The 113,653-nt window shown below is 63.4% G+C and carries 105 protein-coding genes, 1 tRNA gene, 1 other RNA gene and 1 pseudogene (2 of these 108 only partly in view); 40 read left to right on the top strand and 68 right to left on the bottom strand.

Going from position 1 to position 113,653, the window contains the following annotated elements:
• The 4 genes and pseudogenes from dnaN to NKH43_RS08465 all read left to right on the top strand — a co-directional run.
• Positions 1-450: the final stretch of a DNA polymerase III subunit beta gene (dnaN, locus tag NKH43_RS08480; protein ID WP_023719546.1), read on the top strand. The gene continues 669 nt to the left of window position 1, outside the view; the window shows 450 of its 1,119 coding nt (coding positions 670-1,119); its start codon lies beyond the left edge, outside the window; it ends in the stop codon at positions 448-450.
• 25 nt (positions 451-475) lie between these two features.
• Positions 476-1,624, top strand: coding sequence for a DNA replication/repair protein RecF (gene recF, locus NKH43_RS08475; RefSeq protein WP_352857456.1), 1,149 nt, complete (start codon positions 476-478; stop codon positions 1,622-1,624).
• A gap of 76 nt (positions 1,625-1,700) precedes the next feature.
• Positions 1,701-2,462 carry a molybdopterin-synthase adenylyltransferase MoeB gene (locus tag NKH43_RS08470; RefSeq protein WP_031194176.1) on the top strand — a complete coding sequence of 254 codons (762 nt, stop codon included), beginning with the start codon at positions 1,701-1,703 and terminating at the stop codon, positions 2,460-2,462.
• Positions 2,459-2,952: pseudogene (locus NKH43_RS08465) on the top strand (GNAT family N-acetyltransferase). The gene NKH43_RS08470 and the pseudogene NKH43_RS08465 overlap by 4 nt, the downstream one beginning before the upstream one ends.
• A gap of 64 nt (positions 2,953-3,016) precedes the next feature.
• On the opposite strand, the gene NKH43_RS08460 reads toward NKH43_RS08465, so the two are convergent.
• On the bottom strand, positions 3,017-4,018 hold the full coding sequence (locus NKH43_RS08460) for a 2-hydroxyacid dehydrogenase (protein WP_023719550.1): 1,002 nt from the start codon (positions 4,016-4,018) through the stop codon (positions 3,017-3,019).
• A gap of 157 nt (positions 4,019-4,175) precedes the next feature.
• Between NKH43_RS08460 and NKH43_RS08455 the strand changes: the two genes are divergently transcribed.
• Positions 4,176-4,733: an SH3 domain-containing protein gene (locus NKH43_RS08455; protein ID WP_023719551.1), complete on the top strand. Its 558-nt coding sequence runs from the start codon at positions 4,176-4,178 to the stop codon at positions 4,731-4,733.
• A gap of 82 nt (positions 4,734-4,815) precedes the next feature.
• On the opposite strand, the gene NKH43_RS08450 is transcribed toward NKH43_RS08455, so the two are convergent.
• Entirely contained in the window at positions 4,816-5,175 is a 360-nt protein-coding gene (locus NKH43_RS08450; protein ID WP_023719552.1) for a DUF4260 domain-containing protein, read from the bottom strand.
• Positions 5,176-5,185: 10 nt separating this feature from the next.
• The gene (gene irrA, locus NKH43_RS08445; protein WP_352857454.1) at positions 5,186-5,617 is read right to left on the bottom strand and encodes an iron response transcriptional regulator IrrA; all 432 of its coding nucleotides are present in this window, start codon (positions 5,615-5,617) and stop codon (positions 5,186-5,188) included.
• A 240-nt stretch (positions 5,618-5,857) separates the two neighbouring features.
• On the opposite strand from irrA, the gene fabA reads away from it, so the two are divergent.
• The 3 genes from fabA to fabI all read left to right on the top strand — a co-directional run bounded on the left by fabA (position 5,858) and on the right by fabI (position 8,544).
• Complete coding sequence (gene fabA / locus NKH43_RS08440) at positions 5,858-6,376, top strand: 3-hydroxyacyl-[acyl-carrier-protein] dehydratase FabA (RefSeq protein ID WP_352857452.1); 519 nt, start codon at positions 5,858-5,860, stop codon at positions 6,374-6,376.
• Between the two features lie 121 nt (positions 6,377-6,497).
• Complete coding sequence (gene fabB, locus NKH43_RS08435; protein WP_023719554.1) at positions 6,498-7,718, top strand: beta-ketoacyl-ACP synthase I; 1,221 nt, start codon at positions 6,498-6,500, stop codon at positions 7,716-7,718.
• A gap of 13 nt (positions 7,719-7,731) precedes the next feature.
• Positions 7,732-8,544, top strand: coding sequence for an enoyl-ACP reductase FabI (gene fabI / locus NKH43_RS08430; protein WP_023719555.1), 813 nt, complete (start codon positions 7,732-7,734; stop codon positions 8,542-8,544).
• A gap of 36 nt (positions 8,545-8,580) precedes the next feature.
• Here the strand turns inward: fabI and NKH43_RS08425 are convergent, their stop codons facing one another.
• The 10 genes from NKH43_RS08425 to rimP all read right to left on the bottom strand — a co-directional run bounded on the left by NKH43_RS08425 (position 8,581) and on the right by rimP (position 20,991).
• Positions 8,581-9,594, bottom strand: coding sequence for a class I SAM-dependent methyltransferase (locus tag NKH43_RS08425; RefSeq protein ID WP_352483235.1), 1,014 nt, complete (start codon positions 9,592-9,594; stop codon positions 8,581-8,583).
• Positions 9,595-9,698: 104 nt separating this feature from the next.
• A complete protein-coding gene (pnp, locus tag NKH43_RS08420; protein WP_023719557.1) occupies positions 9,699-11,846 on the bottom strand; it encodes a polyribonucleotide nucleotidyltransferase in 2,148 nt (715 codons plus the stop codon).
• 409 nt (positions 11,847-12,255) lie between these two features.
• Positions 12,256-12,567 (bottom strand): 30S ribosomal protein S15, encoded by a 312-nt coding sequence (gene rpsO / locus NKH43_RS08415; RefSeq protein WP_280940423.1) that lies wholly within the window; start codon positions 12,565-12,567, stop codon positions 12,256-12,258.
• Positions 12,568-12,707: 140 nt separating this feature from the next.
• A complete protein-coding gene (gene corA / locus NKH43_RS08410; RefSeq protein WP_023719558.1) occupies positions 12,708-13,802 on the bottom strand; it encodes a magnesium/cobalt transporter CorA in 1,095 nt (364 codons plus the stop codon).
• Positions 13,803-13,948: 146 nt separating this feature from the next.
• On the bottom strand, positions 13,949-14,908 hold the full coding sequence (gene truB, locus NKH43_RS08405; protein WP_023719559.1) for a tRNA pseudouridine(55) synthase TruB: 960 nt from the start codon (positions 14,906-14,908) through the stop codon (positions 13,949-13,951).
• Positions 14,908-15,339, bottom strand: a complete 432-nt coding sequence (gene rbfA / locus NKH43_RS08400; protein WP_352493773.1) for a 30S ribosome-binding factor RbfA — start codon at positions 15,337-15,339, stop codon at positions 14,908-14,910. Before rbfA ends, truB begins: the two co-directional genes overlap by 1 nt.
• 124 nt (positions 15,340-15,463) lie before the next feature.
• The gene (gene infB, locus NKH43_RS08395; RefSeq protein WP_023719561.1) at positions 15,464-18,031 is read right to left on the bottom strand and encodes a translation initiation factor IF-2; all 2,568 of its coding nucleotides are present in this window, start codon (positions 18,029-18,031) and stop codon (positions 15,464-15,466) included.
• The gene (locus NKH43_RS08390) at positions 18,028-18,678 is read right to left on the bottom strand and encodes an RNA-binding protein (RefSeq protein ID WP_023719562.1); all 651 of its coding nucleotides are present in this window, start codon (positions 18,676-18,678) and stop codon (positions 18,028-18,030) included. The genes infB and NKH43_RS08390 overlap by 4 nt, the downstream gene beginning before the upstream one ends.
• Positions 18,679-18,716: 38 nt before the next feature.
• A complete protein-coding gene (gene nusA / locus NKH43_RS08385) occupies positions 18,717-20,312 on the bottom strand; it encodes a transcription termination factor NusA (RefSeq protein ID WP_352493772.1) in 1,596 nt (531 codons plus the stop codon).
• Between the two features lie 46 nt (positions 20,313-20,358).
• Positions 20,359-20,991, bottom strand: a complete 633-nt coding sequence (gene rimP / locus NKH43_RS08380) for a ribosome maturation factor RimP (protein WP_023719564.1) — start codon at positions 20,989-20,991, stop codon at positions 20,359-20,361.
• 283 nt (positions 20,992-21,274) lie between these two features.
• Between rimP and NKH43_RS08375 the strand changes: the two genes are divergently transcribed.
• Entirely contained in the window at positions 21,275-21,439 is a 165-nt protein-coding gene (locus NKH43_RS08375) for a hypothetical protein (RefSeq protein WP_023719565.1), read from the top strand.
• A gap of 46 nt (positions 21,440-21,485) precedes the next feature.
• Here NKH43_RS08375 and trmB read toward each other — a convergent pair whose 3' ends face one another.
• The 18 genes from trmB to NKH43_RS08285 form a co-directional block, all read right to left on the bottom strand.
• Positions 21,486-22,187, bottom strand: coding sequence for a tRNA (guanine(46)-N(7))-methyltransferase TrmB (gene trmB, locus NKH43_RS08370; protein ID WP_352493771.1), 702 nt, complete (start codon positions 22,185-22,187; stop codon positions 21,486-21,488).
• A gap of 11 nt (positions 22,188-22,198) precedes the next feature.
• On the bottom strand, positions 22,199-23,488 hold the full coding sequence (gene metK, locus NKH43_RS08365) for a methionine adenosyltransferase (protein ID WP_023719567.1): 1,290 nt from the start codon (positions 23,486-23,488) through the stop codon (positions 22,199-22,201).
• Between the two features lie 300 nt (positions 23,489-23,788).
• Positions 23,789-24,208 carry a helix-turn-helix domain-containing protein gene (locus tag NKH43_RS08360; RefSeq protein WP_023719568.1) on the bottom strand — a complete coding sequence of 140 codons (420 nt, stop codon included), beginning with the start codon at positions 24,206-24,208 and terminating at the stop codon, positions 23,789-23,791.
• 137 nt (positions 24,209-24,345) lie between these two features.
• Positions 24,346-25,932, bottom strand: coding sequence for an apolipoprotein N-acyltransferase (gene lnt, locus NKH43_RS08355; RefSeq protein ID WP_352483239.1), 1,587 nt, complete (start codon positions 25,930-25,932; stop codon positions 24,346-24,348).
• 93 nt (positions 25,933-26,025) lie between these two features.
• Positions 26,026-26,496: a VOC family protein gene (locus tag NKH43_RS08350; RefSeq protein ID WP_352493768.1), complete on the bottom strand. Its 471-nt coding sequence runs from the start codon at positions 26,494-26,496 to the stop codon at positions 26,026-26,028.
• A gap of 17 nt (positions 26,497-26,513) precedes the next feature.
• Entirely contained in the window at positions 26,514-27,587 is a 1,074-nt protein-coding gene (locus NKH43_RS08345) for a hemolysin family protein (RefSeq protein WP_352483241.1), read from the bottom strand.
• Positions 27,588-27,615: 28 nt separating this feature from the next.
• Positions 27,616-28,113, bottom strand: a complete 498-nt coding sequence (gene ybeY, locus NKH43_RS08340) for an rRNA maturation RNase YbeY (RefSeq protein WP_352483242.1) — start codon at positions 28,111-28,113, stop codon at positions 27,616-27,618.
• A gap of 17 nt (positions 28,114-28,130) precedes the next feature.
• A complete protein-coding gene (locus NKH43_RS08335) occupies positions 28,131-29,123 on the bottom strand; it encodes a PhoH family protein (protein ID WP_023719573.1) in 993 nt (330 codons plus the stop codon).
• A gap of 83 nt (positions 29,124-29,206) precedes the next feature.
• Positions 29,207-30,616 carry a tRNA (N6-isopentenyl adenosine(37)-C2)-methylthiotransferase MiaB gene (miaB, locus tag NKH43_RS08330; RefSeq protein ID WP_352483244.1) on the bottom strand — a complete coding sequence of 470 codons (1,410 nt, stop codon included), beginning with the start codon at positions 30,614-30,616 and terminating at the stop codon, positions 29,207-29,209.
• A gap of 63 nt (positions 30,617-30,679) precedes the next feature.
• Entirely contained in the window at positions 30,680-31,480 is an 801-nt protein-coding gene (gene olsA, locus NKH43_RS08325; protein ID WP_352857448.1) for a lyso-ornithine lipid O-acyltransferase, read from the bottom strand.
• Positions 31,481-31,501: 21 nt separating this feature from the next.
• Positions 31,502-31,996, bottom strand: a complete 495-nt coding sequence (gene rimI, locus NKH43_RS08320; protein ID WP_023719576.1) for a ribosomal protein S18-alanine N-acetyltransferase — start codon at positions 31,994-31,996, stop codon at positions 31,502-31,504.
• Positions 31,996-32,688 carry a tRNA (adenosine(37)-N6)-threonylcarbamoyltransferase complex dimerization subunit type 1 TsaB gene (tsaB, locus tag NKH43_RS08315; RefSeq protein ID WP_352857446.1) on the bottom strand — a complete coding sequence of 231 codons (693 nt, stop codon included), beginning with the start codon at positions 32,686-32,688 and terminating at the stop codon, positions 31,996-31,998. Before tsaB ends, rimI begins: the two co-directional genes overlap by 1 nt.
• A gap of 160 nt (positions 32,689-32,848) precedes the next feature.
• Positions 32,849-33,955 (bottom strand): DUF1513 domain-containing protein, encoded by a 1,107-nt coding sequence (locus tag NKH43_RS08310; protein WP_352857444.1) that lies wholly within the window; start codon positions 33,953-33,955, stop codon positions 32,849-32,851.
• A 2-nt stretch (positions 33,956-33,957) separates the two neighbouring features.
• Complete coding sequence (locus tag NKH43_RS08305; RefSeq protein WP_352857442.1) at positions 33,958-35,031, bottom strand: imelysin family protein; 1,074 nt, start codon at positions 35,029-35,031, stop codon at positions 33,958-33,960.
• Complete coding sequence (locus tag NKH43_RS08300) at positions 35,031-36,554, bottom strand: di-heme oxidoreductase family protein (RefSeq protein WP_502906459.1); 1,524 nt, start codon at positions 36,552-36,554, stop codon at positions 35,031-35,033. The genes NKH43_RS08305 and NKH43_RS08300 overlap by 1 nt, the downstream gene beginning before the upstream one ends.
• Before the next feature lie 96 nt (positions 36,555-36,650).
• On the bottom strand, positions 36,651-37,136 hold the full coding sequence (gene bfr / locus NKH43_RS08295; protein ID WP_023719581.1) for a bacterioferritin: 486 nt from the start codon (positions 37,134-37,136) through the stop codon (positions 36,651-36,653).
• The gene (locus NKH43_RS08290; protein WP_352857438.1) at positions 37,102-37,413 is read right to left on the bottom strand and encodes a (2Fe-2S)-binding protein; all 312 of its coding nucleotides are present in this window, start codon (positions 37,411-37,413) and stop codon (positions 37,102-37,104) included. Before NKH43_RS08290 ends, bfr begins: the two co-directional genes overlap by 35 nt.
• A 55-nt stretch (positions 37,414-37,468) precedes the next feature.
• Complete coding sequence (locus NKH43_RS08285) at positions 37,469-38,761, bottom strand: imelysin family protein (protein WP_502906458.1); 1,293 nt, start codon at positions 38,759-38,761, stop codon at positions 37,469-37,471.
• A gap of 423 nt (positions 38,762-39,184) precedes the next feature.
• Here NKH43_RS08285 and NKH43_RS08280 point away from each other — a divergent pair, with 423 nt between their 5' ends.
• Positions 39,185-40,438: an NAD(P)/FAD-dependent oxidoreductase gene (locus NKH43_RS08280; RefSeq protein ID WP_352857437.1), complete on the top strand. Its 1,254-nt coding sequence runs from the start codon at positions 39,185-39,187 to the stop codon at positions 40,436-40,438.
• Between the two features lies 1 nt (position 40,439).
• On the opposite strand, the gene NKH43_RS08275 is transcribed toward NKH43_RS08280, so the two are convergent.
• The 12 genes from NKH43_RS08275 to ffs form a co-directional block, all read right to left on the bottom strand.
• Positions 40,440-41,717, bottom strand: coding sequence for a 4-aminobutyrate--2-oxoglutarate transaminase (locus NKH43_RS08275; protein WP_352857435.1), 1,278 nt, complete (start codon positions 41,715-41,717; stop codon positions 40,440-40,442).
• Between the two features lie 143 nt (positions 41,718-41,860).
• Positions 41,861-42,610: an ABC transporter ATP-binding protein gene (locus NKH43_RS08270; protein ID WP_352857433.1), complete on the bottom strand. Its 750-nt coding sequence runs from the start codon at positions 42,608-42,610 to the stop codon at positions 41,861-41,863.
• The gene (locus NKH43_RS08265; protein WP_352857431.1) at positions 42,607-43,440 is read right to left on the bottom strand and encodes an ABC transporter ATP-binding protein; all 834 of its coding nucleotides are present in this window, start codon (positions 43,438-43,440) and stop codon (positions 42,607-42,609) included. The genes NKH43_RS08270 and NKH43_RS08265 overlap by 4 nt, the downstream gene beginning before the upstream one ends.
• Complete coding sequence (gene nikC, locus NKH43_RS08260; protein ID WP_352483251.1) at positions 43,437-44,357, bottom strand: nickel transporter permease; 921 nt, start codon at positions 44,355-44,357, stop codon at positions 43,437-43,439. The genes NKH43_RS08265 and nikC overlap by 4 nt, the downstream gene beginning before the upstream one ends.
• 13 nt (positions 44,358-44,370) lie before the next feature.
• On the bottom strand, positions 44,371-45,438 hold the full coding sequence (locus NKH43_RS08255; protein WP_352857429.1) for an ABC transporter permease: 1,068 nt from the start codon (positions 45,436-45,438) through the stop codon (positions 44,371-44,373).
• 18 nt (positions 45,439-45,456) lie between these two features.
• Positions 45,457-47,100: an ABC transporter substrate-binding protein gene (locus NKH43_RS08250; protein WP_352857427.1), complete on the bottom strand. Its 1,644-nt coding sequence runs from the start codon at positions 47,098-47,100 to the stop codon at positions 45,457-45,459.
• 200 nt (positions 47,101-47,300) lie between these two features.
• On the bottom strand, positions 47,301-48,578 hold the full coding sequence (locus tag NKH43_RS08245) for a lytic murein transglycosylase (RefSeq protein ID WP_352857426.1): 1,278 nt from the start codon (positions 48,576-48,578) through the stop codon (positions 47,301-47,303).
• A 197-nt stretch (positions 48,579-48,775) separates the two neighbouring features.
• Positions 48,776-49,381 (bottom strand): recombination mediator RecR, encoded by a 606-nt coding sequence (gene recR / locus NKH43_RS08240; protein WP_352857424.1) that lies wholly within the window; start codon positions 49,379-49,381, stop codon positions 48,776-48,778.
• Between the two features lie 122 nt (positions 49,382-49,503).
• Entirely contained in the window at positions 49,504-50,442 is a 939-nt protein-coding gene (locus tag NKH43_RS08235; protein ID WP_352857423.1) for a cell wall hydrolase, read from the bottom strand.
• Between the two features lie 185 nt (positions 50,443-50,627).
• Positions 50,628-50,951 carry a YbaB/EbfC family nucleoid-associated protein gene (locus tag NKH43_RS08230; RefSeq protein ID WP_352857421.1) on the bottom strand — a complete coding sequence of 108 codons (324 nt, stop codon included), beginning with the start codon at positions 50,949-50,951 and terminating at the stop codon, positions 50,628-50,630.
• Between the two features lie 32 nt (positions 50,952-50,983).
• Entirely contained in the window at positions 50,984-52,822 is a 1,839-nt protein-coding gene (locus NKH43_RS08225) for a DNA polymerase III subunit gamma/tau (protein WP_352857419.1), read from the bottom strand.
• A gap of 104 nt (positions 52,823-52,926) precedes the next feature.
• Positions 52,927-53,023, bottom strand: an RNA gene (ffs, locus tag NKH43_RS08220) — signal recognition particle sRNA small type.
• A gap of 570 nt (positions 53,024-53,593) precedes the next feature.
• Between ffs and NKH43_RS08215 the strand changes: the two genes are divergently transcribed.
• Genes NKH43_RS08215 through NKH43_RS08205 form a run of 3 tightly spaced genes read left to right on the top strand, consistent with a single transcriptional unit; the run spans position 53,594 to position 55,321 of the window.
• Positions 53,594-54,013 (top strand): HIT family protein, encoded by a 420-nt coding sequence (locus NKH43_RS08215; RefSeq protein WP_352857417.1) that lies wholly within the window; start codon positions 53,594-53,596, stop codon positions 54,011-54,013.
• Positions 54,014-54,051: 38 nt separating this feature from the next.
• Positions 54,052-54,993, top strand: a complete 942-nt coding sequence (gene nudC / locus NKH43_RS08210; RefSeq protein WP_352857415.1) for an NAD(+) diphosphatase — start codon at positions 54,052-54,054, stop codon at positions 54,991-54,993.
• 25 nt (positions 54,994-55,018) lie between these two features.
• Positions 55,019-55,321 (top strand): Dabb family protein, encoded by a 303-nt coding sequence (locus NKH43_RS08205; RefSeq protein ID WP_023676866.1) that lies wholly within the window; start codon positions 55,019-55,021, stop codon positions 55,319-55,321.
• 25 nt (positions 55,322-55,346) lie between these two features.
• Here the strand turns inward: NKH43_RS08205 and NKH43_RS08200 are convergent, their stop codons facing one another.
• From NKH43_RS08200 to NKH43_RS08170, 7 genes are all read right to left on the bottom strand, one after another.
• The gene (locus NKH43_RS08200) at positions 55,347-56,288 is read right to left on the bottom strand and encodes a 2-hydroxyacid dehydrogenase (RefSeq protein WP_352857413.1); all 942 of its coding nucleotides are present in this window, start codon (positions 56,286-56,288) and stop codon (positions 55,347-55,349) included.
• 95 nt (positions 56,289-56,383) lie between these two features.
• Complete coding sequence (locus tag NKH43_RS08195) at positions 56,384-58,015, bottom strand: ABC transporter ATP-binding protein (RefSeq protein WP_352857411.1); 1,632 nt, start codon at positions 58,013-58,015, stop codon at positions 56,384-56,386.
• Positions 58,012-59,151, bottom strand: coding sequence for an ABC transporter permease (locus NKH43_RS08190; protein ID WP_352857409.1), 1,140 nt, complete (start codon positions 59,149-59,151; stop codon positions 58,012-58,014). Before NKH43_RS08190 ends, NKH43_RS08195 begins: the two co-directional genes overlap by 4 nt.
• Entirely contained in the window at positions 59,151-60,245 is a 1,095-nt protein-coding gene (locus NKH43_RS08185) for a microcin C ABC transporter permease YejB (protein WP_292662264.1), read from the bottom strand. The genes NKH43_RS08190 and NKH43_RS08185 overlap by 1 nt, the downstream gene beginning before the upstream one ends.
• A 30-nt stretch (positions 60,246-60,275) precedes the next feature.
• Positions 60,276-62,144, bottom strand: a complete 1,869-nt coding sequence (locus tag NKH43_RS08180; protein ID WP_352857405.1) for an extracellular solute-binding protein — start codon at positions 62,142-62,144, stop codon at positions 60,276-60,278.
• A complete protein-coding gene (locus tag NKH43_RS08175) occupies positions 62,144-64,027 on the bottom strand; it encodes an extracellular solute-binding protein (RefSeq protein WP_352857404.1) in 1,884 nt (627 codons plus the stop codon). Before NKH43_RS08175 ends, NKH43_RS08180 begins: the two co-directional genes overlap by 1 nt.
• 173 nt (positions 64,028-64,200) lie before the next feature.
• Entirely contained in the window at positions 64,201-64,854 is a 654-nt protein-coding gene (locus NKH43_RS08170) for a c-type cytochrome (protein WP_352483264.1), read from the bottom strand.
• Positions 64,855-65,046: 192 nt separating this feature from the next.
• Here NKH43_RS08170 and NKH43_RS08165 point away from each other — a divergent pair, with 192 nt between their 5' ends.
• Positions 65,047-65,775 carry a 3-deoxy-manno-octulosonate cytidylyltransferase gene (locus tag NKH43_RS08165; RefSeq protein ID WP_352493745.1) on the top strand — a complete coding sequence of 243 codons (729 nt, stop codon included), beginning with the start codon at positions 65,047-65,049 and terminating at the stop codon, positions 65,773-65,775.
• 33 nt (positions 65,776-65,808) lie between these two features.
• Positions 65,809-66,672 (top strand): prephenate dehydratase, encoded by an 864-nt coding sequence (locus tag NKH43_RS08160; RefSeq protein ID WP_352857401.1) that lies wholly within the window; start codon positions 65,809-65,811, stop codon positions 66,670-66,672.
• Positions 66,673-66,679: 7 nt separating this feature from the next.
• Here the strand turns inward: NKH43_RS08160 and NKH43_RS08155 are convergent, their stop codons facing one another.
• Together NKH43_RS08155 and NKH43_RS08150 are read right to left on the bottom strand one after the other, a co-directional pair.
• On the bottom strand, positions 66,680-67,036 hold the full coding sequence (locus NKH43_RS08155) for a hypothetical protein (RefSeq protein WP_352548791.1): 357 nt from the start codon (positions 67,034-67,036) through the stop codon (positions 66,680-66,682).
• 55 nt (positions 67,037-67,091) lie between these two features.
• On the bottom strand, positions 67,092-68,036 hold the full coding sequence (locus NKH43_RS08150; protein WP_352857400.1) for a class I SAM-dependent methyltransferase: 945 nt from the start codon (positions 68,034-68,036) through the stop codon (positions 67,092-67,094).
• A 108-nt stretch (positions 68,037-68,144) separates the two neighbouring features.
• On the opposite strand from NKH43_RS08150, the gene NKH43_RS08145 reads away from it, so the two are divergent.
• Together NKH43_RS08145 and NKH43_RS08140 are read left to right on the top strand one after the other, a co-directional pair.
• Positions 68,145-69,155, top strand: a complete 1,011-nt coding sequence (locus NKH43_RS08145; RefSeq protein WP_352857398.1) for a ligase-associated DNA damage response exonuclease — start codon at positions 68,145-68,147, stop codon at positions 69,153-69,155.
• A 226-nt stretch (positions 69,156-69,381) separates the two neighbouring features.
• Entirely contained in the window at positions 69,382-70,983 is a 1,602-nt protein-coding gene (locus NKH43_RS08140; RefSeq protein ID WP_352548794.1) for a cisplatin damage response ATP-dependent DNA ligase, read from the top strand.
• A 1-nt stretch (position 70,984) separates the two neighbouring features.
• On the opposite strand, the gene NKH43_RS08135 is transcribed toward NKH43_RS08140, so the two are convergent.
• Positions 70,985-72,148 (bottom strand): hypothetical protein, encoded by a 1,164-nt coding sequence (locus tag NKH43_RS08135; RefSeq protein WP_352857396.1) that lies wholly within the window; start codon positions 72,146-72,148, stop codon positions 70,985-70,987.
• 354 nt (positions 72,149-72,502) lie between these two features.
• On the opposite strand from NKH43_RS08135, the gene NKH43_RS08130 reads away from it, so the two are divergent.
• Positions 72,503-72,578: transfer RNA gene (locus NKH43_RS08130), tRNA-Thr, on the top strand.
• Between the two features lie 35 nt (positions 72,579-72,613).
• Here NKH43_RS08130 and NKH43_RS08125 read toward each other — a convergent pair.
• Both NKH43_RS08125 and NKH43_RS08120 read right to left on the bottom strand, forming a co-directional pair.
• Positions 72,614-73,240: a LysE family translocator gene (locus NKH43_RS08125; RefSeq protein WP_352857394.1), complete on the bottom strand. Its 627-nt coding sequence runs from the start codon at positions 73,238-73,240 to the stop codon at positions 72,614-72,616.
• A 300-nt stretch (positions 73,241-73,540) separates the two neighbouring features.
• Positions 73,541-74,149: a helix-turn-helix transcriptional regulator gene (locus NKH43_RS08120; RefSeq protein WP_352857392.1), complete on the bottom strand. Its 609-nt coding sequence runs from the start codon at positions 74,147-74,149 to the stop codon at positions 73,541-73,543.
• Positions 74,150-74,173: 24 nt separating this feature from the next.
• Between NKH43_RS08120 and NKH43_RS08115 the strand changes: the two genes are divergently transcribed.
• Positions 74,174-74,434, top strand: a complete 261-nt coding sequence (locus NKH43_RS08115) for a hypothetical protein (protein ID WP_352857391.1) — start codon at positions 74,174-74,176, stop codon at positions 74,432-74,434.
• Between the two features lie 26 nt (positions 74,435-74,460).
• Here NKH43_RS08115 and NKH43_RS08110 read toward each other — a convergent pair whose 3' ends face one another.
• The 5 genes from NKH43_RS08110 to NKH43_RS08090 all read right to left on the bottom strand — a co-directional run bounded on the left by NKH43_RS08110 (position 74,461) and on the right by NKH43_RS08090 (position 81,392).
• Positions 74,461-76,050, bottom strand: coding sequence for an indolepyruvate oxidoreductase subunit beta family protein (locus NKH43_RS08110; protein WP_352857389.1), 1,590 nt, complete (start codon positions 76,048-76,050; stop codon positions 74,461-74,463).
• Entirely contained in the window at positions 76,043-78,196 is a 2,154-nt protein-coding gene (locus tag NKH43_RS08105) for a thiamine pyrophosphate-dependent enzyme (protein WP_352857387.1), read from the bottom strand. The genes NKH43_RS08110 and NKH43_RS08105 overlap by 8 nt, the downstream gene beginning before the upstream one ends.
• 45 nt (positions 78,197-78,241) lie before the next feature.
• Complete coding sequence (locus tag NKH43_RS08100) at positions 78,242-78,718, bottom strand: MarR family winged helix-turn-helix transcriptional regulator (RefSeq protein ID WP_352857385.1); 477 nt, start codon at positions 78,716-78,718, stop codon at positions 78,242-78,244.
• Positions 78,718-80,289, bottom strand: coding sequence for a phytoene desaturase family protein (locus NKH43_RS08095; protein ID WP_352857383.1), 1,572 nt, complete (start codon positions 80,287-80,289; stop codon positions 78,718-78,720). The genes NKH43_RS08100 and NKH43_RS08095 overlap by 1 nt, the downstream gene beginning before the upstream one ends.
• A 311-nt stretch (positions 80,290-80,600) precedes the next feature.
• Complete coding sequence (locus tag NKH43_RS08090; RefSeq protein WP_352857381.1) at positions 80,601-81,392, bottom strand: cyclase family protein; 792 nt, start codon at positions 81,390-81,392, stop codon at positions 80,601-80,603.
• Between the two features lie 121 nt (positions 81,393-81,513).
• On the opposite strand from NKH43_RS08090, the gene NKH43_RS08085 reads away from it, so the two are divergent.
• The 16 genes from NKH43_RS08085 (at position 81,514) to NKH43_RS08010 (ending at position 98,424) form a co-directional block, all read left to right on the top strand.
• Complete coding sequence (locus tag NKH43_RS08085; RefSeq protein ID WP_352857379.1) at positions 81,514-83,088, top strand: phytoene desaturase family protein; 1,575 nt, start codon at positions 81,514-81,516, stop codon at positions 83,086-83,088.
• A 108-nt stretch (positions 83,089-83,196) separates the two neighbouring features.
• Complete coding sequence (locus NKH43_RS08080) at positions 83,197-84,723, top strand: ABC transporter substrate-binding protein (RefSeq protein ID WP_352857377.1); 1,527 nt, start codon at positions 83,197-83,199, stop codon at positions 84,721-84,723.
• A 64-nt stretch (positions 84,724-84,787) separates the two neighbouring features.
• Complete coding sequence (locus NKH43_RS08075) at positions 84,788-85,795, top strand: ABC transporter permease (RefSeq protein ID WP_352857375.1); 1,008 nt, start codon at positions 84,788-84,790, stop codon at positions 85,793-85,795.
• Entirely contained in the window at positions 85,788-86,636 is an 849-nt protein-coding gene (locus NKH43_RS08070) for an ABC transporter permease (RefSeq protein ID WP_023717866.1), read from the top strand. The genes NKH43_RS08075 and NKH43_RS08070 overlap by 8 nt, the downstream gene beginning before the upstream one ends.
• On the top strand, positions 86,633-87,523 hold the full coding sequence (locus NKH43_RS08065) for an ABC transporter ATP-binding protein (protein ID WP_352590791.1): 891 nt from the start codon (positions 86,633-86,635) through the stop codon (positions 87,521-87,523). The genes NKH43_RS08070 and NKH43_RS08065 overlap by 4 nt, the downstream gene beginning before the upstream one ends.
• Positions 87,516-88,346 (top strand): ATP-binding cassette domain-containing protein, encoded by an 831-nt coding sequence (locus NKH43_RS08060; protein WP_352847044.1) that lies wholly within the window; start codon positions 87,516-87,518, stop codon positions 88,344-88,346. The genes NKH43_RS08065 and NKH43_RS08060 overlap by 8 nt, the downstream gene beginning before the upstream one ends.
• Before the next feature lie 80 nt (positions 88,347-88,426).
• A complete protein-coding gene (locus tag NKH43_RS08055) occupies positions 88,427-89,026 on the top strand; it encodes a VOC family protein (protein ID WP_352483281.1) in 600 nt (199 codons plus the stop codon).
• Between the two features lie 142 nt (positions 89,027-89,168).
• Positions 89,169-91,463 carry a bifunctional salicylyl-CoA 5-hydroxylase/oxidoreductase gene (locus NKH43_RS08050; protein ID WP_352857373.1) on the top strand — a complete coding sequence of 765 codons (2,295 nt, stop codon included), beginning with the start codon at positions 89,169-89,171 and terminating at the stop codon, positions 91,461-91,463.
• Positions 91,460-92,233, top strand: a complete 774-nt coding sequence (locus tag NKH43_RS08045) for an SDR family NAD(P)-dependent oxidoreductase (protein WP_023717869.1) — start codon at positions 91,460-91,462, stop codon at positions 92,231-92,233. Before NKH43_RS08050 ends, NKH43_RS08045 begins: the two co-directional genes overlap by 4 nt.
• Positions 92,227-92,706: a MarR family winged helix-turn-helix transcriptional regulator gene (locus NKH43_RS08040; RefSeq protein ID WP_023717870.1), complete on the top strand. Its 480-nt coding sequence runs from the start codon at positions 92,227-92,229 to the stop codon at positions 92,704-92,706. Before NKH43_RS08045 ends, NKH43_RS08040 begins: the two co-directional genes overlap by 7 nt.
• A complete protein-coding gene (locus NKH43_RS08035) occupies positions 92,694-93,506 on the top strand; it encodes an enoyl-CoA hydratase family protein (RefSeq protein WP_352857371.1) in 813 nt (270 codons plus the stop codon). Before NKH43_RS08040 ends, NKH43_RS08035 begins: the two co-directional genes overlap by 13 nt.
• Positions 93,507-93,737: 231 nt before the next feature.
• Positions 93,738-94,886, top strand: a complete 1,149-nt coding sequence (locus NKH43_RS08030) for an acyl-CoA dehydrogenase family protein (RefSeq protein WP_352857369.1) — start codon at positions 93,738-93,740, stop codon at positions 94,884-94,886.
• A gap of 75 nt (positions 94,887-94,961) precedes the next feature.
• Positions 94,962-95,357: a RidA family protein gene (locus tag NKH43_RS08025; protein WP_352857367.1), complete on the top strand. Its 396-nt coding sequence runs from the start codon at positions 94,962-94,964 to the stop codon at positions 95,355-95,357.
• 178 nt (positions 95,358-95,535) lie between these two features.
• Complete coding sequence (locus NKH43_RS08020) at positions 95,536-96,327, top strand: ABC transporter substrate-binding protein (protein ID WP_352857365.1); 792 nt, start codon at positions 95,536-95,538, stop codon at positions 96,325-96,327.
• Positions 96,328-96,426: 99 nt separating this feature from the next.
• Entirely contained in the window at positions 96,427-97,101 is a 675-nt protein-coding gene (locus NKH43_RS08015) for an amino acid ABC transporter permease (protein WP_292656040.1), read from the top strand.
• A 30-nt stretch (positions 97,102-97,131) separates the two neighbouring features.
• Positions 97,132-98,424 (top strand): cysteine desulfurase-like protein, encoded by a 1,293-nt coding sequence (locus NKH43_RS08010; protein WP_352857364.1) that lies wholly within the window; start codon positions 97,132-97,134, stop codon positions 98,422-98,424.
• On the opposite strand, the gene NKH43_RS08005 is transcribed toward NKH43_RS08010, so the two are convergent.
• Positions 98,355-99,227 carry an NAD(P)H-dependent oxidoreductase gene (locus NKH43_RS08005; protein ID WP_352857362.1) on the bottom strand — a complete coding sequence of 291 codons (873 nt, stop codon included), beginning with the start codon at positions 99,225-99,227 and terminating at the stop codon, positions 98,355-98,357. The two genes, NKH43_RS08010 and NKH43_RS08005, sit on opposite strands and share 70 nt — an antisense overlap.
• Positions 99,228-99,320: 93 nt before the next feature.
• Here NKH43_RS08005 and NKH43_RS08000 point away from each other — a divergent pair, with 93 nt between their 5' ends.
• Positions 99,321-100,241 (top strand): LysR family transcriptional regulator, encoded by a 921-nt coding sequence (locus NKH43_RS08000; protein WP_352857360.1) that lies wholly within the window; start codon positions 99,321-99,323, stop codon positions 100,239-100,241.
• A gap of 22 nt (positions 100,242-100,263) precedes the next feature.
• Here NKH43_RS08000 and NKH43_RS07995 read toward each other — a convergent pair whose 3' ends face one another.
• From NKH43_RS07995 to NKH43_RS07975, 5 genes are read right to left on the bottom strand one after another with little or no spacing between them, the layout of a single operon-like run.
• A complete protein-coding gene (locus tag NKH43_RS07995; protein ID WP_352483289.1) occupies positions 100,264-101,094 on the bottom strand; it encodes a dipeptide ABC transporter ATP-binding protein in 831 nt (276 codons plus the stop codon).
• A complete protein-coding gene (locus tag NKH43_RS07990; protein ID WP_352857358.1) occupies positions 101,091-101,966 on the bottom strand; it encodes an ABC transporter ATP-binding protein in 876 nt (291 codons plus the stop codon). Before NKH43_RS07990 ends, NKH43_RS07995 begins: the two co-directional genes overlap by 4 nt.
• A 4-nt stretch (positions 101,967-101,970) precedes the next feature.
• Positions 101,971-102,888: an ABC transporter permease subunit gene (locus tag NKH43_RS07985; protein ID WP_023717881.1), complete on the bottom strand. Its 918-nt coding sequence runs from the start codon at positions 102,886-102,888 to the stop codon at positions 101,971-101,973.
• A 1-nt stretch (position 102,889) separates the two neighbouring features.
• Positions 102,890-103,897, bottom strand: a complete 1,008-nt coding sequence (locus NKH43_RS07980) for an ABC transporter permease subunit (protein WP_023676822.1) — start codon at positions 103,895-103,897, stop codon at positions 102,890-102,892.
• A gap of 58 nt (positions 103,898-103,955) precedes the next feature.
• A complete protein-coding gene (locus NKH43_RS07975; RefSeq protein ID WP_023717882.1) occupies positions 103,956-105,548 on the bottom strand; it encodes an ABC transporter substrate-binding protein in 1,593 nt (530 codons plus the stop codon).
• 478 nt (positions 105,549-106,026) lie between these two features.
• Between NKH43_RS07975 and NKH43_RS07970 the strand changes: the two genes are divergently transcribed.
• The gene (locus tag NKH43_RS07970; RefSeq protein WP_352857356.1) at positions 106,027-107,994 is read left to right on the top strand and encodes a long-chain fatty acid--CoA ligase; all 1,968 of its coding nucleotides are present in this window, start codon (positions 106,027-106,029) and stop codon (positions 107,992-107,994) included.
• Positions 107,995-108,079: 85 nt separating this feature from the next.
• Complete coding sequence (locus NKH43_RS07965) at positions 108,080-108,736, top strand: class I SAM-dependent methyltransferase (RefSeq protein ID WP_352857498.1); 657 nt, start codon at positions 108,080-108,082, stop codon at positions 108,734-108,736.
• Here the strand turns inward: NKH43_RS07965 and NKH43_RS07960 are convergent.
• Positions 108,720-109,442 carry an HAD family hydrolase gene (locus NKH43_RS07960; protein WP_023717885.1) on the bottom strand — a complete coding sequence of 241 codons (723 nt, stop codon included), beginning with the start codon at positions 109,440-109,442 and terminating at the stop codon, positions 108,720-108,722. The genes NKH43_RS07965 and NKH43_RS07960 overlap by 17 nt on opposite strands.
• Positions 109,443-109,447: 5 nt before the next feature.
• Positions 109,448-111,091, bottom strand: coding sequence for a glucose-6-phosphate isomerase (pgi, locus tag NKH43_RS07955; RefSeq protein WP_502906456.1), 1,644 nt, complete (start codon positions 111,089-111,091; stop codon positions 109,448-109,450).
• 255 nt (positions 111,092-111,346) lie between these two features.
• Between pgi and pdxR the strand changes: the two genes are divergently transcribed.
• Both pdxR and NKH43_RS07945 read left to right on the top strand, forming a co-directional pair.
• Positions 111,347-112,840 carry a MocR-like pyridoxine biosynthesis transcription factor PdxR gene (gene pdxR / locus NKH43_RS07950; RefSeq protein WP_352857354.1) on the top strand — a complete coding sequence of 498 codons (1,494 nt, stop codon included), beginning with the start codon at positions 111,347-111,349 and terminating at the stop codon, positions 112,838-112,840.
• Between the two features lie 195 nt (positions 112,841-113,035).
• A protein-coding gene (locus tag NKH43_RS07945; protein ID WP_352857352.1) for a trimethylamine methyltransferase family protein crosses the window boundary here: on the top strand, positions 113,036-113,653 show its 5' end (the start). The gene runs 972 nt beyond the window's last position; the window shows 618 of its 1,590 coding nt (coding positions 1-618); it begins with the start codon at positions 113,036-113,038; its stop codon lies beyond the right edge, outside the window.

Here is a 113,653-nt window from a genome sequence, read left to right as displayed (position 1 = left end):
CTGTCGGACACCAAGATCCGTTTCACCATCGGCAGCGTCATCTTGACCTCCAAGCTGATCGACGGCACTTTCCCGGACTACCAGCGCGTCATTCCGACCGGCAACGACAAGAAGCTGATCATCGATCGTCAGAGTTTCGCCGCTGCCGTCGATCGCGTTTCGACCATTTCGTCCGAACGCGGCCGGGCTGTAAAGCTTTCGATCGCCGAAGGCCAGGTCACGCTTGCAGTCAACAATCCGGATTCAGGCAGCGCCACCGAAGAACTGGCAGCCGACTATTCGTCCGATCCGATCGAAATCGGCTTCAACGCCAAATACCTGCTCGACGTTGCCGCGCAACTGACCGGCACGGAGGCGAAGTTCATGCTGGCGGATGCCGGATCCCCGACACTGATCCACGACATGGCCGACGAGACCGCGCTCTACGTGTTGATGCCGATGCGTGTGTAGGGCCCGAACGAGGCCATCTGCTGTCGTGACCAGATTTGCAAACCCGCGGCAGACTTACGTAAGTAAGCTTACACTTACGAATTTCCGCAATTATGCGGCGTTGGCAATCGACCTTGATCCCGGCGCTGTGGTTTTCTCCGGCGACAATGGCGCCGGCAAGACCAATCTGCTTGAAGCGATCTCGCTGCTCACGCCAGGCCGCGGCCTGCGCCGCGCACCCTATGCCGAGGTGGCGCGCGAAGGCGGCGACGGTGGCTTTGCGCTGCATGCCCGGCTTGACGGGCCGGACGGCCAGGTCGAGATCGGTACCGGGATTGCAGGCAGCGACAGCGAAGGCGGCAGGCGGGTGCGGATCAACGGCGCGGCGGCGCGCTCAGCCGAAGACATGCTGGAATGGCTGCGCGTGGTCTGGCTGACACCGGCCATGGACGGCCTGTTCCCCGGGCCAGCCGCCGACCGTCGGCGCTTCCTCGACCGACTGGTGCTGGCGATCGACCCCGGCCACGGCCAGCGCGCGCTTGACTACGAAAAGGCAATGCGCGGCCGCAACAGGCTGCTCGCCGACGGTTCGCGCGACGGTGCCTGGTTCGATGCCATCGAGATGCAAATGGCGGAGACCGGCGTGGCAATTGCCGCGGCGCGTGCCGAACTGGTGCGCCTGCTCGCCGCCATGATCGACCGTCTGCCCGGCGACGGACCGTTTCCGCAAGCCGACATCGGCATCTCGGGGGAACTGGAAGGCGAAGTCGGCATTTCGCCGGCCGTCGACGTCGAGGAACGGTTCCGTCGTGCGCTTGCCCAAGGGCGCGACCGTGACCGCACCGCCGGACGCACGCTCGACGGCCCGCACCGTTCCGATCTCGTGGTGCGCCACCGGCCCAAGGCAATGCCGGCCGAACTCTGCTCGACCGGCGAGCAGAAGGCGCTGCTGGTCGGCATTGTCTTGTCGCATGCACGGCTAACCGGCGAGATGTCGGGCATGACGCCGATCCTGCTGCTCGACGAGATCGCTGCCCATCTCGACGGAGGCCGGCGCGCGGCCTTGTTCTCGATCCTGGAGGAGCTGAACTGCCAGGCTTTCATGACCGGGACCGATGCCGCGTTGTTTGACAGCCTCAAGGGACGCGCGCAGTTCCTGACCGTCGATCACGGCAAGGTCAGGCCGACCATCTGAACTTCGTCCATGACGCATTTCTGAGCCGCATGCATTGACGCCTGACAAGTTTTTTCCTCCGTTATATGGTCCGGCGATGATCACAGCCGCCCTCACCGACGAAGAGCTCGAACGCTACGCCCGCCACATCGTGCTGCCCGAAATCGGCGGCGCCGGCCAGCAGCGGCTAAAGCGGGCGCGGGTGCTGGTCATCGGCGCCGGCGGGTTGGGAGCGCCGGTGCTCGAATATCTCGCCGCCGCAGGGATTGGCACACTCGGTATCGTCGACGACGACATCGTTTCGCTTTCCAACCTGCAACGACAAGTGATCCACGCCACGGGCGATGTCGGCATGGCGAAAACCGACAGCGCCAAGGCGGCGATCATCCGCATCAATCCAAACGTCGTCGTGGAAGAGCACAATTTCAGGCTGACCGCGGACAACGCCCCTGCCCTCATCGCCGATTATGACATCGTCGTTGACGGCTCCGACAATTTCGAGACGCGCTACGCCGTGGCCGACGCCTGCGCCGCCGAAAGCCGGCCGCTCGTCCATGCCGCCGTTGGCCGCTTCGACGGCTCGGTCACGGTGCTGAAGCCGTTCGAAACCGGTCCGGACGGCACGTTGAACCCAAGCTACCGCGATCTTTTTCCCGAAGCGCCGCCGCCGGGACTGGTGCCGTCCTGCGCGGTGGCCGGCATTGTCGGCGCGCTGAGCGGGGTCATCGGCACGCTGCAAGCCATGGAGGCAATCAAGCTGATCACCGGGATTGGCGAGCCGCTGGTCGGGCGACTGCTGCTCTACGATGCACTGGCGGCACGCTTCGACACGATCCGCTACAAGCGAACTAGCCGGTGAGCCTGCCTGCCGACGTTTCCATTGTGCAGCTTGCGGCCGACTTCGATCGTTGGGACGAGGTCTTGGCACTGGTCATGCGCGCCTTCGCCTTCATGGAAGACGTTATTGATCCGCCGTCCTCGGCGCATCGGCTCACTGTCGAAAATCTTAGGGCTAGACTAAAGCGCTGGAGGAGACAGGATTCCTGGCGCTGAAGGAAAGCGAGATCGTCGGTTGCGTCTTCATCCTGGAGCGGGCAGACGACCTCTACGTCGGAAAGCTCGCGGTTGTGCCGGCTCTTCAGGGACAAGGCATCGGAAAGCGGCTGATGCAGGCTGTCGAAGATCTTGCCCGTAGCCACAACCGGGCCGCCATCGAGCTCCAGACCCGGGTCGAACTGACCGGAAACCACGCTGCCTTCGCCCGCCTCGGCTTTCGCGAAACCGAACGGACAGCGCACAAGGGCTACGACCGGCCGACCTCAATCACCATGCGCAAGGCGCTTTCGTAAGCCAACACTATCCAAAGACGAACGCGTGGTTGCCGCGGCAAGGCCATGCCGGCATGATGGCAGGTCACGCCCGCAGCGGCAGCACGCGGTCGGGCGGACGATGGCCATCGAAGAAGGCGCGGATGTTGATGATCACCTTCTCACCCATGTCGATGCGGCCTTCGAGCGTCGCCGAGCCCATATGCGGCAACAGCACGACCTTGCCTTTGTGGGCGAGCTTCAGAAGCTTGCTGTTCAGCGCCGGCTCGTGCTCGTAGACGTCGAGGCCGGCGCCGGCGATCTTGCCGTCATGGATGAGCTTGACCAGCGATTCCTCATCGATGATATCGCCGCGCGCGGTGTTGACTATGTAAGCGGACGGTTGCAGAAGCGCCAGCCGCCGCGCCGAAAGCAGGTGGAAGGTTGCCGGTGTCGATGGGCAATTGACCGAGATAATGTCCATACGGGCAAGCATCTGGTCGAGGCTTTCCCAATATGTGGCTTCCAACTCGTCCTCGATTGCCGGCAGCACGCGGTGGCGGTTGTGGTAGTGGATCGAGAGGCCAAAGGCCTTGGCGCGCCTGGCGACGGCGGTGCCGATGCGACCCATGCCGACAATGCCGAGCCGTTTGCCCCAGATGCGACGGCCGAGCATCCAGGTCGGCGACCAGCCCGCCCATTTCTTGTCCCCGGTCAGCACGTTGGCGCCTTCGGCCAGCCGTCGCGGCACGGCCAGCATCAGCGCCATGGTCATGTCGGCCGTATCTTCGGTCAGCACGTTCGGCGTATTGGTGACGGTGATGCCTTTCTTGGCCGCTGCCGCAACGTCGATCTTGTCGACGCCATTGCCGAAATTGGCGATCAGCTTGAGCTTGTCGCCGGCTTGGGCAATCAGCGCCGCGTCGATATTATCGGTCACGGTCGGCACCAGCACGTCAGCCTCCTTGACCGCCGCCACCAGTTCCGGCTGCGTCATCGGCCTGTCCTCGACATTCAACCGGGCGTCGAACAACTCGCGCATGCGGGTCTCGACCGGGTCGGGCAACTTGCGCGTGATGACGACGAGGGGCTTCTTTTTGCCTGCCATTGTTTCCTCGAACCCGATCTCGTTGAGACCTCTTTAACCAAGAACGGCGAAACTGAGAGCCGATCGCGGTACCGGTCATCCATGTAACAAGTGGTTCCGCCGAAGACAAAGAAAAAGGGGCGCGAAGGCCGATGGGCCGGCGCCGAAAGGAACGAAAGTGTCTGGTTTCGCGTCGCTCCGCCTGACCCTCAGTGCAGCATTCCTCGGCGCTCTCATCCATAGCCCACTGGTGATGGCGCAAAGTGCCGCGGCCCCCGCCCAGAGCGTCACGCTCGGACCAAGCGGCTTGCCGCTGCCGCGCTTCGTCAGCCTGAAATCCGGCCGCGTCAACTCGCGCGTCGGGCCGGGCGTCAACTATTCCGTCGATTGGATGTACATGAAACCAGGCCTGCCGATGGAGATCATCCAGGAGTTCGATACATGGCGCCGCGTGCGCGATGCCGACGGCTCGGAAGGCTGGATCAATCAGTCGCTGCTTTCGGGCCGCCGCACGGCGATCGTCGCCCCCTGGCAGCGCGGCAAGGACGCCCGCATCAACCTCCTCGACGACCCGGCAAAAGATGCAAGCGTCATCGCGATCCTCGAACCGGGGGTGATGGGCACGATCAAGTCCTGCGATGGCCAATGGTGCGAAATGACCTTCGACGGCCATACCGGCTGGCTCGCCCAGTCGCTCGTCTGGGGCGCCTATCCCGGCGAAAAGGTCAAGAACTGACGCTTCCGAACCGGAGGTCAGGCCAGCGCTGCAAGCACCGGATCCGGCATTTTGTTTCGCTGTTCTTCAATTCGGGGATGATCTAGCCGCCGATGCGGCCGAGATGGGTATCCTGGAAACTGCTCGACAGCTTCAAGCCATAGCCCAGGGCGCGGTCGATGGCGATGTGGGCGATCCAGATCAGCGCAACGGATGTCGCCAATGCATTGTCAAAGACGCTGCCGAAAAGCGCCAGCAGAACGGGCAAGACCAGTATGTGCAAGGTGTTGTAGGCGACGGCCCCGACGCGCGGCCCGGCCATGTAACCCAGGATCGACAGGTCGGGCGCCAGAACGAGCACTGCAAATAGCCACCAGGAAGCACCGGCCATTGCATAGAAGACAAGAGCCGCCACCGCGACGGCGACCCATTCGAGCCGGAGCGTCAAATCCAGGAAATTCATAAGGCGCCGGTCAGTCGCAGCGTTTCGGACGCAGTCTCACCACGATATCGACATTGGCGATCTCCATGCCTTCCGGCGGTTCCGGCAGGTTGGAAACCGTCACCGGGCCGCTGTCGATATCGAAGATCCTGTTTTCGCCCTCGATATAGAAATGATGGTGATCGGAGGTGTTGGTGTCGAAATAGGTCTTCGATCCCTCGACGGCAAGGATGCGCAAAAGGCCAGCGTGGGTGAACTGGTGCAGAGCATTGTAGACGGTGGCCAGAGACACCGGCACGCCGGCGGCAAGCGCTTCCTCGTGCAGTTCCTCGGCCGAAAGGTGGCGGTCGCCCTTGGCGAAAAGCAGATCGGCCAGCGCGATACGCTGGCGTGTCGGCCTCAGACCGGCTTCGCGAACCCGCTTGTCCACAGCGACATTATCCTTCCGGCAACCCAGATCCATCTATCCGTCGCGCCCACAGTTCCGTCTCAGACACGTCCAAAATGGCAGAAATAGAGCATCTGCCGAAATTGGACGTGTCCTGACATATATTCTGTCGGCCGAATGCGATCAATAGCGCGCATTGACCCGGGCAGACGGGCAGGTTAAGCGCAAACGCCGGTTTCCGGCCTGAAACAGATTGTGTTAGGAAACCACCAGCATGGGCGCCTATCGCCCGGGACGATCACGGGGACGAGATTGATGGCGGGTTCGAAATCCAGCTACGGTTACGAGGAATTGCTTGCCTGCGCCCGCGGCGAGCTGTTCGGACCGGGAAATGCGCAACTGCCCTATCCGCCGATGCTGATGTTCGACCGCATCACCGAGATCAGCGAAAACGGCGGTGCGTTCGACAAGGGTTTCATCCGCGCAGAATTCGATATCAAGCCGGATTTGTGGTTTTTCGCCTGCCATTTCATCGGCAATCCGATCATGCCGGGATGCCTGGGCCTGGACGCCATGTGGCAGTTGACGGGTTTCTACCTTGGATGGCTCGGCGAACCAGGCAAGGGAATGGCGCTATCGACAGGTGAGGTGAGATTCAAAGGCATGGTCACGCCTTCGGTCAAGAAGGTGGAGTATGGCGTCGACTTCAAGCGAGTGATGCGCGGTCGGCTTGTGCTTGGCATCGCCGATGGCTGGCTGAAGGCAGATGGCGAGCCCATATATGCGGCAACGGATCTGAAGGTCGGTCTGTCCAAGCAATCGGCCGCCGGCTGAGCGAAGACCAACAGTGCCACGTCTTGGACATCTAAAGGACGCTGTAGCACTTTAATTTGCGCATGGTTCCGTTCCGGAAACTTAATCAGGTTTCGGAGGTCCGTGCTGGAAGGAGTTGCGAATGAGACGGGTCGTAGTCACAGGTCTCGGCATCGTGTCGTCGATCGGCAACAATGCCAACGAGGTGCAGGCCTCCTTGCATGATGCCAGGTCCGGCATCAGCTTTTCCGACTCTTTCGCCGAGCATGGCTTCCGTTGCCGGGTGTGGGGAGCGCCGACGCTGGATCCGTCGGGAATGATCGACCGTCGCGCTATGCGCTTCCTGTCGCAAGGTGCTGCCTGGAACCATGTCGCGATGGACCAGGCGATCGCAGACGCCGGCCTCGACGAGACCGACATCACCAACGAGCGCACCGGCATCGTAATGGGCTCCGGCGGACCGTCGACCCGTGCAATCGTCGAAGCGGCCGAGACGACGATCAAAAACGGCAGCCCCAAGCGGATCGGCCCGTTCGCGGTGCCAAAAGCGATGTCGTCGACCGCTTCAGCGACGCTTGCCACTTGGTTCAAGATCCACGGCGTCAACTATTCGATCTCATCGGCCTGCTCGACGTCAGCGCATTGCATCGGCAATGGCTACGAGCTGATCCAGTGGGGGAAGCAGGACATCGTCTTCGCCGGCGGTCATGAGGATCTCGACTGGACGATGTCGGATCTGTTCGATGCCATGGGCGCCATGTCGTCCAAGTTCAACGACAGGGCATCAGTCGCCTCGCGCGCCTACGACGTCGATCGCGACGGTTTCGTCATTGCCGGCGGCGCCGGCGTGCTGATTCTTGAAGAGCTCGAGCATGCCAAGGCACGCGGCGCCAAGATCTATGCCGAGATCGTCGGCTATGGCGCCACCTCCGACGGCTACGACATGGTGGCGCCGTCGGGCGAAGGCGCGGCTCGCTGCATGAAGCAGGCGCTCGCAACGGTGTCCTCGCCGGTCGACTATATCAATACGCACGGCACTTCGACGCCGGTCGGCGACTCCAAGGAAATGGGCGCCATCCGCGAGGTGTTCGGCGAGAAGATGCCTTTCATCACGTCGACCAAATCGCTGACCGGTCATTCGCTGGGTGCGGCCGGCGTGCAGGAATCGATCTACTCGATCCTGATGATGCAAGGCGGCTTTATCGGCGAGAGCGCCCACATTGACAACCTCGATCCGGAATTCGAAGGCATGCCGATCGTGCGCAAGCGCATCGACGAAGCCAGGATCGACACCGTTTTGTCCAATTCGTTCGGTTTTGGTGGCACCAACGCTACGCTGATTTTCCAGCGCTATTCCGCATAAGGATTTGCCGACCATGGACGGATTGATGAAGGGCAAGCGCGGGCTTGTCATGGGCGTCGCCAACGATCATTCGATCGCCTGGGGCATCGCCCGCAAACTGTCCGAACATGGCGCGGATCTCGCCTTCACCTATCAGGGTGAGGCCTTCGGGCGCCGCGTCAAGCCGCTCGCCGAGAAACTGGGCGCATCGCTGGTGGTGCCTTGCGACGTCGAGGACAGCGCATCGGTCGCCGCGACTTTCGAGACTTTGGGCAAGGCGTGGGGCGGGCTGGATTTCGTCGTCCATGCCATCGGCTTTTCCGACAAGAACGAGCTGAAAGGCCTCTACGCCGACACCAGCCGCGACAACTTCATCCGCACCATGGTGATCTCCTGCTACTCCTTCACCGAGGTCGCCCGTCACGCCGCCACGTTGATGAAGGATAGCGGTTCGATGATCACGCTGACCTATGCCGGTTCGGTCCGCGTCATGCCGAACTACAACGTCATGGGCGTCGCCAAGGCCGGGCTGGAGGCCAGCGTCCGCTATCTAGCCAACGACTACGGCCCGCGCGGCATCAGGGTGAACGGCATATCGGCTGGACCGGTGCGGACGCTTGCCGGCGCCGGGATTTCCGACGCACGCCACATGTTCTCCTACCAGCAGCGCAACTCGCCGCTACGCCGCACGGTGACAATCGACGAAGTCGGCGGCTCAGCGCTCTATCTGCTGTCCGATCTGTCCTCCGGCGTCACCGGCGAAATCCACTATGTCGATTCCGGCTATCACATCGTGTCCATGCCGACGCTTGACGAGTTGAAGCAAACCGACGGCGGGCGGGAATAGCGCGAGCGACGTGTCGCCGGCTTGCCCCGCAGCGTTTCAGCGTCGCGCCGAGAAGACCTTGAACATGCCGTCGCGGGCGAGCTCCGCATGGCTGGAGAAGGCGGCCGCCAGCACCGGTTCGTAGGGAAGCTGACGGTTCGCCACCATGAACAGCCGGCCGCCCGGCTTCAGCGCCTTGCCTGCCGCGCGGATCATGCCGGCACCGATTTCGGGCTCAGTCGCCCGGCTGCGGTGAAAGGGCGGGTTCATGGCGATCACATCGTAGCGGTGCTCGACCGGCTCGCTCAAAAGATCTATCCAGAAGAAACGTGGCTCCAGGCCTGTGTTGCCGACATTGACCTTCGCCGCCTCCAGCGCCTCGAAATCCGCTTCGTAAAGGTCAAGCGCCGATATGCCGGGTGAGCGGGCGGCGACTTCGGCGGCGACATAGCCCCAACCGGCACAGAAATCCGCAACGCTGCCACGCAGATCGTTGGGCAGATTTTCGACCAGCAGCTTCGATCCGGCATCGATCTTGTCGAACGAAAACATGCCTGGGGCCGTGCGGAAGCGGTCCTCGACCACCAAGTCCGGATTGGCGGCGCGAAGCGTTGCCGCGGCAACGGTATCGGCCGGCCGGCGAAACCAGAAGGCAATGCCGTGATGCTTCGGCAGGTGGCCTTCGGGCGGCACAAGGGCGCCGACATGCTTGCGCAGGCTGGCGATACCATCGTCCTTACCGCCGGCGACGACGATCAACCCGCCTGATGCCACGTGCTCGATCGCTTCTGCGACGCGCAACTCGTTTTGTCCGCGATGGCGGCCAGCGAGCACTAGCGCCGCGTCGAAAGCCTTGCCTTCCACTTGCGGCGTGACGGTGAAGCCGGACGCCTGCAAGGCGCGAAAATGCGGCCTGAAGCCTTGGACGAGATGAAGCTTGGCATCGAAGCCTTCGAGCAAGCGAAAGCCGGGCTCGGCACCGAGAAAAAGAATACGTTCATCCTTTCGCGGCAGGGAAACGGTCCCGGCCTCGAAAGGATGGAAAAGCGTCTTCAGCGGCTCGGCGGACATTCACCACTCTTGAACTGCAAGGCTGTTGTTGAAATGCAAACGGGCGCGACCTTCCGGCGCGCCCGCTTCGATTGCTTTATGCGTTCGACGGAACGCAACCCCGCTTAGGCGGCGTTTTCTTCGCCTTCGCTCTTCTTATCGCGGGCGATTTCCTTGCCGGTGGCCTGGTCGACGACCTTCATCGACAGGCGGACCTTGCCGCGCTCGTCGAAGCCCATCAGCTTGACCCAGACCTTGTCGCCTTCCTTGACCACATCGGAGGTCTTGGCGACGCGATCATTGGCGAGCTGCGAGATGTGGACGAGGCCGTCACGCGGACCGAAGAAGTTGACGAAAGCGCCGAAGTCGGCGGTCTTGACGACCGTGCCTTCGTAGATTTCACCGACTTCCGGCTCGGCGACGATGGTGTGGATCCACTTCTTCGCCGCCTCGATTTCCTTGGCGTTGGCCGAAGCGATCTTGACCGTGCCGTCATCCTCGATGTTGATCTTGGCGCCGGTCTTTTCAACGATCTCGCGGATGACCTTGCCGCCCGAGCCGATCACGTCGCGGATCTTGTCGGTCGGGATGTGCATGACCTCGATGCGCGGCGCGAACTCGCCGAGCTCGGCACGCGCGCCGGACAGCGCATGGGCCATTTCGCCGAGAATGTGCTGACGGCCATCCTTGGCCTGGTCGAGGGCGATCTTCATGATCTCCTCGGTGATGCCCTCGATCTTGATGTCCATCTGCAGCGAGGTGATGCCGTAGGCGGTGCCGGCAACCTTGAAATCCATGTCGCCGAGGTGGTCCTCGTCGCCGAGGATATCGGAGAGCACGGCGAAGCGCTCGCCTTCCTTGATCAGGCCCATCGCAATGCCGGCGACCGGCTTGGCCAGCGGCACACCGGCATCCATCAGCGCCAGCGAGGTGCCGCAGACGGTAGCCATCGAGGACGAGCCGTTGGACTCGGTGATCTCCGAAACGACGCGCAACGTATAGGGGAACTGGTCGGCGGTCGGCAGCATCGGCCGGATGGCGCGCCAGGCGAGCTTGCCGTGGCCGATTTCGCGGCGGCCGGGCGAACCCATACGGCCCGTTTCACCGACCGAATAGGGAGGGAAATTGTAGTGCAGGAGGAACTTCTCCTTGTACATGCCGGTCAGCGAATCGACATACTGCTCGTCCTCGCCGGTGCCGAGCGTGGCGACGACCAGCGCCTGGGTCTCGCCGCGAGTGAACAGCGCCGAGCCGTGTGTGCGCGGCAGGACGCCGACTTCCGAGACGATCTTGCGGACCGTCTTCAGGTCGCGGCCGTCGATGCGCGAGCCGGTGTCGAGGATGTTCCAGCGCACGACCTTGGCCTGGAGTTCCTTGAACACGGTGCCGATCTGTTCGGACGTGTATTTGGCCTCTTCGCCTTCTGCCGGCGCAAACGCGGCCTTGACCTTCGCCTTGACGGCGTCGACGGCGGCATAGCGCTTCTGCTTGTCGGTGATCTTGTAGGCATCGCGAAGCTCGCCTTCGACGATCTTGAGCATCTCGGCTTCAAGCGCGGAATAGTCCGGCGCGGTGAAATCGCGCGGGTCCTTGGCGGCGACTTCGGCCAGCTTGATGATCGCGTCGATCACCGGCTGGAAGCCCCTGTGGCCGAACATGACGGCGCCGAGCATCAGATCCTCGCCGAGTTCCTTGGCTTCGGACTCGACCATCAGCACGGCGTCGGCGGTGCCGGCGACGACCAGGTCGAGCTTCGATTCCTGCATCTCGTCGACATGCGGGTTGAGCACGTATTCGCCGTTAATGTAGCCAACGCGGGCGCCACCAACCGGGCCCATGAACGGCACGCCGGACAAGGTCAGTGCGGCGGAGGTGGCGACGATCGACAGGATGTCCGGATCATTTTCGAGATCGTGCTGGACGACGGTGACAACGATCTGGGTGTCGTTCTTGTAGCCTTCGGCGAAGAGCGGGCGGATCGGGCGGTCAATCAGGCGGGAAACCAGCGTTTCCTTCTCGCTCGGACGGCCTTCACGCTTGAAATAGCCACCCGGGATCTTGCCGGCGGCGTAAGTCTTTTCCTGGTAGTTGACCGTCAGGGGAAAGAAATCGAGGCCGGGCTTCGGCTCTTTCATCGAGACGACGGTGGCGAGAACCTTGGTTTCGCCATAGGTGGCCAGCACCGCGCCGTCAGCCTGACGTGCGATCTTGCCGGTTTCGAGAATGAGCGGACGGCCGCCCCATTCGATTTCCACTTTGTGGTAATTGAACATATCTTGTCCTTCGTATGCGGAAAGGGCCGCGCCGTTTCAGCGTGCGCGGATGCCCCTTTCCCTTGGCTTCCTTTCTCGGGCAGCCACGGGCAAGACAACGGGAAGCTCGGCTATTCGGCGCATTTGCCGCACGAGCGTCCTGCAATCCTGCCCCATGACCGTCCATGGGCGGTTTCGAGTGGCCCTCTGCTGTTTCGAAACCGGGTTGGCCAATCGATCCGACTGGCCTTGCGCGTGAACCCGAAAACCAGGTTTTCGGAAAGTATCCTGCGCAAATCTAAAACTTCAGAGCGTCCTTTGCGCATCCAAACCGGTGCGCGGCGCTCTGCTTTCTTCATTGGAGCCTTGGATGATCCGATGCTCCAATGCGCGACCGGCGGGCTCTCGAAAGAACCCGCCGGTCAATTCGTCAACGGCGCAGACCGAGCTTCTCGATCAGCGTCTGATAGCGCGCGTCGTCCTTGCGCTTGAGATAATCAAGCAGGCTGCGGCGCTGGGAAACGAGAGCGAGCAGGCCACGGCGGGAATGGTTATCCTTCTTGTGGTCCTTGAAATGATCGGTCAGGTTCTTGATGCGCTCGGAAAGGATGGCCACCTGGACTTCCGGAGACCCGGTATCGCCCTTGGCGGTTGCGAATTCGCCCATCAATTCCTTCTTGCGTTCGGCAGTAATCGACATCGTGTTTTTCCTTGTCTGTTTGAGGAAACGGGACGCCCTCAGCCGGGATGTCGTCCAGCAGGGGCCGGTGCAAGCAACGCGTCAAAGCGCGAAGCTGCGGCGCATATAGTGCAATTCCGACAAAAAGGCCAGCCCAATTCACAAGCCGGCTTTTTGCTGCATAAACGGGCACTTCCGCATGGTCAGAGCCATTTCTTCCATTTGAAGTATGCGTAGAGCCCGACCGCAACAATCGCCATGAAGACGAGCGACAGGGGATAGCCGTAATAGGCTTTCAGCTCCGGCATGTTCCAGGGCGAGGTGTCGGGGTCGAAATTCATACCCCATACGCCGACGAGAAAGGTGAGCGGCATGAAGATCACCGAGACGATGGTCAAATAGCTGATGACGTCGTTGGTGCGCGCCTGGCTGAGCGACAGGTGCATCTCGATCAGGCCGGTCAGCATATCGCGCTGGGTTTCGACCAGTTCGATCAATCGCAGCGAATGATCCAGCGTGTCGTTCAGGAATAATTTGGTTTCGGCCTTCACATAAGAGACGTCGTTGCGGATCATGGTCGCCAGCGCGTCGCGCATCGGCCAAAGCACGCCCTTCAGCACATTGGCGTCGCGCCGCAATTCGTGAAGCTGCCGCATCTGGTGCTTGTGCGCCTGGTTCAGCATCTGGTCCTCGATGCTGTCGACCAATTCGCCGGCAGCCTCGATCGGCGGGAAATAGCTGTCGACGATGGCGTCGATCAAAGCATAGGCGAGATAGTCGGCGCCGCGCGAGCGCAAGCGGTTGGGCACCGAGCTCGCGATCCGCTTGCGCACGGGATCGAACGGGTCGCCTTCGCGCTCCTGGAAGGTGACGACGAAGTTCTTGCCGAAGAAGACGGCGATCTGTTCGTAACGATGGGCGGTGACATCGTCGATCATCCTGACGACGACAAAGGCATGGTCCTCGAAGAAATCCACCTTGGGCCGCTGACCGGTGTTGACGACATCTTCCAGCGCCAGCGGATGCAGGTTGAAGATCCCGCCGATCTCCTCGATCAGCTGGATGTTGGCGAGGCCTGTGCAGTCGAGCCAGATGATCGGCCAATTGTGGCAATGGGTGTTGACGTCGTCGATGCTGGCATTGTCGATCGTCTTGAACTTCTCAGGCGAGATCAATGTCAGCCTGAGCTCGGAGCGGCGCGCCGCCGGGTCGGCGATCAGCGTGCCCGGCGAAGCCCCGACCGGTGGCCGCCGTGTTTTGAGCGCCGCTCGCTTGTTGACCGTGTCAGCCTTTGCCATGTGCCCCCTCGAGTGCAGCGTCGAACGGCACTACAGCACAGCGCATCCTTTCGGACGACAAACGACGCCGTAGCCCTGTTGATTTAGCGCATGATCCTTTCCCAAAATAGAATCCGGTTTGGAGATCATGCGCCGGGCGACAGCTGTTACCCGACAAAGACCCGCTTTGGCTTGAACATGCCTTGCTCGATGGCGCCGATGGCGACCAGCTTGCCGCGCGCGGTGGCGCAGGCCTCCTCAGCTTCTACCGGCGCGTCACGGCCGCGAATGATGACCGGATTGCCGAGGCGGATTTTGGTTGCCGCATCGTCGCTGATCGCAACCTGCGGCAAGCATTCGAGCGCCGCGGCGGTGTCGACCAGAAGTGCATCGATGGCACCGAAGTCGATCGGCGCGTCCGCTGCTTGCGAAGCGTCCTCGCTCTGTTCGCCGAAGCGGGCGGCCTCCAGCTCGGCCAAGGTGACGAAATCTCCCTGCGTGAACGGCTCGACCTCGACCCGCCGCAGCTCGGCGATGTGACCAAAACAGCCAAGGTCGCGCCCCATGTCGCGCGCCAGCGAGCGGACATAGGTGCCCTTGCCGCATTCGACCTCGAAGATGGTGCGATCGGCCATGTGCTCGACCAGGTCGAGCCGGCCGATCTCGACCTCGCGTGCCGGAATGTCGACCGTCTCGCCGTCGCGGGCAAGGTCGTAGGCGCGCTCGCCGGCGATCTTGATCGCTGAGAATTGCGGCGGTGTCTGCATGATCACGCCGGTATATTTCGAAAGCAGCGCCAGCACTTCGGATTCCGCCGGACGGAGGTCTGAGCTTTTGGTCGCCGCGCCTTCGAGGTCGTCGGTCGAACGCTCCTCGCCCCAGGCAACGGTGAAGCGGTAGACCTTGGCGCCGTCCTGGACGTAAGGCACGGTCTTGGTCGCCTCGCCAAGCGCGATCGGCAGCATGCCCGACGCCAGCGGGTCGAGCGTGCCGGCATGGCCGGCCTTTTCCGCCAGGAACAGCCATTTGATCTTGGAGACGGCTTCGGTCGAGCCCATGCCGACCGGCTTGTCCAGTACCAGCCAGCCCGAGATCGGCCGGCCCTTCTTCTTGCCGCGACGCGCCACTATTCGCTGTCCTTCCGGTCGTCTTTGTCTTTGTCTTTGTCGTCGGCGCTGAGATCGCGCGCCACTTCGGGCGAGTGCAGCAATTCGTTGATCTTCTGGAAATTATCGTAGCTGGTATCGAGCCGGAAGCGGAATTCCGGCATGTACTTCATCTGCCGCAGCGCGCCGGAGACGCGGCCGCGGACGAACTTGGCATGCTTGTTGAGCGCTTCGACCACCGCACCGGCATCCTTGGCGCCGAGCGGCGAGACGAAGGCGGTGGCGATCTTCAGATCGGGCGACATGCGCACTTCGGAGACCGAGACCACTGTGTTCTCGATCAGCGGATCGAGGATATCGCCGCGCTGCAAGGTTTCGGATAGCGCATGGCGCACCTGCTCTCCGACTCGCAGCATGCGCTGGGATGGGCCTGACGGGGTCGAACGGGGCATTTTCCTCGGTCCTGAAATCGTGAAGCGCGGGATGGGACCGCGCCACATGTCTCATATGGTTTGGGCGGCGGCCTTTCGACCACCGCCCGGTCTCAATAGATGCTCGAACTCAAGACGCTCGAACTCAGAGCGTCCTGGTTACCATCTCGACGCGGAAGCACTCGATGACGTCACCGACGCGCATGTCCTCGTAGTTCTGGAAGGCCATGCCGCATTCCTGACCGCCCGGAACTTCCGAAACCTCGTCCTTGAAGCGCTTCAGGGTCTTCAGCGTGCCTTCGTGGATGACGACGTTGTCGCGGATCAGGCGCACGCCCGCACCACGCTCGACCTTGCCTTCGGTGACACGGCAGCCGGCGATCTTGCCGACCTTGGTGATGTCGAAGATCTCGAGGATCTCGGCATTGCCGATGAAGGTCTCGCGACGCTCCGGTGATAGCAGGCCGGAGAGCGCCGCCTTAACGTCATCGACGAGATTGTAGATGATCGAATAGTAGCGGATCTCGATGCCTGCCGCAGCCGCGGCCGCACGCGCCTGCACATTGGCACGAACGTTGAAGCCGATGATCGCAGCCCCCGAGGTCTCCGCCAGCGACACGTCGCTTTCGGTGATGCCGCCGGCGCCCGCATGGACGATGCGGGCGCGCACCTCGTCGGTGCCGAGATTGTCGAGCGCCGCGTTGATCGCCTCGATCGAGCCCTGCACGTCGCCCTTGATGACCAGCGGGAATTCCTTCAATCCGCTGGTCTGCAATTGCGACATCATCTGTTCAAGCGAGCCGCGCTGGCCGGCATGCCTGGCCACCGCCTTCTCGCGCGCCAGACGTTGGCGATATTCGGTGATCTCGCGGGCGCGGGCTTCGTTGTTGACAACGGCGAAGCGGTCGCCGGCCAGCGGCGTACCTTGCAGACCGAGGACTTCCACCGGCATTGCCGGCGGCGCTTCCTTGACCTGATCGCCGCGATCGTTGACCAGCGCGCGCACCCGGCCCCACTCGTTGCCGGCGACGAGAATGTCGCCCGGCATCAGCGTGCCGGTCTGCACCAGCACGGTTGCGACTGGGCCGCGGCCCTTGTCGAGCTGGGCTTCGATGACAACGCCTTCGGCGGTGCGGTCCGGATTGGCCTTCAGGTCGAGGATTTCGGCCTGCAGCAGGATCGCTTCGAGCAACTTGTCGAGATTGATGCCCTTGGTCGCCGACACCTCGACATCCAGCACCTCGCCGCCCATGGATTCGACGAACACCTCATGGCGCAGCAGTTCCGAGCGCACCTTCTGCGGGTCGGCGTCGTGCTTGTCGATCTTGTTGATCGCCACGATGATCGGAACGCCGGCCGCCTTGGCGTGGTTGATCGATTCGATCGTCTGCGGCATCACGCTGTCGTCGGCCGCCACCACCAGGATGGCGATATCGGTCGCCTGGGCACCGCGGGCACGCATCGCCGTGAAGGCGGCGTGGCCGGGCGTGTCGATGAAGGTAATCTTGTTACCGTTCTTCTCGACCTGATAGGCGCCGATATGCTGCGTAATGCCACCGGCTTCGCCGGACACCACGTTGGCATTTCGGATGGCATCGAGCAACGAGGTCTTGCCGTGATCGACATGGCCCATGATGGTTACCACCGGCGGACGCGGCTGCAGGTCCTCGGGACGATCGGCGATGTTGAACAAGCCCTCTTCGATGTCGGACTCGGCGACGCGGCGGACCGTGTGGCCAAATTCGGTCGCGACGAGTTCGGCCGTGTCGGCGTCGATGACGTCGCCAGGCTTCAGGATCTGGCCCTGCTTCATGAAGAACTTGACCACGTCGACAGCGCGCTCGGACATGCGCTGCGCCAGCTCCTGGATGGTGATGGTTTCGGGCAGGATCACTTCACGCATGACTTTCTCGCGTGGCTCATTATGCAACGCGCGCTTGAATTTCTCCTGACGGCGGCGCATCGACGACAGCGAGCGGGCGCGCGCATCCTCGTCGGAAAGCGCCGAATTCAGCGTCAGCTTGCCGCGGCGGCGGTCTTCCTCGCCCTTGGTCGGTTTGGCCGGACGCGCCACTTCGGGCGTGACCAGACGGCGCACTGGTGCGCCGGCACCGGTCCGCTTCGGCTTGACCTCTTCCTCGTCATCGACTGTCGCCAGTTCGGCGGCCAGCGGCGCACGGCGGCGTGCCTCTTCCTCGGCACGGCGGCGGGATTCAGCCTCGGCTTGCAGCCGTGCCTCTTCCTCGGCCTGACGGCGAGCCGATTCCTCGCGCTCGCGGCGGCGGCGCTCCTCGTCCTCGCTGCGGCGCTTGGCCTCCTCGATGGCGCGTTGGCGATCCTCGACGTCACGGACCTTCGAGCCCTCGAGAGCCCGGCGGCGTGCTTCCATTTCCTGGCGCGACAACTCGTTCAGCACCATGCCGCCGCGTTCGACCGGCGGCGGAGGCGGCGGCGCCTTGGGGGCTTCCTGCACGGCAGGCGCTGCCGCGACCGGCTTCGGCGTGAAGACGGACACAGGCGCTGCCGCCGGCTCCGGCTTGTCGCCGGGCAGCGAGAACTTGCGCTTCTTGGTCTCGACAACCACCGATTTGGTGCGGCCGTGCGAGAAGTTCTGGCGCACCGTGCCCTGTTCCATACCGGGGCGCTTCAGCGTCAAGGTCTTCTTCGGCGTAACACTCAGCGTCTTGTCGTCGCCCGATTTCGTATCGCTCATTCCATATCCTCTGCGGCATCATCTTCGTCAGCAACGGCCGCAAGCATTGCCAGATCGTCCGGGGAACCGCCCCGATATCGGTCGAGCGCAACCATGCGCTTCTGGACCGCCCTGCCCGCGTCTCCCGCGAGAACGGCAGCATGTATCACATTTGTACCCCCCAATGCCAAGCTCAACTCGGCCTCGGAGAAAAGTTTGTAAGCGCGGATCGCAGGCCCGCCGAGGTGGACGGTTGCCCGTCGCGCCTGGCTTATCTTGCGGACGCCATCGTCGGAAGCCTCGGTCGCGTGGAGCACGAAAAGTGCAAGTCCGCCGCGCACGGCGCTCTCGACCTTAGTCGCTCCGAGCGCTATGGCGCCCGCCTTGCGGGCCAGGCCAAGCATGCCCAGAGCGGACCTGGAAAGCAGCGCGTCGACCATGCCGCCAAGATCGGCTGGCACGGTCACCTGCGCCTTAAAAGCACGGGCAAACAGGTTTTTCGCCGCTGCCTTGTCTATATGTAGGCGGTCGGCGGTCACCCAGCAACCGCGGCCGGGCAGGTTTCTCTTGATGTCCGGAACGACGGCCGAATCCGGGCCGACGACGAAACGGATCAGCTCATCCGGTTCGGCTTGCCTGCGGGTGACGATGCAGGTGCGATCGTTCATCTCGTCCAAGGGCGGGTTCGGTGCGATGCGGTTTCACCTCACGCACCGACGGTTTCGTCAGCCGGCACGCCCTCGGCGGCAAGCTCGTCTTCGGTGATCCAGCCAGCCTTCAGGCGAGCGGCCAAGACCATTTGCTCGGCATCGGCGCGCGACACGCCGTGGTTGGCGAGCACACCCGGGAATACCTTCGTCTCGCCGTCCTTGCGTTCCTTCCAGCCGGTCAGGTCGTCGGCGGCGTAGCCGGCGAAATCCTCGATCGTCTTCACGCCGTCCTCGCCGAGCGTCACCATCATGGCGGTGGTGATGCCGGGAATCTCGCGCAGCTCGTCCTCAACGCCGAGCGCCTTGCGCTTCTCGTCATGCTCGGCTTCGATCTTCTCCAGATATTCGCGGGCGCGGGTCTGGATCTCCGAAGCCGTGTCCTCGTCGAAGCCGTCGATCGACGCGATTTCGCCGGAATCGACATACGCGACCTCCTCGACGCTGGTGAAGCCTTCGGAAGCGAGCACCTGGCCGACCATCTCGTCGACGTCGAGGGCTTCCATGAACAGCGACGACCGTTCAACGAATTCCTTCTGGCGCCGTTCGCTCTCTTCCTGCTCGGTCAGGATGTCGATATCCCAGCCGGTGAGCTGCGAGGCAAGACGGACGTTCTGGCCGCGGCGACCGATGGCCAGCGACAGCTGGTCGTCGGGGACGACGACCTCGATGCGCTCGGCATCCTCGTCGAGCACGACCTTGGCGACTTCCGCCGGCTGCAATGCATTGACGATGAAGGACGCGGCCGAGGGCGACCACGGAATGATGTCGATCTTCTCGCCCTGCAATTCGCCGACGACCGCCTGGACGCGGCTGCCGCGCATGCCGACGCAGGCACCGACCGGATCGATGGAGCTGTCACGGGAGATGACAGCGATCTTGGCGCGCGAACCCGGATCGCGGGCGACCGACTTGATCTCGATGATACCGTCGTAGATTTCCGGCACTTCCATGGTGAACAGTTTCGCCATGAACTGCGGATGGGTGCGCGACAGGAATATCTGCGGGCCGCGTTGTTCGCGGCGCACGTCATAGACGTAGGCGCGGACGCGATCGCCATATTTATAGTTTTCGCGCGGGATCAGCTCGTCCCGGCGGATAATCGCCTCGCCGCGGCCGAGATCGACGATGACGTTGCCGTATTCGACACGCTTGACGGTGCCGTTGACGATCTCGCCGATACGGTCCTTGTACTCGTCATATTGCCGGTCGCGCTCGGCCTCGCGCACCTTCTGCACGATGACCTGCTTGGCCGACTGGGCGGCGATGCGGCCGAAATCCATCGGCGGCAGCTGTTCGGCGATGAAATCGCCGAGCTGGGCGTCCGGATTGCGCTCGCGCGCCGAGGAAATGGCAATCTGCGTCGCGTAGTCGTCGACCTTCTCGACCACTTCCATCAGCCGCTGCAGCTTCATCTCGCCGGTATTCGGATTGATATCGGCCCGGATATTGGTTTCCTGGCCGTAGCGCGAGCGCGCGGCCTTCTGGATCGCATCGGCCATAGCGGCGATGACGATCGACTTGTCGATCGACTTTTCACGCGCGACCGCATCGGCGATCTGCAGCAGTTCAAGCCTGTTGGCGCTTACAACCATCTTCTTTCTCCCGAGCTTGTTGCCGACCTTACGGCCGGCAGCCCAATCACATTTCCTGTTCGGTTTCGTCTTCCGCACCCTCTGGTGCGTCTTCGGGTTCGCCGCGGCGTTTTCTGGCTTCCTTGCGCGCCCGGTTATCCTTCGACAGCGCATCGCGGATAAGATCATCGGTCAGAACCAGCCGCGCTTCGGCAATCGCATCGTAGGGAACACGCACCGTCGGCTCCTCGCCGTAAGCGGCCTTGTCGCGCTCGATCAGCACACCGTCCGCGTCGCTTTCGGCGATCTTGCCCTTGAAGCGCTTGCGGTCGGCGACGAGAACCGACGTTTCCATCTTCACCAGATGGCCGGTCCAGGCTGCAAAGTCCGATTTGCGGACCAGCGGCCTGTCGATGCCCGGCGACGACACTTCGAGATGATAAGCCTTCTCGATCGGATCATCGACATCGAGCGCCGGCGATACTGCCCGGCTGACCTCTTCACAATCCTCGACAGTCATCGTGCCGTCCTCGCGCTCGGCCATGATCTGCAGCGTCAGCCCGTTCTGGCCCGACAGATGCACACGTACCAAGCGGAAACCGATGGCGCGCAGTACCGGCTGAACGATCAGCGCGATGCGCGCATCGATGCCGCTTTCGCGGATGATGCGGTCGTCGCCTTCGCTTGCCGTCACTGTCATTCGGTCCCTGTCGTTCGATTCCTGCTTGGCCGGCAGGTAATAAAAAAGAGCGGGACCGGGTGGACCCACTCTTCGTCATACCGACCAAGAATTTGAAGCTGATATAGACGATCGTGGCCGTCGTTTCAAGCCCGTCGTGCATGACGGCAAGGCTCCGAGTCCGCAGCGCTGCGCCAAATGCATGGCGCCCATGCAGTAATCCTCCTTTGAGCACCGGCAACGCACGACTATCTATGTTGCATTGCGCAATTGGAGCGCTCACTACGCTCGGAAGGATCCGATCATGAACAATCGTGGATTTTTTTCAGCCATAGGCGACTTTTTTAGCGTGTTTGGCAGCGCCGTAGCAGCGTCGCGTGCTGTGGAAAACGGTCGCAAGCCGCGTGCGAATGATCTGCGCAATCTGGGCATGGAGCCGGCAGCCTTCGATAAAATCCGCCGCTTCTAAGCCAAGTGAACAGGAGAGCCTTCGGCCGCTCAGCTCGGACTTCCTGCTATTTCCGCACAAAGGTGAGATAGGCGGGCCGTCGGCCCTCGCGAATGGCCTTGGCCTCATAGCGCGTCCCCGGCCAGCCATCATAGGGCCGACGCCAGTCGGCTGCTTCGTTTGCCTGCCACGTGAAGGCGCCATGCGCCCGGCAATGCAGCAGCGTCCAGTTCACATAGCTGTCGATGTCTGACGCAAAGTGGAACTTTCCGCCGTGCTTCAAGACGCGCGCGAAGCGGTCGAGATTGACCGGGCTGACGAAGCGCCGCTTCCAGTGCTTCTTCTTCGGCCACGGATCCGGGTAGAGAAGGTCGATGCCGTCAAGCGAAGCCTGCGGCAGCCAGTCAAGCAGGCGTGTGGCGTCGTCGTCATAGACGCGCAGATTAGCAAGCGGCCGCTCCCGGACCGCCATCATCATCTTGGCCATGCCGTTGACGAAAGGCTCGACGCCGATAAAGCCGGTCGCCTGGCTGGCCGTGGCACGGTGCAGAAGATGTTCGCCGCCGCCAAAACCGATTTCGAGCTGGACAGCGGAAACTTCGGCTTCGAAAAGGCTGCGCAGATCGGCCGGCGGTTCAACCGTCAGATCGAGCCTGTAGGCGGCGAAGCCGCTCTCCAGCGCCGCCGCCTGCTGCGGTCGGATGGTCTTGCCGCGCCGGCGACCGAAAAACGCCTCGGTCGCACGGCTTGGCCGGTCCTTCGGGTCCATAGGCGCCGTTGTTAGGCGGCGACTGCTTCGGCGACCGGTTCGGCGAGAGCGTCCTTGAGCGCCTTGGCGAGATCGGTCTTCTCCCAGGAGAAGGATCCGTCGCGGCCGGCCTTGCGGCCAAAATGGCCGTAGGACGACGTCTTGGCATAGATCGGCTTGTTGAGATCGAGGTGGCGGCGGATGCCGGACGGCGATAGGTCCATCACAGTGCGCAGTGCACGCTCGAGCTTTGCCTCGTCGACCTTGCCGGTGCCGTGGAGGTCGACGTAGATCGACAGCGGCTGGGCGACACCGATCGCATAGGAAAGCTGGATAGTGCAGCGATCGGCAAGCTTCGCGGCAACCACGTTCTTGGCGAGATAGCGCGCCGCATAGGCGGCCGAGCGGTCGACCTTGGTGGTGTCCTTGCCGGAGAAGGCGCCGCCGCCATGGGGCGCAGCCCCACCATAGGTGTCGACGATGATCTTGCGGCCGGTCAGGCCGGCGTCGCCGTCAGGTCCGCCGATGACGAACTTGCCAGTCGGGTTGATGTACCAATTGCAATTGTCGGCGATCTTCAGGTCGCCTAGTGCTTCGCGGATATAGGGCTCGACGACGTTGCGCACCTTCTTCGAATCCCACGTCTCATCGAGATGTTGGGTCGACAGCACGATCTGCGTCACTTCCGCCGCTTTGCCGTCGACATAGCGGACTGTCACCTGGCTCTTGGCATCCGGCCCGAGCCTGCCGGCATCACCGCTGCCCTCATGGCGCGCAGCGGCCAGCAATTCGAGTATCTTGTGGCTGTAATAGATCGGCGCCGGCATCAGGTCCGGCGTTTCGCGGCAGGCATAGCCAAACATGATGCCCTGATCGCCGGCTCCTTCCTCGCCTTGCCGGTCGGAAGCGTTGTCGACGCCTTGGCCGATATCCGGCGATTGGCCGTGCAGCAGGACCTCGATCTTGGCCGTCTTCCAGTGGAAGCCGGCCTGCTCGTAGCCGATTTCGCGGATTGCCTTGCGTGCGACCGACTTGAACTTGGCCGGGTTGACAATCGGATGGCCGGCCGCATCCTTCAGGACGTTGCCCTCCTTGTCCTTCTTGAGCAGCGTCTCGGGGACGCGCACTTCACCGGCGATGACAACGCGATTGGTCGTCGCGAGCGTCTCGCAGGCGACGCGGACTTTCCACGGGTCCATGCCGGTCTTTCTGGCCTCGCGGTAGACGAGATCGACAATCTCGTCGGAGATACGATCGCAGACCTTGTCGGGATGGCCCTCGGCAACGGATTCCGAGGTGAAGAAATAATTGTGCCGCGTCACGGGTGTCCCCTCTTGAAAAAATATCGGCAGGCCGCCGATTTTGGCGCGCCAGTTGTTAACGGTGCCGGGCGCCGCTCGTCAAGTCGTGCAGCCGTTCTAGCATGAATTTTGACGTTATTATCTTTGCGTCCAGAAGACGGCGGCAGGGCGCACTACCCTCATCTCTTGCACTCACAGGCTGAAGAGAACGGTTTCGTGGAAGCATGTCGAGCAAAATCGATCCGCGCGTCGGCGCATCTGCGGAATGCACATCCCACGGTGCACTCAGCCACGAGAAATTGCATGCCCGGCTACGGCCAGTCAATCGACCTCGTCGACGGAGAGCGATTTCACAAGCTCGATGATCTTGCGACGCACTTTCACGTCGGCGATCTTGACGAAGGCGCGGTTCAGCTGGAGGCCTTCCGGGCTGCCGCAGAATTCGACGGCGGAGGTCATCGACGCATCCTCGGCAAATCCACGGTTGCCCACGGCCTCCTGACCGGGCGCATCCTCGAAAAAGAAGGCGACGGGAACGCCGAGTATCGAGGCGATTGCCTGCAAACGACTGGCGCCGACGCGATTGGTGCCTTTTTCGTACTTTTGGATCTGCTGGAACGTTATGCCGAGGTTTTCGCCCAGTTTTTCCTGACTCATTCCCAGCATATTGCGGCGAAGCCGGATGCGGCTTCCGACGTGGATGTCGATCGGATTCGGCTTTTTCTTGTTTTCTTCTGTCATTTTTTCCTCGCCGAATTTTTCCGGCTTTTTCTATTTTGCTGCCCAAACGACGCCGCGGCCCGTGCCCCAACAGAACGACCTTATCGACTTCGAGAATTTTCAGGCGCTTACAGTATGAGTTTCTAATGTGTCGGCTGTCAATTCGCCCGTAGCCTTTGCCTTACGTTCAAAATGCATGCCGCAACGGCAAGCAAAAACATGATCAGCATTCCGTTAATGCGTCGTTGGCCGGAGGAAACGATGGCTTGGTTGGAGATCGGCACACGCACATCGATGGCGCCGCGTGCGTCGATAGCCAGCGCGTCGACGATGCGTCCTCGCGGGTCGACAACGGCCGAAATGCCGTTATTGGCCGCGCGCAACAGGGGCACCCCATTCTCCACCGCCCGGATCTGCGCCTGCCTGAAGTGCTGGTACGGCCCTGGCGTGTCGCCGAACCAGGCGTCATTGGTGACGTTCACAATAAGCTCGGCTGACGTGGCGTCAACCGCGACCAGATCGGGAAAGATGACCTCATAGCAAATAAACGGCAGCGCCCGGATGCCGCCGGGCAGCGTGATCGGGTGCCGCTCATTGCCGGCCGCGAAGGTCATTGGGCCGGCGACAAGCTGCTCAAGCCCAAAGCGGCCGAGCAGATCGGCGAAAGGCAGGTATTCACCAAACGGTACCAGATGAACCTTGTCGACGGCATCGACGATTTCGCCCCTTTCGTCGATCGCCACGACCGAGTTGTAGTAACGGCTTCCGGTCGCCGAGCCGCCTTCCTCGCGAACGACGCCGGCGACCAGCATCTGGCCATCGCCGAGCATCTCTCCGATGGCAGGCAAGGCATCCGGACGTTCGGTGAACAGAAACGGCACGGAGGTCTCCGGCCACAGGATCAACTGCGGCCTGTCATGGCCGGGTTCCGGCGCTTTGGCCGAAAGCCCCATCATGGTGGCGAAGATGCGGTCACGCACCGAGGCATCCCATTTTTCCGTGAGGTCGACGGCAGGCTGCACGATACGGACGTCGAGGCTGCGGGCGGCCGGCTTTTCGGGGGCGGCGAGCCTGATATAGCCGAAGCCGGCATGGGCAACGACCAGAACGACAAGCAATGCCACGCCGAGGCGAAGATGCCGGCGCGCCGCAAGCAGGGCCGGCAGTGCAAAGACGAAGACTGCAAGCGCATTCATGCCGATCATGCCGGTCACCGACACGCTCTGCATCAGCAAAGGCACCGGCATCGCCGCATAGCCGACGGCATTCCAGGGAAAGCCGGTGAACAGGAAGCCGCGCAACCATTCCGCCAGCGCAAAGCCGAAGGCGAGCGCGGCGATGCGGCCGATGTCATTGCTCCACAACAGCCGGGCAACCACGGCGGCGAAGCCATAGAAGAAGGCCAGCGCGAGGGGGATGCCAACCACCGCGAACGGCAAGGCCCAGGCGAAGCTGTCGGCCTCGACCAGAAGCGCCGAGCCAACCCACCACAGACCGGCAAGAAAGTAGCCGAAACCGAACCACCAGCCGATGGCGAAAGCCGGCAGCAAGCGTCGCAGAAAACCGTCCGAGGCTTCGCCGGTCGCGCCATCGAGAAGCCACACCAGCAGCGGGAACGAAACGAAACAGACGGCGAAGAAATCGTAAGGCGCCTGAGCGAGAACCGCCAGCGCGCCGGCAAGAAACGCCACCAGCGCGCGCCGCCAGCCCCAAAGCAGAATTATCCGGCCGGCCTGGCGCTCCATCTATGCTTCCGAGTCGTGCGAATCAGGAAGCAAGATTTATCAGGCCGCGGCCTTGGCTCCAAACCGGATAAGAGCGAACAAGTCCGCTCATAGCTATCGATGCCAGCCTTCGATCTTCAGTCCGCCCAGCCGCTCAGCCTCTTCGCGTGGGACGGAGCGGACAGTCTGGGAAAAGGTCCAGACATGGCCTTCAGGATCGCGCGCCCTGTACTGCCGTTCACAGTAGAACTGGTCGGCAGGCTCCTCGACGATCTCGGCTCCCGCCGCCCTTGCACGATCACAGTGGGCATCTATCCCGTCCTTGAGGCACGCATAGACCGACTGCGTGTTCTTGCCTGCAACTGAAGCCGGGCTGGCTATATGGTCGGCCCATTCGGAATCGATGATGATATAGCCGTCGCCGAACCGCATCTCGGAATGGACGAGCCTGCCATCGGTATCGCTGACCACCATGCTCGGCTCGAAGCCGAAAGCCTTTTCAAGCCATGTCAATGCGGCCCGCGGATCCTGGTAGAAGACGCCGGAGCCCAGTGTCGAGTGCTTGAACGGGTCCTCAATCGGCATCGGGCGAGCCGCGTCTTTCAAGCCTGCTCGGTGCGGGCGGCGCGGCGGCGGCGCTCGCCCTTCAGGGTTTCGACTATGCGCACGCGCTTGACGCGGCGTGGGTCGGCGTCGAGCACATGGAACTCGAAGCCGGGTATGGCCTGCACCACTTCGCCGCGCGCCGGCACCCGGCCAAGCGTGTTGAAGATCATGCCGCCGATCGTGTCGACATATTCGCCGTGCTCGCCGGCGGCGAAATCCTCGCCGATCATCTTGGCGACATCGTCGATCTCGGCCTTGCCGTCGACGATGAAGACGCCTTCGCCGGCCTGGGTGATCATCGGCTCGTCGTCGTCGTGCTCGTCCTCGATGTCGCCGACCACCATCTCGACGATATCCTCGAGCGAGACGAGGCCGTCGGTGCCGCCATATTCGTCGATGACCAGCGCCATCTGGGTGCGCGTCGTCTGCATCCGCCCCATCAGGTCGGAGGCGAGCATCGACGGCGGCACGAACAGCACCGGTCGGATCAGGTTGAGATCGCCGATGGTGCGCGCCAGATCGACCTGGGCGAGATCGAGAACCGTTGCGACCGCGGTTTTCCTGGTCGTCCTGCCCTTTCGGACGCGGGCGACCTTGGTGATGTGCGCCAGCACGTCGCGGATATGGACCATGCCGCGCGGGTCGTCGAGCGTCTCCGAATAGACCGGCATGCGGGAATGGCCGGACTGTTCGAAGAGCCCCAGAAGATCACCCAGCTTCGTGGTGATCTCGACCGCCTCGATGTCGGCGCGCGGCACCATGACGTCCTCGACGCGCACTTCGCGCAGACGCAGGATATTGTTGAGCATGGCGCGTTCGCCGGGCGAGAAGGATTCCGCATCGCTCGCCGTTTCGGCAAGCGCACCGGCAATCTCCTCGCGCAGGCTGGTGCCGTTGCGGTGCCTGAAAAGCCCGAGCACGCGATCGAACAGGGAAGGACCGGCAGGCGATGCCTCGCTGGCGAAGCTGCCGGTCGTGGTACTCGGACTCGAGCCCTCTTCCGTCGTTTCGGAAGGCTTGATCGCACTGCCGGCATCGGGGCGGGCGGCAGTCTCTGGTTTGTCGTTCATCATCGTCCGGTCAATTGATCTTTTGTAATTACGTGTAGGGATCGGGAATGGCAAGCCTCGCAAGTGCTGCGCGCTCTGTCGCTTCCATCAGTTCCGCTTCGGCGTCGGTTTCGTGATCGTAGCCCAGCAAATGCAGCAGGCCATGGATAACGAGATGGGAGATATGGTCCTCGACCGGCTTGTCTTCCAGTGCCGCCTCGCGCGCGACCGTCTCGGCGGCCAGCACGATATCGCCGAGCATCGGCGGCAGCGGCCCGCCCCGGGCAAACGGAAAAGCCGGAAAAGACAGGACGTTGGTCGGCTTGTCCTTGCCGCGCCAGCCGGCATTGAGCGTGCGGATATGGGCATCGTCGGAAAAGAGGATGCTGAGCTCGGAACGCCCGTCCGCACCGGTTTCGGCAAAGGCGGCCGAGACGGCATGGTCGACCAGCCGCGTCAGCGTCGTCTCGGCGGGCCAATCTCCGGCCTCGATCGCGATATCGATCTCGACGGGAAGCGGCCCCCCCGCCTTTTGCTCCTCAGCCATGCGGCCGCATAATCATATCAGCCTTCGACACCCAAGCCCCTGGCCAGCTTGCCGTCGCGGTCGTAGGCCTTGACGATCTCGGCGACCAGCGGATGCCTGACGACGTCGCCTTCGTTGAAGCGGACCGTCACCATGCCGGTGACGCCGTCGAGGATTCTCAGCGCCTCGACCAGGCCGGACTTGGTGTTTGGCGGCAGATCGATCTGGGTCGGATCGCCGGTGACGATCATGCGCGAGTTCTCGCCGAGCCGGGTCAGGAACATCTTCATCTGCATGGGCGTGGTGTTCTGCGCCTCGTCGAGGATGACGGCAGCGTGCGCCAGCGTACGGCCGCGCATGAACGCCAGCGGCGCGATCTCGATGACCTCGGCGGCAATCGCCCGCTCGACCTTGTCGGCCGGCATCATGTCGTAGAGCGCGTCATAGAGCGGCCGCAGATAAGGATCGACCTTCTCCTTCATGTCACCCGGCAGAAAGCCAAGCCGTTCGCCGGCCTCGACCGCGGGGCGCGACAGCACGATGCGTTCGACCATGCCGCGTTCGAGCAGCATTGCCGCATGTGCCACCGCCAGATAGGTCTTTCCGGTGCCGGCCGGGCCGATGCCGAAGACGAGTTCCGACCGCTCCAGCGCGCGCATATAGGCGTCCTGGTTCAGCGAGCGGGCATAGATCGTCTTCTTGCGCGTCGATATCTGGGCGGCAGACACCTTGCCCTTGCGCTCCAGTGTCGGCAGCGTCAGTTGGTCGTCGGCGGCGATCGCCATGCGCACAGCGCCGTCGACATCGGACTGGCCGATATCGGTGCCTTTCTGCAGAATTCCGTAAAGATTGTCCAAGGCGCGGCGTGCCTGCTCGGCCGCCGAGGAAGAGCCTTTGATGGTCAATTGATTGCCGCGCGAGCGGATGTCGACGCCGAGCTTCTGCTCGAGTCTGGCCAGATTCTCGTCGAATTGGCCGTAAAGGGCGCTGGCAAGCTTGTTGTTGTCGAAAGTCAGTACGATGTGCGCCATATCCGAGGCCCCCGAGGGTAGGTTCTGGGGCAGGTTCTTCACTTCAGCAGCGCTCAACCGTCTCTCCTCATCTGCCGAGACCTTCAGGCCAATTCGGCGAACAGGCTGTTGTAGCCCGTCTTCGTGATTCGTACCTGGATAATGTCACCGATTTCGCCGGCCATTTCATCAACAATAACCGGCTGCAGCCAGGGCGAGCGGCCAACCTTCTGACCGGCCTGGCGGCCCGGCTTTTCGATCAGCGTGTCGATGGTCCTGCCGATCAGGCTTGCGCCGAAATCCTGCTGCTGTTTCAGCAGTAGCGCCTGCAGCCGCTGCAGGCGCTCGTCCTTGACGGCCTCCGGCACGTGATCACTCATCTCGGCGCCCGGCGTGCCGGGGCGCAGCGAATATTTGAACGAAAAGGCCGAGGCATAGTTGACGTCTTGGACCAACTGCATGGTCGCCTCGAAATCGGCTTCCGTCTCGCCGGGAAAGCCGACGATAAAATCGCCCGACAGCGCAATGTCGTTCCGTGCGGCACGGATGCGGTCGATCAACGTCAGATAGTCCTTGGCCATATGTCTGCGGTTCATCGCCTTGAGTATGCGGTCGGAGCCGGATTGCACCGGTAAATGTAGATAGGGCATCAGCGTAGGCAAATCACGATGGGCGGCGATCAATTCATCGTCCATGTCGCGCGGATGACTGGTTGTGTAACGCAGACGCGCCAGGCCCGGAATCTCGGCCAGCCTGAACAGCAGCCGGCCAAGGCCCCATTCTGCGCCGTTTTCACCTCTTCCATGCCAGGCATTGACGTTCTGGCCGAGCAGCGTCACCTCGCGCACGCCGGCATCCGCCAGGCGCTCGGCCTCGGCGACGATCTGTGCCACCGGCCGCGAGACTTCCGAGCCGCGTGTGTAGGGCACGACACAGAAGGTGCAGAACTTGTCGCAGCCTTCCTGAACGGTCAAGAACGCCGTCACGCCGCGCCTGATCAGTTCGGCGCGCTTCGGCTGCGGCAGATGCTCGAACTTGTCCTCGACGGCATAGTCGGTCTCGACGATCTTTTCGCCGCTCCGCGCCCTCGCCAGCACACCGGGCAGCCGGTGGTAGGTCTGCGGGCCGATGACCAGATCGACGGCCGGCGAGCGGCGGATGATCTCGGCACCCTCGGCCTGCGCCACGCAGCCGGCGACGCCGACCAGCATTTCGCGCCCGGCCTTAGCACGTTCCGCCTTCAACTCACGGATGCGCCCAAGTTCCGAATAGACTTTTTCCGCCGCTTTCTCGCGGATGTGGCAGGTGTTGAGCAGCACCAGATCGGCCTCGCCGATAACGTCTGTCGCGGCATAGCCGTCGGCCGCCAGCGCATCGGTCATGCGCTGCGAATCGTAGACGTTCATCTGGCAGCCATAGGTCTTGACGAAGACCTTTCTGGTCGCGGCAGGCAGAACGACTAGGTTTTCGGCGGCAGCGCCGATGTCGTCGCGTTCTATCGTGTTCAATTCCATTTCGCGGCTTCTAGCGCCTTTCCCTGACAAAAAACAGACGAATCTGGCCGGAACCTGCGCGGCTTACCGGCTTGGGCGCGGTTCGGCGAGAGCCGCCTGTACCATCTCGCGCACCTGGCGTTCCATCTGCTTTGCCGTTTCCTTGCGGCTGGAGCCCTTGGAGAAAGCAATCGCCTCGCCAAAATGCACCTCGACGTCGAGGGCGCCCTCGGCCATCAGCACCTTCAGATGCGGCATCAGCTCTTCATCGCCGATCCAGGCGGCAACCGGCCGATGCCGGCGGCCGAGCGGCACGCCATGCAGGCGCGTATAGACGATCGCCACCGGCTGGATGAAGACCTGTTCGGCCGCCCCTTCCGCAATCGCCATTGTAGCGGCGCCGAACAGCGTACTCTTGAACGGCAGGATCATGTTGCCGTCGCCGGTCGAGCCTTCGGCAAACAGCACCATGGCGTCGCCCCTGGCCATGCGGCCGGCGATCTCGCTCGCCTGGTCGCCCGACGAACGTTTGCGCTCACGTTCGATGAAGACAGTGCGCTGCAGCTTCGACAGCATGCCGATCAACGGCCAGCCGGCCATGTCGGCCCTGGCGATGAACGTCACGTCGACCATCGACCCCAGTACCATGATGTCGGTCCAGGAGATGTGGTTGGCGGCAATCAGCAATGGGCGCTGGCCGGACAGCGCCCCCTTGACATGGATGCGCAGCCCCAGCGCCCTGACGATCATCCTGTGCCAGATCTTCAGGATGAAGGTCTCGCGCCAGAGCCCGGTCCTCATCGACAGGACCTGCAGCGGCACAAGCACCAATGAGCCGACGACAACCAGCCCCAGCGCCAGGAAAATCCTGATTTTTCCGATCATCCGCACCACCCCGGCGTTTGGCTAGCGAAGATCGCGGCGCATGACAAGCGCGCCGGTCGGGCCGTGTTCCGGCGATTTGTAATAGTTGGCGCGCTTGCCGACCTCGCGGAAGCCAAGCCGCCGATAGAGCGCGATCGCAGCGACGTTGGTCTCGTCGACCTCGAGGAAAAGTGCCTCGGCGCGCTGTGCGTGCAATTCGCGCAGCACCGCATCCATCAATTGCCAGCCGAGCCCCCGGCGCCGATGCGAGCGTGCCACCGCGACCGTCAGGACCTCCCCCTCGCCGGCCGCCAGCCGCGCCAGCACGAAGCCGACCGGCGGCTTGGCGCCCTGTCCGGTCTCGCGCGCGGCATAGCCGAACACGGTGTCCTGCTCGAGCAGTGCGGCGAATTCGTCGTCGGTCCACGGCCGCGCGAAATCCTCGCGATGCAGCACCGACATGGCCGCGCTGTCGGCAATTGTCAGCGGCTCGAGCGCATAGTCCCTGCGGCGCGGCTGGAGGAACGGAATGCGCATCAGTTTTTTTGCCTCGACAAAACAAAGCCGGCCTGCGGCTTGGCGTCGGCGCCGCGCAGATAGAGCGGTTTCGGCTTTTCGCCCTCGCCGTGTTTACCGGCACCTTTGGCCGCAGCCAGCCGGGCATAGACGGCGATGTCGGCGGTGGCCCCGATCGGGCCTGTATCAAAAGCGCGCCCGACCGAGGCGGCAATTTGCGATGTCGCGGTGCCGGCAAGAACCGCGGAGCTGTCAACCGCGATGGCGGCGGCTTGCGAAAGCGTGGTCACCGAGGGACCGTAAATCAAAACGGATGCTTCATCGTAAAGTGTCGCATGGATTTCCTCGGGCCCTGCATCGAGCGCGGCGAGAACGGCACGGCGGGGAAATATCGCTGCGGCCTCTGCCGCCAGTGCTTCCAGAGTCGTCACGCCGATCGCGGGGATTTTCAGCGCCAGCGCCAAGCCGCGCGCCGCCGAGACGCCGACGCGCAGACCGGTGAAGGAGCCCGGACCGGTCGCAACGGCAATGGCGCCGAGGCCGGTAAAGTCCGTTCCGGCCGCCTTCAACGCCCCTTCGATGACACCCATCAGATGCTCGGCATGACCCTTGCCGAGATCGAGCACCGAACGGCCGAGTTCTTTCCCGGCCGCCGCGTCGTAGACGCAGGCGGCGCAGAGATTGGCGGCACAGTCGATGGCAAGCAACTTCATGAAGCGCCCGGTTGAGACAGTTTCGAAAGCAGCCTCCCTCTGCCCGCCAGGGCTGATCCCCGCAAGGGGAATATCCACAAATCTTCAGGCGAGTTGCTTGGAGTGTGGGTCCAAGAAGGTAAGTTTCGACGAACGCAACTGCCACAAACCGTTGCCAGGATTAGCCGATCTGCTCGATACGCAGCACGTGATTGTCCCAGACATAGTCCGGCTCGGACCGGATCGTGCCACCGCCCTCGACAATTTCGCCGGCGCCCGTCGTCGCCATGAAGCTTTTCCCATCGGGCGCCACGCCACAGACCTCGACCAGCGCCTTGGTAGCGACGATGCGGCTGCTGGCGGTGTCGATCACGGCAAGCGAATTCCCCTCAGGCGAAGACACGGCGATGGTGCCGGCGGCAGGGTTGGCGGCGACCGAGCCGATATAGTTCCTGAAGCCGGAGAGCACGTCTTGCGACATGTCGAGCAATTGCAAGTCCTTGCCGCGCGGCGCGCGGCCGACCAGCGGGGGACGATCGGTACCCGGCCCCCTGTATTGACAGCCGAACCAGACGGTGCCGGACCGGTCGGCATCCATATGGCGGATCGACAGTTGGTGCAGCGCCGGCGGCAATTCGTGCTTTTCGGTGAGATCGCCGGTAAGGCGGTCGACCAGAACATAGGACGGCTTCATCGTTGCGATATTGAGCTCTGCGCGGCCATAAGCCGGATGCGTCTCGATGCCGCCATTAGCCACAGCAATCGTCCTGCCATTGGAAAGCAGCAAAAGCTCGTGTGGGCCCATGCCGTAGGTCGGGAACTCGCCGATGCGCTTGAATTTCGCATGCGCGTCATAGACGCCGACCACGCCGGCGGCATTGTCGAAATCGTTCTCGGTGGCGTAGAGCAGCGTGCCGTCGGCCGAAAACACGCCATGGCCGAAGAAATGTCGGCCGGCAACGCTGGCAATGGTCTGCGGTTCATCGCGGCCGGTATGGTCGAAGACGACAGCAAAGGTGCCCGGCTGCCTGGCAAACACCACCGAACGCTTCGACACCGGGTCGAAAGTAACGTCGTGGCCCCGATCGGGCAGATCGATCGTGTGCAACAACTTGCCGGCCTCGGACAGGACGGCCGCGCCATAGCTGCCGTCGCGCTTGACGAAAGCGGTGGCGAAGACCGCGTCGGCGTCGAGTGTCTTTGCCCAGGCCGACGGCGCCATCGCCGCTACGAAACCAGCGCCTGCGGCCCTCAGGAAATCGCGCCGATCGATCAGCGGCGTCCTCATGGTCAGTCGCCATCCAGTGACGAGAACCCGGCGGTCAGGCCGAATTCGGCGGTCAGCCTGGTGCCGATCAGGGTCGTCAGGCTGGATGTCACCAGCGAGAAATAGTCGAGCTTGCGGCGCTGCGCCGGATCGACAAGTGCCTTGTCGATCGGACCCCTGATCGCCTTGGCCGCCTCGATCCCGTTGGTGAGCTGGATGTGGACCGATTCCGCCATCCAGCGCGCATCGGCCGGCAGCGCGTCGCCAAGCTGCGACGCCTGGAACAGGGCGTCCATGCCCGCCAGATTCCCGGTCAGCGAGCGGGCGGTGTTTTGCGAGCGCCAATAAATCGCCTGTTTCGGTTTGTCGGCCTCCGGCTTGGCGCCCAGGAAGCCTTTCAGGCGCACGTCGCGAACCATTTCCAACTCGTTGATGAAGACGCCGACCAGTTCGGTCACCGCTTCAGTTCCGTCGTGATAGAGCGCGTTCTGCGGACCGGGATTGGCCCAGAGCGCGGCAAAGCCGTTAGGCTTGTTCCAGGCCTCGCCGACCTCGCCGGCAATCGTCTCGACATTGCCGGCAATGGCTGCACCATAGGCGCAGCGATAGGCGTCGCCCTTGCCGGCCAATTGACCGGCGCCATCGCCGTAGAGCACGAACTCCAATGCGCCGAGCCCTTGCATGGCGACACTCTTTGTCGCCAGTTGGGCCGGATTGGCGGCCGCCGGATCCTTGCCGGCCAGTGCTGCCTGCACCTGCTTCAGGCCGATGCTCTTGCGGTCCGGCCAAAACAGCATGCGCTCAAGCCGGTTGTTTTCGGCGATCGGCCCGAAACGGATGATTTCCACCACCGACCAGGCATCCACGACGCCTGAGAATTCGGCGCGTGCCGCATCGAGAGTATCTTGCGAAGGCGCCTGGCAAAGCGCGTGCATGGTCTTGGCCAAGCTGTCCGCGTGGTCATGCAGCCTGGCATAGGCCGGGCGGACGAAGCCGTCGATCGCCCGCTGGATCACATCCGAAGCCTTTACTGCGGCGGATGCCGGCAGCGCATCGGCGAGGACCAGCATCAGCGCGAGTGCAAGACGCTTCCGCATCAGAGCGACTCCAGAAACTTGATCAGCGCGGCGCGCTCGGCCGCATTGGCAGCGGCAAAGCGGTCACGCGCCTTCTGGCCCTCGCCGCCATGCCACAGGATTGCCTCGGCCAGGCTGCGTGCGCGCCCGTCATGCAGGAAGAAGGTGTTGCCGCTGACGGTCTGGGTGAGCCCGATGCCCCACAGCGGCGGCGTGCGCCATTCGCTTCCCGTGGCCTCGCCCACCGCCTGTCCATCGGCAAGGCCGGGTCCCATGTCGTGCAGCAGGAAATCGGAATACGGCCAGATCAGCTGGAAGGCCTGCGCTTTGTTCGGGGTGCCGCGACGGGTGACGAATTTCGGCGCATGGCAAGAGATGCAGCCCATATCGTAGAACAGTTTTTTGCCGGCGAGCACGTCCGGTCTATCGAGATCGCGCCGAGCCGGCACGGCAAGGTTTTCCGAATAGAAGGTCACGAGGTCCATGACCGGCGGCGGCGCTTCGACCGGACCGAGGCGCTCCTGAACACCGTTGGGTAGGGCAAGGCAGGTCTTTTCTGCGGCGCTGCAATCGCCCCAGTGCCTCGGCACCTCAGGCGTCGAAATGCCGATATCGCCGGCAAAAGCATCCGCCGATTGCTGGCGGATCGATGCCGCCTGCGCCTTCCAGCCGAAACGGCCGAGCGTCAGTTCACCGCTGCTGCCGTCGCGAATTATATTGGGCCTGCCGGAAATGCCGTTGCCATCGCGGTCGGCGGGATCGGCATGGGCAAGGATGTCGGCCGGAGCGATCTGCTCGACCAGGCCAAGGCCGATCATCGGCGGCGTCATGCGCGGCGACAGCGTGGTGTGCGGGTCGAGCGGCCCGTAGGCAAGACCCTCGACCGAATAGCTCGGCTTGCGCAGCGACACCGTGCTGCCATCCGCCAATTTCACCTTCTCGTCCTGATAGTCGACATGCATCCTGCCCTCGCCCTGCAGGCCGGGTACCGCCAATTCCTGCAATTGCGTGCCATAGACCGGGTCGGGGAAGTTGAGCACCTTGTGATCGGCGAGCGCGGCTTCCTCCTCCTCGGTACTGGCTTGCCTTGCCAGGCGCAGGAACATCGAGGTGGTGCCGCTGTCGCCTTCGGGCGGATGGCCGCGGCCGTCCTTCAGATGACAGTTCTGGCAGGCGCGCTCATTGAACAGCGGACCGAGCCCATCCGAGGCCTGTGTCGAGGATGGCGAGGACACCCAGTTCTTGCGGAAGATGGCGTTGCCGAGCTTGAAGGTGCCCTCTTCCTCGAAGCTGATGTTGGCAGAGGATTGCGAGAAGGCGTCCTTGTTGACGTCCTTCTTCGAGGTGCCGGCGCCGCCCTGCATTAGCTCGAATTGCTCGGGCTTGGAGAAATCGCTGGTCGGCCTGGTAATGGCGATGACGCGCGCCAGATCCTTCGGCGTCAGATCGGTGCGGCTGGTAGCAAGCCCCGCCGGTTGCGGCGCTCCGGCCAGCGCCGAGGCTGTGAGCGTCGCCACCACGGCAAGAAAAGCGCCGCGAACCATTCCGTATCGCGGCTTCTTCTGAGGCGGCAGGCCGCAATGCTCGGCCGGCCGCAAGCGGCGCATGAAATCTAGGGGGCGCCGCATTCCTGCATGTCCTTATTCCGCCTCGTCGGCCGATGCCGCGTTGAGCTGGCCGTATTTTTCCTCGCCGATCGAGGCCAGCAGATCGAGTTGCGTCTCGAGGAAGTCGATGTGACCTTCCTCGTCAGTCAGCAATTCCTCGAACAGCTTCATCGTCACGTAGTCGCCTGCCTCGTTGCAGATCTCGCGCGACCGCTTGTAGGCGGTGCGCGCGTCATATTCGCCGGCAAGATCGGATTCGAGCACTTCCTTGACATTCTGCCCGATGCGCAACGGCGCCACGGACTGCAGGTTCGGATGGCCCTCGAGGAAAATGATGCGCGCCACGAGCCGGTCGGCATGGTGCATTTCCTCGATCGATTCGGCGCGTTCCTTCTTCGCCAGCTTGGCGTATCCCCAGTCTTCCAGCAGCCGGAAATGCACCCAGTACTGATTGACCGCTCCAAGTTCCAGAAACAGAGCCTCGTTAAGCCGCTCTATGATCTGCTGTTCGCCTTTCATGGGTTCTGCTCCCGTATTGGACGCGCAGGCCTCTGACGCGATCCAGGTGTGAAACAATGTCCACGCCGCTCGCCGCCGAGCGGGTGTGGTAATTTTCGGTGACCCGAATGATCGTTTCGACCACATTTGGGAAGCAGCCGCAACAGCGACCGCGCTTGTGCATGGCATGATAGATCTTCGCCGGCACGATAAGCTGCCAAGGGTCCTCATCCAGCAGTCCGACGATCGTCTGCTCTATCTCCTTTTCGGTGATGATGTTGCAATGGCAGATCAGCATTTGGCGCTCTGGCTGACGGCGCTCATTGCGCCGCGTGGCTGCTGGTTTCGATAGTTTACTGGAACACCTTGTCCGGTGAATCGAGGCTGTCCGATCCCTCGAAGGCTATGGCATTGAGCTTCAGGGTACCGACGGCGCGTTCGATCGACTTGGTCTGATCGACCAGCGCGTCGATCGCCGCCTGCACGGTGGCATTGCCTTCCGTGTTGCCCTCTCCGATCTGCTGGTCATAGGCCTCGCCGGCAAGCGCCCGCGCCTTGATGGCCTCCATCTTGGCGACGGTGACATCCAGTTTGTCCGACAATTCCTTGTCGATCGCCGGATCGGCCGCCTTGACCATGTCGGCCACAGACGGCCCCTCGACGACAGTGCCGTCAAGCCGCGTGTAGCTGCCGTGATAGGCGGCGCGGATGCCGACGGCGTCATTGAGATGGGAGTTGTAGGTGTTGTCGGAGAAACAATCGTGCTCCTCTTCTGGATCGTGCAGCAAGAGGCCGAGCTTCATCCGCTCGCCGGCGAGCTCGCCATAGGACAGCGAGCCCATGCCGGTGAAGATGGTCGAAATGGCGGCGTTCGGCTCGCCATCGACAAGGTTCTTGCGGGCGGCGCCGCCTTCCTTCCAGTCGTTGACCATGTCCTTGAGATCGGAAACCAGAAGGTCGCTCGCCGATTTCAGGTACTGCCCGCGACGGTCGCAATTGCCGCCGGTGCAATTGGCAAGATCGTAATCGGTGTAGGGCCGCTCGCCGGCGCCAGGACCGGTGCCGTGCAGGTCCTGGCCCCATAGCAGGAATTCGATGGCGTGATAGCCGGTCGCCACATTGGCCTCGATGCCGCCGGCTTCCTGCAGGGTGCCGGAGAGGAACTCCGGCGTCAGATTGGTAGCGTCGACCTTCTTGCCGTTGATCTCGATCGACTTGTTGGCGATCACATTGGCGGTATAGAGCGCGTTGGCGTCCGACTCGGTGCCGTAGTCCTTGGCGACATAGTCGATCAAGCCCTCGTCGAGCGGCCAGGAGTTCACCTTGCCTTCCCAGTCATCGACGATCGCATTGCCGAAGCGATAGACCTCGGTCTGCTGATAGGGAACGCGCGATGCCTTCCAGGCCTCGCGGGCGGCGTTCAGCGTTTCGGCCGATGGCTTGGCGAGCAGTGCATCGACAGCCTTGTCGAGCGCCTCGGCCGTGATCAGCGAATCCTCGTATTTGGCGAGCGCAATGTCGGAATAGGTCTTGATGACCGCCTTGGCATCGGTTTGCGCCTTGGCCGGCAGCACGAACACCGCCGCCGTGAGCATCGCGGTGGCGCCGATCGCCGCAAGCCTGCCGCCATACCGCGCCGTGATCATCGTTCTCATGACTGTCTCTCCTCGGGAATCAATGAAATGCCGGCGCCGCGGCGGGCAGTTGCCAGCGGGCAAAGAAGGGTCGCGCCATCGCGCGGTTCGCGGAAGAAAGACACCGAAATGCCTCCAATCGAAAGGGTTCAAGGCCCAGACATCAAAGGGATGCGCTGACGCGCGAGCTTCCATAAAACGGCGAAGACGCCGGATGTCAACTGGTGGTCTAGAAAAAATTCAATTGAAACAACAGTTTAGAATTATTCTAAACTAGAACTGTCAACTTTAACACCGATGTTATCAGGATGCCGGCGCATGACGCGATTGACAGGGGGGCATTCCGGGTGCGACCCGGATCGGCGTTCTTGCGGCGGCGCCGGACAATCGCCAGCTGGCGGGACGTCCTAGATTTGGATGAGGAATCGGGCTGTTATGAAGAACGGGGTTGTCATTGTCGGTGCGGGTCATGCGGGCGTGCAAGCGGCCGCCAGCCTGCGCGAAGAGGGCTATGACGGGCCGGTGATCCTGATCGGCGACGAAAACGAGTTGCCCTACCACAAGCCGCCGCTGTCGAAGACCTTCATCAAGGATCAGCAAGCAAAGCCGCAGCCGTTGCGCGGCGAGGCTTTTTATACCGGCAGCGCCATAGACTATCGGCCAGGCCTCCGGGTCGAGCGCATCGATGTAGGCGGCCGCCGGCTGGAGATATCGGGCGGCGGCGTGCTGCCGTTCGAGCGGCTGGTCCTCGCCACCGGCGCGCGGCCGCGCCTGCTGCCGCTGCCGGGTTCGGAGCTTTCCGGCGTTGTGTCGCTGCGCTCGCTCGGCGATGCCCGCCTGATCCGCGAATTGAGCGCGCAAAGCGAGGAGGCCGTCATCCTCGGCGGCGGCTTCATCGGCCTGGAGATTGCCGCGACGCTCACCGCCGCCGGCCGCAAGGTCACGGTGGTCGAGGCGGTCGACCGACTGCTCGGCCGCGCCGTGGCGCCGGTCATCGCCGGCCATGTGCGCAAGCGGCTGGAAGCCACCGGTGTGCGCGTCCTCACCGGCACCACCATCGAACGGCTGGAGGGCGAGAACGGCCGTGTTTCGGCTGCAATCACCTCGTCCGGCGAGAGATTGCCGGCACAGATGGTCGTCATCGGCATTGGCGTCGTGCCGAATGTCGAGTTGGCCGAAGCCGCCGGCATTGCCATCGCCAACGGCATCCGCGTCGACCAGCAGATGCGCACGTCGACGGCTGAAATCCTCGCCATCGGCGACGCCGCCTCCTACCGGCACTGGTTCACCGGCGGCGACGTGCGGCTGGAATCGGTGCAGAACGCCACAGACCAGGCGCGGCTCGCCGCGCGCACCATCATCGGCCATGCCGACAATTATTCGGCGGTGCCGTGGTTCTGGTCCGATATTGGCGACATGAAGTTGCAGATGGTCGGCCTGATTGCGGGCGGCGACAGCCACGTCGTGCTGGGCGACGTGGCCGAGAACAAATTCTCGATCTACCACTACGCCGCAAGCCGGCTGCTCGGCATCGAATCGGTCAACCGGCCGGGCGACCATATGCTTGGCCGCAAGATGCTCGGCGCCGGCTTTTCGCCGTCGCCGCAGATTGTCGCGACCGGGCCCGATGGGCTGAAGGCGGCGCTCGCCGCCTTCCAGCCGGCAGAGCCTGCAAGAGCGGCCGGATAGCTCAGGCGGCGCGGGCTTCGCGGATCGAGCTTTCCAGGATGTCGAGCGCCTCGTTCATGACGCCATCCTGGATGGTGATCGGCGCGAGAAAGCGGATGACGTTGCCGTAGACGCCGCAGGTCAACAGGATCAGGCCCTTGTCGAGCGCCTTCAGCCGGACCGCATTGGCGATTTCCGGCGACGGCAGCCCCTTCGTCACATCGTTGAACTCGACCGCGTTCATAAAGCCGGGGCCTCTGATATCGACGATCTCCGGCGCTTCGTCGCGGATCGATTGCAGGCGCTGCTTCAGACGGTTGCCCAGCGTGTTGGCGCGGTCGCAGAGCTTCTCCTCGTCGATGACGTCGAGCACCGCATGCGCCGCGGCGACGCCGATCGGGCTGCCGCCATAGGTGCCGCCGAGCCCGCCGGGGTTCGGTGCATCCATGATCTCGGCACGCCCGGTGACCGCCGCCAGCGGGAAGCCGCCGGCCAGGCTCTTGGCCATGGTGGTGATGTCGGCCGCCACCTCATGGTGGTCCATGGCGAACATCTTGCCGGTGCGGGCAAAGCCGGTCTGCACTTCGTCGGCGATCAACAGCATGCCGTGCTGGTCGCAGATCTTGCGTAGTGCGGTCATGAAATCGCGCGGCGCCTCGTAGAAGCCACCCTCGCCCTGCACCGGCTCGACGATGATGGCGGCGACGCGGGCCGGGTCGACATCGGCCTTGAACAGCCGGTCGAGCGCGGCCAGCGAATCGGCGACCGAGACGCCGTGCAGCGCCACCGGGAACGGCGCATGGAAGACATCCGCCGGCATGGCGCCGAAGCCGACCTTGTAAGGCACGACCTTGCCGGTCAGCGCCATGCCCATGAAGGTGCGGCCGTGAAAGCCGCCGGAAAAGGCGATGACCGCCGGCCGGCCGGTGGCATTGCGGGCGATCTTGATCGCGTTCTCGACCGCCTCGGCGCCGGTGGTGACGAAAATCGTCTTCTTGTCGAACTTGCCGGGGAGCATGCCGTTCAGCCGTTCTGCCAGCCCGATATAGCTCTCATAAGGCACGACCTGGTAGCAGGTGTGGGTGAAACGGTCGAGCTGCGCCTTGACCGCTTCGATCACCCTAGGGTGACGGTGGCCGGTGTTGACGACAGCGATGCCGGACGAGAAATCGATATAGCGGCGGCCTTCGACGTCCCAGATCTCCGAATTTTCGGCGCGATCGGCATAGATCTGAGTGGTCATGCCGACGCCGCGGGAAATCGACTGGTTCTTGCGTTCGGAAATGGCTGAATTTGTCATCGTACCCCTCGCCGGGCCGGCGCCCGCTCTCGTTTGATGGCTGTTGAGACTCTTCTGGGCTTATTTCAGGTTTTCCTCAAGTTGGCACCGCCGCCGGGCGATTGGGCCTGCCGGTCCGGCGTCAGCAACCGAACGCCCGTCGCTCATGCCGTTCTGACAAATCCTTCGCTCGCCCTCAGCAGATTGCGCGTGTAATCCTTGCTGACGCGGCGCTCGACGAGGTCGCCGGCGGCGAGGTGCTCGACCGCCTCGCCGTTCTGCATCACCATCAGCCGCTCGCACATATGGGTGATGATGGCGAGGTCGTGGCTGACCATCAGGAAGGTCAGCTTGCGGCGCCGCCGGATCTCCTCCAACAGGTTGAGCACTTCGGCCTGTACGGAAGCGTCGAGCGCCGACGTGGGTTCGTCGAGCAGCAGGATCGAGGGTTCGAGGATCAGGGCGCGGGCAATCGCGACGCGCTGGCGCTGGCCGCCCGACAATTGATGCGAATAACGGAAGCGGAATCCAGTGCCCAGGCCGACCTCGTCCAGTGCCCGCTGGATGCGCTTTTCGCCGTCGGCGAAGCGGTGGATGGCGAGCGGCTCCTGCAGCAGGCGGTCGACGGTCTGGCGCGGGTGCAGCGAGCCGTACGGGTCCTGGAACACCATCTGCACCTCGCGATAAAAGGCCTTGTCGCGGCGCGCGCCGAGCGTTTTTCCGTTGACGGTAATGGTGCCTGATGCGGCCGGCTCCAGGCCGGCGATTGCCCTGAGAAGGGTCGACTTGCCGGAGCCGGATTCGCCGACGAGGCCGAACGATTCACCGGATTGCACCTCGAGGCTGACGCCTTTCAGCGCGCGGAAGCGGTCGAACATCACCTCCAGCCTGTCGACGGAAAGGGCTGTCGTCATGCCGCCCACTCCGGCTTGCGGTCGAGCACCGGCAGCGGGTGGCGATCGGCGCCGATCTTGGGCATGCAGTTGAGCAGGCCGCGCGTATAGGGATGCTGGGCGCGGCCGAGTTCGGAGGCCTTGAGCTGTTCGACCACCTTGCCGGCATACATGACGATGACACGATCGCAGAAGGACGAGACCAGGCGCAGGTCGTGCGAGATGAAGATCAGCCCCATGCCGCGCTCGCTGACCAGCCTGTCGAGGATGCCGAGCACGTCGAGCTGCACGGTGACGTCGAGTGCCGAGGTCGGCTCGTCGGCGATCATCATCTCCGGCCCGGCGATCAGCATCATGGCGATCATGGCGCGCTGGCCCATGCCGCCGGAAACCTCATGCGGATGCAGGTCGAAGACACGGGCTGGATCGCGGATCTGCACAGCCTCCAGCATGGCAAGCGCGCGCTCGCGGGCTTCGGCCTTGGAGACCTTCTCATGCGTGCGCAGCGTCTCGACGATCTGGCGGCCGATGCTCATCACCGGGTCCAGCGAATATTTCGGATCCTGCAGGATCATGGCGATACGCTTGCCGCGCAGCGCGCGGCGCTCGCGCGGCGAGGCGGCCAGCAGGTCGATGCCGTCGAAAGCGAGCGTCTTCGCGGTCACATCAGCCTGCGGCGGGGTGACGCCCATGATGGCGCGGCCGGTCTGCGATTTGCCCGATCCGCTCTCGCCGACGATGCCGAGCCGCTCGCGGCCGAGCGAGAAGGAAACGCCGCGCACCGCCTCGATCAGGCCGATGCGCGTCGGGAAGGTAACGCGCAGGTCGTCGACTTCGAGAAGCGTGCTCATTGGTCACCGCTTCGGGGATCGAGCGCGTCGCGCAGGCCGTCGCCGAGCAGGTTGAAGCCGAGGCTGACGATGAGGATGGCAAAGCCCGGCGCGCCCGCAACCCACCACTGGTCGAGCACGAAGCGGCGGCCCGATGCAATCATCGCGCCCCATTCCGGCAGCGGCGGCTGCGCGCCGAGGCCGAGGAAGCCGAGGCCGGCGGCGGTCAGGATGATGCCGGCCATGTCGAGCGTCACCCTGATGATCAGCGAGGAGATGCAGAGCGGCATGATGTGGCGGAGCACGATGCGGAACGGCGAGGCGCCCATCAGCTGCACGGCCTTGATGTAGTCCGAATTGCGCACCGTGAGCGTTTCGGCGCGCGCAATGCGGGCATAGGGCGGCCACGAGGTGATGGCGATGGCGAGCACGGCGTTTTCGATGCCGGGGCCGAGCGCGGCAACGAAGGCAAGCGCCAGGATCAGCTTCGGAAAGGCGAGAAATATGTCGGTGATGCGCATCAGGATCGCATCGGTCCAGCCGCCGGCGTAACCGGCGACGGTGCCGACCAGCAAGCCGATGGGCGCGGCGATGACGGCAACCAGAACGACGACGTACAGTGTCCAGCGCGAGCCGAAGATGATGCGCGAATAGATGTCGCGGCCGAGATCGTCGGTGCCGAACCAGTGCGCCGCACTCGGCGCCAGCAGCCGCGAGCCCTTGAGGTCGCCGAATGTCGGCGAATAGGGCGCCAGCACATCGGCGAAGGCCGCGACCACCAGCAAGGCAATGATGATGAGCAGGCCGGCAAACGCCAGCCGGTTGGCGGAAAAGCGCCGCCATGCCACATAGGCGCGGCCGAGCCTTGCTTGCACGCGCGACGCCGGCCGCTCGCTGAGCAGCCAGTCGCGGCGGGTTTGAATAGCTTCCGTGCTCATCCTGCCTTGGTCCTCATCCTGCCTTGGTCCTGGGATCGAGCACCCGGTAGAGCAGGTCGGAGAATAGATTGATGGCGATGAAGACCGAGCCGATGATGATGGTGCCGCCGAGCACGGCATTCATGTCGGCGTTCTGCAGCGAGTTGGTGATGTAGAGGCCGATGCCCGGCCACGAAAACACCGTCTCGGTCAGCACCGAGCCTTCGAGCAGCCCGGCATACGACAGAGCGATCACCGTAACCATCGGCACCGCGGCGTTGCGCAGCGCGTGACCCCAGATGATGCGCGTTTCCGACAGGCCCTTGGCGCGTGCCGCGACGATGTATTCCTGGGTGAGTTCGTTCAGCATGAAGGAGCGCGTCATGCGGCTGATATAGGCGAGCGAGAAATAGCCGAGCAGCGAGGCCGGCAGGATGATATGGCGGAAGGCATCGGCAAATACGTCCCACTGCCGCTGCCAGAGTGCATCCAGCAGGTAAAAGCCGGTAATCGGCGTGAAGGTGTATTCGTAGACGACATCGAGGCGGCCGGGAAAGGCGACCCATTGCAGCTTGGCGTAGAACAGCACCAGCGCCAGCAACCCCAGCCAGAAGATCGGCACGGAATAGCCGACAAGGCCGATGATCCGCACGACCTGGTCGATGATGCTGCCGCGTCGCACCGCGGCCAGCACGCCGAGCGGCACGCCGATCACCGAACCGATTAGCGTCCCCAGCGTCGCCAGTTCGAGCGTCGCGGGAAAGGCGCGGCGGATATCGGTCATCACCGGATTGGTGGTCAGCACCGAGGTGCCGAAATTGCCGTTCAAGGCGTTTTTCACATAGATGTAGAACTGCTCGACCAGCGGCAGGTCGAGGCCCATCTCGCGGCGCGTTCGTTCGACGACATTGGCCGGCGCCCGGTCGCCGAGCACCGCCAGCACCGGGTCGATCGGGATGACACGGCCGATGAAGAAGGTCACCGCGAGCAGACCGAGATAGGTCGTTATCGCGATGACCAGGAACCGGGCGATCGATGAGGCCACGGCAACGGCGCGGGCGCCGCCGCGCCCTGCCGTCACTTCGCTTTCAGCCACACTCATACGGCGCGTCCGCCGGCGTCACTCCTTCGAGACGGGGCCGACGAAGTTGGTGTCGAAGCTCGGGCCGAGCGCAAAGCCCTTGAGGTTCTTGCGCAGGCCGGCCACTTCCAGCTGCTGGTGGATGATGACGAAAGGACTGGTGTCGAGGATCTTCTTCTCGAGATCCTGGTACATTGTGGCGCGCTTGGCCGCGTCCTTCTCGAGCAGGGCGGCCTCCGTTTGCTTGGTCAGGTCCGGAATGTCCCAGGCGTTGCGCCAGGCCAGCGTCTTGGTCTTGCCTTCATCCGAATTGTCCGGGTTGCTGGCAAAGGTCTGCGCATTGGAATTCGGGTCGAAATAGTCCTGGCCCCACTGGCCGATATAGATGTCGTGGTTGCGGGCGCGGTATTTGGTCAGCGTCTGCTTGCCGTCGCCGGGGATGATCTCCAGCTTGATGCCGGCCTGTCCCAGCGTCTGCTGGATCGATTCGGCCATGCCTGTCTCCGGCTGTCTGCTGCGCACGTCCATGGTGACACTGAAGCCGTCGGCGAGACCCGCCTTGGCAAGCAGTTCCTTGGCCTTGGCGACATCGAATTTGAACGGATTCTCGTCCAACTCGCCGAGCACGCCCTTGGGCAGGAAGGTCTGATGGATCTCGCCGATGCCCTTGAGGATGGTCGAGCTCAATGCATCATAGTCGACAAGATATTTGAAGGCCTGGCGAACCTCGGGCTTGGCGAGGTTCGGATTCTTCTGATTGAGGCTGATGTAAAAGACCGTGCCCTTGGGGGCTGAGGTGGTGGTGAGGTCGGCATTCTTGGCAATCGCGTCGAGGTCGTTCGGCTCGAGATTGCGGGCGACGTCGATATCGCCGGCTTCCAGCGCCAGGCGCTGGCCCGAGCTTTCCTTCATGTTGCGATAGATGACACGGGCAAGCTTGGCCTTCTCGCCGTAGTAATTGTCGTTGCGCTCCATAACAACGGCCTCGTTGGCCCGCCATTCGCGCAACTTGAAGGCGCCGGAGCCGGCATAGCCGGTCTTCAGCCAGGCATTGCCGAAGTCATTGTCCCATTTGTAGTCGGCGCTGGGCGTGACCGCGGCGACATGCTCCTTGACCAGCTTGGCGTCGACGACCGAGGCGACAGTCGCCGACAAGCAGTTCAGCACGAAGCTCGGCGCATAGGCCTTGTCGACGGTGAACTGGAACGTCGTATCATCAACAGCCTTGGCCTTCTCGGTGACGTTGCCGCCATCGATGCCGAACTGGCCGATAATAAAGGCCGGGCTCTTGTCGAGCTTGATCGCGCGCTCGAACGAATAGGCGACGTCCGCCGCCGTGATCGGATTGCCGGAAGCGAATTTGAGGCCGGGCTTGAGCTTGAATGTGTAGGTCAGGCCATCGTCGGAGACGCTCCAGCTTTCCGCGAGATCGCCCTTGACCTTGGAGGTGTCGCTGAGGTCGAGGCGCACCAGAAGATCGTAGGTGTTGCCGGTGATTTCGGCGGTCGACAATTCGAATGCCTCGCCCGGATCCATGGAGATGATGTCGTCGATGGCGAAACCTTCGACCAGCGTGTCGGCGGGCGTGACCGCGAAGGCAGGCGCAGCGGCCAGAAGCAGCGCGGACATGGCCGCGCCCGCGAGCAAGAAGCGGGAGCGTAGAGCAAACTTTTCCATCATCATTTTAACTGTTCCCTGTTTTTGTTGACCTGAGTTCCCGGCTCAGGGTCGTGGCATTTCCTGCCGCGTCGAACGGTGATCCCCGGACCGTTGTCTCGGCAATTTTTGTGCAGTTCCGGCTCACCATATCCGGCGGTTTCGAGCGCGGCAACGAGCATTTGCAGAACGGTCGATTGGGCCAGACCGGCGGTGCGAAAACCCGGCTATTTCAGCGCGGTAACCAGGTCGGCGTCGGGAAAGCAGGTAGCGGAACGGCCGTTGCTGGCCTGCCATTTGCCGATCGAGCGGCGCGTCTTGAAGCCGGGCAGGCCGTCGGCGCTGCCGACATCATAGCCCTTGGCTTCCAGCGCCCGCTGCAGGGCGGCGATGTCGGAGCGGTAGAGCCCGCCGACCGCGCCCCAATTGCCCGAGAAATTACTGTCGCCATGGGCGATGCGATCGGCGCCATGGCCGATAAACAAGGCATAGAGATCGCTGGTGTTATACTGCTTCAGCACGTAGAAATTGGGCGTAACTATGAAGGCCGGGCCGCTGCGGCCGGCCGGCATCAAAAGAAAGCCCTCGGCTTTCAGTTCGCTCGCCGGGAACGGTTTACCCGACACACGCCTGATACCCATATCAGCCCATTGCGAAACCTTCTTGCCCTGGTCCGGACCTTCGAGCGAGCACGAGACGCTTTCCGGCACCGTCACCTCGAAGCCCCAGCCGCGGCCCCTGACCCAGCCATAATGCACGAGATAATTGGCGATCGACGCCAGTATGTCGGGCGTCGAATTCCAGATGTCCGTGCGGCCGTCGCCGTCGAAATCGACGGCATGCTTCAGGAACGACGTCGGCATGAACTGCGGCTGGCCGAGCGCACCGGCCCAGGACGATTTTATCGCGCCGACCGGGGCAAGCCCGCGCTCGACGATCCCGAGCGCCGCCAGCAGCTCGGTGCGGAAGAATTCTTTCTTCGTCGACATGAACGCCTTGGTGCCCAGCACCTCGAAGGCGTCGTAGGGCAGCTTTGCCGCACCGAAGCCGCTCTCACGGCCCCAGATCGCCAGCAGCACTTCGCCGGGCACGCCGTAGCGCTTCTCGATCGCGGCCAGCGTGCTGGCGTTGGCCGCCTCGCGGGTGCGGCCGCCGGCGGTCACCGCACGAACTATCTTTTCGGCGAAATAGGCGCCGGGCGAACCGAACTCGGCCTGATGCTGCTTCCGCGGCGTCGTCGCCCTCTCGCCCGGCTTCACCAGGTCGGGCAGCTTGAGGTTCGGCTTGACGCCGTCGAAGGCGGCGTCGAAGGTTTTCCTGGAGATGCCTTTGGCATTGGCTTCGGGCCAGAGGTCGTTGCCAAGCCAGGCGCGGAACTGGTCGTCGATTTTTGCCGCGGAGACGGGGGTGGCGAGGAGGAAGGCGGCAAGTGCGGCGAGAAGAAACGCGAAGGCTATTTTGTGAAAGCAGCGATCCGTCCCACCCCCCTCTGTCCTGCCGGACATCTCCCCCGCAAGGGGGGAGATTGGCTGTCGCCTCTGCTTCCGCCAATTTTCGACGTTGAAAGATTGGCGGCGAGATTGACGCTGCCGATCTCCCCCCTTGCGGGGGAGATGTCCGGCAGGACAGAGGGGGGTGTGACAGAGTGCCCGCCTTAAAAAATGCGCAGCAGCCATCATCCGCACCCTCCCCGCAACTCGCCTCAAAACGCGGTTCGCGAGCGCAACGCGGCGGCCAGCGTGCCTTCGTCGAGATAGTCGAGTTCGCCGCCGACCGGAACACCATGCGCCAGGCGCGTCACCTTGATGTCGAAGCCGGAAAGCTGGTCGGTGAGGTAGTGCGCGGTGGTCTGGCCCTCGACCGTGGCGTTGACGGCGAGGATCACTTCCTTGACTTCGCCGCCGGCGACGCGATCGACCAGCGAACGGATGTTGAGCTCATCAGGACCTATGCCGTCGAGCGGCGACAGCGTACCGCCGAGCACATGGTAGCGCACGTTCATGGCAGTCGCCCGCTCCAGCGCCCATAGGTCGGCCACGTCCTCGACGACGATGAGCGTGGTGGGGTCGCGACGCACGTCGGTGCAGATCATGCATGGGTCTGAGGTGTCGACGTTGCCGCAGGTCGAGCAGATGCGCACCTTGTCGACCGCCTCGCCCATGGCGGCGGCGAGCGGCGCCAGCAGCTGTTCCTTCTTCTTGATGAGGTGGAGCGCGGCGCGGCGTGCCGAACGCGGGCCAAGCCCCGGCACCTTGGCCAGCAACTGGATCAGGCGTTCGATCTCGGGACCGGCGATTCGCTTCGACATCGCACCGGTTTAGGATTTTTCCGCACGCTTTGGAACAGTTGAGCGGCCAGGGGCTCCGCTCTTCCCTTCTCCCCTTGTTGTGGGAGAAGGGAAGGCCGACGTCGCCGCCAGTGCTGCCGCCCTCAGTTTTCTTCCAGCGGCCGGGTCTGGCCGGCGATCATCGCGCCGATGGCGTCGGTGTTCTCGGGCGTCGCCTCGAACGACATTGTCGGCTCTGCCGGCGCGGCCTGGAAGGAGGTGACGGGCCGCTCGCTCACGGTTCCGCCAAAACGGGCCGCATCCGGCTCCTGCATTGGTTCCTGCAGCGCCACAACCATCGGCTTCTCCGCCGTCGCCTTCCCCGGGGTCGCCATTCCGGCGGTCACCCTTGTCTGCTTTGCCCGCAGCGATGCAGCGGCGGTCACATAGGTTGCCCTGGCGAATGTCGGCTTGACCTCGCGAGCCGGCTCCGCGGAGGCGACAAGTATGGCCTGAGCGGCAGGCGCTTGCGGCTTGGCCTGGGCCATGGCGACCACCGGTTCGTCCGGCAGCGGCTGCCAGTTGCGGCCGCGCTTTTCATAGAAGGCATTGCCGCCGGCGACCATGGTGTAGTGCATGTTCTTGTAGGGGAAGCGCAGGCCGGCGGTGTGGAAGAACATGGTGTTCTTCAGCTTGGCTTTGCGCTCGCCCTTGAGCACCGCCGCGGCGGCTTCCTCGACGTCGGGCATCGCCTTCGAATTCATCGGCCGTGTCATGACGCCCGGCGCGAACTGGCCGCGCTCGCCGACGACCTGGCAGATGGTGTTGCCGTGATTGCCGGACCGCAGCCGGTTCATCACCACCGTGCCGACCGCAATCATGCCGTCACGGCTCGACCGGTTGGACTCGAAGAACATTGCCCGCTCCAGGCACTCCTTTTCCTTCGGCGTGGAATTGTAGGAGTGCGAGCTCAGGAAACTCGGCGTAATAGCATCGGTCAGGCTGGACATGCCGTGCGAGGCGGTCTGACTGCAAGCGGCCAAAAACAGCGGCGAGATAACGACGCCGAGCCGCAACGGCGTCTTCCATCGGGTAGAGATCAACAGGCGTCCCCTCATTCTGCTGCCAGCCCGCCCCTGGTTGCGGCAAGAATGAGACACTTTCAGGCAAAAAGATGGCTAAAGCGTTATTAAGTGTGGGGAGTTGCCTAATAGACACAGCTGGCGGAAGAGCAAGCACTGGCTGCTGCACTCTTCGGCCACTATAACGGCATACCGATTGACTAGCCTTAGAACGGCAGTTTCATTCCCGGCGGGATCGGCAGTCCCGCGGTCAGCGCCTTGGTCTTTTCCTGCATGGTTTGCTCGACCTTGGTCCTGGCGTCGTTGTGGGCAGCGAGAAGCAGGTCCTCGAGAATCTCGACCTCGTCTTCCTTGAACAGCGACGGGTCGATCTTCAGCGACTTCATCTCGAACTTGCCGGTCAGCGTCACGCTGACCAGGCCGCCGCCGGCCTGCCCGGTGGCTTCCAGCGTGGCGATCTCATCCTGCATGGCCTGGAACTTGGCCTGCATTTCCTTTGCCTTGCCCATCATGCCGAGAAGGTCTTTCATCGCACGGTCCTTTGCAGTTGGTGCTGGTTGTTTCAGGTTTCGTCGTCGTCGGCCGGCGGCTCGACCGGCACTTCGGCCTCGGCCGCATCGGCTTCCGGCGCGTCGGGAATGCGCACGTCGATGATCTTGGCGCCGGGAAAGCGCGCCAGGATGGCCGCGACCGTCGGGTCGCTCTTGGCATCGAGGAGGGCGTTTTCGCGCTTTGTCGATTCCATCTCGGCCAAAGTCTGGCCGCCCTCTTCCTTCGACAGCGACACCAGCCAGCTGCGGCCGGTCCAGGCGCGCAATTTGGCGGTCAAATCGTTGAGCAGCATCTTCGGCGCATCGTCCGTCAGGCTGACGTCGATACGGCCGGGCTCGATGCGCACCAGCCGCACGCAGCGCTTCACCAGCACCTTGAAGGCCATGTCGCGCTGGGCGTCGGCGAGGGCGACAATGTCGGCCAGCGATTTCACCGGCACCGGCGGCGCCTCGACCGCCGGCTCCGGCGGAGCAACGAAACTGGTCGGCACCGGCTCGGGCTCGACCAGGCGCATCGTCTCTACCAGGCGCATTGTCTGGGCGCCGCCATTGGCCGTCGGCATTCGCGTCTGCGCCACGGCACCACCGCTTGCAGGCGCATGGTTTGCTGGGCCGGGGCTTGCCGGCGCGCCATTCGCGCGCGGCGCGGCACCCGGCAGGGAAACACCGTTGTCCAGCGACTTCAGCGCCTCGTCCAGCGTCGGCAGGTCGGCGGCATGCGCCAGCCGGATCAGCACCATCTCGGCGGCGCTGACCGGGCGGTTGGAAGTCTGCACCTCGGGAATGCCTTTCAAGAGCATCTGCCATGTCCGCGACAGCACCTTGACCGACAGCGTCCTGGCGAAATCGGCGCCGCGCCGGCGCTCGTCCTCGGACAGCGAGGCATCGTCGACGGCCGCCGGCACGAAACGCAGGCGGGTGACCAGATGATTGAACTCGGCAAGGTCGGTCAGCACCGCGGCCGGATCGGCGCCGGTATCGTACTGGGCACGGAATTCGGCAAGCGCCGCGGCGACGTCGCCCTTCATGACATGTTCGAACAGGTCGACGATGCGGGCACGGTCGGCGAGGCCGAGCATGGCGCGAACCGCCTCGGCGCTGACCGCGCCGCCGCCATGGGCGATGGCCTGGTCGAGGATGGACTGCGCGTCGCGCATCGAGCCTTCGGCCGCGCGCGCGATCATCGCCAGCGCATCGTCTTCAACTTCGATGCTCTCCAGACCGGCTATCCGGGCAAGGTCGGCCTTGATCATTGCCGCATCGATGCGCCTGAGATCGAAGCGCTGGCAGCGCGACAGCACGGTGATCGGCACCTTGCGGATTTCGGTGGTGGCGAAGATGAACTTGACGTGCGGCGGCGGCTCTTCCAGCGTCTTCAGCAGGCCGTTGAAGGCCTGGTTGGAAAGCATGTGCACTTCGTCGATGATATAGACTTTGTAGCGCGCCGATACCGGGGCGTAGCGCACGCGCTCGATGATGTCCCTGATATCGTCGATGCCGGTATGCGAGGCGGCGTCCATCTCGATGACGTCGACATGGCGGCCTTCCATGATCGCCTGGCAATGCTCGCCGAGCACGGCAAGGTCGACGGACGGCTGGTCGACGGTCGATGTTTTGTAGTTCAGGGCCCGCGCGAGTATGCGCGCGGTCGTCGTCTTGCCGACGCCGCGCACGCCGGTCAGCATCCAGGCCTGGGCGATGCGGCCGGTGGCAAAGGCATTGGTCAAGGTGCGGACCATCGGCTCCTGGCCGATCAGTTCGGAGAAATTCGACGGTCGGTATTTGCGCGCCAGCACGCGGTAGGCGGCAGGCTTGTCCGATTTCCCAGCCTCGTTTCCGGCTTCGCTCATTCGCCCGTTAAGCTCCGAGGGCTGCCACTGGAGGCGGCCGATTCCTGCGCATAGTTTCGCCCGTACGGCTTGGCGCCGTCAATGTCGGGGCAAAAGGCGAAGAGGCGGGAGGCTGGAACAATGACCCGTTCCGGGCTCGTTAGGGCTGCTTCCTTCCGGACCTGACCCGGTTGGCGAGTGGACCGTCCACCACCAACCTCCCGGCCTCCATATCGGCAATCCGGCGATGAAATGCAAGTGCGGATGATAGGGGCCTTGAGCGACGGCGAAAGCTGAAACCAAAAACACGCCTCGGTGGGCGGGTCATTGGCGCAAATAAGCACCATAGCGAGATCAGTAGCATAGCTACCGGCACAAAGCAAGAACAAAATGTGGCGAAGCTGCCGATTTCCCCTCGCGGGGGACGATGGCCGGTAGGCAAGGGGGGTGCGAAGAATCGTGGCTTCATTCCAGCTTGGGTTCCTCGCCCAACGAAAGTGGGGAGAGGTGGCTCGGCGAAGCCGAGACGGAGAGGGGAACCGCGCTGCGAAGGCCCCCTCTCCGGCCGCGGAGCCTGTCCTCGGGCTTGCCGAAGGCAAGACCCGTGGGCGGCCACCTCTCCCCGCTTCGCGGTGGGCGAGGAACCCAAGCCTTGACCGGCCATACCCTCACCCTCATCGCGCACAATCGGCGCCACGATCGCCAATGTTTGCTTGCTGCCCCTTGCGGCCCCCCGACAGCCGCTCTAGCGTCCATAAAGTTCAAAAAACGTCACAATTGAGGGAAACGCCAATGCTGCCGGGCCTCAAGGCCGGATTCACGCTTGACGCCCAGCTGGAAGCCGACAGCGAACAGCTGATGTGGCTCGGCCTATGCGAATTGCGCGTCATGAACGACCGCCGCTGGCCGTGGCTGCTGCTGGTGCCGCAGCGGCCGGGCATCGAGGAAATCCACGATATGACACCGCTCGACCAGGCGATGCTGACCTTCGAGACAAACATGGTGGCGCTGGCGCTGAAGCGGGTGACCGGCTGCACCAAGATCAACACTGGCGCACTCGGCAACATCGTGCGCCAGCTGCATGTACACGTCGTCGCGCGCTCGGAAGGCGATCCCGGCTGGCCCGGCCCGGTGTGGGGTCACGGCCTGCGCGAGCCCTACCAGCGCTCCGACATTCGCAAGTTTGCGGAAAAGATCAAGGCAGCGCTATAAGCCTCTCCCGTGTCCATCTTGAACCTTCCCGAGTCCGCATGAGCTTTAGCCTGTTTGACGCGCCCTTGCGCGAGCCGAGCCAGTTCGTCGGCTTCGCCGGCAACATCATCGACCGGCAATCCGAAAACCGCGCCGACGATTCCGTCGAAAAGGCGCTCGCCGATCCGACGACTCGGCTTTTGCTGATGCATGGCGGCCGGCTCTATCTGAAGCTTGCGCAAGACGCATTCGACCCTTGGTTCGGCGCGGCCGAAAGCCGGCCGCTCGAGGCATCGCTCAAAAACGGCGTCCTGCTCGGTTTTTCCGAAAGCGGCCCGGTGCTGGCGGTGCCGGCCGGGGTCGAGCCCGAGCAGCTTCCCGAGACGATCAAGGCGATCGACTATCGCTCGGTCTATATGCAGGGGCTGATCGACGAAGCGGCGGCCGGGGCGCTGGCGCAAGGGGCGGCGCTGCTCGCCTGGCATGCCAGCCATCGCTTCTGCAGCAAATGCGGCACCGAAGCCGAGATGCGGGCCGGCGGCTACAAGCGGCATTGCCCGGCCTGCGGCACAGAGCACTTTCCGCGCACCGACCCGGTGGCGATCATGCTGACGGCAACGCGCGAAAAATGCCTGCTCGGCCGCGGCCGGCATTTCGGGCCCGGCATGTATTCGGCGCTCGCTGGTTTCATCGAGCCGGGCGAGACGATCGAGGCGGCCGTGCGGCGCGAAACGCTGGAGGAAGCCGGCATCAGGCTCGGCCGCGTCGTCTACCATGCCAGCCAGCCCTGGCCGTTCCCCTATTCGCTGATGATCGGCTGCTTCGGCGAACCGCTCAACGACGATATCCACCCCGACCTCAACGAGCTGGAAGATTGCCGCTGGTTCTTTCGCGACGAGGTGCTGTCGATGCTGGCCAGGGAACATCCGGGCGGCCTGGTGACGCCGCCGAAAGGCGCGATCGCCTATAACCTGATCCGCGCCTGGGCCGACAGCGCGTGACACAAAGACATCGCAGGAGCAGAAAATGATCCGTCACACCGTCGTGTTCACGCTGAAACACCCGCCGCACTCGCTCGAGGAAAAACGGTTCCTCGCCGACGCCAAGAGAATCCTCACGGCGATAAAGGGCGTCACGCATTTCGAGCAGTTGCGGCAGGTCAGTCCCAAGAACGACTACCGCTTCGGCTTCTCGATGGAGTTTGCCGATCAGCGGGCCTATTCCGGCTATAACGATCATCCCGACCACGTCGCCTTCGTCCGCGACCGCTGGATCCCCGAGGTCGAGGCGTTTATGGAGATCGACTACGTGCCGCTCGGCTGGGGCTGAGACGGGGAAGCGGCGCTCCAAAAAATCAATACCCCGCGTCGCGGTCCACCACATTTTCCAGCGCTTCGCCGCGCTCGAAGGCGTCCATCTGGCGCAGCATGATCGGCGCCAGGTGGACCGGATCGGAAGTTGCCGCCGCATGCGGCGTCACGAACACTTTCGGATGGCTCCATAGCGGGCTGGTCTTCGGCAGCGGCTCGACCTCGAACACGTCGAGGCTGGCTTCCTTCAGCGTGCCGTCGTCCAGTGCGCGCAGAATGTCGGCGTCCTTCTGCAGCCTGCCGCGGCCGGCATTGATCAGCACCGAGCCGCCGAGGCCGTTGCGCTTGCGCAGCTCCTTCAGCACGCCGTGGTTGATGATGCCGTGCGTCTGCGGCGTCAGCGGCAGAAGCACCACCAGGATGTCGGTGGCGTTGAGGAACGGGATCAGGCCGGCCTCGCCCGCATAAGTCGAGACACCTTGCATCGGCCGATCGCTGCGCGACCAGCCATTGACCGGAAAGCCGAGCGACAACAGCACCGATGCCGCCGCGCGGCCGAGCGTGCCGAGCCCCATAATGCCGACCGAGATGTCGCTGGCCGGCCGCTGCTGCGGTTCGTGCCAGATCTTCTTCTGCTGCTGGGCGCGGTAGAGCATGCCCTGGCGATGGTGGTCGAGCACCCGCCAGACGACGTACTCGGTCATGTACTGGGTCAGGTTGTCGGCCACCACCTTGACGACCGGTACGTCGGGCAAGGTGGGATCGGCGAAGATGTGGTCGACGCCGGCGCCGATCGAGAAGATGGCGCGCAGATTAGGCAGCGACGACAAGAGGTTCGGCCGCTGTTTCCACACCACCGCATAGGTGATCGACGGATCGGCGGCGCCATTCGGCTCGAGCACCACTTCGCGCTCCGCCGACAGCAGTTCGCGCCAGCGCAGCGGATGAATACCGGTGAGGGCAAGCAGGATGCGGCCTTTTTCCATTGCGGATTGTTTTTCCTTTTTACCAACAGCGTTCGCGTCCCGACGTGCAAGGGCGCGGCAGCGTTTTGATTTTGTGCATGATCTCTGGCGAAAATCTACTCGCTAACGATGCCGACCGGCGCCGTTTCGATCTTGAAGGCGGCCGAGATCAACGCCTTTGTATAGTCGGTCCGCGGGTTGCCAAAAATCTGTTCGGAAGGTCCGGCTTCGACGATCCTGCCATTGCGCATGACGATGACTTCATTGGCGAGCGCGCGGATGACCCTCAGATCGTGGCTGATGAAGAGATAGGCGAGGTCGTGCTTGGCCTGCAGGCTGCGCAAGAGGTCGACGACCTGCGCCTGCACGCTCATGTCGAGCGCCGAGGTCGGCTCGTCCAGCATGACGAAGCGCGGGTTGAGCACCATGGCGCGCGCGATGGCGACGCGCTGGCGCTGGCCGCCGGAGAATTCGTGCGGATAGCGGTTGCGCGTCGCCGGATCGAGGCCGACTTCCTGCAACACGTCGACGACACGCTCGTCGCGCGCATCGGGCGACAGTTTCGGCTCGTGGATCTTCAACCCTTCCTCGATGATCTCGGCGACCGACATGCGCGGACTGAGCGAACCGAACGGATCCTGGAAGACGATCTGCAACTCGCGCCGCAACGGCCGCATTTCGTTGAAGGACAGTTGATCGATGCCGCGTCCGTTGAACTGGATGGTACCGGTCGACGAGATCATCCTGGCCAGCGCCAGGCCGAGCGTCGTCTTGCCGGAGCCGGATTCACCGACGACGCCGAGCGTCTGGCCGGCCCGCACGGTGACGTCGATGCCGTCGACTGCCTTCACATTGTCGACGGTGCGCCGGAAGAAGCCCTTCTTGATCGGAAACCAGACCTTGACGTCCTTGCCGACCATCACCGGCCTGGCGGCCTGGTTGGCCGCCGGCGGCTTGCCTTTCGGCTCGGCGGCAAGCAGATGCCGCGTATAGGCGTGCTGCGGATTGGCGAATATCTCCTTGGTCGGGCCGGTCTCGACGATCTTGCCCTTGGTCATCACGCAGACCCGGTCGGCGATCTTCCTGACGATGCCGAGATCGTGGGTGATGAACAGCATCGACATGTTCTTGCGGCTTTTCAGGCCGGCCAGCAATTCGAGGATCTGCGCCTGGACGGTGACGTCGAGCGCCGTCGTCGGCTCGTCGGCGATCAAAAGTTCAGGCTCGTTGGCCAGCGCCATGGCGATCATGACGCGCTGGCGCTGGCCGCCGGAAAGCTGATGCGGATAGGCGTCGAGCCGTTTCTCCGGTTCGCGGATGCCGACCTCGTGCAGAAGGTCCAGCGTGCGCGCCTTGGCTTTGCGGTCGCCCAGGCCCTGGTGTAGCTTTAGCACCTCCACGATCTGCTGCTCGATCGTGTGCAGCGGGTTGAGCGAGGTCATCGGCTCCTGGAAGATCATGGTGATCTTGTTGCCGCGCACGCGGCGCAGGTCTCTCTCGTCCGCGGCAAGCAGGTCGGCGCCGAGGAACAGGATCTTTCCCGACGGGTGGCTGGCGGTCGGATAGGGCAGCAGCTTCAGCACCGACAGCGCGGTGACCGACTTGCCGGAGCCGGATTCGCCGACCAGCGCCACCGTCTCGCCCTTGGCGAGGTCGAAGGAAATATGGTCGACGGCGATCGACTGGTCGCCGCCTTGCGTGAAGGCGACGCTGAGGTCCTGGACCGAGAGCAGTGGGGTTTCGCTCATCTGAACGTCTTGCGCGGATCGAAGGCGTCGCGGGTGGCCTCGCCGACGAAGACCAGCAGCGACAGCATCAGCGAGATGACGACGAAGCCGGAAATGCCGAGCCAGGGGGCGTTGAGGTTGCGCTGCGCCTGCTTCAACAGCTCGCCCAGCGAGGCGGCGCCGGGCGGCAGGCCGAAGCCGAGATAGTCGAGCGAGGTCAGCGTCGAGATCGAGCCGCTGAGCAGGAAGGGCAGGAAGGTCAGCGTCGCCACCATGGCATTGGGCAGCAGATGCCGGAACATGATGGTGAGGTTGGGCACGCCGAGCGCACGCGCCGCATTGACATATTCGAAGTTGCGGGCGCGCAGGAACTCGGCCCTTACCACGCCGACCAGCGCAACCCACGAGAACAGCAGCATCAATCCGAGCAGGATGAAGAAGCCGGGCGGCAGGATGGCGGCGACGATCAAGAGCAGGTACAGCACCGGGATCGCCGACCATATCTCGATGAAGCGCTGGAAAAGAAGGTCGGTCCAGCCGCCGAAATAGCCCTGCAAGGCGCCGGCTGCCACGCCGATCAGCGCCGAGCCGGCGGTCAGGATCAGGCCGAACAGCACCGATATCCTGAAGCCGTAGATGACGCGCGCCAGCACGTCGCGGGCCTGGTCGTCGGTGCCCAGCCAGTTCCAGTTGCCGACGTTGCAATTGGGGTCCGCTTCGCCTTTCGGATACTGGTTGCAGCGCGTCTTCTTGTCGTAGAGCCAGGACGGCTTTGTCGGTGCTGCTTCGGGAATAGCGTTGTTGACGGTCTGGTAGGAGTAGCGCACCGGCGGCCAGATCATCCAGCCATTGGCATTGATCTCGTCCTGGATGACCGGGTCGCGGTAGTCGGTGACCGCATAGAAGCCGCCGAACTTCTCCTCGGGATAGGCGACCAGGACCGGAAACAGGATCTCGCCCTTGTAGGAGGCGATGATCGGCCTGTCGTTGGCGACCAGTTCCGAAACCAGCGACAGCACGAACAGGAACAGGAATATCCACAACGACCAGTAGCCGCGCCGGTTGGACTTGAAGTTCTGCAGGCGCCGCTGGTTGAGCGGCGATAGAAAGGGCCGCGCGATCGGCGCCGGCGCCGTTTCGACTGTGGCCTGCGCCATCAGACGTCTCTCCGCTCGAAGTCGATGCGCGGATCGACCCAGGTGTAGATCAGGTCGGACAGCAGCCCGACGAACAGGCCAAGCAGCGAGAAGATGTAGAGATTGGCGAAGACTACCGGATAGTCGCGCTGCACCACCGAGTTGAAGCCGAGCAGGCCGAGCCCATCGAGCGAAAAGATGTTCTCGATCAGCAGCGAACCGGTGAAGAACGCCGAGATGAAGGCACCGGGGAAGCCGGCGATGACGATCAGCATGGCGTTGCGAAAGACGTGGCCGTAGAGCACCCGCCGTTCCGACAGGCCCTTAGCTCGGGCGGTGACCACATATTGCTTGCGGATTTCCTCGAGGAAGGAATTCTTGGTCAAAAGCGTCGTCGTGGCGAAGGCCGACAGCACCAGCGCCGTCAACGGCAAGGTCATGTGCCAGAAATAGTCGCCGATCCGCGCCGGCCATGACAATTGGTCCCAATTGTCCGAGGTGATTCCGCGCAACGGAAACCAGTCCCAGAACGAACCGCCGGCAAACAGCACCATCAGCAAGATGCCGAACAGGAAGCCCGGAATGGCGTAACCGACAATGACGACGCCGCTGGTCCAGACGTCGAACGTGGAGCCGTCCTTGACCGCCTTGCGGATGCCGAGCGGGATCGAAATCAGATAGGACAAAAGCGTGATCCACAGCCCGATCGAGATCGACACCGGCATCTTTTCCAGGATCAGGTCGAGCACCGAGATGTCGCGGAAGTAGCTGTCGCCGAAATCGAAGCGGAGATAGTTCCACAGCATCATGCCAAAGCGCTCGAGCGGCGGTTTGTCGAAGCCGAACTGCTTCTCCAGCTTCTTGATGAATTCCGGATCGAGCCCTTGCGCGCCGCGGTATTTCGAGCCGACGTCGCCGGCCACATCGAAATTGGCGCCGCCGGCATCACCGCCGCCGCCACCGAGGCGATCGCTGCCGCCCTGGTTGGTCAGCCTGGCAATGACCTGCTCGACCGGCCCGCCAGGCGCGAACTGGATGACGGCGAAGGACACCGCCATGATGCCGAACAGCGTCGGGATCATCAGCAGGATGCGGCGCAGTATATAGGCGCCCATCAGGCTCTCTGCCTCGCTTGTGGGAAAATCTCAGGCTTTGCCAATCTTTGCCGCCTTGTCTTTGTCGAACCACCACGACGTCTCGACCGGAAAGTCGTAATCCGGCTTTTGAGCGGGAATGCCGAACATGTCCCAGAACGCCGCTCGGTGATTCGCCAGGTCATATGTTGGAATCCAGTCTAGCCGTGCGCGCAAGGCCCGATCGAGCGCCTTGAGCGCGGTGACGAGCTCGATCCGGCTCTGTGCCTTGCCGGCTGCCTCGATCAGCGCGTCGATGGCTTTGCTTTCCGTACCCGGATAGTTGCGCATCCCCGGCGTCTTCGCCATCTGCGAATCGTAGAGTATCTCGAGGCCGTCGGCGGTGGGCGTCGCCCCGATCGACCATCGGAGAAGGTTGAAATCGAAATCGTAGTTGCTTTGCCGCGCTTCAAATTGCGTCGAATCGACCTGCCGGATCGAAGCATCGATGCCGATCGCCTTCATATTCTCGGACCACGGGGCGAAGATGCGAACGAGGCCCTCGTCCTCGGCCAGCATTTCCACCTGCAGTCGCTCGCCTTTGTCGTTGACGACGAATTTGCCCGCTCGCTTCCAGTTGGCTTCGGCAAGCAATCTCGACGCCTCGCGCAGCAGCTTGCGGTCATGGCCAGAACCGTCGGAGACAGGTTGTATCACCGGTTCGCCGAAGGTCTCCGGCGGCAACTCGGCTCGAAACGGCTCCAGCAGTTTCAATTCCTGGGGCGAGGGCAGGCCCTCGGCCTTGTAATCCGATCGTTCGAAGTTCGATTGCGAGCGATCGTAGGAGCCGAAAAACAGCACCCGTTTGGTCCATTCGAAGTCGAAGCAATAGGCGATTGCGCGTCTCACGCGTATGTCGCGGAATTGCGGCCGGCGCTGGTTCAGCGCGACAGCCTGCATGGATGGCGATTTCTCGCCGGGAAATTCCCGTTTGACGACCCTGCCGTCCTTCAGCGCAGGAAAGTCGTAACCGGTCGCCCATACCCGCGCGGTACCTTCCTCGCGAAAATGCGTGTCGCCTTTCTTGAACGCTTCAAACGCTGCCTGGCGATCAAGATAAAAATCGATACGGATGCGGTCGAAATTATTAAGCCCGCGGTTCACGGCCAGATCGCGGCCCCAATAGTCGGCGACGCGTTCATATTCGACAGTCTGCCCGGCCACCACCCGTCCCACCCTGTATGGTCCGGAGCTAAGCGGTGGGGTTAACGTCGAGGCGTCGAAATCATTGGCCGTGTAGAAGGCTTTGGACACGATCGGCATTACGGCGATGGCGAGGATATTCTGCGCGGACTGTTTGCCGTTGAAGGTAAGGTTGACTGTAAGCGGATCGATTGCGACCGCTTCCGTCATATGCCGCAGCGCTTGGGAAAGGTTCGGATGCCCCCGGTCCTTGTAGAGATTCAAGGCGAAGGCAATGTCTTCGGCGGTCAGCGGCGAGCCATCGTGGAAGCGCGCTTGTGGCCGCAGGCTGAAGCGGTAGCCATTGCGATCCTGCGACAAGGTAACGGATTCGGCAAGCAGACCGTAGACCGCATCCGGCTCATCGACTGCCCTCGCCATCAGCGTATCGAAGCAGAGCTCGGTGCGCGGCGGCGAATCCCCCTTCAACACCAGCGAGTTCAATGTGTTGAAAGTCAGGAAGCTCTGATTGAGGGTGGAGTTCGGCGGGGCGAAATTCATCCGGCCGCCTTTGGGCGCGTCCGGGTTGACATAGTCGAAATGAGTGAAATCCGGAGGATATTTGAGATCGCCGAAGGCCGACAACCCGTGCAGTTTCACGCCGGTCGGGGTCGTGGCGAAAGCCCGGCCGGGCAGCCATGCAGCTGCCGCGGCGGCACCGCCCAGGGCGAGGAAGTCGCGACGGGGCAGCACCGTCATCAATTGCCACTCTTGTATTTGGCCGCCAGCGCCTTTTCCTTGACCGGATCGATCCACCAGGAATTCTGGTCGACGCCGCTATAGGCGGGCTGCTTTTCCGGCATACCGAACTTGTTCCAATAGGCGAGCCAGACCACGGCGCGGTAATATTGCGGCACGACGTAGAAGTTCCACAACAGCACCCGGTCGAGCGCATGGGTGGCGGCAACGAGATCGTCGCGGTCGGTGGCATAGATGATCCGGTCGACCAGCGCATCGACGACCGGATTCTTGATGCCGGCGTAATTGCGCGATCCCGGCGAATCGGCGGCCTTGGAGCTCCAGAAATCGCGCTGTTCATTACCGGGAGAGTCCGACTGGCCGAGTATCGAAGTGACCACGTCAAAGTCGAAATGGGTGACGCGGTTGATATACTGGGTCTGATCGATCAGGCGCAGCGTCGCGTCGACGCCGATTTTGCGCAGATTGGCGATGTACGGGCTGGCGATGACCTGGTCGGTGTCGTTCCAGCCGAGGATTTCGAATTTGAACGGTTCGCCGGTCTTGGCGTTGACCATCTTGCCGCCCTTGATCACCCAGCCTGCCTTGGCGAACAGATCGACCGCGGTCTTCAGGTATTTGCGCTCCGCCTGCGGGCTGTCGTAGACCGGCAGCTTGAATTCCTGGGTGAAGACCTCGGGCGGCAGCTTGTCACGGTACTGCTCCAGGATTTCGAGTTCCTTGCCTTGCGGCAGGCCGCTCGACGCCAGTTCCGTGCCCTGGAAATAGCTGCTGGTGCGGGTATTGGAACCGAAGAACAGGGTCCGGTTCATCGTCTCGAAGTCGAACGGGTACATCAAGGCGGCGCGCACCAGGCGATCCTGGAACAGCGGGCGCCTGGTGTTGAGCATGAAGGCCTGCATCGGTTCGGGCGACGCGGTCTTGAATTCCTTCTTGATGACGTCGCCGCCCTGGACTGCCGGGAAATTATAGGCCGTGTTCCAGCGCCTCGAACTGTTCTCCGGCTTGATGTCGTCCAAGCCGCCCTTGGTGAAGGCCTGCCAGGCGGCATTGTCGTCGAGAAAATAGGTGAAACGCTGGCTGTCGGAATTCTCGCGGCCGATCTTCACCGGCAGCTTGGCCGCCCAGTAGTCGGGCACGCGCTGCCAGACGATTTCCGAGCCCGGCTTGAAGCTGGCGATCTTGTAGGCGGCCGAGCCGAGTGGCGGCTCCAACGTCGATTTGGTGACGTCGCGCTTCTTGCCATTGGCGTCGGTACCTTCCCACCAGTGCTTGGGCAATACGACGAGATCGCCGAGAATCTTGGGCAGTTCGCGGTTGCCCTTCTGGTTGAAATGGAACTCGACCTCGCGGTCGGAGATGGCGACCGCGTCGGTGACGTTTTCGAAATAGCGGCTATATTGCGGGCTGTTGGCCTTCAGCACCTGGAACGACCAGATCACGTCGTCGGTGGTGATCGGCTGGCCGTCATGCCATTTCGCCCGCGGGTCGAGCCGGTAGGTCGCTGAGGAATAGTCGGCCGGATATTTGTAGGCGTCGGCGATCAGCGGATGGCTGGTGCTGCCCTCGTCGGTCGCCTGCTCCATCAGCGTGTCGTAGAGCAGGCCGCCGCCGAACTGCGCGAAGCCGGCAGCCGGCGACCCCTGCACGATGTAGGGATTGAAGCTGTCGAACGTACCAAGCACCACGGAATTCAGCGTGCCGCCCTTGGGTGCATCCGGATTGATGTAATCGTAGTGCTGGAAGTTGTCGCCATATTTGGATTCGCCGATCAGCGACGAGGTCGTGCGCCATTCGTCCGCGAGGGCCGCCTGCAGGCCGCCGGCAAAAGCAGCCAGCATCAGCACCGATTTCAGAAGCGTCTGCGCTCGGCCAACCGTCATGCGTTCTCCTCTTCGCGATATAGCGCCGTCACCATAGCGTCTGGGCCCAATCTAGATCATTTGGCGGCGCTGAAAACCGCAACGGAGCGGCTTTGTCGTCGCATATGCATTTTTCCTAACGAAAAAGCCGGGCTGAACCCGGCTTTTTCAAGGATTATGTCATTACAGTTTTGTTATTTTGCGGGTGCAGCCGGAGCGGCTGGCGCCGCGCCTTCTGCCGGCTTGGCAGGGGCTGCACCTTCGGCCGGCTTGGCGGGCGCGTTCTCGGCCGAGGCGCCGGGCGCCGGCAGCGGCTTCGGATTGTCCGACAGCGTGCGCAGATAGGCGATGACGTTGGCGCGGTCCTCATCCTTCGGCAGGCCGGCGAAGCCCATCGCCGTGCCCTTCACGAACTTCTTCGGCGAGGTGATGAAGTGGTTGAGGTTGTCGTAGGTCCACTTCTCGCTGCCGCCCTTGGAGAACTCCTTCATGCCGGCAGAATAGGCAAAGCCCTCATGCTCGGCGACCGGACGGTCGATGATGTCCCACAGATCGGGGCCCACCTTGTTGGGGCCGCCCTTTTCGCCGGAATGACAGGCCTGGCATTTCTTGAAGACGGCGGCGCCCGCTTCGGCGTTGGCGGTGGTCAGCAGCTCGGCGATCGGCTTGGCCTCCGCGGCGGGAGCGGCCGGGCCGCCTTCGGCAGGCTCGGTCGCCTCGATGGCAAAGCCGGGCTTTTCCGGCGCCGGCGAGGCAAACAGCGCGTCGGACACGATGCCAACGGAAAAGACAATGAAAACCGTGCCGAGGAAAGCGGCGAGCAGCTTGTTGACTTCGTTGGAATCCATACGCCCCAGGCTCCCTTTTCCGGCGGACCGATCCGTCCACTCCGTCCGTCGGTATCGTGAACCACCCTGCGAGGCGGTCAAATCGCGCGGAAACTAGGTCTTTTGCTCCGGCGTTGCAACACCTATAAGGGCGCTGCCAGTGAGACCTTTTGCCACTTTTGTCCTCCTCTTTTTCGAGCCCCTGCCCGCCTCATGTCCACCCTCATCCTGATCCCGGCCCGCATGGCCTCGACCCGCCTGCCGGGCAAGCCGCTGGCCAACATCGCCGGCACTCCGATGATCGTCCACGTCGCCCGCCGTGCTGCCGAGGCCGGGCTCGGCCGGGTCGTCGTCGCCACCGATACGCAAGGCGTTGCGGAGGCGGTGCGCGCGCATGGTTTTGAGGCGGTGATGACGCGGGCGGACCACGAAACCGGCTCCGACCGCATCTTCGAAGCGCTGACCATTCTCGACCCTGGCAACAGCGTCGAGACCATCGTCAATGTGCAGGGCGATCTGCCGACCATCGAGCCCCTTGTTATCGGCGCCGCGCTGAAGCCTTTCGAGAACGCAGCGGTCGACATCGCCACGCTCTGCGTCGAGATCGTCCGCGACGAGGAAAAGACCAATCCGAACGTCGTCAAGCTGGTCGGCTCGCCACTCTCGGCGACGCGGCTCAGGGCGCTCTATTTCACCCGCGCCACCGCCCCCTGGGGCGAAGGCCCGCTCTACCATCATATCGGCCTCTATGCCTATCGCCGCGCCGCACTCGAACGCTTCGTTGCGTTGAGGCCGTCGCCGCTGGAGCGCCGCGAGCGGCTGGAGCAGTTGCGGGCGCTCGAGGCCGGCATGCGCATTGATGCGGAGATCGTGCAGTCGGTGCCGCTTGGCGTCGATACGCCGGACGATCTCGAACGCGCCAGGGCACTCCTTTCCAACTAAGAAATTCTTCCCCCAATTCCCGAGACTCTGCGCATGCCTGAAAAGACCAACAAAATATCCTTCCAGGGCGAGCCGGGCGCCAATTCCGACACCGCCTGCCGCAACATGTTCCCGTCGATGGAGCCGTTGCCGTGCCCGACCTTCGAGGACGCCTTCAACGCGGTCGAGACCGGCAAGGCCGATCTGGCGATGATCCCGATCGAGAACACCATTGCTGGCCGCGTCGCCGACATCCATCACCTCTTGCCGGAATCGAAGCTGCACATCATCGGCGAATATTTCCTGCCGATCCACTTCCAGCTGATGGTGCTGCCCGGCGTCAGGCGCGACGAGATCAGGACCGTGCACAGCCACATCCACGCGCTCGGCCAATGCCGCAAATACATCCGCAAGAACGGCTGGAAGGCGACGGTTGCCGGCGACACGGCGGGCGCCGCCAAGATGGTCGCCGCGATGAAGGACCGCACCATGGCCGCGCTGGCGCCGGCGCTGGCCTCGACCCTCTACGGGCTCAACATTATCGAAGAGAATGTCGAGGACACTGACAGCAACGTCACCCGCTTCGTCGTGCTGACAAAGAACAAGCAATGGGCCGAACGCCCCTCGGCCGACGCCAAGATGATGACGACCTTCATCTTCCGCGTCCGCAACGTGCCGGCGGCGCTCTACAAGGCGATGGGCGGCTTCGCCACCAACGGCATCAACATGACCAAGCTGGAAAGCTACCAGCTCGGCGCGTTTACGGCGACGCTGTTCTACGCCGACATAGAGGGCCATCCCGACGATCCGCTGGTGAAGCTGGCACTCGACGAGTTGCGGTTTTTCTCGCGCGAAATGCGCATCCTCGGCGTCTATCCCGCCAGCGCCTCACGCGAGCAATGGAAGGTGGCGGATTAGGATCCGGTCAGGTCAGGCCGAGCTTGTTCTGCCTGGCCGGCTTGCCGCATTCGCGGCGGCTGATCGACCGGTTCATGGCGTCGATCTTGCCGCTTGCCTGGTCGGCGTCACGTTTGGCTTTTGAGCGCATGTCCGGCGTGAACGGGCCGAAGCCCGTCGCCGGGTTGGAGAAGGACGGCTTGGCGTCCACCGGCAAATGATATTGCTGCGCCAGGCCGTTTCGTTGCGCCAGCAATTGGTCGCAAGGCACCTTGTCATATAGCAGCGAGGACTGGACGTTTTCGTCCTGCCGCTCGGACATCGAATTGCCGACGCAGCCGGCCATCGCCAGGCAAGATGCCAAGACCATCATGTTCCAGCGCATGAACGTGCTCCTTGTCTTTCGCAGTTGCGGCTTCTCTTGCGCAGCGGCAGGAGTCTTAGCCAGATTTTACGCTGCCGGAAAGCAAGCTTGCCACCACGGCCAACCCTTCGACCGGTTCGCGGCGATCCTGCCGGATAGTCGTTGCCTGCAGCGACAGGACCGAAAAGCCGTTGGCGTCCAGAACCCGCTCTACATAGCTTTGCGAATGCGCATAGCGACGCGACGGCTGCAAGGCGAAATCGCCGCTGCCAGATAGGTCGCCGCCGGAGAGCGTCTCGACGGAGAACGCAAACAGACCGCCGCCGGCAAGCATTCCGGCAATCTTGGTCACCACCTTGTCGAGTGCGCCGAGATAGATGAACACATCTGCCGCCGTCACCAGATCGGCTTTCGGGCCTGAATAGCAAAAATCCTGCAGGTCCGTCTTGACGAGCAGATCGTAGACGCCTTTGGCGCGCGCCTGCCTCAGCATGCCGGCCGAGATGTCGTAACCCTCCAGCCGATCGGCGATCGGCCGCAGTCTCTGGCCCATGAGGCCGGTGCCGCAGCCGAGATCGAGCACCAGCGAAAACCGGCCCGGCCGTGCTGCCCGGACGGCTCGGTCGAGACATTCGGGCAGACGATAGCCTAGCCTGTCGACCAGCTCACCCTCGAAGCTTCCGGCATAGTGGTCGTACAGCGTCTCGACAAAGGCGCTGGGCGGCGCCTGGGCGGCCGCTGCCTTGCCGATCAATTGCAGCTTGAGCACCGCGCCGAGCCTGTCCGCCGGGTCCAGCCGCAGTGCCGTCGTCCAGGCCTGCGCGGCGAGATCGGGCGCGCCCGCCGCCTCCTGCATCTCACCGAGGCGGAACCAGCCGGCCGGCCATTGCGGCGCCAGTTCGAGCGCGCCGAGCAGCAATTCCGACGCTGCCGCATGATCGCCGGACGCATGGAGCATTTCGGCATAGTCGGCGCGGCGGTCGGCGGTCGGATCGCCGGACGAAGTCTGGAGCGGTTTCATGGCGATCAGGTTCCGCCGGTGTTTTGCGGCCGGCCTGCGCTCTATGCTGGAGTCAGCAGTGACTTACAACAGGCTTCCCGCGCCGGAATTAGCGCCTATCTTGGGGCCATGCGCGCCAGCGACCTGCTTCATCCCCGGCCGGAAGGGCTGTATTGCCCGCCCGGCGATTTCTTCATCGACCCGGTGCGGCCGGTCAACCGGGCGCTGATCACACATGGCCATTCCGACCATGCCCGCTCCGGCCACCGCTCGGTGATGGCGACGCAGCAGACGCTCGACATCATGGGGCTGCGCTACGGCGAAGATTTTGCCGGAACGACGCAAGCCGCCGTGCTCGGCGAGACGATCACGCTCGACGGCGTCACCGTCAGCTTTCACCCGGCTGGCCATGTGCTGGGCTCGGCGCAGATCAAGGTCGCGCATCAGGGCACATGCATCGTCGCGTCCGGCGACTATAAGCGCCAGAAGGACGCGACCTGCGAGCCGTTCGAGCCACTCAAATGCGACGTCTTCATCACCGAGGCGACGTTCGGCCTGCCGGTGTTCCGCCATCCGCCCGATAGCGAAGAGATCGCCCGGTTGCTGAAATCGACCGAGCAGTTTCCCGAACGCACGCATCTGGTCGGCGCCTATGCGCTTGGCAAGGCGCAGCGCGTCATGCGCCTGCTGCGCGATGCCGGCTACGAAAAGCCGATCTACATCCATGGTGCGCTGGCCAAGCTCAGCGAGTATTTCCAGAGCCAGGACATCGATCTCGGCACACTGGAACCGGCGACCGTCGAGAGCGGCGCGAAAAGCGACTTTGCCGGCGCCATCGTCGTCGGCCCGCCATCCGCGTTCGCCGATCGCTGGGCGCGGCGTTTTCCCGATCCGATGTCGTGCTTCGCCTCAGGCTGGATGCGCATCCGCCAGCGCGCCAAACAGGGCGGCGTCGAGCTGCCGCTGATCATCTCCGATCACTCCGACTGGGACGAGCTGACAGCGACGATCAAGGAGACCGGCGCCGAGGAAATCTGGGTGACGCATGGCCGCGAGGAGGCGCTGGTGCGCTGGTGCGAACTCGAAGGCATCGCCGCCAGGCCGCTGCATCTGGTTGGCTATGAGGACGAGGGCGATTGATGGTGGAAATCGCCGGTATGGCGTTCTGTCGCGCCCCTCTCTGGCCTGCCGGCCATCTCCCCCACGAGGGGGGAGATCGGCAGCTTTGGCGCCGCGCTCGTTCCCTCAACGCTGGAGATTGGCGAAACCAGTGGCGACATCCAATCTCCCCCCTCGTGGGGGAGATGTCCGGCGGGACAGAGGGGGGCGCGAAGGATCGCAAGCTTCCCCCCTTGGCGCTCCTCCCATGAACCGCTTCGCCGAGCTTCTCGACCGGCTGGTGCTGACGCCGTCGCGCAACGGCAAGCTGACGCTTTTGACCGATTATTTCCGCAGCGTCGAGGATCCTGACCGCGGGCTGGCGCTGGCGGCCATCACCGGCGATCTGTCCATCGCCGCGGTCAAGCCGGCGATGCTGCGCACGCTGGTCGTCGAGCGCATGGATCCGGTGCTGTTCGGCTATTCCTACGACTATGTCGGCGACCTGGCCGAGACCGTGTCGCTGGTCTGGCCGCAAGCGCCGGTCGACATTGCGAACCACGAGCCGACGCTGGCCGAGGTGGTGGCGAAGCTGCAGGCGGCGAGCCGTTCGGACGGGCCTCAGGTGCTGGCCCGGCTGCTCGACAGCGCCAGCACTTCGGCGCGCTTTGCCATCATAAAGCTGGTCACCGGCGGCCTGCGCATCGGCGTCTCGGCGCGGCTGGCCAAGCAGGCGCTCGCTGATTTCGGCAGGGTCGAAATCGCCGAAATCGAGGAACTCTGGCACGGCCTGACGCCGCCCTATATCGCGCTGTTCGCCTGGCTGGAGGGTAAAGCGGAAAAACCCAGGAAGACGGCGCTGGCGCTGTTCAGGCCGGTGATGCTGTCGAATGCCGTCGGTGACGGCGACCTCGAAAAGCTCGACCCGGCCGACTACGCGGCCGAATGGAAATGGGACGGCATCCGCGTCCAGGCGGTTTGCGAAGGCGGCATTCGCCGGCTCTATTCGCGCACCGGTGACGATGTCTCCGGCGCCTTTCCCGATCTTGCCGAGGCGATGGATTTTTCCGGCGCCCTCGACGGCGAGCTTTTGGTCGGAGACCCCAGGCAGGCGACGGGCACGTTCTCGGACCTGCAGCAGCGGCTGAACCGCAAGAGCGTGTCACCCAAGATCCAGCAGCAATACCCGGCCTTCATGCGCTGCTACGATGCGCTGCAGATCGGCGACGAGGATGTGCGCGGACTTCCCTTCCGCGAACGGCGCGGCCGGCTCGAGGCCTTTGTGAGGACACTCGATCCGAGCCGCTTCGATCTGTCGCCGCTGGTCGAATTCACCAACTGGCAGGCGCTGGAGGAATTGCGCCGCAAGCCGCTGCATCCGGTCATCGAAGGCGTCATGCTGAAGCGCTGGGATTCGCCTTATGTGGCCGGGCGGCCGAAGGGCCCCTGGTTCAAATGGAAGCGCGATCCGCACACGGTCGACGCCGTACTGATGTATGCCCAGCGCGGCCACGGCAAGCGCTCGAGCTTCTATTCCGATTATACATTCGGCGTCTGGTCCGGGCCGGAAGGATCGGAAGAGCTGGTGCCGGTGGGAAAAGCCTATTTCGGCTTCACCGACGAAGAACTGAGGCAGATCGACAAATATGTCCGCGACAACACGATCGAGCGCTTTGGCCCGGTGCGCTCAGTGCGTGCCGACCGCAGACAAGGCCTCGTACTGGAGGTGGCATTCGAAGGGCTCAACCGCTCGACGCGGCACAAATCGGGCGTCGCCATGCGCTTCCCCCGCATTTCACGATTGCGCTGGGACAAGCCGGCGGCCGAAGCCGACCGCATCGAGACGCTGCAGGCGCTGCTCGACAGTTAACTTAAGGAAGGACTGAAACGCGGATCTCGTAGATGTCGACCGACTTGCCCTGCTTGTCGAAGTCGGAATTGATGGCGATGGTGCCGGCAGCGCCCGGACGCTTGTCGGGAAGGCGCAGGTCGAACAGATATTCATTGCGCTCGCGACCGACCGCATAGCGCTTGCGGCCACAGTCGCCGAGTTCGCCGAAATTGCAGTCGACGGAAATCTGCGTCTCCTGCCCCTCCTCGGAGCGTGCGATGATGTCGAATGTGGCATGCTTGCCGGCGATCCTCTCCAGCACGCCTTGCCCGACGTCGAAGCTGATGGCCGAGCCGGATGCGCCCGAGCGGATGCGCAGGAAGGAACCGCTTTCGTCCTGGACAACGTCGGCCTTGGCGTCCGACGGCGCATTGACCTGCGTCGGGTCGCCCGGCGAAAACACGTTGATCCAGTCGCGCGCCTGGTCCTCCTCGCCCTGCTTTGGCGGCGAAGCGGTGTCATCCGGCGTGAAATCGTCGCCGTCGACCGTTGGCGGCACTTCCGGCGGCGCCGTGTCGAGTTCGGTTGCCGATTTGAAGACGCCGGTCTGGTTGGCGAAATAAAGGCCGATGCCGGCGGCTGCGAGCAGCGTCACACCGAGGAAGATCGCGGTCAAAGGCAGGCGCCGCCGCCTCGCCCGCCGGTCGTCGCGGTCGGGCGTCACTTCCGCATCGTCGGTTTCGACGTCGGCTTCGGTCGGAGCCGAGGCCCCCATGTCGATCACCGGCACTTCGGCAACAGGTGCATCGGGCATGATGTCGGGGACGACCGGCAGGACGCGCGACCGAGGCGCATCGGATTCGGGCGGCTGCGCCGGACCGTCAACGACGACATCGGGCGACGGCACGGGCTCGGCTTCGGTTTCGGTTTCAGCTGGAGGCTCCACCGCCGGTGCTGTCTCCAAACTGTCGGTCGGCGCGGCGACGTCGGGAACCGCCGGCAGGAATTCCGATTCGATTTCGGTGATCTTGGCCTGGACCGCCTTGCGGCGCTTGATGGCGACCTCCACGGTGACGTTTGGATTGGCCTGCAGGGCACGGTCGAGTGCCGCGAAAGCCGATCGATAGACCCGCTCGCGAAACGCCCGGTCGTCGGCATTGCCTTTCTCGAAGGCATTGCGGATCGCTTTTTCGATCGCGTCCAAGCAAATTCCCTCTGCAATTTCACTCACATTGTCATGATCGTTAGCCGCAGGCGACCAATCAATCAACAAGCGAGCGGCCGCATTCTGCCTTGCCGAGGGGTGCAAAGCTCATTTCGGCGGTTTTCGGTAAAGGAATCAACATTTTTCGCTGATTTTCCCGCCACCGCCAACGTGGCGGACGGGACGGCCTGCCGATACGCCATCACGCGGCCAATGATAGATCCGCGCGGCGACTGCCCTTGCGCCCGGCTGGAGGCGGCACGAATTGCCTCGTCCTGAAATCGCGACTGCCATCTTGAATTCGCGGCCGGTTGCGTCTATCACGCAGCCCATCCTGGAAGCTCGGCTTCCCGGGCCGCTTTAGCTCAGTTGGTAGAGCACATCATTCGTAATGATGGGGTCGCGTGTTCGAGTCACGCAAGCGGCACCAAACGACCTATCCCGCGCGCCTCCTTCAACCAGCGCTCAGCCGAGTGGAAAGGCCGACGCCGCCGAGACGAGCGCGAGCATTGCCAGCACGACCCCCGCCGCCCGGCAGATGACCCGATGATGCCGCATCGCGGCAGCGCGCACGACCGGACGCGAAAGGGCGACGGCCAGAAATCCGTACCAGCCTATGTCGATGATGGCGACGATGGCCGCGACCATCAGCATCTCGTTCGAATTCCGGATCGGCAGCATCAGCCCCTTGAAGGCGACGGCAAAGAAAGTGGCGGTTTCAGGCGAGAGAATGCTGATGAGAAACCCGCCGGCAAACAATCCGGCCTGCCGTCTCTGAGGCTCGTCGCCGGCGGCCGGCGGCGCCGTTCTGGCGATGCGCAGGGCCATCCAGCCAAGGACCGCCGCACCGGCGATCTTGACCGCCGGCACCGACAGCGACCCGGAAAGATGAACGGCGCCGAACGCCACCAGGACCGCCAGCACGGCGGTTCCGGCGCCGATCCCGGCCACGAGCGGAATCGTCCTGCCAAAGCCGTGCAGGGAGGCAAGGCTGCCGGTCGCGAGCCCGATCGGGCCTGGTGTGATCATGATCACCGTATATGCTGCCAGGAATTGCAGCATGGCCGTCGACGGCAGAAGCGAATTTGACATTGCAGCCTCCCGTTCGTTGCGTCGATCACAGAGCGGCGAGGAATTCCCGTCGCGCCCCAGCCGCCGGACGCCGGCGGCGGTTCCCCGCACCGCCGCCGTTGCCCGCCTTCGCCCCCGGATCGTGAAGGCGTCGTGGTGTTGGGAGGTCCATCCACGCTGCGAGCAGAAGCCTACGCGGAGCGGTGGGCATGCAAATCGGTACCGCCACCCATTTTTAGGCGGTCGATTTCCCAGTTTTCGCGGAAATTTCGCGGCGGGAACTACCCAGAGCCTGTTCCATCCCGACAGAATCGGCTGGAATCATGGTCCCGTCTGGTGCGGTTCCAACGGATGGGTGCCGGTCAGGAGCCACGGCTCGCCGCGCAGCCGCAGGAGGATTTCCATGCGGTTTGCGGCGTTGAGCTTGCCGAGCAGCGAGGAGACGTGATGCTCGATCGTGCGGGGCGAGCGCGACAAATGTCGCGCGACTTCCTTGTTGCTGATGCCCTGGGCGATCGGGGCGAGCACCTTCTGCTCGTGCTGTGTCAGGCCGAGTGGATGGCGACGGGCCGCCGCATAGGGTCCGCGCTGCACCTTCGGCAGCAGGCCTGACAGGCCCTGACGCTGCGCGAGCTTGCGCGCCAGCGCTGCGGCCGCGGGCGCGTCGATCTCGTCCAGCATCGCCACTGCGCGAGCGAGCGCCGCCCCTGCATCTGCCCCACGAACCTGCATGAGGGCAAGTGCTGCCTCGTAGGGCAGCGACAAACGCGTCCACTCCGCCGCGGCGGCCCGCGGGTCGCCGAGAAGCTCGGCGGACCAGGGCGAGGGAATCGGCGCCGATAGCGCCGGCAGCGACCAGGGCATTCCGCATCGACGCCACCAGACCGACAATTCGCCAAGGTCCCTGGGGCGGAAATTGTCGAGGTTCATGGCCGCCAGCTCGGTAAGCTGCGCGTGGCCGGCGCCGATATCCTCGGCAAGCCAGGCCGCCTCCGTCAGCGCCAGGCGAACCGGGACGATACGCTGCGGCTCGCCGGTCGTCTGCCCCTCCGCAAGGGCCCGCTGCAAAGCGACCTGAGCTATGTCGCCGAAAATTTCGATGATGTGGCAAAGGAAACGATCGTCCTGGTGCTGGAGGCTGCGATCGCCGAGATCATTGGCCTCAGAATTGCCCTGCAGACTGCCGCGTCGAAGGCGACATGGGCAACAGACTGAGTTGCAGCCGGGGTTGAACGAGCGCCTCAGCTCGGCGAGGTGTCGCCCAGCGACGCCACGGTTTTCAGCGCGCCGTCAAGCATGTCGCCCTTCTCGTCCTTCAGCGCGGCTTCGCGCAGGCGCCTGATCCAGTCGGCGGCGTCCGGGCGGCCCTTGAGCAGGTCGAGCGCCGACAGCACCCGGTCGAATTTCGACTGCGCGCGGGCGTGGGTGTCGCTGTAACCCTTGATCAGCCGGCGGGAGTTGAGGATCTCGACGGCCAGCGCATAGTCTTCTCTGACTTGGCCGAGAGCCAGCGCATACCAGCGCTCGAGATGCGCGGTCTCGACCTTGTGGCGCAGCAGGCGGCGGCGCCAGCGGCGCAGGCCGCCGATGAACCACAATGCGGCAAAGCCGGCAAAACTGTCGGTGCGGATGTGGCGGCCGCGGTTGATGCGGCGGTCGAGGAAGGCGGCGAGCTTCGGCCGGCTTTCGATGTAGCTGCCGAGCCCGGCCGGCAGCGTGCCGCAGAATTCCTCAATGCGCGGATGGAAATATTCGGTCACCTGCAGGACCGAGCCGTCCTTGACGCCGACCTCGCGGCGTACGCGTCGGTCGCGGCTCGAGCGCGTCTTGAGGTCGGCGACGCGGATCATGTCGTCGTAGCACATCGCATTGGCCAGATGCTTTGCCGCGGCGATCGACAGCGCGTAGTCATGTTCGGCATTGTCCAGGACGACGGCCCGGTCTAGCCGGTCGAGATACTCGCCGCCATACGCGATGTCCTGATAGTCGACCACTTTTTTCAGGCCGCGAAGCGCCATGTCGCGCAGGGGCACAGGCAGCGCAGCGACGCGCGACGCCAGTTGTTGCCAGCCCTTCAACAGGCTTTCCGGGCCGCTGACTTTTGTCGCCGCGCCCGAGCCAGTTTCAGCGGCTGCCGGCTGTGCCGTCTTATCGCCCGAAGGCGCACTCGCGATGCCGCGCGCCCGATCGTAGGAGGCGCCGAAGGCGGCGAGGCTGGCCTTCACACCGCGGCCGCCGGCACTGACCGCCTGCTCGTAGCTCTCGCGTGTGAACGGCAAGGCATCGGAGCCGGCCAGCGCGCCGAGCAGGCTGGCCGAGATCATCGAGCCGTTGTCGGCGGCGATCTTCTCCATGTCGAAGGCGATGAAGCGCTTGGCCGCGGCTTCCGCCGTGGCATGCACCTTGGCGGACGAGGCGCGGCCGTCGCCAGGCTCGATCTTCTCCGAGACCGCGGCGATGCGGTGCGACGAGGCGATCAGCGTTGTGCGCTCCGGCGTGACGAAGCCGCGGATGATGGCGCGGCCGGCCTCCATCAGTTCGGCGGCGATCAATATATCGACGTCGCCCTGCGACGGCGACAGCGCGAAGACCGGCAGCCGGCCGGTGTCGCGGCACATTTCGACATAGTAGATGGTGGCGCCGGTGCGCTGGGCGACGCCGGCGACCGAGGTCGATTGCGCGACATAGCCGTTGCGCTCGGCGACGTCGGTGATCCAGTCGGCCAGCACGCCGCCGCCCTGGCCGCCGACCGCCAGCACGGCAAGCTTGATGACGCGCTCGTCGTCCGGCGCGCCGGCCTTGGAACGGGCTGATGGGACAGCGTCAAGCATCGGCGAATGTCAGGCGCCGGCTTTCACGGCGCCGCTGCAAGAGGCCGATCATGGCGCGGCGCGCCGCTTCCAGGAAACGGTCCCGGCGGCTCGGATTGTGCACCACGTCGGCGCGGTAAAAGGACGGGCAGAGCACCGCCGCGTCGGCAACCTCGCCGCAATTGCCACAGCCGACGCAGCTCTCGTCGATATGCGCCACCGGATCGTCGCGCAGCGGGTCGTCCAGCGACTTCACCGATAGCGACGGGCAGCCGGAAAGCCGCATACAGGCGTGATCGCCAGTGCAGATATCCTCGTCGACGCCGAATTTCGGCTTGACCGTCCGCTTACCGCCCTTGATCGCCTTGTCGACCAGAGGCTTTTCGCGGCGCTGCCGGTTGAGCATGCATTCGGACGAGGCGACGATGACTTTTGGGCCCTTTTCGTCCGTCGTCAGCGCTTCGCGCAGCGTGTCTTGCATCTTGGTTACGTCGTAGGTGCGGTCGATGTGACGCAGCCATTTGACGCCCATCCCCTTCACCGCCTCGGTGATCGGATGCTTGGTCGACTTCGTCTTGTTGCCGGCGCGGGACGACAGGATGTCCTGTCCTCCGGTCGCGGCCGAATAGAAATTGTCGACGATGACGATGACGCCGTCATTCTTGTTGAACACCGCATTGCCGATCGATGAGGTCAGGCCGTTATGCCAGAAGCCGCCATCGCCGACGAAGGAGATCGAGCGGCGCCTAGCATCGGGCGAATTGAACGCCGAGGCCGAGGCCGGCCCCAATCCGTAGCCCATGGTGGTGGCGCCGAGCTCGAAGGGCGGCATGATCGAAAACAGATGACAGCCAATGTCGGAGGCGATGTGGTGCTTGCCCAACTCCTGTTCGACCAGCTTGGTCGCTGCGAAGATCGGCCGCTCCGGGCAGCCGACGCAGAAGCCGGGCGGGCGGCTCGGGACGACGTTGATCAGGTCGGCGGTGTCGAGCCCGTCGCCGATCTTGTTCGGCGCGCGGACCTCGCTTGGCAGCAGATGCGGGATGGTGGGGCGCAGGAATGATCCGATGCCGTCGAGCATCACCTGGCCGGTGTATTCGCCGGCCATCGGCAGATGTTCCTTGCCGACGAGCTTGGTGCCGCGCCCGGCCTTGTGCAGCATCGCGGCAAAGGCCTGTTCGATGTAGTTGGGCTGGCCTTCCTCGACGACGAGGACGGCGTCCTTGCCTTCGCAGAAGGACAGGAACTCGTCATCGACCAGCGGGTAGACGGCGTTCAGCACATAGAGCGGCACGTCGGTGTCGCCATAGGTGTCGGCGAGGCCGAGCCGCTGCAGCGCCCGGATGACGGAATTGTACATGCCGCCCTGCATGACGATGCCGACCGCGCCGTGCTCCGGGCCGAAGAACTCGTTGATCTTGTTGTCGCGGATGAAATCCACCGCTGCCGGCCAGCGTTTCTGCACCTTTTCCTTCTCGTGCAGGAAGGACGCGGGCGGCAGCACGATGCGGCCGGTGTCGCGGCGCGGCGCCTCGAGCGCATCGGCGACCGTCATCGCCGGGCGCTTGTTATCCTTGGCGATGAAATGGCCGTGCACATGGCAGCAGCGGATGCGCACCTGCAGCATGACCGGCGTGTTGGAAACCTCGGACAGCTCGAAGCCGTCCTCTACCGCCTTGACGATCGACGGCAGGTTCGGTCGCGGGTCGAGCAGCCAGACCTGGCTTTTCATGGCGAAGGCGTGGCTGCGCTCCTGCATGATCGACGATCCTTCGCCGTAATCCTCGCCGACGATGATCAGTGCGCCGCCGGTGACACCGCCGGACGCCAGGTTGGCCAGCGCGTCGGACGCGACATTGGTGCCGACCGTCGACTTGAAGGTCGCCGCGCCGCGGATCGGATAGTGCACCGATGCCGCCAGCATGGCGGTCGCGGTGGCTTCCGAGGCGCTTGCCTCGAAATGCACGCCAAGCTCGCCCAGGATATCCTGCGCGTCGGCCAGCACGTCCATCAAATGGCTGATCGGCGCGCCCTGATAGCCGCCGACATAACCGACGCCGCATTGCAGCAGCGCCTTGGTGATGGCCAGAATGCCCTCGCCGGAAAACTCCTCGCCGGCGCTGAGTCTGAGCTTTTCGACTTCCTTGGCAAAAGACCGTTCGGCCATTTTGGGCTCCTTCCGTTGCCGCCAGGAATCTGGCGGCGCGTAAGATCAGATGTCGTGCTTGCGAATGTTCTTCAGCATCTTTTGCAGCGTCGCGATCAGCGCCGCGTATTCGGTATCGTCGATGTCGTCGAACATCGTCTCGAAAGCGTCGTGCATGGCCGGCCAGGCGCGCGCGAATTCGGCGCGGCCATCGTCGGTCAGGAACACATGGCGGATACGGCTGTCGGTAACCCCCTGCTCGCGCCGCACAAACCCTTGTCCCTCCAGCGCGTCGAGCGTACGGCTCAAGGTCGACTGCTCGATGACGGTATAGACCGACAGATCGTTGACGGTGACGCCATCGGTGACCGACAGGACGGCCAGCGTCCTCACCTGCGGAATGGTCAGGCCCTGCTTGCGGAAATTATCTCGCAAGGTGGCATTGTAGCGGCCCATGATGCGGTTCATCAGATAGGGCGCGAATTGCTGCAGGCCGATCTGGCCCAGTGTCGAGATGCGCTGGCGCACAACCTTCTGTTCCATCACAGCCTCCCCGCCAGGAGGAAGCCGGAGCCGCCACCCAAGCCAGCACCCGGATGGGTCGAGGCGCCGATATGGTAGAGGCCCTTGACGCCGGTATCGTGATTGCGGCTCGTCTTGAACGGCCGCCACAGGAACGACTGGTCGATAGCCGAGGAGCCGCCATAGGGATCGCCGCCGACCAAGTTGATGTTCATCGCTCCCAAATCGGCCGGCGAATAGGCGCGGCGTGCGATGACGCTGTCCTTGAATCCTTCGATATGACTGGCGAGGATCGCTTCGGCGCGGTCGGCATAGGCTTCGCGCAGCGCCTCGGTCCAGCGGCCGTCCGCTGGTGTCTGCAGTTTGCCGGCGGCATCGCCCTTGATATGCCGTGGCGCCTCGGGCAATTGCAGCCACAGGATCGCCTTGTCGTCCGGACAGCGCGACGGGTCGAGCGCATGCGGCTGGCCAACGCAGATGGTCGGCACCTCCGGCAACATACCGCGCACGGCCTCGTTGCAGGCCTTCGACACGCCGTCGAGCCCGGGTGTCAGATGCAGCAGCGCGACCTTGTCCAGGCCCTCGCCGCGCCATGCCGGCGGCTTGTCCAAGGCATAGTGGATCTGGAAATTGCCCTTGCCGTAGAGGTATTTTTGCGCTGCTTCGGCGTCGTCCTTTGCAGCATCCCTGCCGAGCAGCCGGTCGTAAAGCTGGGTCGGCGTGACCGAGCAGATCACGCTCTTCTTGGCGGTCACGATCTCGCCGGAAGCCAGCCGCACGCCGGTTGCACGGCCTCCGCTCTGGACGATGGCCGCGACGTCGGCGCCGGTGCGGATTTCGCCGCCACGTTCCCTGATCAGGGCTTCGAAGGCGGACAGCAGGTTCCTGGCACCGCCCTTGACGATCGGCGCGCCGGCCGCCTCAAGCGCGAAGGCGATGACCTTGGCGATCTGTCCCGAAAACGCATCTTCGGGCCCGAGGCCGGCATGCAGCACCCAGGGCGCCCACAGCGCGCGCATGGTTTCCGACTGGTAGGTGCTTTCCAGCCAGCCGCGCGCCGGCACCAGCGCGTCGCCGACAAAGGCGGCAAGGCCACGCGGGCCGCGCCGCCATGCCTCGCCCGCCAGCAGCTTTGCCGTCGGGTAAGACCACAGGCTGCCGCCGAGCAGCCCGAACAGGAGGCCGGCATTGCGCTCGATCTCGCCGACATCGCTGCCGTGCCGGTCGCCGTCGCCCGCGGCAAGCGCATTGGCCGCCGCGACATTGGCGGCGCGATCGGTGCGCAGGATGGCATGGCTGCCATCCGGACGCAGCACGCCGGTCGGCGTGACGGTGTTGCAAAACTCCAGGCCGTGCCGCGCCAGATCCTTGCCCAGCGCCGCATAGGCCGGCGAGGTGATGAACAGAACGAAGGTCGTCGCCATCACGTCGTGGATGAAGCCGGGCGCGGTGATTTCTTCTGTGCGCATGCAGCCGCCGATGCGGTCGTTGCGCTCGAGCACCAGCACCTTCGCCCCCTTGCCGCCAAGCATCGCGGCGCAGACCAGCGCGTTGATGCCGCTGCCGACGATGATGTGATCAGGAGCGCTCATCGATGCGTGCTCCCGGTGAGCGGAAGGTGGAATTCATTTGCGCGGGTTGGCGTTCCTTCGCGCCCCCCTCTGTCCTGCCGGACATCTCCCCCACTTGGGGGGAGATCGGCTGTCACCGCGGCCTTCGCCACTCTCCAACGTCGCAGGAATGAGCGGGGCGCCGAAACTGCCAATCTCCCCCCAAGTGGGGGAGATGTCCGGCAGGACAGAGGGGGGCGCCGTAGAGCCCCAGCTTTGCAAGGCTGCCGCTCCCAATTCGTCACTACAACGCTGCCTGCGCACATGATCTTCTCCCGAAGACCGCAGCTACCCTATTGCCTTGGCACCAACGCCAACGCGCGGATCGGGCTGCCGGTACCGTGCTCGATTTTGAGTGGTGCGGCGATCAGGATCGCGCCTTTCGGCGGCAGCCGGTCGAGGTTGCACAGGCTGGCGAGGCCGTAGCGATTGGCCTTGTGCATCAGGCTGTGCGCCGGGAATGGCGGCTCCATGCCGCCGGCCTTGCCGGCATCGGTGCCGATCGTCTCGCTGCCCCAGCCCTTGATGTCCTTGCCGATCAGATACTGGATGGCTTCCGCGGTCGGGCCGGGCGTGTGAGGACCGGTCTCATTGGCGTTGAGGAACTCGGCTTCCGAGCCGTTGCGCTTATACCAGTCGGTGCGCATCACCACCCACTCGCCCGCGTTGATAACGCCATGTTCGGCTTCCCATGCCTTGATGTGATCGACGGTGAGCAGGAAATCGTGATCGGCGGCCGCTTCCTTCGAACAGTCGATGACATTGACGGGTCCGACAAAATTCTGCGCCGGAATGGTGTCGGTGGCGCCGTCCGGATAATCCTTACCGGTGATCCAGTGATTGGGCGCATCAAAATGCGTGCCTGAATGCTCGCCGAGTTTGAGCCAGTTCCACGCCCACCAAGGTCCGTTCTTGTCATAGGCGGAGATGGCGTGGATCTCGATCTTCGGCGTGTCGACCGCCAGTTCCGGCGGCAGCTTGATCAGCGGCGTGTTCGGCCCGAGCGGCGCCGTCAGGTCGACCACCTGGATGGCGCCTGAAAGAAGCTGGCCGGCGACTTCGCCGAGGAGTTGTTGCGTGTCCATGGTCTCTGTTCCCTCTTCTTGGATGGCTCTGAAGGCTCGTTGCGCCCTTAATATCCTACTAGACGAAAACATATGCATCTGCAATTATCTTTAAGCATAAAGGAAATGGGTTGGGTGGGATGTGAGCGAGTTCGACGCCATATTTGTCGGGGCAGGCCACAACAGTCTGGCATGCGCCGCGCATCTGGCGCTCAAAGGCTGGAAAACAGCGGTTTTCGAACGCAACGCAACGATCGGCGGCGCCGTCCAGACGCGCGAATTCACGCTGCCGGGCTTCCGGCACGATTTCGGCGCGATGAATCTGAGCCTTTTTGCCGGCTCCGCCTTTCACAAGAAATATGCAAATGAATTGAAAACCCACGGGCTGGAATTCGTGCCGGTGTCCGACTGTTTTGCCAGCGCCTTCCCGGATGGTCGTTGGTTCGGCATCAGCAGCGACCTGGAAGAAACCGCTGCACGGATGGCCGCCTTCTCGGCGACCGACGCTGCCACATGGCGCCGCTTGGTTGCGGCATTCCCGGCCGAGGCCGAGCATCTGTTCGGGCTGCTGGGCTCGCCGATGAACGGTCGAGCGCTCGCCGGCACCGCCTGGAACCTGTGGCGCAAAAAGGGTTTTGCCGGCGCGCTCGATACCAGCCGGTTGCTGCTTTCCTCACCCCGCGCGTGGCTCGAGGAGACTTTCCAGTCTCGGCATGTCAGGGCGACGCTCGCCACCTGGGGCATGCATCTCGATTTCGCCCCGGACATCGCCGGCGGCGCGGTGTTCCCTTACCTTGAATCCATGGCCAACCAGTGCTTCGGCATGGTGCTCGGCAAGGGCGGCGCCGACACCATCATCCACGCTTTGTCGGAGATGCTCACGGCTGCCGGCGGCAAGATCGTCACTGGCGCTGACGTCGCCGAAATCACGGTCTCCGCCCGCAAGGCGACCGGCGTGCGGCTCGCTTCCGGCGAGATCCACACCGCCACCAGGGCCGTCATCGCCAGTGTCGCGCCCAAGGCGCTGATCGGGAAGCTGTTGCCTGACGGTTCGCGCGACGCCGTTTTCGACACGGCCATGAAAAACTTTCGCCATGCGCCGGGGACGATGATGATCCATCTGGCGCTCGACGATCTGCCGGACTGGCGCGCCGGCGCCGAGCTTCGGCAGTTCGCCTATGTGCATCTGTCGCCGTCGCTTGATGCCATGTCGCGAACCTATCAGCAGGCGATGTCCGGCATGCTGCCGGATGAACCGGTGCTGGTCGTCGGTCAGCCGACCGCGGTCGATCCCTCGCGTGCGCCGGACGGCAAGCATGTGCTGTGGGTGCAGGTGCGCATGCTGCCGGCCGAGATTGTGAGCGATGCGGCGGGCACGATCGCGGCGGCTCACTGGGACGAGGCTAGGGAGCACTACGCCGAGCGCGTCCTCGACATTATCGAGCGCTATGCGCCCGGCCTTCGCCGGAAGATCCTCGGCCGCGCCGTGTTCTCGCCCATCGACCTCGAACGCGAGAACCCCAACCTTGTCGGCGGCGACCAGATCTGCGGCAGCCATCATCTGGCGCAGAATTTCCTGTTCCGGCCGGCGCGCGGCTACGCCGGCTGGAACACGCCGGTCGGCAATCTGCATCTGACCGGGGCAGCAACATGGCCGGGCGCCGGCACTGGTGCGGGCTCGGGCTTCATGCTCGCACAACAACTTGGCGGGAGGTAAAGCCGTAATTTTCAACTAGGGTGAAGGAGGACAAGGCGCGGTTGCCCAAGGAGCCTGAACCCACCGATTGACAACGACACCGCGCATAAAAGCAACAGGGGAACGACCATGACAATCAACAGACGAGAATTGCTCGGATATGGCGCGGCCGCGCTTGGCGCTACGGCGCTCGGCCTGCCGCAAATCGCCAAGGCTGCCGGCGAACTGACCATCGCCTACAATGTCAACCTGCCGTCCTGGGATCCGACCACTGGGCCTTCGGCGGTCAACCCGACCATCCAGGGCCTCTACCAGTCGGTGTTCGACCAGTTCATCCCGCAGAAACCGGATCTGTCCTTTGCGCCCGGCCTGCTCACCGAATGGGGCTGGAACGACGACCGCACCAAGATCATGATGACGGTGCGCGAAGGCGTCACCTGGCATGACGGCTCGCCCTTCACGGCCGAAGACGTGGTCTGGTCGCTGCAGCGGGCGGGCGACGAGAAGACCGGCAACCCGATCCAGTTCGTCTGGAAGAACGTCAACAACTTCAAGATCGACGGCAACAAGATCACCGGCGATGTCGTCCAATTCGACCCGGTGTATTTCAAATGGATGTCGTTCCTGACCGGCTATATCATGCCGAAGGCCTATTACGAGAAGGTCGGCGCCGAGGGTTTTGAGAAAGCTCCGATCGGCACCGGGCCCTATATGGTCGACAAATTCGAGCGCAACGCCTTCCTGCGGCTCAAGGCCAACCCGAACTACTGGGGCGGCAAGCCGGCCTTCGAAAACGTGACCATCAAGTTCGTCACCGATGCGGCGAGCCGCGTCGCCGAGATCGAGTCCGGTTCTTCGCAGGTGACGCTCGAAATCCCCTATGAGGAATATGACCGCCTGATAGCCAAGGACGGGCTTGCCGGCTCGTGCAAGAACGTTTCCGACATCGGCATGATCTTCTTCAACGATATCGACGTGATGCTGGACAAGAACATCCGCCAGGCGGCGGTGATGGCGGTCGACAAGAAGCTGCTGGTCGACCGGCTGCTGCGCGGCTACGGCCAGCCGATCGGTACGCTGGAGACGCCGGAATACGCCGCCTACGATGCGTCGATCAAGGTCGAGCACAATCCGGAAAAGGCCAAGGAATTGCTGGCCGCCTCCGGCTATTCGCCAGAAAAGCCGGTCAAATTCACGATACAGACGACCAAGGGCTTCAAGCCCAAGGACTACGAAATGATCCAGGCGATCGTCGGCATGTGGCGCAAGGTCGGCATCGAGGCGACGATCGAGGTCTACGAGATCGCCAAGCACTACGAGTTGCGCGCCGCCGACAAGCTGGCGCCGGCGGCCTTCTACAATTGGGGCAATGCCATCGGCGATCCCACCACCTCGACCGGCTTCGCCATGTATGGCCCGAGCCCGCATTCGGTGTGGGACAGCCAGGATCTGATCGACATGATCAACCCGCTATGGGGCGAGAAGGACGAGGCCAAGCGCATCGCCGGCTGGAAGGCCGTCGACAAATACATCGCCGAGCAGGCCTATGTGCTGCCGCTGATCCAGTATGCGCAACCGATCGTGCATGCCAAGGGCGTCAATGTCGTGCAGCATGTGTCGGGCGCACTTCTGCCGGCACTGATGAGCCCGGCCTGAGACAGTCTTCGGCTTGCCGCGCGCCGTCCGGAATGACGGCGCGCATTTTCCGCCACGGGCGACCATGCTGCTGCAAAGATTCCTGATCCGTCTTCTGACGATGGCGATCACGCTGTTCGGTGTGGCCGTCGTCGTCTTTATCGTCATCCGTGTCGCCCCCGGCGATCCGATCGCGATGATGCTGCCGCCCGGCGCCACCGATGCCGACATCGCCCGGCTGCGCGCGCTGTACGGGCTGGACAAGACGATCGTCCAGCAATTCTTCATCTGGCTGTCCGGCGTGGTCAGAGGCGATTTCGGCACGTCGATTTCGCTTCGGCAGGATGTGCTGGGGCTGGTGTTCAACCGGCTGCCGGCGACACTGGAACTCGCCGTCGTCTCGCTTGTGATGGCGCTGGCGATCGGCGGCACGATGGCGATCCTCGGCGCGCGCGAGCGCGGCACCGCGGTCGAGGCCGGCATCGACATTGCCAGTGGTGCGGCGCTCTCAATTCCCGATTTCCTGTGGGGTCTGGTGCTGATCTTGTTGTTCGGCGTGCTGGTGCCGGTGTTCGACATTTCCGGCCGGGTGTCGCCGCAACTCGACCTGCCCTTCGCCACGCAATTCTATCTGTTCGAAAGCATCGTGCGACTGCGCTTCGACCTGACCAGGGACCTGCTGGCACACATGCTGATGCCGGCGATCGCGCTGGCGCTGCCGCTGGCCGCGATCATCTCGCAGCTGCTGAAACAGTCGCTGAAGGAAGTGCTCGACCTCGACTATGTCGTGCTGGCGCGGGTAAAGGGCTTTTCGGAAACGCAGGTCATCCTGCGCGAGGCGTTGAAGAACGCGGCGCTGCCGACGCTCACTCTGGTCGGCGTGCAGTTTACCTTCCTGATCGGCGGCACGGTCATCGTCGAACGGCTGTTTTCCTATGAAGGTCTCGGCAATATGGCGATCGATGCCGTCATCAATCGCGACCTGCCGCTGATCCAGGGCATCGTGCTGGTCTTCGCGCTGTTGTTCGTGCTGATCAACCTTGCCGTCGACATGATGTACGCGTTGCTCAATCCGAGGCTGCGCCATGGATGAGGCCCGCATTTCAAGACATGGCTCGCGCGCCCGCCTGTGGCTGGCCGGCGGCTGGCTGCTGATTGCGCTGTTGGCCGCAATTTTTGCGCCGCTGGTCGCACCGCAGGACCCACTGGCGCAGGATTTGATGCTGGAGCGCCTGCCGCCGTTCTGGCTGGGCGGTGCCGAGCCCGGCTACTGGCTCGGCACCGACAGCCTCGGCCGCGATCTGTTGTCACGGCTGATCTTCGGTGCGCGCATCGCCTTCATCGTCGCCTTCGCGGCGGCCTTTGCCGCCTGCCTGGTCGGCTCGACGCTCGGCCTGATCGCCGGCTATTTCGGCGGCTGGGCCGACCGCATCATCTCGCGTATCGTCGATGTCTGGATGGCGTTTCCGCCGGTGCTGTTTGCCATCCTTCTGGTCGCCGTGCTCGGCACCGGCTTGAGCTCGGTCATCATCGCCATCGCCGTCATCGACTGGACGCGCTTCTGCCGGGTGATCCGCGCCGAGACCATGGGTCAGTCGCGCATGGACTATGTCGAGAACGCCCGCATCGCCGGCTATGGCCGCATCGGCATCATGCTGCGCGAGGTGCTGCCCAATGTGGTGCCGTCGATTGTGGCGCTGCTGTCGCTGGAGATGGGCATTGCCGTCATCGTCGAGGCGATCCTGTCCTTCGTCAATCTGTCGATCTCGACAGACGACCCGACCTGGGGCGGCATCATCGCCGAGGGCCGCCTGTCGATCCATCAGGCCTGGTGGGTGCTGGTGTTCCCGCTGGTCACGCTGATCCTGACGGTGCTGTCGTTCAGCCAGTTCGGCGAGGGCCTCAGGGCGCGTTTCGATCCGGTGCTGCGATGAACGCGCCTGCGAAACCCTGCCTGGACATACGCAACCTTAGCGCGGTGCTGCCTAATGGCTTGCGCGTGCTGCGCTCGGTGTCGCTCGCCGTCGAGCCCGGAGAAGTCCGCGCGCTGGTCGGCGAGAGCGGCGCCGGCAAGACAATGATCGGCAAGGCCGTGCTCGGCGTGCTGCCACCGAGCGTGCGCATCGTCGAAGGCGATATGCTGCTCGAAGGCGAGGATCTGGGCCGGCTGGCACCCAAGGCAAGGCGCACCCTGATCGGCGCGCGCACGGCGCTGATCCCGCAAGACCCGCTGACGGCGCTCAATCCGTCACGGCGCATCGGCCCGCAAATGACCGACCGGCTGGTGCGCATCCTCGGCTGGAGCGGTGAGAAGGCCGATGCACGCATCCGCCAATTGCTGGACGAGGTGCAGATCCGCGACCCCGAGCGCGTGCTCAAATGCTATCCGCACGAGCTGTCCGGCGGCATGCGGCAGCGCGTGCTGATCGCCGCGGCGTTTGCAGCCGAACCAAGGCTGATCGTCGCCGACGAGCCGACGACCGCGCTCGACGTGACCGTGCAGAAACAGATCTTGCGGCTGATCGCGCAATTGCAGCGCGAGCACGGCACGGCGATCCTGTTCGTTACTCACGATCTCGGTGTGGTTGCCAAGATCAGCCAGAAAGTTTCGGTGCTCTATGCTGGCAAGGTGGTGGAAGAGGCCGATACCGCAGCGCTGTTCGCCGCACCCCAGCACCCTTATACGCTGGCGCTGATGGCGGCGACGCCGCGCTACACCGATCCGTTCGCCTCGCTGAAGCCGGTCGACGACAAGGTACTGGCCGGGCTGGCCGCGGAGATCGCCGCCGCCGACCAGGCATGGAGGCGACCGCATGGTTGAGCCGCTGTTTTCCGTGCGCGGGTTGAAGGTTGCGTTGCCCGACATGACGCGCAAACCGCTGATCGGCCGGGCGCCGCTGGCCGAGATCCTGAAAGGCCTGGATTTCGACCTGCCAAGGGGATCGGTGACCGGCATCGTCGGCGAATCCGGCTCCGGCAAATCGACGCTCGGCCGCGCGCTGGTGCGCCTGCTGGAGCCCAGTGCCGGCAACGTCATGTTCGACGGCCGCGACATCACACATCTGCCTGAGGCCGAGCTCCGGCCGCTGCGCCGCAATCTGCAGATGATCTTCCAGGATCCGATGTCGTCGCTCAACCCGCGCCGCACCATCTTCAGCATCATTGCAGCACCCCTCAAACAGAACGGGCTTGGCGACAATCTCAAGGCACGCGTCGCGGAGGCGCTGCAGCGCGTCGGCCTGCCGCAGAGCTTTGCCGGCCGCTACCGTCACGAATTGTCGGGCGGCCAGCGCCAGCGCGTCGGCATTGCCCGCGCACTGGCGCTGTCGCCGAAATTCGTGCTGGCCGACGAAATCGTCTCCGGGCTCGACGTCTCGACCCAGGCGCAGATCCTGACGTTGCTGGAAAAACTCGCCGCCGAAATGGGCCTGACCGTTGCCTTTATCAGCCACGATCTGTCGGTGATCCGGAGGCTCTGCCGGCAAGTGATCGTCATGCGCGAAGGCGCGATCGTCGAAGCCAGCGCGACGGATACTTTGTTCGAGCACCCGCGGCAGGCCTACACGCGCGACCTCCTCGCCGCCATTCCGCTGCCCGAGATCGATGACGCCTGGCTGCTTCCCGCCCCAAAGGCGCCGGCATGAAGCACAATCCTATTCGCACGCCGAAGAGCGGGCCTCGGGCGTGCGCCCGGCAAAATGTCCCGCTATGGAGGATGACTGATATGAAGAATGCGATCCGATATGCGACGCTTGCAGCCACCGTGCTGGGAAGCATCGGCACCGCTTGCGCCAGTTCCATACCCGGCATGCGTGGCCACGACCACACCGGCGTCACCGTCCCCGACATGCAGCAGGCGGTCGATTTCTTCACCGAAGTGGTTGGCTGCAAGAAGGCGATGTCGTTCGGCCCGTTCGCCGACGACAAGGGCACATTCATGCAGGATCTGCTGGGCGTCGATCCCAAGGCGGTGATCGAGGAGATCACCCTGGTCCGCTGCGGACACGGGTCGAACATCGAGCTGTTCAAATACACCGCGCCGGACCAGAAGGACCTGACGCCTCGCAACAGCGACATAGGCGGCTTCCATATCGCCTTCTATGTCGACGACATCGCCGCCGCAAAAGCCTATCTTGACGGCAAGGGCGTCAAGACGCGAATGGGACCGCTGCCGGTTACCGAAGGCCCCGCCGCCGGCCAGGCCATCCTTTACTTCCAGGCCCCTTGGGGCTTGCAGTTGGAAGCGATCAGCTATCCCAATGGCATGGCCTATGAAAAGGATGCAGAAACGGTGCTGTGGAGCCCGAAGAACCCGGAAAAATAGCCCGGGAGTCCCTGGCCTGCCGAGCCGACTGCCGGCAAGGCGAGTTATCCGGGGCGGATTGTTTCAATCTTGAAACTTCAAGCTTGAATTAATTTTCCTCAGGCGTAAACTCGACAAACAGAAGCGAAGAGGAGATCGCACGATGAAAGTTGCGGTTCTCGGCGGCGGACCAGCCGGCCTCTACTTTGCCATCTCGATGAAGCTCCGGGATGCGGCGCATGAGGTGACGGTGTTCGAGCGCAACCGTGCCGACGATACGTTCGGCTGGGGCGTCGTGCTGTCGGCCGAAACGCTGGAGAACCTGACCAGGAACGACCCGGTCAGCGCCGTCTGGATCCGCAAGCATTTTGCCTATTGGGACGATATCGCCGTTATCCATGACGGCGTGCACACGGTCTCGACCGGTCACGGCTTTTGCGGCATCGGCCGCAAGCGGCTGCTCACGCTGCTACAGCGGCGGGCGCGCGAACTCGGCGTCAAGCTGGTCTTCGAGACCGACATCGCCGATCCCAAGCCATATATGGAGACGCACGATCTGGTCGTCGCCGCCGATGGGCTGAACTCGAAAGCGCGGGGCGCCTTCGTCGACGTGTTCAAGCCTGATATCGATGTCCGCAAATGCAAGTTCGTCTGGCTCGGCACCCGTCAGAAATTCGACGACGCCTTCACCTTCATCTTCGAGAAAACCGAACATGGCTGGGTCTGGGCGCATGCCTACCAGTTCGACAGCGATACCGCGACCTTCATCGTCGAATGCAGCGAGCAGACCTGGCAACGCTTCGGCTTCGGCGCGATGTCTCAGCAGGAATCGATTGCCGTCTGCGAGCGCATCTTTGCCCGCCATCTCGGCGGCCACGCGCTGATGACCAACGCCAATCATATCCGCGGCTCGGCCTGGATCAATTTCCCGCGCGTCTTGTGCGAACGCTGGTCCCACAAAAACCTGGCGCTGATGGGCGACGCGGCGGCGAGCGCGCATTTCTCGATCGGGTCCGGCACCAAGCTGGCGCTGGAAAGCGCGGTGGCGCTGGCCGACTATGTCGAGTCCGAGCCGGACCTCGAGGCAGCCTTCCGCAAATATGAGGACGCCCGTCGCACCGAAGTGCTGAAGCTGCAGTCGGCGGCACGCAATTCGCTCGAATGGTTCGAGGAGGTCGAGCGCTATCTCGGCCTCGATCCGGTGCAGTTCAATTATTCGCTGCTGACGCGTTCGCAGCGCATCAGTCACGAGAATTTGCGGCTGCGCGATGCCGAATGGCTGGCCGGCGCCGAGGAATGGTTCCAACGTCAGGCCGGTGCTGGCGGCAACAGTCTGCGTCGCGCGCCGATGTTTGCGCCGTTCCGGCTGCGCGACATGGCGCTGCAGAACCGTATCGTCGTCTCGCCGATGGCGCAGTACAAGGCGGTCGACGGCTGTCCGACCGACTGGCATTTCGCCCACTATGCCGAACGGGCCAAGGGCGGCGCCGCTCTCCTCTACATCGAGATGACCTGTGTCAGCCCGGAAGGCCGCATCACGCCAGGCTGCCCCGGTTTCTATGCGCCCGAGCATGAGGTCGCCTGGAAGCGGCTGGTCGAGTTCGTTCATGCCGAAACCGAAGCCAAAATCTGTGCGCAGATCGGCCATTCCGGCGCCAAGGGATCGACCCGGCTCGGCTGGCAGGGAACCGACGTGCCGCTGACCTCGGGCAATTGGCCCGTCATGGCGGCATCTTCCGTGCCGTGGTCGCCGCAGAACCAGGTGCCGAAGGCGATGGACCGCGCCGACATGGATACGGTGCGCGAGCAGTTCGTCGCTTCGGCCGAGATGGCGGCGCGCTGCGGCTTCGACATGCTCGAAATCCACGCCGCGCACGGTTATCTCCTGTCCTCCTTCATCACACCCTTGACCAACCGGCGCACCGACTCCTATGGCGGCTCGTTGGAAAACCGCATGCGCTATCCCTTGGAAATCTTTCATGCGGTGCGCGCCGTATGGCCGGCTGAAAAGCCGATCTCGATGCGCATCTCCGCCAATGACTGGCTCGGCATCGAGGGCGTGACGCCGGCCGATTCGGTCGAGATCGCGCGGCAGCTGCATGAAGCCGGAGTCGACATCTGCGACGTGTCGGCCGGCCAGACTTCGGCCGTGGCAAGACCGGTCTATGGCCGCATGTTCCAGACGCCATTTTCCGACCGCATCCGCAACGAAGTCGGCATGGCGACCATGGCGGTCGGCAATATCTACGAGCCGGACCATGTCAACTCGATCCTGATGGCCGGCCGCGCCGACCTCGTCGCACTGGCAAGGCCGCATCTTGCCGATCCCTATTGGACGCTGCATGCGGCGGTCACGCTTGGCGATCGCGGCGTCAAATGGCCGGATCCCTATCTGCCCGGCCGCGACCAACTCTACCGGCTGGCCGAGCGCGAAGCGGCGGCGGGGTTGAAAGTATGAGTTCCGCCGCAGCGATTTCAGGGCGACATGCGCTGGTCACCGGCGGCGGCTCCGGCGTCGGCCGGGCGATCGCGCTGGCGCTGGCCGGCGCAGGCATCGATGTGACCATCTGTGGCCGGCGCGTGGAGCCGCTTGCCGAGGTCGCCGCTCAGAACAAGCGCATCTTCGCCATTGCCGCCGACGTCACCGACGAGGCATCGATGGCGTCGCTCTACGAGGACGCGGAAGCGGCACGCGGACCGTTAGACGTCGTCGTTGCCAATGCCGGCATGTCCGGCAGCGCCTCGGCGCAGCGGACCTCGCTGGCAGACTGGCAGCGCACGCTCGACGTCAACTTGACCGGTGTGTTCCTGACGGTGAAGCCGGCGCTGGCCGGCATGGCCGCGCGCAAGACGGGCCGTATCATCTTCATCGCTTCCACCGCCGGACTGAAAGGCTATCCCTATGTTGCAGCTTATGTCGCAGCCAAGCATGGCGTCGTCGGTCTGATGCGGGCACTCGCCGTCGAGACCGCGAAATCCGGCGTGACCGTAAATGCGGTGTGCCCGGGTTTCGTCGAAACCGAAATGCTGGAAGGCGCCGTTCGGCGCATCGTCGAAACGACCGGCCGCTCGGCCGAGCAGGCGCGGACAAGCCTTGCCGAGACCAACCCGCAAGGCCGCTTCATCCAGCCAGAGGAAATTGCAGCCGCCGTGCTCTATCTGTGTAGCGACGCCGCCGGATCGATCACCGGACAAACGATTTCGATCTCCGGAGGTGAGACATGGTAGCCGGTCCCCTGCCCGCCCCGTCCGGACCCGGCAAGGACCGCCTGCGGCTGTGGATACGCTTGCTGCGCGCCTCGCGCACCATCGAGGCCGAGCTGCGCGAACGCTTGCGGCAAGAATTCAACACAACGCTGCCACGCTTCGACGTGATGGCCGCGCTCTACAGGGCGCCCGAGGGCATGCTGATGAGCGACCTGTCGCGCTTCCTGCTAGTGTCCAACGGCAATGTCACGGGCATCATCGACCGGCTGGTCTCGGAAGGGCTGGTGATGCGAGCCCGACGCAATGGCGACCGCCGCACCTCGATGGTACGGCTGACGGAAGAGGGATCGAAGACTTTCGGCGTGATCGCCGCCGCGCATGAAAAATGGGTCGGCGAATTGCTGGGCAATGTGAGCGAGGACGAGGCGCGCCGGCTGACCGGCATGCTGACCTCCTTCCGCAGCAATTGGGAGGGACGGGAATGGCAAAGATAGCCGGCCGCAAGCCGAAGCATTTCCTCTGGCAGGTCGAAGGCAAGATCGCAAAGATCCGGCTTGACCGGCCGGAGCGCAAGAACCCGCTGACCTTCGACAGCTATGTCGAACTGCGCGACACTTTTCGCGACCTTGTCTACGCCGACGACGTCGATGCGGTGGTGTTCCTTCCCAATGGCGGCAATTTCTGCTCGGGCGGCGATGTCCACGAAATCATCGGCCCACTGGTCAAGATGGACATGAAGGCGCTGCTCGCCTTCACTCGGATGACCGGCGATTTCGTCAAGGCGATGCTGAATTGCGGCAAGCCGATTATTGCGGCGGTCGACGGCGTGGCGGTCGGCGCCGGCGCGATTATCGCCATGGCCTCCGATATCCGCATCGCCACGCCACAGGCAAAAACGGCTTTCCTGTTCAGCCGCGTCGGCCTTGCCGGCTGCGACATGGGCGCCTGCGCGATCCTGCCGCGCATCATTGGCCAGGGTCGCGCCGCCGAACTGCTCTATACCGGCCGCACGATGAGCGCCGAGGAAGGCGAGCGCTGGGGCTTCTACAATCGGCTGGTCGATGCCGCAACGCTCGAGGCCGACGCGCTCGACATGGTCGCGCGCATCGTTTCCGGCCCAACCTTCGCCCATGGCATGACCAAGACGCAGCTGAACCAGGAGTGGTCGATGGGCCTCGACCAGGCTATCGAAGCGGAAGCGCAGGCGCAGGCGATCTGCATGCAGACCCGCGATTTCGAACGGGCCTACAAGGCTTTCGTCGCCAAGGAGAAGCCGGTGTTCGAGGGGGATTGAGGATGATCGCTTCCATGGGCACGCTGGCAAGACAGCACCCCCCTCTGGCCTGCCGGCCATCTCCCCCTCAAGGGGGGAGATTGGATATCAGGCCCGCTTTCGCCAATCTCCAACATCGCCGGGAGAGCAGTGGCAGCGAAGCCGCCAATCTCCCCCCTAGAGGGGGAGATGTCCGGCAGGACAGAGGGGGGCGCCGTGGAGCACCAGGGCCGGAGAACTGTGGAGGCAGAAATGCCTGACCGTTCCTTCCTCACCTGGCCGTTTTTCGAGGACCATCACCGCGAGTTGGCAGAGCGGCTGGAGGCATGGTGCGCCAAGAACCTGCCGGTCGCGCATGACGATGTCGACGCAGCCTGCCGCGAGCTGGTGGCCAAGCTCGGCCGGGATGGCTGGCTGAAACCGACAGCGCTCGACACCGAAAACCCTGCAGCACTCGACGTGCGCACATTGTGCATCACGCGCGAAACGCTGGCCCGGCATGACGGGCTGGCCGATTTCGCCTTCGCCATGCAAGGGCTCGGCACCGGCGCGCTCAGCCTGTTCGGCACGCCAGACCAGCAGCACTGGCTGGGGAAGACACGGGCCGGCAAGGCGATTTCGGCTTTCGCACTGTCGGAGGCGCGTTCGGGCTCGGACGTTGCCAATATGGAAATGACGGCCACGCGTGACGGCGATAGCTATATCCTATCCGGCGAAAAAACCTGGATCTCCAACGGCGGTATCGCTGACTTTTATGTTGTCTTTGTCCGTACTGGCGAAGCGCCCGGTGCCAAGGGGCTTTCGGCGTTCATCGTGCCGGCCGAGACAAAGGGCCTGACCATCGCCGAGCGGCTGGAGGTGATCGCGCCGCACCCGCTCGCCCGGCTGTCTTTCGACAATGCCCGCGTTCCAGCCTCGACGCTGATCGGCAAACCCGGTGATGGTTTTCGCATCGCCATGTCGGTGCTCGACGTGTTCCGTTCGACGGTCGGGGCAGCTGCGCTCGGCTTTGCCCGGCGCGCGCTGGACGAAAGCATCAAAAGAGTGGCCGAGCGCAGGCTGTTCGGTGCAGCGATGGCCGAGCTGCAGATGGTGCAGGGCCACATCGCCGAGATGGCGCTGGATGTCGATGCCGCCGCCTTGTTGGTCTACCGCGCCGCCTGGACCAAGGACATGGGGACCGCCCGTGTCACCCGCGAAGCGGCGATGGCCAAGCTGTTCGCCACCGACAAGGCGCAGGAGGTGATCGACAGGGCTGTGCAGCTGCATGGCGGCGACGGCGTCCGCAGGGGCCATATCGTCGAAAGACTGTATCGCGAGATCCGGGCACTGCGCATCTACGAGGGAGCGTCGGACGTGCAGAAGGTGGTGATTGCACGGCAAGTGATGGGAGCGGCCTGAGACCGGAGTTTGTGTGGAAGAATTGATTGTCTTTGAGTTTTGAGCGACCGGATTTGAGCATTGGGAGGCTTTGATATGCACACCATCCTGCAGCCGGAAGGCTGGGCGAAACCCGTCGGCTACGCCAATGGCGTCGCCGCGCGTGGGCAGCTTGTCTTCGTCGGCGGGCAGGTCGGCTGGAACGGGCAGGGCCGCTTCGAGACCGACGATCTTGTCGGCCAGGTGAGACAGACGCTGGCCAATATTGTCGCCGTGCTCGCCGAGGCCGGCGCCAAGCCGCAGCATATCACCTCGATGACTTGGTACTTTACCGACAAGGCGGAATATTTGGCCAATCTCAAGGGGATCGGCGAGGTCTATCGCGAGCTGATCGGCCGGCATTTTCCGGCGATGGCCGCCATGCAGGTGATGGCGCTGGTCGAGGATCGCGCCAAGGTTGAGATTCAGGCCACGGCGGTTATTCCGGACTGATGGCAACACGCCGCAATTTTTTAAGCTTAAAACTTTCGCCTTGAAAAGCGCCGTGCTTTGGATAGCATCCGATGTCTTACGACTGCCGTGCCGAGAGGGCTTTCCGGCAGTCCGGTCACTTGGCGTATCAAAACCGTGCGGGGCCAAACCCGTCCGATCACAACCAGAGGGAACGAAAATGAACTTCACCCGTCGCAACCTGCTTCTTGTTGCTGCCGCCATCGGCATCGCCGGCGGCCCGGCCTATGCCGAAGGTACGCTGAATGTCGGCGCATATCCGACCAATCCGCCTTTTGAATACAAGAACGAGAGCGGCACGTTCGAGGGTTTCGAAGTCGACATCATCAATGAGGCGGCAAAGCGTATCGGCATGACCACTGATATCGCCGATCTCGGTTTCCAGGCGCTGTTCGCCGCCACCACCTCGAAGCGCATCGATGTCGCCATTTCGTCGATCACCATCACGCCGGAGCGGCTGAAGTCGCAGTCGTTCACGCAGCCCTACTATGATTCCGACATGGGCATCGCCGCGAAGGCCGACAGCCCAATCAAGGCCGAGGCCGACCTCAAGGGCAAGATCGTCGGCGTACTGTCCGGCTCGACCGGCGAAGCCTGGGTCAAGGCCCACCAGGAAGCGGACGGGTTCAGTGACGTCAAAGGCTACGACACGCAGCAGAATTTGCTGCTCGATCTCAGCTCCGGCCGCGTCGATGCGGCGGTCAGCGATATTCCGGGCCTGGAATATTCTTTCACCAGGATGAAGGATCTCGCCGTAAAAGAGCGCATCAAGACCGGCGAGCAGTACGGTCTGATGATGACCAAGGACCACCCGTTGCTCGGCAAGCTGAACGACGCGCTGACCGCGATGAAGACGGACGGCACGCTGGCCGCGATCCACAAGAAGTGGTTCGGCAGCGACGCACCGGCCGATTCCGCGACCGTCAAGGAAATGCCTTTGCCGAAGGCCTGAGAGCAGTTCGCGCTTAATGTCGTGCCGGCTTCGATGCCGGCACGATTTCGGGCTCGGGCTCGAGCGTCGCGGGACGCCAAACGTTTCGGGAATGCTGCGATGTCGCTGCTGGACACCTTCTTCAACGCCGACGTCATGGTCTCCAGCCTGCCGGCGCTGCTGCGCGGCTTCCTGAACACGCTGCTGCTCGGAATCATGAGCATCGGCATCGGTATTCCCGTCGGCCTCGCGATCAGCCTAGTGCGGCTCTATGCGCCAAAGCCGCTTCGGCTGCTGGCTGTCGGCTACATCGACATTTTCCGGGCGATGCCGGTGCTGGTCGTGCTGATCCTGATCTACTATGCGCTGCCGTTTCTCGGCATACGCCTGTCGTCTTGGACTTCCGCGGTGATGGCGTTCGCCATCATCATGGCGGCCTATTCGGCCGAGGTGTTCCGCTCCGGCATAGAAAGCATTCCGCGCGGCCAGTTCGAGGCGGCGCAGGCGCTCGGCCTGCCGTTCTTGCTGACCTTGCGCAAGGTCGTGCTGCCGCAGGCGATCCGCGTCGTCATTCCACCGATGACCAGCAACTGCGTTTCGATGTTCAAGGACACCTCGCTCGCCTCCACCGTGGCGCTGCCCGAACTGCTGAAGGAAGCGACCAACGCGCAATCGCTCTATGCCAACCCCTCACCGCTGATCGGCGCCGCGCTGGTCTATCTCATCTTTCTCTGGCCGATGGTCCGTCTCGTCAGCCTCCTTGAACGCCGATTTCAAACCGAAAAGACCCGCTGAATCTGTCAGCGCACTTCGCAGGAGACGACCTTGAACCAGCATCAGATTTCGAAAACGGGCGATGCCGCAGCTTTCCCGGTCGAGACGATCCGCGCCATGTTTCCCGCCTTGCAGCAGGCCGGCGACTTCATCTTCATGGACAATGCCGCCGGCGCGCAGATCCCGCAAAGTGTGCTCGACGCGGTCACCAACCATTTGGTCGCGCATAATGTGCAGCGCGGCGGCCGCTACGGCCGCAGCGTCACCGTCGATCAAGCCGTCGCCGGCGCGCGCGAAAGCGTGGCCTTGCTGATCAACGCCACCAACCCGGCGGAGATCTGTTTCGGCATGAACGCCACTTCGTTCATCCGCCTGGTCAGCCTCGGCATCGGCCAGATGCTTTCTGAGCGACCAAACGGGGAGCGTGACGAGATCGTCATCACCGACATGGATCACGATGCCAATATCGCGACGTGGCTGGCGCTGGCACCCGCCGGCGCCAAGTTCAAATGGTGGCGGATGCGCGAGGACGGCAATCTGCATGTCGACGATTTGCGCCCGCTGGTCTCCGAGCGCACCCGCCTCGTGGCCTGCACGGTGACGGCGCATTCGATCGGCTCGATCGTCGACGTTGCTTCAGTGGCTGGGATCGCGCATGCGGCAGGCGCCGAAGTGTTCCTCGACTGCGTGCATTACGGCCCGCACGGGCTGATCGATGTGCAGGCATGGGACTGCGACTATCTGGTCTGCTCCGGCTACAAGAATTTCTCGCCGCATATGGGCTTCCTGTGGGGCCGCTTCGAAACGCTGAAGCGTCTGCCGACCTTCCGCGAGGATTTCATCCCCGACGAGCCGCCCTACAAGATCGAGGCCGGCACCTTCATCTACGAGAACGTCTCCGGCATGGATGCCGCGGTGCGCTATCTCGAATCGATCGGCCGCAATTTCGCTCCAGCCAATAACCGATCGCGCCGCGACAACATCGTCGCCGGCATGAATGCCATCCGTGACTACGAGCAGGTGCTGGCGCGCGAAATGCTGGCGGTGCTCAAAGATTGCGGCGCGACGATCTACGGCGTAGCCGAAGAGGCACGCCTCAGCGAGCGCGTGCCGACCTTCTGCTTCAACATCGGCACGCTGTCGCCGCAGAGGATCGTCGAGGAGATGGCCGAGATGCAGATCGGCATTCGCGACGGCCACATGTATGCGCCGCGCCTGATGAAGCGGCTCAACCTCAGCATGGACAGCGGCGCCGTCCGCGCCTCGCTGGTGCATTACAATACGATCGAGGAAGTCCGGCGCTTCGGCGAGGCGCTTCGCACCATCATTGCCCGGCTGTCCTGATCGGGCTGGCCGGCGGCGCCGGCGCGATCCTCGTGAAGCGCGAAGGCGGTCGCACCCGGGTTCTCCAAGCCGGGGCGCAACTGCATGCTTGGGATCAGGTAATCGCCGCCATTCTGCTGCCGATAAGGAATGGGCTGGATTGTCTCGAGCGTCCGCATCCTTTCGCGCAGTCGCTCCGCGACAGGCTCGAAATCGGCCTCCCCGAAACGGTCCACCCTGTAGACCACGAACGGCGGAAGCACGTCGTAGCCCGGATAGTATAGAATCCCGTGGTTGATCGGGAACAGCAGGTCGTCGATCGGGCCGTTGACGCCGCGGGCGGAATAATGCTCCTCCCAGCCGCCGGTGGTAACGATTAGCATCGCGCGCTTGCCGGCGAGCGTTCCCTCGCCAAAGCGGTCACCCCACCTCTTATCGCTGTGCTCGCCGACGCCATAGGCGAAGCCGTAGGCATACACCCGATCGACCCAGCCCTTGAGGATCGCCGGCATGGCGTACCACCACAGGGGAAACTGGAGGATCAGGGTGTCGGCCCATAGCAGCTTGTCGATCTCCGCTTTGACGTCATCGGTCAGAGTGCCGCTCGCAAAAGCTTTTTTGGAGGCGCCGGCCGGCAGGAAGCGTGCTTCGGGCGGCCACGACGGAAAGTCGGCACGGTCCACCTCGGATTTCCAGCCATCGGCATAGAGGTCAGACACCCGCACCTCGTGGCCTTGGGTCTCGAGCTCCCTGATGGCGAGGTCACGCAGTGCGCCGTTGAGCGAATTCGGTTCAGGATGAGCAAAAACAAGCAGGACTTTCATGGGTCTACTCCGAAGAAGGACGATAGACACCAAAGGTAGCCAGCCGTCGGCTAATCCACTATATGTAGGAAATGTATAAGATAATACCGAATAATGGATAAATCGTACGTCACCCTCGAGCGCATGCGCACCTTCGTTCGCGTCGCCGAGCGCGGCAGCCTCTCGGCGGTGGCGCGCGAGCTCGGAGTTGGTCAGTCGACGGTCACGCGGCATCTGCGGGAGCTCGAGGAGGCCGTCGGCGTGCCCTTGCTCAGCAGGACCACCCGGCGTGTCACGATGACCGATGAAGGCAGCCGTTACTATGCCGACAGCGTCCAGATCCTGCGCCTCGTTGAGCAGGCCGGCGATGAGGCGCGAGGCACGCGCGGCGCATCGGCTGGCACGATCCGGATATCCTGCACGGCGGCGCTCGGCGTCTTGCACGTCAGCCGGCTGATCTTCGCCTTTCAGGACCGTTATCCCGACATCGGCATCGATCTCAGCCTAACCGACGAGCGCATCGACCTTGTGCGGGAGGGCGTCGACATCGCGCTTCGCCTCGGTCCGCTCACCGACAGCTCGATGAAGCTGCGGGCACTCGGTCAGTCCCGGCGTCTGCTGGTGGCGGCGCCGGCCTATCTGGCGGCCCGGGGCAGACCGGCTGTCCCGCAGGATCTGCCTGGCCATGAAGGCATTCGGATGTCGAACATCGCGGGAAGCGACACGCTCGCCCTGCAGGGGCCGGGCGGCGAGCGCTTTGCGGTGCCCTTTGGCGGCCGATTTCGGGTCGACCATGGGCTTGCTGCGCGCAAAGCCCTTGTCGCCGGACGCGGTATCGCACCCGCCCACCACTGGCTTGTCGACGATCTTCTGGCGGCCGGCCGGCTGGAAATTATCCTGCCGGGCTATTTTCCGCCTCCCGTCCCGCTGAGCATGCTGATCGTTCCGGAGCGTGCGGGCATTGCCCGGGTGCGGCTGCTGGTCGACTTTCTCGCCGAGCAGATCTCCGGCATTCCGGGGATCGAGAAGCGGTAGCCGGCCGGCAAACCTCGCCGGATCAGGCGGCCTTCTTTTTCGCCAATCTTGCCTTGATGCTGGCGACGTCGGCACGCGGCGTCGCCGCGAACAGCGTCCTGGTATAGCTGTGCTTGGGGTCGGCGAAGACCTCGTCGCGCGAGCCGTATTCGACCGCTTCGCCGAAATACATCACCATCACATCGTCGGCGATATAGCGCACCACCGACAGGTCGTGGCTGATGAAAACATAGGTCAGTTGAAACTCATCCTGCAGGTCGGCGAGCAGGTTCAGAACCTGCGCCTGCACCGAAAGATCAAGTGCCGAGACCGGCTCGTCCAGCACCAGGAGGCTGGGGTTGAGCATCAGCGCGCGGGCAATGGCGATGCGCTGGCGCTGGCCGCCCGAAAACATATGCGGGTAGCGATTGTAGTGCTCGGGGCCGAGACCGACCTTTTTCAGCATCTTCATGGCGAGATCGCGCCGCTCGCCGGCCGTGCTGTCGGTGTTGATGAGCAGCGGTTCGCCAAGCACGTCGCCGATCTTCTGGCGTGGATTGAGCGAACCATAGGGGTTCTGGAAGACAATCTGCACCTTGCGGCGCATTTCCTTCGACAGGCCGTCCCTCGCGATGTCTACCTTCTTGCCGTCGATGAAAAGCTCGCCGGAGGTCGCCGGGTCGATCAGGGTGATGATGCGGGCGAGCGTTGACTTGCCGCAGCCGCTCTCGCCGACGATGGCCAGCGTCTTGCCCTTGTCGACGCTGAACGAAACACCCTTGACCGCGTGAACCGTACGGGAGGGGCGGAAAAGCCCGCCGCCGACATGATAGTCGCGCACGATGTTCTTGCCTTCGACTACCGTCACGCTCATGTGGCGGTTCCTCCCGCGGATCGGGCTGCGACTACAGATGGGGCCGGCTCGAACAGCATGTCGGAAACAGTAGGCAACCGGTCGCCGACGGCGTTTTCCGGCAGCGCCGACAGAAGCGCGCGCGTGTAATTGCTCTTGGGGGATTCGAACAGCGACAGCACGTCGGCCTCTTCCATCTTGCGGCCCTTGTATTGGACGATGACACGGTCGGCGGTCTCGGCAACCACCCCCATATTGTGGGTGATCATGATCAGGCCCATGCCGTATTTGGCCTGCAGGCCGACCAGCAGATCGAGGATCTGCTTCTGGATGGTGACGTCGAGGGCCGTGGTTGGCTCGTCGGCGATCAAAAGCTTGGGATTGCAGGCGATGGCGATGGCGATCATGACGCGCTGGCACTGGCCGCCCGACATCTGGTGCGGGAAGGAGCCCAGCCGTTCCTCAGGGTCGGCGATGCCGACCAACTTCATCAGTTCGATGGCGCGTGCCCGGCGCTGGGCGCGGTCCATGCCCATGTGAAAGCGCAGCACCTCCTCAATCTGGAAGCCGACGGTAAAGCACGGGTTGAGGCTGGCGACCGGCTCCTGGAAGATCATCGAGATGTCCTTGCCGACAATCTTGCGCCGCTCGGACGGGCCGACCTTAAGCAGGTCGATGCCGTCGAAGGCCATGCGGTCCGCCCTCACCGTCGCCGTGTTGGGCAAAAGCCCCATCACCGCCAGCATTGCCACTGATTTTCCGGAACCGGATTCGCCGACGATCGCCAACACCTCGCGCGGTTCGACCGACAGGTCGATGCCTTGTACCGCCATGAATGGTCCAGCGGCGGTGTCGAAGGAAACGGTCAGGTTCTTGATCTCGAGAAGAGGCATTGGATTATGACCTCTTCAGCTTGGGATCGAAGGCATCGCGCAGGCCGTCGCCGATCAGATTGATGGCAAGCACAGTGATCAGAATGGCAAGGCCGGGGAAGGTCACTACCCAAGGCGCGCGCAGGATGAACTCGCGCGCCGAGGCGAGCATCGTGCCCCATTCCGGCGTCGGCGGCTGCGCACCGACACCGAGGAAGCCGAGCGCCGCAGCCTCGAGAATGGCGTTGGAGAAGGACAGGGTGGCCTGCACGATCAGCGGTGCCAGGCAGTTCGGCAAGATCGTCCTCACCATCAAGCGAAGATGACCGGCACCAGCCACCTTGGCGGAGATGACATATTCGCGGTTCTTTTCGGCCATCACGGCGGCGCGGGTGAGACGCGCAAAATGCGGCTGCAGCACCAGCGCGATCGCCAGCATGGCGTTGAACAGCCCGGGGCCGAGGATCGCCACCAGCACCAGCGCCAGAAGCAGCGACGGGAAGGCCAGGATAATATCCATGATGCGCATGATCAGCGTGTCGACCCAGCCGCGGAAATAGCCGGCGAGCACGCCAAGCACGATGCCGCTGGTGAGCGAGAAGACGACCACCACCAGGCCGATGAACAGCGAGAAACGCGCCCCGAAAATCAACCGCGAAAGCATGTCGCGGCCGACCGCATCGGTGCCGAGCAGGAACATCGATTTGCCGCCTTGCTGCCAGGCAGGGGGCGCCAGCAGCGCATCGCGAAACTGCTCGTCGGGCGAATGCGGCGCGACGAACGGCGCAAAGACCGCCACCAGCACCAACGCCGAAAACACGACAAGGCCGATGACCGCGCCGGTGTTCATCGAGAAGTAGTGCCAGAACTCGGCGAAGGCGCGTTGCCTGCCGCCTGTCGGGATGGAGGCAGCGGTGGCTTCGGCGGCGGATTCGTCGGTCATCTCACTGCACCCGGATGCGCGGATTGATGACGGCGTAGAGCACGTCGACGATCAGGTTCACCGCCATGACGATCAGCGCGATGATCAGCAATCCGCTCTGAACGACGACATAGTCGCGCTTGCCGATGGCGTCGATCATCCATTTGCCGATGCCGGGCCAGGAAAAAATGGTTTCGGTAAGAATGGCGCCCGCCATCAACGTGCCGACCTGCAGTCCGATGGTGGTGACCACCGGAATCAGCGCGTTGCGAAAAGCGTGCAGCCCGATGACACGGCGCGGCGCCAGGCCCTTAGCGCGCGCGGTGCGGACATAGTCCTCGCCAAGCACCTCGAGCATCGCCGAGCGAGTCTGGCGCGCTATGACGGCAAGCGGGATCGTCGCCAGCACGATGGACGGCAGGATCAAATGACTGACGGCGGATTTGAAAGCGCCGCTCCTGCCGGAGATCAGGCTGTCGATGAGCATGAACCCGGTCGTCGGCCTGAAGAAATACTGCAGGCCGATGCGGCCGGAAACCGGCGTCCAGCCGAGATAACCGGAGAAGAAGATGATGAGCAGCAACCCCCACCAGAAGATCGGCATCGAATAGCCGGTCAGCGCGACACCCATCGTCGCCTGGTCGAACCACGAGCCGCGCTTGACCGCCGCGAAGATACCGGCAGGAATGCCGAGCAGGACGGCGATGATCAACGCCACCGTCGCCAGTTCCAGCGTGGCTGGAAACAGCGCCTGGAATTCGCCGAGCACTGGCCGCTTGGTGGCAATCGATATGCCGAAATCACCGGTCAGGACCCTGCCGATATATTCCAGGTACTGGATGACATAAGGCCGGTTGTAGCCAAACTGCTCGATGAGCTGGGCGTAGCGTTCGGGGCTGACGCCGCGCTCGCCGGCCAGGGCCAGAATGGGATCGCCGGGCAGAAGCCGGACGAAAGCGAACGCCGCCAGCGATATGCCGAACACGGTCGGGATGATCAAAGCGAGCTTGTGGAGGAGATAACGGAGCATCTTGCTTCATAGAACGGCGGCGCAGGAAGTCCAGCGCCGCCGTTCAATTTCTCAGGACTTATTCGGTGACGTCGACGCCGTCAAACCGATGAATGCCGAGCGGGTCCATAACGAAGCCCGACACCTTCTTGTTCATCGGCATGAAGACCTTGGAGTGGGCGATGGTCAGCCACGGAGCCTCACGCTTGAACACCACCTGAGCTTCCTCGTAGATCTTGGTGCGCTCGGCCACGTCCGTCGTCGCCTTGCCTTTTTTCAGCAGGGCTTCGAATTCCTGGTTGCACCAGATCGCATAATTGGACTGGCCGATGGCATCGCAACCGAGCAGGAAAAAGAAGTTGTCCGGATCGCCATTGTCACCGGTCCAGCCCAGTTGGAAGGCGCCGTCGCGATCCTTAGCTTTGCCGCGCTGGCGATACTCCGTCCATTCGTAGCTGACGATCTCCGCCTTGACGCCGACGGCGGCATAGTCGGCCTGGATCAACTCGGCGACGCGCTGGGCGTTCGGGTTGTAGGGGCGGCTGACCGGCATAGCCCAGATCTTCATCGACAGATCCTTGACGCCTGCATCGGCCAGCATCTTCTTGGCCGCCTCCGGATCGTAGGGATCGTCCTTGATGTCCTTGTTATAGGACCACATGGTCGGCGGGATCGGGTTGATGGCCGGCGCGCCGGCGCCCTGATAGACCGCGTCGATGATCGCCTTCTTGTTTACCGCCATGTTGAGGGCCTTGCGGACCTCGACTTTGTCGAAGGGCGGCAGCGTCGTGTTGTAGGCGAGATAGCCGATGTTCAGGCCTTCCTGCTCGTCGACCTTGAGGTTCGCGTCACCCTGCAGCCCGGCAATGTCGGCCGGCGCCGGATATGACATGATATCGCACTCGCCTGCCTTCAGCTTCTGCGCGCGCACGGCCGGATCGGGCGTGATGGCGAAGATCAGATCGTCGATCTTCTGGCGGCCGCCAAAGTAGCCGTCCCATGCCGCATAGCGCACGACCGCATCGACCTGATAGTCGACAAATTGGAACGGACCAGTGCCGACCGGCTTCTGGGTGAACTGCTGCCTGGTGCCGGCCTTGTCGAGCTGGTCGGCATATTCCTTGGAAACGATCGAAGCGAAATCCATGCCGAGGTCCGGCAGGAAGGCGACTTCAGGCTTGTTCAGCACGAACTTCACCGTCAGATCGTCGACCTTGACGATTTCCTTCAGGAGATCGGGGAAGCCCATGCCGGTGAAATACTCCCAGCCGGTGCCTTCCAGGTAGCTGTACCAGGGGCTTTCTTTCTTCCACTGGCGTTCGAAGGAAAAGATCACGTCGTCGGCGTTGAGGTCGCGCGTGGGCGTGAAATAATCCGTCGTCTGGAATTTCACACCCGGGCGAAGCTTGAAGGTGTATTCGAGACCGTCGTCGGAAACCGTCCAGCTCTCCGCCAGGCCGGGCGAGATGGTGGTCTTGCCATGCTCGAACTCGACCAGGCGCGAATAGATGGTGCGCGACGAAGCGTCGAAGTCGTTGCCGCCGCTCCATGGCGACGGGTCGAAGCCGGCCGGCGATGCCTCCGAGCAATAGACCAGTTGTTTTGCATTGGCCATGCCGCCGAGGACGCTTGCAGCCAGCAACGCGGCTGCAAAAGTCAGTTTCTTTTTCATTGAGCACTCCCTGATGTTCTTCCAAGCCCCTCTATCAGGCTCGCGAAGGTCGCATATAAGCACCGTTTTTCTGGCTTTGGAACTGCTTGTTTGCCTAACCCACGGGAAGCAGAAAAAAATTCCGGCATGCGGCGAATTGTGGAAAAAACGAGCCAAATCCGCAGATCACGACATTATTAGCGACTTCAATTTTTTGTTGATCGGCGATGCCGCCAATTCGGGGAATCGAGCCGTTCGGTTCAAGAGATGCGCGTCCGAAAACCGGTCGCGGCCGAGAGCTTTGACGGCAAGTCTTGCCGCACTGCCAGGTGGGCGAGGCTTGCACGGCCGCTGCTAGTGGCAATACATAGATAGATGGACAGCGTGGAGGATTCCCCAGGCTCCGGACATTGCGGCAAGCGTGGGATACCTTTGTTTGTCAGGGGCGGCGGTGGCACTCAAGCGTGCCGAACAATAAGAATGATTGAGGGAGCGACAGGTGGCGAAACCGGCAAAGACAACAACCGCGGCGAAAGCAAAGGCCGAGGCAATATCGAAAGCGGTCAAGCCAAAAGCGGCCGCCGCCAAGCCGAAGACTACCGCTAAGGCAAGTGCGAAGCCGGCGACGAAGATCACGGCTGGAAAGACTGCCAAGCCGGCAGCCGGCAAGGCGGCGCCTGCCGCAAAGTCCGCCGCTGCTGCCAAGCCGGCGGCGAAGGCAGTGCCGACAGCGCCCAAACAGGCGGCAGCTTCAGCCAGAAGATTGCCGAAGGCGATCACTTCGCTGGCCGCCGGCCTGCCTGAAAAACCGTGGCTCCAGAGTTACCCAAAGATCGTGCCGGCCGAGATCGGCGCCCTGCCCTCCAGCTCGATCGGTGACTTTCTCGTCGCCGCCTGCAAGCAGTTTGCGAACCGGCCGGCCTTCGTCTGCATGGGCAAATCGATCACCTATGCCGATCTCGAGCGACAGTCGGCTGCGTTCGGCGCCTATTTGCAATCAAAGGGGCTGCAGAAGGGCGCACGTGTCGCGCTGATGATGCCGAACGTGCTGCAATATCCGGTGGCGATGATGGCGGTGCTTCGCGCCGGCTATGTCGTGGTGAACATCAATCCGCTCTACACGCCGCGCGAGCTGGAGCACCAGCTCAAGGATTCCGGCGCTCAAGCCATTGTCATCCTCGAAAATTTCGCCTGCACCTTGCAGGCGGTGATCGCCAGGACCGCGGTCAAGCATGTCGTGGTCGCCACGATGGGCGACATGCTCGGCGGGCTCAAGGGAACGATCGTCAACTTCGTCGTGCGCCGCGTCAAGAAGATGGTGCCGGCATGGTCGCTGCCCGGCCATGTCAAATTCAACGCCGCATTGAAGGCCGGCGCCGGCGTGACCTTCAAACCCGCCGAGGTCGTGGCCGGCGACATCGCCTTCCTGCAATATACGGGCGGTACGACCGGCATCTCCAAGGGCGCGATGCTTTTGCACAGCAATGTCTTGGCGAACGTCGCGCAGAACGCGCTCTGGGTCGAAGACGCCTACACGGTCAAGCCGAAACCGGCGCATATGAACTTCCTCTGCGCGCTGCCCCTCTATCATATCTTTGCGCTCACAGTGAACGCGATGATGGGAATGCAGCAGGGCGCGCAGAACGTGCTCATCCCCAATCCGCGCGACATTCCCGGCTTCGTCAAGGAGCTGCAGAAATACCCGATCCACATCTTTCCTGGCCTCAACACGCTGTTCAATGCGCTGCTCAATAATGAGGATTTTCGCAGGCTCGACTTCAAGCCGCTGATCCTGACGCTGGGTGGCGGCATGGCAGTGCAGAAGGGCATCGCAGAGCGCTGGAAGGCGCTGACCGGCTGCCCGATCAGCGAGGCCTACGGACTCTCCGAAACCTCGCCGGGGGCGACCGCCAACAAATTCAGCGACGGAGTCTACACCGGCACGATCGGGCTGCCGCTGCCCTCGACCGAGATCGCCATCCGCGACGACGATGGCAACAATTTGCCGCTCGGCGAGGTCGGCGAAATCTGCATCCGCGGACCGCAGGTGATGGCCGGCTACTGGAACCGGCCGGACGAAACCGCCAAGGTGATGACCGAGGACGGCTTCTTCAAATCGGGCGACATGGGCTTCATGGACGAGCGCGGCTACACCAAGATCGTCGACCGCAAGAAGGACATGATCCTGGTTTCCGGCTTCAACGTCTACCCGAACGAACTCGAGGAGGTGGTGGCGCAGCATCCGGGCGTACTCGAGGTGGCGGCGATCGGCGTGCCGGACGAGCATTCGGGTGAAGTGCCAAAGCTGTTCGTCGTCAAAAAGGACCCGGCACTGACCGCCGAGATGCTGACGGCTTATTGCCGCGAGAACCTGACCGGCTACAAGCGCCCCAGATATATCGAGTTCCGCACCGAACTGCCGAAGACACCGGTCGGCAAGATCCTGCGACGAGCGTTGCGGGGCTAGGCGCAGCTTGAGCGATTGCATCGTCGGCACTAACGCCGTGGATATAGGTTCGCGGCCAGACCCGGCAGAGTTCATCCGGGCGCACATGCGGATCGCCCCCTTGCCCGCGCTTCCCGAAATCCGGCTTTACACCGCCCATCCGGGAAGCGGCCTCAGGCGGCTTCTCGAATGGAACCAACATGGGACCGAAGAAGACGAACCTGAACCGGAGCCACCGTACTGGGCCTATGTCTGGGCCGGCGGCGCGGTGCTTGCCCGCTACATAATCGACCGGCCGGAGACCGTGGCCGGGCGTCGCGTGCTCGACCTCGGCGCCGGCTCGGGCCTCGTCGGCATCGCTGCGGCGAAAGCCGGAGCCAGCGCGGTCGTCGCGGCCGAGATCGATCGTAATGGTGTGGTTGCGCTCAGCCTCAATGCGACTGCGAACGGCGTCGCTATCATGATCGTTGGCGACGACATCACCGGCGGTCCGCCGCCACCGGTGGACATCGTGGTGGTCGGCGACCTGTTTTACGCCCGCGATCTTGCCGGCCGGGTCGTTCCCTTCCTCGACCGCTGCCTTGCTGCCGGCATCGCCGTGCTGATCGGCGATCCGGGCCGCGCCTATCTGCCGCGCTCGCGGCTTCGCCTGCTGGCCGAATACGAGGTGCCGGATGTCGGCGAGGGCAGGAATGCGGCGATGAAACCGAGCGGCGTGTTCTCGTTCGGACCAGATAACTACGAGTCTAGACCGTCTCGCTGACCCGGGCCGCAAGAAAATCGGGCAGATCGGCCACCGAATCCAGGATGACGTCGGCGATCTGTGACAGCGATTCACGTGTGCCGGTGCCGGACAGCACGCCGATCGCCAGGCCGCAGCCGCCGGCGCGCGCCATCTCCAGATCGTGACGATTGTCGCCGACCATTGCGATCGTCGCCGGCCTGAGCCCTGTCAGATCCGAAAAGGCAAGGATCGTATCCGGCGCCGGTTTTGGATTGGCCACCGCGTCGTAACCATAGGCGGCTTCGAAAAGCTGCGCGACGCCCAGCGTGACCAAGGTCTTTTCCGCGCCGCTGGTCGAGTCGTTGGTGGCGACGCCAAGCCGGTAGGATTTTCTGTGAAGCAGCCCAAGCGTCTCGACCACACCCGGCAGCGCCACGGCCATCGCCGATCCTTGCGCCGAGGTGATGGCATTGAAGCGGGCGACGGCAAGCATCTGGTCCTCGTCGGACAGCCGCGGAAACCACAGTTCGACGACGTCCATGTTGGTCCCGGAGGCAAAGATAGAATCCGGCTTGAAGCGCCTGGTGGCGAAGTCGAAGCCCGCCGCCGCAAGCAGCCTGTCTGCCTTCCAGCGATCGCCTTCGGCCGCATCCATCGCCATGAAGTCGGCGATGCCCAGCCATGTCGCGTTGAAATCCACGAGCGTGCCGTCCTTGTCGAACAATATTCCCTTGATGTCCGCCAAGCTTTTCACTCCGGGCCGCGCAAGCGGTGAATGTATTCCACCAGTCCGGCAGTCGAGGCATCCCGCTTTGCGGCATTCTCCTTGCCTTCAACGACGGGCAGCAGCCCGGTCGCCAGTTCCTTGCCGAGCTCAACGCCCCACTGGTCGAAGGAGTTGATGTTGAACAGCGTGCCTTCGACGAAGACGCGATGTTCGTAAAGCGCAATCAGCCGTCCGAACGTGTGGGGGTCGAGTTTCCTGTAGAGGATCGTCACCGAGGGGCGGTCGCCGGAGAAGACGCGGTGCGGAGCAACCCTGTCGACATCGGCGGGCTTCATGCCTTTCGCCAGCATCTGCGCGCGGGCTTCCTCAAGCGTGCGGCCCTTCATGAAGGCTTCCGACTGCGCCAGGCAATTGGCGAGCAAAAGGTCGTGATGATGCTTCAGTTCCGGCTCGTGGCCGACGGCAGCAGCGAGGAATTCGACCGGAATGAAATCGGTGCCCTGATGCAGAAGCTGGAAGAAGGCGTGCTGGCCGTTGGTGCCGGGCTCGCCCCAGACCAGCGGGCCGGTCGGCGTCGTCACAGCGCCGCCATCCAGGGTGACGCTCTTGCCGTTCGATTCCATGTCGAGCTGCTGCAAATAGGCCGGCAGCCTGGACAGACGCTGATCGTAGGGGATGACGGCGCGAGCCGGATATTTGCAGATCACGCGATGCCACCAGCCGATCAGCCCCATCAGCGCCGGCAGGTTCTTCGCTAGCGGCGCGGTGCGGAAATGCTCGTCCATCTCATGGGCGCCGTCGAGAAAGGCGCGAAAATCCTTAGGGCCTATGGCGATCATCACCGGCAGGCCGATCGCACCCCAGACGGAATAGCGACCGCCGACCCAGTCCCAGAAGCCGAAGACGCGGTCGGCTGCGATACCGAATTTGGCGACCAGGTCGAGCGCCGTCGAGACGGCGGCGAAATGCTTGCCGACCGCTTCCTTGCCGAGCGCCTTCTCGACCCATCTGCGTGCCGTCTCGGCGTTGGTCATCGTCTCGACCGTGGTGAAGGTCTTGGAGGCGATGATGAACAGGGTGGTCTCGGCGGAAAGACCCTTCAGCGTGTCGTGGATATGGGCACCGTCGATATTGGACACGTAATGTGCGCGCGGACCGTCATGATAGGGCGCCAGCGCCAGCGTCGCCATGGCCGGGCCGAGATCGGAGCCGCCGATGCCGATGTTGACGATGTCGGTGATCTTCTTGCCGGTCGCGCCGGCCGCCTTGCCGGAACGCACCGAGTCGGCGAAGGCGCCCATCGCGTCGAGTACGCCGAGGACTTCCGCCTTCACGTCCTGGCCGTCGAGCACGATGCCTTTGCCGGTAAGGTTACGCAGCGCGGTATGCAGCACGGCGCGGCCTTCGGTGACGTTGATCTTCTTGCCAGCAAACATCGCATCGCGCCGGCCTTCGAGGTCGGCGGCCTCAGCTAGGTTCTCCAGCAACCCCATCGTCCGCGCATCGACCGCGCATTTCGACCAGTCGAGCAGCAGGTCGCCGTCGCTGGCGGAGAATTTCTCGAAGCGCTGCGGATCGGCAGCGAAAGCCTCGCGCATCGAGCCCGATTTGGCCGCACGATGATCGCGCAACAAGTCGAGCTGCTTTTGAAAGGACGATTGATCCACTGCTTCGCTCCGGTCTCTTGAGATGCATCTTATCAGGCCGGATGTTTCCGGCGCGTGTCGTCGCGGCAAACTATCGGGTCGAATTCCATCCGTTTCAATGCGCAGCGATGCCGCAGCGCAGCGTGGGCCGGCGCAAAGGATCACTGGCATAAATCCCAGCGATCAGAAAAATTGATTGGCGCAACACCTTGTGCCACCGGTACATTCGACTGGTCCAGCCAAGTGAAAAAAGCTGGCCATCGAGGAACATCTCCCATGCCACAGAGAAACGACACGGCCATATGGTCCGGCCTGTTCCGGATTTCGGCGGAATCCGGTCAGACCCTGCAGGCGCAGATCCGTCAGGCGATCGTCGCCGCCATCCTCGACCGGCAGATCGCGGCTTCCATGCCGCTTCCGTCCTGCCGGATTCTCGCCGAAAAACTCGGCGTAGCGCGTGGCACCGTGGTGCTGGCCTTCCAGCAGCTGGTCGACCAGGGCTTCCTGGTGGCGCGCGAGCGCCGCGGCCACTTCGTCAATCCCGAAGTGCTGGCGACGCCGGCCAAACCGCACCAGAAGGCGCCCGACCAAGCCAACGAGATCGACTGGAAGGCCCGCCGGCAGATCGCGGCGAGCGACATGCCACCGCCGGCCAAGCACGACAACTGGATCAAATCGTCCTACCCCTTCGTCTATGGCCAGTTCGACCCGGCGCTGTTCCCGACCGCCGAATGGCGCGAGTGCAACCGCATGGCGCTGGCGGTGCTCGAAATCCGCAACTGGGCGTCCGACATGGTCGACCGCGACGATCCGCTCCTGATCGAGCAGATCCAGGCACGGCTGCTGCCGCGACGCGGCATCTTCGCCAATCCGGACGAGATCATCGTGACGCTGGGGGCGCAGAACGCGCTTTACATGCTGGCGACGCTGTTGATGACGAAAGGCTCCAAGGTGGCGATGGAGGATCCGGGCTATCCCGATGCACGTTCGATCTTCCGGCTGGCCGGCGCCGAGATCCAGCCGGTTCCGGTCGACCACTCCGGCATCGTAATCTCGGCCATTCCCAATGATTCTGGCTTCGTCTTCGTCACGCCCAGCCACCATTGCCCGACCATGGTGCCGCTGTCGGCGGAGCGGCGGCAGGATCTTTTGGCGCGCGCCAACCGCTACAACCAGATCATCATCGAGGACGGATATGACAGCCAGCTCCTGGACGAGGCGCCGCAGCAGGCGCTGAAGAGCCTCGATCGGTCTGGCCGCGTCGTCTACGTCGGCTCGATGTCGAAGACGCTGGCTCCCGGCCTCAGGCTCGGCTACATCGTCGCCTCGGCCGGGCTGATCTCCGAGCTTCGGGCGCTGCGCCGCTTCATGCTGCGCCACCCGCCGGCAAACAACCAGCGCGCCGTCGCATTGTTCCTGTCGCTCGGCCATCACGAGGCGCTGGTGCGGCGGCTGTCGAGCGCCTTCGACGAGAGGCGCAAGCGTCTGGTCCATGCGATTTCCGCCTTCCTGCCGGAGTGGCGCTCGACCGATTCGGCCGGCGGCACGTCGCTCTGGCTCGAGGGACCGCGCGGCACCGATTCGCGTGGGCTGGCGGAGGCCGCGGCCTCGCGCAGCGTCATCATAGAGCCTGGCGACCGCTTCTTCGACCGCACCGAAAAGCCATCGCGTTTCATGCGCTTGGGCATTTCCTCGATCGCGTTGCAGCACATCGAACCCGGCATCCGCGAACTGGCGACGGCAGCTGGACGCAGGCCGGCAGCGGCCTGATCTCCCTTCCCCGACCGGAGCCTGGCGCATGTAGCGCGACTCCGGTTCTTTAGCTCCTTGGCATATGCGACGGGACCGGCTGGCACATAGGCTGTGCCAATGCCGGCGGCATAGTCGGAGTACATAGGGGGACGAAGCAGGCAGATGGTGGACCAACCGCCGCGCCCGCTTCGCAGCTAAAGTTGGAGTGCCTTCATGCCGGTGGCCCATGAGAAGCAGGACGTGTCCGCAGACCAGCGTTCGCGACGGTCCGGCGGGCGCGAGGCGCGCCGCGCCATGCGAGCGGCACCGCTTGCCGACGACGTCAAACCGGTGCGTGCCGGCCTCGAAGGCGGAAGCTACAGCCCGCTCAGCGGCAATGATTGCGAACGTATCCACGAGGCCGTGCTTACCCTTCTGGAGACGGTCGGTTTCGCCAACGCCATCCCCTCCTGCATTGAGGCACTGACCAAGGCCGGCGCAACGCTTGGCGAGGACGGCCGCCTGCGCTTTCCTCGCGCTCTGGTGCTCGACACGATCAAGAAAGCGGCGCGGCATTTCACCCTGCACGGCCAGGATCCGAAGCACGACATGGTGATCCAGGGCAAGCGTGTGCATTACGGCACGGCTGGTGCTGCGGTGCATCTTGTCGATGTCGAAAAGCGTGAGTATCGCGAGTCGCTGCTGCAGGACATTTACGATGCGGCGCGCCTGGTCGAGGGGCTCGACAACATCCATTTCTTCCAGCGGCCGATGGTGCCACGCGACATCCCCGACCCGCTCGACATGGATTTCAACACGCTCTACGCCTGTGTCATGGGCACGTCGAAGCAT

This window comes from Mesorhizobium sp. M1163 (assembly GCF_040318415.1).
Lineage (GTDB): Bacteria > Pseudomonadota > Alphaproteobacteria > Rhizobiales > Rhizobiaceae > Mesorhizobium.
Note: the sequence above shows the minus strand (reverse complement) of the source record. Positions and strands in the feature narration are given on the sequence as shown.

Bases quoted from the DNA above. Each gene is read 5' to 3' on its own strand.
- NKH43_RS08470 (WP_031194176.1), top strand. From the start codon at position 1,701: ATGATCACAGCCGCCCTCACCGACGAAGAGCTCGAACGCTACGCCCGC.
- NKH43_RS08460 (WP_023719550.1), bottom strand. From the start codon at position 4,018: ATGGCAGGCAAAAAGAAGCCCCTCGTCGTCATCACGCGCAAGTTGCCC.
- NKH43_RS08450 (WP_023719552.1), bottom strand. From the start codon at position 5,175: ATGAATTTCCTGGATTTGACGCTCCGGCTCGAATGGGTCGCCGTCGCG.
- irrA (WP_352857454.1), bottom strand. From the start codon at position 5,617: ATGGATCTGGGTTGCCGGAAGGATAATGTCGCTGTGGACAAGCGGGTT.
- fabA (WP_352857452.1), top strand. From the start codon at position 5,858: ATGGCGGGTTCGAAATCCAGCTACGGTTACGAGGAATTGCTTGCCTGC.
- fabB (WP_023719554.1), top strand. From the start codon at position 6,498: ATGAGACGGGTCGTAGTCACAGGTCTCGGCATCGTGTCGTCGATCGGC.
- fabI (WP_023719555.1), top strand. From the start codon at position 7,732: ATGGACGGATTGATGAAGGGCAAGCGCGGGCTTGTCATGGGCGTCGCC.
- NKH43_RS08425 (WP_352483235.1), bottom strand. From the start codon at position 9,594: ATGTCCGCCGAGCCGCTGAAGACGCTTTTCCATCCTTTCGAGGCCGGG.
- pnp (WP_023719557.1), bottom strand. From the start codon at position 11,846: ATGTTCAATTACCACAAAGTGGAAATCGAATGGGGCGGCCGTCCGCTC.
- corA (WP_023719558.1), bottom strand. From the start codon at position 13,802: ATGGCAAAGGCTGACACGGTCAACAAGCGAGCGGCGCTCAAAACACGG.
- rbfA (WP_352493773.1), bottom strand. From the start codon at position 15,339: ATGCCCCGTTCGACCCCGTCAGGCCCATCCCAGCGCATGCTGCGAGTC.
- infB (WP_023719561.1), bottom strand. From the start codon at position 18,031: ATGAGCGATACGAAATCGGGCGACGACAAGACGCTGAGTGTTACGCCG.
- NKH43_RS08390 (WP_023719562.1), bottom strand. From the start codon at position 18,678: ATGAACGATCGCACCTGCATCGTCACCCGCAGGCAAGCCGAACCGGAT.
- nusA (WP_352493772.1), bottom strand. From the start codon at position 20,312: ATGGTTGTAAGCGCCAACAGGCTTGAACTGCTGCAGATCGCCGATGCG.
- rimP (WP_023719564.1), bottom strand. From the start codon at position 20,991: ATGACAGTGACGGCAAGCGAAGGCGACGACCGCATCATCCGCGAAAGC.
- NKH43_RS08375 (WP_023719565.1), top strand. From the start codon at position 21,275: ATGAACAATCGTGGATTTTTTTCAGCCATAGGCGACTTTTTTAGCGTG.
- trmB (WP_352493771.1), bottom strand. From the start codon at position 22,187: ATGGACCCGAAGGACCGGCCAAGCCGTGCGACCGAGGCGTTTTTCGGT.
- NKH43_RS08360 (WP_023719568.1), bottom strand. From the start codon at position 24,208: ATGACAGAAGAAAACAAGAAAAAGCCGAATCCGATCGACATCCACGTC.
- lnt (WP_352483239.1), bottom strand. From the start codon at position 25,932: ATGGAGCGCCAGGCCGGCCGGATAATTCTGCTTTGGGGCTGGCGGCGC.
- NKH43_RS08350 (WP_352493768.1), bottom strand. From the start codon at position 26,496: ATGCCGATTGAGGACCCGTTCAAGCACTCGACACTGGGCTCCGGCGTC.
- NKH43_RS08345 (WP_352483241.1), bottom strand. From the start codon at position 27,587: ATGAACGACAAACCAGAGACTGCCGCCCGCCCCGATGCCGGCAGTGCG.
- ybeY (WP_352483242.1), bottom strand. From the start codon at position 28,113: ATGGCTGAGGAGCAAAAGGCGGGGGGGCCGCTTCCCGTCGAGATCGAT.
- NKH43_RS08335 (WP_023719573.1), bottom strand. From the start codon at position 29,123: ATGGCGCACATCGTACTGACTTTCGACAACAACAAGCTTGCCAGCGCC.
- miaB (WP_352483244.1), bottom strand. From the start codon at position 30,616: ATGGAATTGAACACGATAGAACGCGACGACATCGGCGCTGCCGCCGAA.
- olsA (WP_352857448.1), bottom strand. From the start codon at position 31,480: ATGATCGGAAAAATCAGGATTTTCCTGGCGCTGGGGCTGGTTGTCGTC.
- rimI (WP_023719576.1), bottom strand. From the start codon at position 31,996: ATGCGCATTCCGTTCCTCCAGCCGCGCCGCAGGGACTATGCGCTCGAG.
- tsaB (WP_352857446.1), bottom strand. From the start codon at position 32,688: ATGAAGTTGCTTGCCATCGACTGTGCCGCCAATCTCTGCGCCGCCTGC.
- NKH43_RS08310 (WP_352857444.1), bottom strand. From the start codon at position 33,955: ATGAGGACGCCGCTGATCGATCGGCGCGATTTCCTGAGGGCCGCAGGC.
- NKH43_RS08305 (WP_352857442.1), bottom strand. From the start codon at position 35,031: ATGCGGAAGCGTCTTGCACTCGCGCTGATGCTGGTCCTCGCCGATGCG.
- NKH43_RS08300 (WP_502906459.1), bottom strand. From the start codon at position 36,554: ATGGTTCGCGGCGCTTTTCTTGCCGTGGTGGCGACGCTCACAGCCTCG.
- bfr (WP_023719581.1), bottom strand. From the start codon at position 37,136: ATGAAAGGCGAACAGCAGATCATAGAGCGGCTTAACGAGGCTCTGTTT.
- NKH43_RS08290 (WP_352857438.1), bottom strand. From the start codon at position 37,413: ATGCTGATCTGCCATTGCAACATCATCACCGAAAAGGAGATAGAGCAG.
- NKH43_RS08285 (WP_502906458.1), bottom strand. From the start codon at position 38,761: ATGATCACGGCGCGGTATGGCGGCAGGCTTGCGGCGATCGGCGCCACC.
- NKH43_RS08280 (WP_352857437.1), top strand. From the start codon at position 39,185: ATGAAGAACGGGGTTGTCATTGTCGGTGCGGGTCATGCGGGCGTGCAA.
- NKH43_RS08275 (WP_352857435.1), bottom strand. From the start codon at position 41,717: ATGACAAATTCAGCCATTTCCGAACGCAAGAACCAGTCGATTTCCCGC.
- NKH43_RS08270 (WP_352857433.1), bottom strand. From the start codon at position 42,610: ATGACGACAGCCCTTTCCGTCGACAGGCTGGAGGTGATGTTCGACCGC.
- NKH43_RS08265 (WP_352857431.1), bottom strand. From the start codon at position 43,440: ATGAGCACGCTTCTCGAAGTCGACGACCTGCGCGTTACCTTCCCGACG.
- nikC (WP_352483251.1), bottom strand. From the start codon at position 44,357: ATGAGCACGGAAGCTATTCAAACCCGCCGCGACTGGCTGCTCAGCGAG.
- NKH43_RS08255 (WP_352857429.1), bottom strand. From the start codon at position 45,438: ATGAGTGTGGCTGAAAGCGAAGTGACGGCAGGGCGCGGCGGCGCCCGC.
- NKH43_RS08250 (WP_352857427.1), bottom strand. From the start codon at position 47,100: ATGATGATGGAAAAGTTTGCTCTACGCTCCCGCTTCTTGCTCGCGGGC.
- NKH43_RS08245 (WP_352857426.1), bottom strand. From the start codon at position 48,578: ATGTCCGGCAGGACAGAGGGGGGTGGGACGGATCGCTGCTTTCACAAA.
- recR (WP_352857424.1), bottom strand. From the start codon at position 49,381: ATGTCGAAGCGAATCGCCGGTCCCGAGATCGAACGCCTGATCCAGTTG.
- NKH43_RS08230 (WP_352857421.1), bottom strand. From the start codon at position 50,951: ATGAAAGACCTTCTCGGCATGATGGGCAAGGCAAAGGAAATGCAGGCC.
- NKH43_RS08225 (WP_352857419.1), bottom strand. From the start codon at position 52,822: ATGAGCGAAGCCGGAAACGAGGCTGGGAAATCGGACAAGCCTGCCGCC.
- NKH43_RS08215 (WP_352857417.1), top strand. From the start codon at position 53,594: ATGCTGCCGGGCCTCAAGGCCGGATTCACGCTTGACGCCCAGCTGGAA.
- nudC (WP_352857415.1), top strand. From the start codon at position 54,052: ATGAGCTTTAGCCTGTTTGACGCGCCCTTGCGCGAGCCGAGCCAGTTC.
- NKH43_RS08205 (WP_023676866.1), top strand. From the start codon at position 55,019: ATGATCCGTCACACCGTCGTGTTCACGCTGAAACACCCGCCGCACTCG.
- NKH43_RS08200 (WP_352857413.1), bottom strand. From the start codon at position 56,288: ATGGAAAAAGGCCGCATCCTGCTTGCCCTCACCGGTATTCATCCGCTG.
- NKH43_RS08195 (WP_352857411.1), bottom strand. From the start codon at position 58,015: ATGAGCGAAACCCCACTGCTCTCGGTCCAGGACCTCAGCGTCGCCTTC.
- NKH43_RS08190 (WP_352857409.1), bottom strand. From the start codon at position 59,151: ATGGCGCAGGCCACAGTCGAAACGGCGCCGGCGCCGATCGCGCGGCCC.
- NKH43_RS08185 (WP_292662264.1), bottom strand. From the start codon at position 60,245: ATGGGCGCCTATATACTGCGCCGCATCCTGCTGATGATCCCGACGCTG.
- NKH43_RS08180 (WP_352857405.1), bottom strand. From the start codon at position 62,144: ATGACGGTGCTGCCCCGTCGCGACTTCCTCGCCCTGGGCGGTGCCGCC.
- NKH43_RS08175 (WP_352857404.1), bottom strand. From the start codon at position 64,027: ATGACGGTTGGCCGAGCGCAGACGCTTCTGAAATCGGTGCTGATGCTG.
- NKH43_RS08170 (WP_352483264.1), bottom strand. From the start codon at position 64,854: ATGGATTCCAACGAAGTCAACAAGCTGCTCGCCGCTTTCCTCGGCACG.
- NKH43_RS08165 (WP_352493745.1), top strand. From the start codon at position 65,047: ATGTCCACCCTCATCCTGATCCCGGCCCGCATGGCCTCGACCCGCCTG.
- NKH43_RS08160 (WP_352857401.1), top strand. From the start codon at position 65,809: ATGCCTGAAAAGACCAACAAAATATCCTTCCAGGGCGAGCCGGGCGCC.
- NKH43_RS08155 (WP_352548791.1), bottom strand. From the start codon at position 67,036: ATGCGCTGGAACATGATGGTCTTGGCATCTTGCCTGGCGATGGCCGGC.
- NKH43_RS08150 (WP_352857400.1), bottom strand. From the start codon at position 68,036: ATGAAACCGCTCCAGACTTCGTCCGGCGATCCGACCGCCGACCGCCGC.
- NKH43_RS08145 (WP_352857398.1), top strand. From the start codon at position 68,145: ATGCGCGCCAGCGACCTGCTTCATCCCCGGCCGGAAGGGCTGTATTGC.
- NKH43_RS08140 (WP_352548794.1), top strand. From the start codon at position 69,382: ATGAACCGCTTCGCCGAGCTTCTCGACCGGCTGGTGCTGACGCCGTCG.
- NKH43_RS08125 (WP_352857394.1), bottom strand. From the start codon at position 73,240: ATGTCAAATTCGCTTCTGCCGTCGACGGCCATGCTGCAATTCCTGGCA.
- NKH43_RS08120 (WP_352857392.1), bottom strand. From the start codon at position 74,149: ATGAACCTCGACAATTTCCGCCCCAGGGACCTTGGCGAATTGTCGGTC.
- NKH43_RS08110 (WP_352857389.1), bottom strand. From the start codon at position 76,050: ATGCTTGACGCTGTCCCATCAGCCCGTTCCAAGGCCGGCGCGCCGGAC.
- NKH43_RS08105 (WP_352857387.1), bottom strand. From the start codon at position 78,196: ATGGCCGAACGGTCTTTTGCCAAGGAAGTCGAAAAGCTCAGACTCAGC.
- NKH43_RS08100 (WP_352857385.1), bottom strand. From the start codon at position 78,718: ATGGAACAGAAGGTTGTGCGCCAGCGCATCTCGACACTGGGCCAGATC.
- NKH43_RS08095 (WP_352857383.1), bottom strand. From the start codon at position 80,289: ATGAGCGCTCCTGATCACATCATCGTCGGCAGCGGCATCAACGCGCTG.
- NKH43_RS08090 (WP_352857381.1), bottom strand. From the start codon at position 81,392: ATGGACACGCAACAACTCCTCGGCGAAGTCGCCGGCCAGCTTCTTTCA.
- NKH43_RS08080 (WP_352857377.1), top strand. From the start codon at position 83,197: ATGACAATCAACAGACGAGAATTGCTCGGATATGGCGCGGCCGCGCTT.
- NKH43_RS08075 (WP_352857375.1), top strand. From the start codon at position 84,788: ATGCTGCTGCAAAGATTCCTGATCCGTCTTCTGACGATGGCGATCACG.
- NKH43_RS08070 (WP_023717866.1), top strand. From the start codon at position 85,788: ATGGATGAGGCCCGCATTTCAAGACATGGCTCGCGCGCCCGCCTGTGG.
- NKH43_RS08065 (WP_352590791.1), top strand. From the start codon at position 86,633: ATGAACGCGCCTGCGAAACCCTGCCTGGACATACGCAACCTTAGCGCG.
- NKH43_RS08060 (WP_352847044.1), top strand. From the start codon at position 87,516: ATGGTTGAGCCGCTGTTTTCCGTGCGCGGGTTGAAGGTTGCGTTGCCC.
- NKH43_RS08055 (WP_352483281.1), top strand. From the start codon at position 88,427: ATGAAGAATGCGATCCGATATGCGACGCTTGCAGCCACCGTGCTGGGA.
- NKH43_RS08050 (WP_352857373.1), top strand. From the start codon at position 89,169: ATGAAAGTTGCGGTTCTCGGCGGCGGACCAGCCGGCCTCTACTTTGCC.
- NKH43_RS08045 (WP_023717869.1), top strand. From the start codon at position 91,460: ATGAGTTCCGCCGCAGCGATTTCAGGGCGACATGCGCTGGTCACCGGC.
- NKH43_RS08040 (WP_023717870.1), top strand. From the start codon at position 92,227: ATGGTAGCCGGTCCCCTGCCCGCCCCGTCCGGACCCGGCAAGGACCGC.
- NKH43_RS08035 (WP_352857371.1), top strand. From the start codon at position 92,694: ATGGCAAAGATAGCCGGCCGCAAGCCGAAGCATTTCCTCTGGCAGGTC.
- NKH43_RS08030 (WP_352857369.1), top strand. From the start codon at position 93,738: ATGCCTGACCGTTCCTTCCTCACCTGGCCGTTTTTCGAGGACCATCAC.
- NKH43_RS08025 (WP_352857367.1), top strand. From the start codon at position 94,962: ATGCACACCATCCTGCAGCCGGAAGGCTGGGCGAAACCCGTCGGCTAC.
- NKH43_RS08020 (WP_352857365.1), top strand. From the start codon at position 95,536: ATGAACTTCACCCGTCGCAACCTGCTTCTTGTTGCTGCCGCCATCGGC.
- NKH43_RS08015 (WP_292656040.1), top strand. From the start codon at position 96,427: ATGTCGCTGCTGGACACCTTCTTCAACGCCGACGTCATGGTCTCCAGC.
- NKH43_RS08005 (WP_352857362.1), bottom strand. From the start codon at position 99,227: ATGAAAGTCCTGCTTGTTTTTGCTCATCCTGAACCGAATTCGCTCAAC.
- NKH43_RS08000 (WP_352857360.1), top strand. From the start codon at position 99,321: ATGGATAAATCGTACGTCACCCTCGAGCGCATGCGCACCTTCGTTCGC.
- NKH43_RS07995 (WP_352483289.1), bottom strand. From the start codon at position 101,094: ATGAGCGTGACGGTAGTCGAAGGCAAGAACATCGTGCGCGACTATCAT.
- NKH43_RS07990 (WP_352857358.1), bottom strand. From the start codon at position 101,966: ATGCCTCTTCTCGAGATCAAGAACCTGACCGTTTCCTTCGACACCGCC.
- NKH43_RS07985 (WP_023717881.1), bottom strand. From the start codon at position 102,888: ATGACCGACGAATCCGCCGCCGAAGCCACCGCTGCCTCCATCCCGACA.
- NKH43_RS07980 (WP_023676822.1), bottom strand. From the start codon at position 103,897: ATGCTCCGTTATCTCCTCCACAAGCTCGCTTTGATCATCCCGACCGTG.
- NKH43_RS07975 (WP_023717882.1), bottom strand. From the start codon at position 105,548: ATGAAAAAGAAACTGACTTTTGCAGCCGCGTTGCTGGCTGCAAGCGTC.
- NKH43_RS07965 (WP_352857498.1), top strand. From the start codon at position 108,080: ATGCGGATCGCCCCCTTGCCCGCGCTTCCCGAAATCCGGCTTTACACC.
- pdxR (WP_352857354.1), top strand. From the start codon at position 111,347: ATGCCACAGAGAAACGACACGGCCATATGGTCCGGCCTGTTCCGGATT.